General features: G+C 44.8%; 90 protein-coding genes and 1 pseudogene (2 of these 91 cut by a window edge). 65 read left to right on the top strand and 26 right to left on the bottom strand.

Translation table 11 applies throughout. The annotated features are described in order from the left end of the window. The 10 genes from ACZ45G_RS17560 to ACZ45G_RS17515 form a co-directional block, all read left to right on the top strand. Positions 1-779: the final stretch of a sensor histidine kinase gene (locus tag ACZ45G_RS17560; protein WP_464171784.1), read on the top strand. The gene continues 940 nt to the left of window position 1, outside the view; 779 of the gene's 1,719 nt are visible here — the last part of the coding sequence; the start codon falls outside the window, past its left edge; it ends in the stop codon at positions 777-779. A gap of 24 nt (positions 780-803) precedes the next feature. Continuing rightward, on the top strand, positions 804-1,235 hold the full coding sequence (locus ACZ45G_RS17555; protein ID WP_464171783.1) for a response regulator: 432 nt from the start codon (positions 804-806) through the stop codon (positions 1,233-1,235). Positions 1,236-1,252: 17 nt separating this feature from the next. Next, entirely contained in the window at positions 1,253-1,672 is a 420-nt protein-coding gene (locus tag ACZ45G_RS17550; RefSeq protein ID WP_464171782.1) for a response regulator, read from the top strand. A gap of 39 nt (positions 1,673-1,711) precedes the next feature. Next, positions 1,712-3,328, top strand: coding sequence for an SLC13 family permease (locus tag ACZ45G_RS17545; protein WP_464171781.1), 1,617 nt, complete (start codon positions 1,712-1,714; stop codon positions 3,326-3,328). A 38-nt stretch (positions 3,329-3,366) separates the two neighbouring features. Beyond that, entirely contained in the window at positions 3,367-4,542 is a 1,176-nt protein-coding gene (locus ACZ45G_RS17540) for a sensor histidine kinase (protein WP_464171780.1), read from the top strand. Between the two features lie 32 nt (positions 4,543-4,574). Then, entirely contained in the window at positions 4,575-5,015 is a 441-nt protein-coding gene (locus ACZ45G_RS17535; protein WP_464171779.1) for a response regulator, read from the top strand. An 18-nt stretch (positions 5,016-5,033) separates the two neighbouring features. Continuing rightward, the gene (locus tag ACZ45G_RS17530) at positions 5,034-6,512 is read left to right on the top strand and encodes an ATP-binding protein (protein ID WP_464171778.1); all 1,479 of its coding nucleotides are present in this window, start codon (positions 5,034-5,036) and stop codon (positions 6,510-6,512) included. Between the two features lie 13 nt (positions 6,513-6,525). Then, positions 6,526-7,947: a sigma-54-dependent transcriptional regulator gene (locus ACZ45G_RS17525; RefSeq protein WP_464171777.1), complete on the top strand. Its 1,422-nt coding sequence runs from the start codon at positions 6,526-6,528 to the stop codon at positions 7,945-7,947. A gap of 328 nt (positions 7,948-8,275) precedes the next feature. Continuing rightward, entirely contained in the window at positions 8,276-11,443 is a 3,168-nt protein-coding gene (locus tag ACZ45G_RS17520) for an HAD-IA family hydrolase (protein ID WP_464171776.1), read from the top strand. Positions 11,444-11,484: 41 nt separating this feature from the next. After that, positions 11,485-12,999 carry an alpha,alpha-trehalose-phosphate synthase (UDP-forming) gene (locus ACZ45G_RS17515; protein ID WP_464171775.1) on the top strand — a complete coding sequence of 505 codons (1,515 nt, stop codon included), beginning with the start codon at positions 11,485-11,487 and terminating at the stop codon, positions 12,997-12,999. Between the two features lie 141 nt (positions 13,000-13,140). On the opposite strand, the gene ACZ45G_RS17510 is transcribed toward ACZ45G_RS17515, so the two are convergent. From ACZ45G_RS17510 to ACZ45G_RS17430, 17 genes are all read right to left on the bottom strand, one after another. Then, positions 13,141-14,553: a transferase gene (locus tag ACZ45G_RS17510; protein WP_464171774.1), complete on the bottom strand. Its 1,413-nt coding sequence runs from the start codon at positions 14,551-14,553 to the stop codon at positions 13,141-13,143. Positions 14,554-14,590: 37 nt separating this feature from the next. Then, complete coding sequence (gene nuoB, locus ACZ45G_RS17505) at positions 14,591-15,334, bottom strand: NADH-quinone oxidoreductase subunit NuoB (RefSeq protein WP_464171773.1); 744 nt, start codon at positions 15,332-15,334, stop codon at positions 14,591-14,593. 28 nt (positions 15,335-15,362) lie between these two features. Next, positions 15,363-16,871, bottom strand: coding sequence for a hydrogenase large subunit (locus tag ACZ45G_RS17500; protein ID WP_464171772.1), 1,509 nt, complete (start codon positions 16,869-16,871; stop codon positions 15,363-15,365). After that, a complete protein-coding gene (locus ACZ45G_RS17495; protein WP_464171771.1) occupies positions 16,868-18,292 on the bottom strand; it encodes a proton-conducting transporter transmembrane domain-containing protein in 1,425 nt (474 codons plus the stop codon). The genes ACZ45G_RS17500 and ACZ45G_RS17495 overlap by 4 nt, the downstream gene beginning before the upstream one ends. A gap of 10 nt (positions 18,293-18,302) precedes the next feature. Then, complete coding sequence (locus tag ACZ45G_RS17490; RefSeq protein ID WP_464171770.1) at positions 18,303-18,947, bottom strand: NADH-quinone oxidoreductase subunit K; 645 nt, start codon at positions 18,945-18,947, stop codon at positions 18,303-18,305. Then, positions 18,944-19,864 carry a respiratory chain complex I subunit 1 family protein gene (locus ACZ45G_RS17485; RefSeq protein ID WP_464171769.1) on the bottom strand — a complete coding sequence of 307 codons (921 nt, stop codon included), beginning with the start codon at positions 19,862-19,864 and terminating at the stop codon, positions 18,944-18,946. The genes ACZ45G_RS17490 and ACZ45G_RS17485 overlap by 4 nt, the downstream gene beginning before the upstream one ends. 18 nt (positions 19,865-19,882) lie before the next feature. Continuing rightward, positions 19,883-21,841, bottom strand: coding sequence for a proton-conducting transporter transmembrane domain-containing protein (locus tag ACZ45G_RS17480; RefSeq protein WP_464171768.1), 1,959 nt, complete (start codon positions 21,839-21,841; stop codon positions 19,883-19,885). A gap of 284 nt (positions 21,842-22,125) precedes the next feature. Then, on the bottom strand, positions 22,126-23,475 hold the full coding sequence (argA, locus tag ACZ45G_RS17475; RefSeq protein ID WP_464171767.1) for an amino-acid N-acetyltransferase: 1,350 nt from the start codon (positions 23,473-23,475) through the stop codon (positions 22,126-22,128). A 13-nt stretch (positions 23,476-23,488) separates the two neighbouring features. Beyond that, on the bottom strand, positions 23,489-24,052 hold the full coding sequence (locus ACZ45G_RS17470) for a CBS domain-containing protein (protein WP_464171766.1): 564 nt from the start codon (positions 24,050-24,052) through the stop codon (positions 23,489-23,491). A gap of 17 nt (positions 24,053-24,069) precedes the next feature. Then, positions 24,070-25,542 (bottom strand): SLC13 family permease, encoded by a 1,473-nt coding sequence (locus tag ACZ45G_RS17465; RefSeq protein WP_464171765.1) that lies wholly within the window; start codon positions 25,540-25,542, stop codon positions 24,070-24,072. Between the two features lie 19 nt (positions 25,543-25,561). Then, positions 25,562-25,990: a response regulator gene (locus tag ACZ45G_RS17460; RefSeq protein ID WP_464171764.1), complete on the bottom strand. Its 429-nt coding sequence runs from the start codon at positions 25,988-25,990 to the stop codon at positions 25,562-25,564. Between the two features lie 57 nt (positions 25,991-26,047). Then, positions 26,048-27,262 (bottom strand): cytidylate kinase-like family protein, encoded by a 1,215-nt coding sequence (locus ACZ45G_RS17455; protein ID WP_464171763.1) that lies wholly within the window; start codon positions 27,260-27,262, stop codon positions 26,048-26,050. Between the two features lie 182 nt (positions 27,263-27,444). Then, the gene (locus ACZ45G_RS17450; protein ID WP_464171762.1) at positions 27,445-28,128 is read right to left on the bottom strand and encodes a hypothetical protein; all 684 of its coding nucleotides are present in this window, start codon (positions 28,126-28,128) and stop codon (positions 27,445-27,447) included. Then, positions 28,125-28,514, bottom strand: coding sequence for a response regulator (locus tag ACZ45G_RS17445; RefSeq protein WP_464171761.1), 390 nt, complete (start codon positions 28,512-28,514; stop codon positions 28,125-28,127). The genes ACZ45G_RS17450 and ACZ45G_RS17445 overlap by 4 nt, the downstream gene beginning before the upstream one ends. Then, on the bottom strand, positions 28,504-30,222 hold the full coding sequence (locus ACZ45G_RS17440; protein WP_464171760.1) for a sensor histidine kinase: 1,719 nt from the start codon (positions 30,220-30,222) through the stop codon (positions 28,504-28,506). The genes ACZ45G_RS17445 and ACZ45G_RS17440 overlap by 11 nt, the downstream gene beginning before the upstream one ends. Beyond that, a complete protein-coding gene (locus tag ACZ45G_RS17435; RefSeq protein ID WP_464171759.1) occupies positions 30,215-30,574 on the bottom strand; it encodes a NifB/NifX family molybdenum-iron cluster-binding protein in 360 nt (119 codons plus the stop codon). Before ACZ45G_RS17435 ends, ACZ45G_RS17440 begins: the two co-directional genes overlap by 8 nt. A gap of 112 nt (positions 30,575-30,686) precedes the next feature. Further along, positions 30,687-32,123: a sigma-54 interaction domain-containing protein gene (locus ACZ45G_RS17430; protein ID WP_464171758.1), complete on the bottom strand. Its 1,437-nt coding sequence runs from the start codon at positions 32,121-32,123 to the stop codon at positions 30,687-30,689. Between the two features lie 301 nt (positions 32,124-32,424). Between ACZ45G_RS17430 and ACZ45G_RS17425 the strand changes: the two genes are divergently transcribed. The 10 genes from ACZ45G_RS17425 to ACZ45G_RS17380 all read left to right on the top strand — a co-directional run bounded on the left by ACZ45G_RS17425 (position 32,425) and on the right by ACZ45G_RS17380 (position 43,075). Beyond that, complete coding sequence (locus ACZ45G_RS17425) at positions 32,425-33,261, top strand: cytidylate kinase-like family protein (RefSeq protein ID WP_464171757.1); 837 nt, start codon at positions 32,425-32,427, stop codon at positions 33,259-33,261. 69 nt (positions 33,262-33,330) lie between these two features. Next, on the top strand, positions 33,331-34,680 hold the full coding sequence (locus tag ACZ45G_RS17420; RefSeq protein ID WP_464171756.1) for a sigma-54-dependent transcriptional regulator: 1,350 nt from the start codon (positions 33,331-33,333) through the stop codon (positions 34,678-34,680). 233 nt (positions 34,681-34,913) lie between these two features. After that, positions 34,914-35,348: a universal stress protein gene (locus ACZ45G_RS17415; RefSeq protein ID WP_464171755.1), complete on the top strand. Its 435-nt coding sequence runs from the start codon at positions 34,914-34,916 to the stop codon at positions 35,346-35,348. Between the two features lie 96 nt (positions 35,349-35,444). After that, positions 35,445-37,265: an SLC13 family permease gene (locus ACZ45G_RS17410; RefSeq protein ID WP_464171754.1), complete on the top strand. Its 1,821-nt coding sequence runs from the start codon at positions 35,445-35,447 to the stop codon at positions 37,263-37,265. A 19-nt stretch (positions 37,266-37,284) separates the two neighbouring features. Further along, positions 37,285-38,094 carry a cytidylate kinase-like family protein gene (locus ACZ45G_RS17405; RefSeq protein ID WP_464171753.1) on the top strand — a complete coding sequence of 270 codons (810 nt, stop codon included), beginning with the start codon at positions 37,285-37,287 and terminating at the stop codon, positions 38,092-38,094. Positions 38,095-38,135: 41 nt separating this feature from the next. Next, the gene (locus ACZ45G_RS17400) at positions 38,136-38,936 is read left to right on the top strand and encodes a cytidylate kinase family protein (protein ID WP_464171752.1); all 801 of its coding nucleotides are present in this window, start codon (positions 38,136-38,138) and stop codon (positions 38,934-38,936) included. 84 nt (positions 38,937-39,020) lie between these two features. After that, positions 39,021-39,431 (top strand): response regulator, encoded by a 411-nt coding sequence (locus ACZ45G_RS17395; protein ID WP_464171751.1) that lies wholly within the window; start codon positions 39,021-39,023, stop codon positions 39,429-39,431. Positions 39,432-39,435: 4 nt separating this feature from the next. Continuing rightward, the gene (locus ACZ45G_RS17390) at positions 39,436-41,016 is read left to right on the top strand and encodes an ATP-binding protein (protein ID WP_464171750.1); all 1,581 of its coding nucleotides are present in this window, start codon (positions 39,436-39,438) and stop codon (positions 41,014-41,016) included. Positions 41,017-41,031: 15 nt separating this feature from the next. Beyond that, on the top strand, positions 41,032-42,405 hold the full coding sequence (locus ACZ45G_RS17385) for a TrkH family potassium uptake protein (RefSeq protein ID WP_464171749.1): 1,374 nt from the start codon (positions 41,032-41,034) through the stop codon (positions 42,403-42,405). A 10-nt stretch (positions 42,406-42,415) separates the two neighbouring features. Beyond that, a complete protein-coding gene (locus ACZ45G_RS17380) occupies positions 42,416-43,075 on the top strand; it encodes a potassium channel family protein (RefSeq protein WP_464171748.1) in 660 nt (219 codons plus the stop codon). A 68-nt stretch (positions 43,076-43,143) separates the two neighbouring features. Here ACZ45G_RS17380 and ACZ45G_RS17375 read toward each other — a convergent pair whose 3' ends face one another. Continuing rightward, positions 43,144-45,312 carry a SulP family inorganic anion transporter gene (locus ACZ45G_RS17375; protein WP_464171747.1) on the bottom strand — a complete coding sequence of 723 codons (2,169 nt, stop codon included), beginning with the start codon at positions 45,310-45,312 and terminating at the stop codon, positions 43,144-43,146. Positions 45,313-45,863: 551 nt separating this feature from the next. On the opposite strand from ACZ45G_RS17375, the gene ACZ45G_RS17370 reads away from it, so the two are divergent. Genes ACZ45G_RS17370 through ACZ45G_RS17360 form a run of 3 tightly spaced genes read left to right on the top strand, consistent with a single transcriptional unit; the run spans position 45,864 to position 49,151 of the window. Further along, the gene (locus ACZ45G_RS17370) at positions 45,864-46,538 is read left to right on the top strand and encodes a PTS sugar transporter subunit IIA (protein WP_464171746.1); all 675 of its coding nucleotides are present in this window, start codon (positions 45,864-45,866) and stop codon (positions 46,536-46,538) included. Between the two features lie 29 nt (positions 46,539-46,567). Continuing rightward, positions 46,568-48,295: a chloride channel protein gene (locus ACZ45G_RS17365; RefSeq protein ID WP_464171745.1), complete on the top strand. Its 1,728-nt coding sequence runs from the start codon at positions 46,568-46,570 to the stop codon at positions 48,293-48,295. A 25-nt stretch (positions 48,296-48,320) separates the two neighbouring features. Beyond that, positions 48,321-49,151 carry an adenine nucleotide alpha hydrolase family protein gene (locus ACZ45G_RS17360; protein ID WP_464171744.1) on the top strand — a complete coding sequence of 277 codons (831 nt, stop codon included), beginning with the start codon at positions 48,321-48,323 and terminating at the stop codon, positions 49,149-49,151. A 51-nt stretch (positions 49,152-49,202) separates the two neighbouring features. Here ACZ45G_RS17360 and ACZ45G_RS17355 read toward each other — a convergent pair whose 3' ends face one another. Further along, positions 49,203-51,176: a peptidase U32 family protein gene (locus tag ACZ45G_RS17355; RefSeq protein WP_464171743.1), complete on the bottom strand. Its 1,974-nt coding sequence runs from the start codon at positions 51,174-51,176 to the stop codon at positions 49,203-49,205. Between the two features lie 102 nt (positions 51,177-51,278). Here ACZ45G_RS17355 and ACZ45G_RS17350 point away from each other — a divergent pair, with 102 nt between their 5' ends. Beyond that, positions 51,279-51,602: a cupin domain-containing protein gene (locus ACZ45G_RS17350; RefSeq protein WP_464171742.1), complete on the top strand. Its 324-nt coding sequence runs from the start codon at positions 51,279-51,281 to the stop codon at positions 51,600-51,602. A 67-nt stretch (positions 51,603-51,669) separates the two neighbouring features. Here ACZ45G_RS17350 and ACZ45G_RS17345 read toward each other — a convergent pair whose 3' ends face one another. Next, on the bottom strand, positions 51,670-52,008 hold the full coding sequence (locus tag ACZ45G_RS17345) for an STAS domain-containing protein (RefSeq protein ID WP_464171741.1): 339 nt from the start codon (positions 52,006-52,008) through the stop codon (positions 51,670-51,672). A gap of 680 nt (positions 52,009-52,688) precedes the next feature. On the opposite strand from ACZ45G_RS17345, the gene ACZ45G_RS17340 reads away from it, so the two are divergent. The 9 genes from ACZ45G_RS17340 (at position 52,689) to ACZ45G_RS17300 (ending at position 61,241) form a co-directional block, all read left to right on the top strand. Continuing rightward, a complete protein-coding gene (locus ACZ45G_RS17340; RefSeq protein WP_464171740.1) occupies positions 52,689-53,732 on the top strand; it encodes a dipeptidase in 1,044 nt (347 codons plus the stop codon). A 239-nt stretch (positions 53,733-53,971) separates the two neighbouring features. Next, a complete protein-coding gene (locus tag ACZ45G_RS17335; RefSeq protein ID WP_464171739.1) occupies positions 53,972-55,117 on the top strand; it encodes an ABC transporter substrate-binding protein in 1,146 nt (381 codons plus the stop codon). Between the two features lie 17 nt (positions 55,118-55,134). After that, positions 55,135-55,995: a branched-chain amino acid ABC transporter permease gene (locus ACZ45G_RS17330; protein ID WP_464171738.1), complete on the top strand. Its 861-nt coding sequence runs from the start codon at positions 55,135-55,137 to the stop codon at positions 55,993-55,995. A 3-nt stretch (positions 55,996-55,998) separates the two neighbouring features. Next, positions 55,999-56,844 (top strand): branched-chain amino acid ABC transporter permease, encoded by an 846-nt coding sequence (locus tag ACZ45G_RS17325; protein WP_464171737.1) that lies wholly within the window; start codon positions 55,999-56,001, stop codon positions 56,842-56,844. Position 56,845: 1 nt separating this feature from the next. Next, complete coding sequence (locus tag ACZ45G_RS17320) at positions 56,846-57,589, top strand: ABC transporter ATP-binding protein (protein WP_464171736.1); 744 nt, start codon at positions 56,846-56,848, stop codon at positions 57,587-57,589. Positions 57,590-57,596: 7 nt separating this feature from the next. After that, complete coding sequence (locus tag ACZ45G_RS17315) at positions 57,597-58,313, top strand: ABC transporter ATP-binding protein (protein ID WP_464171735.1); 717 nt, start codon at positions 57,597-57,599, stop codon at positions 58,311-58,313. 28 nt (positions 58,314-58,341) lie between these two features. After that, positions 58,342-59,250: an EamA family transporter RarD gene (gene rarD, locus ACZ45G_RS17310; RefSeq protein ID WP_464171734.1), complete on the top strand. Its 909-nt coding sequence runs from the start codon at positions 58,342-58,344 to the stop codon at positions 59,248-59,250. Between the two features lie 24 nt (positions 59,251-59,274). Beyond that, a complete protein-coding gene (locus tag ACZ45G_RS17305; RefSeq protein WP_464171733.1) occupies positions 59,275-60,156 on the top strand; it encodes a S66 peptidase family protein in 882 nt (293 codons plus the stop codon). Next, the gene (locus ACZ45G_RS17300) at positions 60,153-61,241 is read left to right on the top strand and encodes a serine hydrolase domain-containing protein (protein WP_464171732.1); all 1,089 of its coding nucleotides are present in this window, start codon (positions 60,153-60,155) and stop codon (positions 61,239-61,241) included. Before ACZ45G_RS17305 ends, ACZ45G_RS17300 begins: the two co-directional genes overlap by 4 nt. Positions 61,242-61,254: 13 nt before the next feature. Here ACZ45G_RS17300 and ACZ45G_RS17295 read toward each other — a convergent pair whose 3' ends face one another. Continuing rightward, the gene (locus ACZ45G_RS17295; RefSeq protein ID WP_464171731.1) at positions 61,255-61,992 is read right to left on the bottom strand and encodes a hypothetical protein; all 738 of its coding nucleotides are present in this window, start codon (positions 61,990-61,992) and stop codon (positions 61,255-61,257) included. Between the two features lie 262 nt (positions 61,993-62,254). Between ACZ45G_RS17295 and ACZ45G_RS17290 the strand changes: the two genes are divergently transcribed. The 15 genes from ACZ45G_RS17290 (at position 62,255) to ACZ45G_RS17220 (ending at position 89,847) form a co-directional block, all read left to right on the top strand. After that, positions 62,255-62,626, top strand: a complete 372-nt coding sequence (locus ACZ45G_RS17290; protein ID WP_464171730.1) for a hypothetical protein — start codon at positions 62,255-62,257, stop codon at positions 62,624-62,626. 83 nt (positions 62,627-62,709) lie between these two features. Further along, positions 62,710-62,985, top strand: coding sequence for a hypothetical protein (locus ACZ45G_RS17285; protein ID WP_464171729.1), 276 nt, complete (start codon positions 62,710-62,712; stop codon positions 62,983-62,985). Beyond that, positions 62,985-63,212, top strand: a complete 228-nt coding sequence (locus tag ACZ45G_RS17280) for a hypothetical protein (protein ID WP_464171728.1) — start codon at positions 62,985-62,987, stop codon at positions 63,210-63,212. Before ACZ45G_RS17285 ends, ACZ45G_RS17280 begins: the two co-directional genes overlap by 1 nt. Further along, positions 63,206-63,508, top strand: a complete 303-nt coding sequence (locus tag ACZ45G_RS17275; RefSeq protein ID WP_464171727.1) for a hypothetical protein — start codon at positions 63,206-63,208, stop codon at positions 63,506-63,508. Before ACZ45G_RS17280 ends, ACZ45G_RS17275 begins: the two co-directional genes overlap by 7 nt. Then, positions 63,466-63,795 (top strand): hypothetical protein, encoded by a 330-nt coding sequence (locus ACZ45G_RS17270; RefSeq protein ID WP_464171726.1) that lies wholly within the window; start codon positions 63,466-63,468, stop codon positions 63,793-63,795. Before ACZ45G_RS17275 ends, ACZ45G_RS17270 begins: the two co-directional genes overlap by 43 nt. 633 nt (positions 63,796-64,428) lie before the next feature. After that, a complete protein-coding gene (locus tag ACZ45G_RS17265; RefSeq protein ID WP_464171725.1) occupies positions 64,429-65,808 on the top strand; it encodes a right-handed parallel beta-helix repeat-containing protein in 1,380 nt (459 codons plus the stop codon). A gap of 507 nt (positions 65,809-66,315) precedes the next feature. After that, positions 66,316-68,796, top strand: coding sequence for a choice-of-anchor J domain-containing protein (locus ACZ45G_RS17260; RefSeq protein WP_464171724.1), 2,481 nt, complete (start codon positions 66,316-66,318; stop codon positions 68,794-68,796). Between the two features lie 105 nt (positions 68,797-68,901). Further along, entirely contained in the window at positions 68,902-72,234 is a 3,333-nt protein-coding gene (locus tag ACZ45G_RS17255; protein ID WP_464171723.1) for a cadherin-like beta sandwich domain-containing protein, read from the top strand. A 543-nt stretch (positions 72,235-72,777) separates the two neighbouring features. Continuing rightward, positions 72,778-76,686 carry a hypothetical protein gene (locus ACZ45G_RS17250; protein WP_464171722.1) on the top strand — a complete coding sequence of 1,303 codons (3,909 nt, stop codon included), beginning with the start codon at positions 72,778-72,780 and terminating at the stop codon, positions 76,684-76,686. A gap of 410 nt (positions 76,687-77,096) precedes the next feature. Continuing rightward, entirely contained in the window at positions 77,097-80,765 is a 3,669-nt protein-coding gene (locus tag ACZ45G_RS17245) for a DUF7901 domain-containing protein (protein WP_464171721.1), read from the top strand. A gap of 348 nt (positions 80,766-81,113) precedes the next feature. Beyond that, positions 81,114-81,500, top strand: coding sequence for a hypothetical protein (locus ACZ45G_RS17240; RefSeq protein ID WP_464171720.1), 387 nt, complete (start codon positions 81,114-81,116; stop codon positions 81,498-81,500). A gap of 228 nt (positions 81,501-81,728) precedes the next feature. Continuing rightward, complete coding sequence (locus ACZ45G_RS17235; RefSeq protein WP_464171719.1) at positions 81,729-84,506, top strand: NHL repeat-containing protein; 2,778 nt, start codon at positions 81,729-81,731, stop codon at positions 84,504-84,506. Between the two features lie 393 nt (positions 84,507-84,899). Next, positions 84,900-85,127, top strand: coding sequence for a hypothetical protein (locus ACZ45G_RS17230; RefSeq protein WP_464171718.1), 228 nt, complete (start codon positions 84,900-84,902; stop codon positions 85,125-85,127). A 19-nt stretch (positions 85,128-85,146) separates the two neighbouring features. Further along, on the top strand, positions 85,147-89,469 hold the full coding sequence (locus ACZ45G_RS17225) for a C25 family cysteine peptidase (protein ID WP_464171717.1): 4,323 nt from the start codon (positions 85,147-85,149) through the stop codon (positions 89,467-89,469). A 6-nt stretch (positions 89,470-89,475) separates the two neighbouring features. Next, positions 89,476-89,847 (top strand): hypothetical protein, encoded by a 372-nt coding sequence (locus ACZ45G_RS17220; RefSeq protein WP_464171716.1) that lies wholly within the window; start codon positions 89,476-89,478, stop codon positions 89,845-89,847. Between the two features lie 297 nt (positions 89,848-90,144). Here ACZ45G_RS17220 and ACZ45G_RS17215 read toward each other — a convergent pair whose 3' ends face one another. After that, a complete protein-coding gene (locus ACZ45G_RS17215; RefSeq protein WP_464171715.1) occupies positions 90,145-91,008 on the bottom strand; it encodes a thioredoxin domain-containing protein in 864 nt (287 codons plus the stop codon). Between the two features lie 668 nt (positions 91,009-91,676). Between ACZ45G_RS17215 and ACZ45G_RS17210 the strand changes: the two genes are divergently transcribed. The 3 genes from ACZ45G_RS17210 (at position 91,677) to ACZ45G_RS17200 (ending at position 98,874) form a co-directional block, all read left to right on the top strand. Then, positions 91,677-92,375 (top strand): dockerin type I repeat-containing protein, encoded by a 699-nt coding sequence (locus ACZ45G_RS17210; protein ID WP_464171714.1) that lies wholly within the window; start codon positions 91,677-91,679, stop codon positions 92,373-92,375. Positions 92,376-92,400: 25 nt separating this feature from the next. Then, positions 92,401-92,964 carry a hypothetical protein gene (locus ACZ45G_RS17205; protein ID WP_464171713.1) on the top strand — a complete coding sequence of 188 codons (564 nt, stop codon included), beginning with the start codon at positions 92,401-92,403 and terminating at the stop codon, positions 92,962-92,964. Between the two features lie 525 nt (positions 92,965-93,489). Beyond that, positions 93,490-98,874: a carboxypeptidase regulatory-like domain-containing protein gene (locus ACZ45G_RS17200; protein WP_464171712.1), complete on the top strand. Its 5,385-nt coding sequence runs from the start codon at positions 93,490-93,492 to the stop codon at positions 98,872-98,874. 32 nt (positions 98,875-98,906) lie between these two features. Here the strand turns inward: ACZ45G_RS17200 and ACZ45G_RS17195 are convergent, their stop codons facing one another. After that, positions 98,907-100,283, bottom strand: a complete 1,377-nt coding sequence (locus tag ACZ45G_RS17195) for a S8 family peptidase (RefSeq protein WP_464171711.1) — start codon at positions 100,281-100,283, stop codon at positions 98,907-98,909. Between the two features lie 278 nt (positions 100,284-100,561). Here ACZ45G_RS17195 and gspG point away from each other — a divergent pair, with 278 nt between their 5' ends. The 13 genes from gspG (at position 100,562) to ACZ45G_RS17130 (ending at position 112,532) form a co-directional block, all read left to right on the top strand. Next, complete coding sequence (gspG, locus tag ACZ45G_RS17190; RefSeq protein WP_464171710.1) at positions 100,562-101,026, top strand: type II secretion system major pseudopilin GspG; 465 nt, start codon at positions 100,562-100,564, stop codon at positions 101,024-101,026. Continuing rightward, positions 100,938-101,525: a pilus assembly FimT family protein gene (locus ACZ45G_RS17185; protein WP_464171709.1), complete on the top strand. Its 588-nt coding sequence runs from the start codon at positions 100,938-100,940 to the stop codon at positions 101,523-101,525. Before gspG ends, ACZ45G_RS17185 begins: the two co-directional genes overlap by 89 nt. Continuing rightward, the gene (locus tag ACZ45G_RS17180; protein WP_464171708.1) at positions 101,500-101,928 is read left to right on the top strand and encodes a type IV pilus modification PilV family protein; all 429 of its coding nucleotides are present in this window, start codon (positions 101,500-101,502) and stop codon (positions 101,926-101,928) included. Before ACZ45G_RS17185 ends, ACZ45G_RS17180 begins: the two co-directional genes overlap by 26 nt. Then, entirely contained in the window at positions 101,921-102,622 is a 702-nt protein-coding gene (locus tag ACZ45G_RS17175; protein WP_464171707.1) for a PulJ/GspJ family protein, read from the top strand. The genes ACZ45G_RS17180 and ACZ45G_RS17175 overlap by 8 nt, the downstream gene beginning before the upstream one ends. Then, on the top strand, positions 102,615-103,751 hold the full coding sequence (locus tag ACZ45G_RS17170; protein WP_464171706.1) for a type II secretion system minor pseudopilin: 1,137 nt from the start codon (positions 102,615-102,617) through the stop codon (positions 103,749-103,751). Before ACZ45G_RS17175 ends, ACZ45G_RS17170 begins: the two co-directional genes overlap by 8 nt. A gap of 12 nt (positions 103,752-103,763) precedes the next feature. After that, a complete protein-coding gene (locus ACZ45G_RS17165; protein WP_464171705.1) occupies positions 103,764-105,170 on the top strand; it encodes a hypothetical protein in 1,407 nt (468 codons plus the stop codon). 63 nt (positions 105,171-105,233) lie between these two features. After that, positions 105,234-105,716, top strand: coding sequence for a hypothetical protein (locus tag ACZ45G_RS17160; protein WP_464171704.1), 483 nt, complete (start codon positions 105,234-105,236; stop codon positions 105,714-105,716). 1 nt (position 105,717) lies between these two features. Continuing rightward, positions 105,718-106,608, top strand: coding sequence for a type II secretion system protein GspN (gspN, locus tag ACZ45G_RS17155; protein ID WP_464171703.1), 891 nt, complete (start codon positions 105,718-105,720; stop codon positions 106,606-106,608). Continuing rightward, positions 106,605-107,555, top strand: coding sequence for a type II secretion system protein GspC (gspC, locus tag ACZ45G_RS17150; RefSeq protein ID WP_464171702.1), 951 nt, complete (start codon positions 106,605-106,607; stop codon positions 107,553-107,555). Before gspN ends, gspC begins: the two co-directional genes overlap by 4 nt. 2 nt (positions 107,556-107,557) lie before the next feature. Next, positions 107,558-109,573: a type II secretion system secretin GspD gene (gene gspD / locus ACZ45G_RS17145; protein WP_464171701.1), complete on the top strand. Its 2,016-nt coding sequence runs from the start codon at positions 107,558-107,560 to the stop codon at positions 109,571-109,573. Continuing rightward, a complete protein-coding gene (gene gspE, locus ACZ45G_RS17140; protein WP_464171700.1) occupies positions 109,566-111,257 on the top strand; it encodes a type II secretion system ATPase GspE in 1,692 nt (563 codons plus the stop codon). The genes gspD and gspE overlap by 8 nt, the downstream gene beginning before the upstream one ends. Next, positions 111,241-111,594, top strand: a complete 354-nt coding sequence (gene yidD, locus ACZ45G_RS17135; RefSeq protein ID WP_464171699.1) for a membrane protein insertion efficiency factor YidD — start codon at positions 111,241-111,243, stop codon at positions 111,592-111,594. Before gspE ends, yidD begins: the two co-directional genes overlap by 17 nt. Further along, a complete protein-coding gene (locus ACZ45G_RS17130; RefSeq protein ID WP_464171698.1) occupies positions 111,591-112,532 on the top strand; it encodes a tetratricopeptide repeat protein in 942 nt (313 codons plus the stop codon). Before yidD ends, ACZ45G_RS17130 begins: the two co-directional genes overlap by 4 nt. A 3-nt stretch (positions 112,533-112,535) precedes the next feature. Here the strand turns inward: ACZ45G_RS17130 and gspF are convergent, their stop codons facing one another. The 3 genes and pseudogenes from gspF to ACZ45G_RS17115 form a co-directional block, all read right to left on the bottom strand. Next, positions 112,536-113,771 (bottom strand): type II secretion system inner membrane protein GspF, encoded by a 1,236-nt coding sequence (gene gspF, locus ACZ45G_RS17125; protein WP_464171697.1) that lies wholly within the window; start codon positions 113,769-113,771, stop codon positions 112,536-112,538. Positions 113,772-113,885: 114 nt separating this feature from the next. Next, the gene (locus ACZ45G_RS17120) at positions 113,886-113,984 is read right to left on the bottom strand and encodes a VPLPA-CTERM sorting domain-containing protein (protein WP_464179968.1); all 99 of its coding nucleotides are present in this window, start codon (positions 113,982-113,984) and stop codon (positions 113,886-113,888) included. Between the two features lie 30 nt (positions 113,985-114,014). After that, positions 114,015-114,632 (bottom strand): annotated as a pseudogene (locus ACZ45G_RS17115) (SGNH/GDSL hydrolase family protein); the annotation flags it as partial. Positions 114,633-115,113: 481 nt separating this feature from the next. Between ACZ45G_RS17115 and ACZ45G_RS17110 the strand changes: the two are divergent. After that, positions 115,114-115,343, top strand: partial view of a CotH kinase family protein gene (locus ACZ45G_RS17110; RefSeq protein WP_464171696.1) — the 5' end (the start) only. The gene runs 1,960 nt beyond the window's last position; only the first 230 of its 2,190 coding nucleotides appear in the window; it begins with the start codon at positions 115,114-115,116; the stop codon falls past the right edge of the window.

The following is a 115,343-nucleotide window of genomic DNA, read 5'->3' as shown; positions in this document are numbered from 1 at the left end:
AAGCGGACAAAAAAAGCGAGGTCATGAACAAACAGGTGGTTGAAAGCGGAAAACTTGCCACCATCGGAGAACTGGCCGCAGGTATTGCCCACGAAATCAATAACCCGGTGGCCATAATGGTTGAAGAGGCCGGGTGGATAGAAGATCTTCTTGAAGACGAGGATTTAAAAGGGTCTAAAAATTGGGATGAATTCAAGCGTGCCTTGAAGCAAATAAATACCCAGGGCAGACGCTGTAAAGAGATTACCCACAAACTCTTAAGTTTCGCTAGAAAAACCGATTCCACGGTGAATGATGTCCAGGTGAATGATTCCATCACAGAAATTGTTTCTCTGACCGCCCAAATGGCCAAATATAACAATGTCACGATTGAAACTGATCTGAATCAGGGGATTCCCTATATCAGGATATCGCCCTCTGAACTGCAGCAGGTAATTTTAAATTTAATCAACAATGCCATTGATGCCATGGAAAAAACAGGAGGGACCATAAAAATTGAAACAAAGGTCAGTAAACTTGAAAAAAATAATGTGGTAATCTCAATTTCCGATGATGGACCCGGCATTCCCAAAAACAATCTTACCAGGATATTTGATCCGTTTTTCACCACAAAGGCCGTTGGAAAAGGAACGGGATTAGGGCTTTCCATCTGCTATGGCATTATCCAGAAGATGGGTGGGAAAATTGATGTTCACTCTCAGGTAGGAACGGGGTCACGGTTTCGCATATGGATACCCTTCCAGACGGCTGAAATTGACCCGGCAACCCAAGGTTCATGAAATAAATAAACAAGGAGAGAGTATATGAAAACCATGAAATTATTACTTGTGGACGATGAACGCGCATTTCTTGATACCATGACAAAGCGTCTTGAAAAAAGGCAGATAGGGGTTTGGGCTGTTTACAGCGGAACCGATGCCCTGGACGAACTTGAACGAAACAAAGGGATTGAAGTGGTAATCCTGGATGTAAAAATGCCGGGAATGGATGGGATGGAGACCCTGGTTGAAATTAAAAAACGTTTCCCTTTGTTGGAAGTCATTATGCTGACAGGCCATGCCACGGTGGAAACCGCAATTGACGGGATGAAACTGGGAGCCTTTGATTACCTGATGAAGCCTTGTGACATTGATTTGCTGTTAAGCAAGGCGACAGCCGCAGCTTCCAAGAAAAGAAAACAGGAAGAAAAAATTGTTGAAGCCCGGATAAAAGAGATAACAGGACGGCAGATCTAAAGGATAAAAAGGATATCATGGGTGAGAAATATAAGCGGCCTGATTTTTTAAATGTCTTGTTGGTGGATGATGAAAAAGGGTATTTGCATGTTTTGTCCAACCGGCTGGCCAGGCGAGGGATCAAAGCGACCACGGCATTTAGCGGAACCCAGGCCATACAGATCTTGCGTAAAAATGACTTTCATGTGGTGGTCCTGGATTTGAAAATGGAGGATATGGATGGCATCGAAGTGTTGAAGGTGATCAAAAGAATGGTGCCCAATCTTCCTGTGATCATATTGACAGGGCACGGGTCCCAGACGGCTGCCAGGGAAGGAATCGCATATGGCGCTTTTGATTACCTGACCAAACCCTGTGAACTGTTGACGTTAATAGACAAAATGCATGAAGCACACCAATATCAATTAAAGGTTTTAACCAAACCCGTTTCGGAATAATTAAAATACGCACAATTGTTGAGCTGTTAAGGAGAAAAAATGTTTTATAAAACAAATGGATTTAAACTTTGCATGGCAGTGTTGTTCGGTATCTTTATCTTCCTGTTGCCAAGACCGGAAGGAACCAAATTTAAAGTTACAGGCGATACGGACCAACGGATTCTGGCATCTGTAGTAGATTTTTTTACCCTTGTTCCTAGCGGTAAGATTGGCGGTAAAATTGCAGGTAAAATTGGCGGTCAAGCAGATACCCAAGTCTATATTTTAAAGGCCAAAACCCCTGGTTCATTGGAGGCCAGTGTCCACTATATAGAACAACGGGCAAAAAATCTGAACCTGGATAAGGTTACCATTGATTATGTTGATGGGCTTCCGCCTAAGGCAAAGCGATTTTTATCAATTCTTGCGGTGCTGGTTATCTTGTTTGTGGTGGAGCCCATCCCCCTGGAAATAACGGCGGTTTTAATCGGGGTTTCCCTGGTGGTCATGCAGATTACCGATGTGAAAAGTGCCTGGGCCCCCTATATGCATCCGGTGGTTATTTTTATCATGTGCTGCCTGATCTTTGCCATTGCCCTGGACAAGGCGGGCTTAACAAAACGCCTTGGGTATTATATCATTAAAAAGGCCGGGAACAGCATCACCCGGTTTACCTTTATTATTGCCATCGGGCTTGGGCTTGCCTCCTCGTTCATGCATGATGCTGCCGCCTGTGCCATCGGAATCGTGACCATGCTGCCCTTGATGCGGGCTGCAGGAATTGAGCCCCATACCAACACGGCCAAGTTTATGATGCTGTCATTGCCCTTTGGCTGTTCCTGCGGGGGTATGGGATCTCTCATCGGAGGAGGGCGCTGCATGGTTTCTGCGGCTTTTTTAAAGGAATTTACAGGGGTTGAAATAACCTTTTTCGATTGGATATTATATGCCATGCCCGCCGCCTTGATCACGACGCCCATTGCGGTTTTTATTGTCTATCTGGTGTTTCGGCCGGATCCAAAGTACAAGCTGCCTGAGTTTGATGAAGATCTAGGCCCCATGACAGTCCTTGAGAAAAAAACCATTGCCATTATTTTACTTTCATTTTCTCTCTGGCTGACCAAGGGGCTTCATGGTATAGACTATTCAATTACCGGTATGTTGGGAGTTGCAGCTCTGGTATTGTTTAAAGTGCTAAAATGGAGAGATATCAATGATAACCTGGAATGGGGAACGGCCCTGTTTATATTTGGAGGCGGCATCTCTTTGGGGCTTGCCATGGGGTATTCAGGCGCGGCAGATTATTTTGCCAATCTGTTCTTCCCGTTGATTCAGGGAAAGGGCTGGCTGGTTCTTTTTATCGGTGTGGGTGTTTTCGGGGCCTTGGTAACAAACGCCATGGCCAATGTGGCCGCTGCCGCTCTGATTCTTCCCATTGTCATTCCCATGGCCCAGCTTGAAGGGGTGAATCCCGTTATTTTAGCGCTGTGTCTGGGGATGGCGACCTCCTTTGCCATGCTGTTGGTCATTGGGTGTCCGCCCAATGCCATTGCGTATAGTTACCGGTATTTTAAATCTTCTGACCTGACAAAGGTCGGGCTTGTGGCCACTCCGATTTTACTGACGGTTCTAGTGGTCGTTGCAGCGGTTTGGTGGAATATACTGGGGTTAATATAGAACTCTTTTTTTTAAAAAAAAGAAAGGTGAGCGAACAGGTGAACAAATCCAAGGGCGAGACCATCCGGCTGCTGCTGGTGGATGATGAAGACGGCTTTAGAATGACCATTGCCAAGCGGCTTGAACGAAGGGGCTTTTCCCAGATCCAGGCCTCTTGCGGAGAAGAGTGTTTGGCAATTTTGGACCGGGAACCAGTTGATGTGGTGGTTCTGGACGTGAAAATGCCGGGAATAAGCGGAATCGAAACATTGAAGGTGATCAAGCAAAAGCATGATAAAATTCAGGTCATTCTTCTCACCGGCAATGTGGCAGTTTCAGATGGTATCCAGGGAATAAAAGCCGGTGCCTATGATTATCTGACAAAGCCTGTGGAAATAGATCATTTGGTCAATAAAGTCAGGCAGGCATTTGAAATGACCCGTCTGGAAGAACAAAAGACAGCTCAACTTGCATACCGAACAAAGCTGGAAAAAAAAATAGTTGATACGGAACGGCTTGTTTCGCTGGGCACCATGTCCACGGGTATTGCCCACGAGATTAATAATCCTCTGGCCATCATCAATGAGGCTGCCGGGTTTATCAAAGAGGTGATCACTGCACCCACCATGGACACTGATTCACAAAAAAAGGCCGTGCTCTTGGGGGTGGAAAAAATTGAAAAGTCTGTTAAGAGAGCCAGCAGAATAACCCATCAGCTGTTGGGGCATGTAAAAAGGCAAAGACCCCAAGTTTCCGAAGTTGACCTGACCACATTGATGCATGAAACCCTTGGATTGTTAAAAAAAGAGGTGGATGCTAAACAGATACGCATTATCTGGAACCTCCATCAAAAAAAACTTACCCTTTGGAGTGATGCCTATCAGATTCGGCAGGTGTTAATGAATTTGTTGAACAATGCGATTCACGCAATGGGGGAAAATGGCTGCATTACCCTGTCCAGTCGTGAAACCCAGGGTGCCGTTATTCTTGAAATAGGGGATAATGGCAGAGGGATTCCCAGGGAAAATTTAGGAAAAATATTTGATCCCTTTTTTACCACAAAATCCTTTGATGAAGGCACTGGCCTGGGATTGTTTGTGGTCCATAAAATTATGTCGGATCTGAAGGGTGACATTGAGGTGAACAGCACAATGGGCAAAGGCACTGCTTTTACAATTAAATTTCCCAAGACGGTTGACATAAGCAATTTAGAGGACAAGGATAAAAAAATATAATTAATAGGTGATAAATTAAGGAAAGGATAAACATGATAAAAATACCGGCAAAAGTCCTGATCGTGGACGATGAAAAAGATTTTGTTGAAATGTTTTCCCTCAGGCTGCAAGCCCAGGGTGAAAAAGTGTCCACGGCTTACAGTGGTAAAGACGCTTTGAAGGTGCTGTCCCAGGTACCCATTGATGTGGTCATCCTGGATATCCGAATGCCGGGCATGGACGGGATTGATACCTTAAAACAGATAAAAATAACCTATCCCCTTGTTGAGGTTATTTTGCTGACCGGTCACGGATCCACTGAAACGGCTGTTGAGGGGATGAAACTGGGGGCCTTTGATTATTTGATGAAACCGGCAGAATTTGAGGAGATTAAACTCAAAGTGGACGCTGCTCGGCAACGCAAAGACGACCAGGAAGAACGAATCCGTCAGGCTGAGGTAAGACTTCTGCTGAGAAGAAGTGGTGATATATGATAGGGATACTCTTTTGCCATGTTTTATAAATTTACCCTTCATCTAAGTCTTAAAAACAGAGTTTACCTGGTCAATGCCATTGTGTTGTTCATCACATTGATTGGTGCTAGTTTGATGGTTTTGTACACCTATAGGATAGAAAAAATATTTAAAACCATTATTAACAAAAATGTGGCCATATTCCAGTCTGCCGAAGCCCTGGGTACTTCTCTTGTCAACCAGAAAGGATTTGTATCCTATTATTTTCTGGACAACAACCCGGATTGGCTTGCCCAATTAAGAGAATACCGTTTGCTTTTTGATGAACATCTGGTGACAGCAAAATCTTTGATTGAGGCGCCTTGGGAAAAACAAACCCTCGCCCAGATTGAACGAGACTATAAGGATTATATTGAGACAAGGGATAAGGTGATTGAGTTGTACAAGGTGGGGGATCGGAAAGAGGGGTTTGTCCTGCACCAGAAGATCAGGGAATCTTTCTTTCATATCCTGGCGCTTTGTGACCAGTTCAAGTCCTTCCATAAAAAGCAGATACAAGAAGCCGTAGACATCAGCCAGCGAGAAGCAAACAGGTTGCGGTATATGGCATTGATGGGAGTTGTGGCGGTTATTATCCTAAGCCTGTTGGTTAATTTTATCTTTGCCCGTCATATCATGGGCCCCATCCATGAACTGGTGCTCCAGGCAAATTTTGACGGCAGTTCCGGTGATTCAGTGGACGAGGTGGTCGCCTTAAAGCAAAGTGTGCTAGGGCTCATAGAGGATTCGGAACTTACCCATCTGGCATTAAAACAAAGCCAGACATCCTTGATGCAGTCTGAAAAAATGGCGTTGCTCGGAAAGCTGGCTGCGGGAACCGCCCACAGTATACGCAATCCTTTAACCTCGGTAAAAATGAGACTTTTTTCCTTGGCGCGCACCTGTTCATTTTCAGAATCTCAACAGGAAGATTTTAATGTTATCTCAGGTGAGATCGTGCAGATTAACAAAATTGTTGAAAATTATCTGGAATTTGCCCGGCCCCCAAAACTCATTGTCAAAAAAATGAGTCCGTCCGTTGTGATCGACTCTGCTGTTCATCTTCTGGCACAAAGGCTTTCCTCCTATCATGTGGAGACAAAAATTCTTCGGGACGGCCCCCTTCCAGAAACCCTGCTGGATCCAGAGCAGCTAAAAGAGGTGATCGTAAACATCATGATCAATGCCTGTGAAGCCATGAAAAAAGGCGGGCATATTGTTATTTTGGAACAAGAAGCCTATGTTGAACCTTTGAAGCGTGTGGATGTGATCCGGATAACCGATGAGGGTGAAGGGTTTCCCCAAAGTATAAAAGGTCAGATGTTTGATCCCTTTTTTACCACCAAAGAAGAGGGAACCGGTTTGGGCCTCAATATTGCTTTTAATATTATCCACGAACATGGCGGATGGCTTGATGTTACCAGTGAAGAGGGAAAAGGGGCCTCATTTGTGATTACCCTTCCTATAAAGGACGCATAAAAGGATACATAAAATGAATCGTATTTTAGTCATAGATGACGATGATCAACTCCGAATAAGTTTTTGTAAACTTTTAAAGGAAGAAAACTTTGGGGTTGTCGGCGCCGCTTCCGGAGAGGCGGGGATTGAAATTGTTCGCAATGAAGATCTGGATTTGGTGATTTTGGATATGCGGTTGCCCGGCATGAACGGAATAGAAACCTTCAAGCAGATCAAACAGCTGGATTCAAAACTTCCGGTGATTATCGTAACCGCTTTTGGAACCACCGATATTGCCATTGAAGCCACTAAAATGGGGGCCTATGATTATGTTCTCAAGCCCTTTGAAGTGCCGGAAATGCTAACCCTGATCAAGCAGGCCATGGAAGCCGGATATTGTATGAGATCTCCGGTTGTCGTGGATGGGGCTCCCGGAAGATTCTCCGGGGATGCCATCATCGGTCAAAGCAAAGGCATGCAGACGGTTTATAAAGCCATTGGCCGGGTATCCCAAACCGATGCAACTGTGTTGATCCGGGGAGAATCCGGGACCGGAAAGGAATTGGTGGCCAGAGCCGTTTATCAACACAGTCTTCGTTCGGACAAATCATTTTTAATCATCAATTGTGTGGCCATACCGGAAAATCTGCTTGAAAGCGAATTGTTCGGGTATGAAAAAGGTGCCTTCACCGGGGCTGCCCAACGGCATATCGGCAAGGTGGAACAGGCCAATGGCGGTACGGTATTTTTAGATGAAATTGGGGACATGCCCCTTAATATCCAGGCGAAAATTTTAAGGCTGCTCCAGGAAAAAAATATTGAAAGACTGGGGGGGGAAGAGACCATTCCCGTGGATGTCCGGATTATAGCCGCCACCAATAAAAATTTGGAACAGGCTATTTTGGAAGAAAAGTTCAGGGAAGATTTATATTTCCGGCTGAAAGTGGTGACCATCGAACTTCCGCAGCTCAAAGATCGGCCGGAAGATATCAATGGCTTGATTTCCTATTTTATGATGAAGTTTTCCAATGAATTAAGAATGGATAACCCAGGTGTTCAAAAAGAAGCCTTAACCATTCTTAATCAGTATACCTGGCCCGGAAACATAAGGGAATTGTCAAATCTGATTCAAAAAATGCTGATCTTTAACAGAGGCGCTCCTATTTCTGCCATTGACCTGGAACCGATATTTAATAAAAAAGAAATGAGGGATTTACCGGCAAAGAGCGGGTTAACAGCGGTCCAAGAGTGGGTCCGGCAATCTCTGGCCCAAAAACCGGGCTATAGTTTTGATGATTTTATCGACACCTTGTCGGGTATTGTGGTGGCAGAAGCATTGAAAAAAACCAATGGCAATCGCTCCCAGGCCGCTAAATTACTGGGGGTTTCCAGGCCGACCCTCCATGCAAAAATTGATAAATATAAGATCAAACTGAAAACTGAAGTTTCAGGTTAAAATGTTTAGGACCAAAATGAAGTTTCCTGGGGTATTGGCACCCTGCCAATAAAATCAGGTGTTCCCGCGTTCTTTTATCTTATCGAGTGTAAAAATATATATTATGGCTTTTTACAACTTGAAAAATATTGTATAAAGTTGTTGAGCCTATTGGTAAATCACATGATCAGTCCTGACCATTGATTTTTTAAAAGAAGGTTTTTTCAAAAGAAAATATTTCGCCTGATATTTGTTGAATTTATGTCTAAAACCTAGTGGTCGAACCAGGTGGGGCAGTTTCTGCAGGGCCTTTTACAGAACCGTCAAATTTATTAAGGGGACCTTTCTTATGGCAACCGGGAAACAAATCATTCATCGGGAACTTTATGATGCTGTCCTCTTTGATCTGGACGGTGTGGTGACAAGGACGGCAGATACCCACGCAGCTGCCTGGAAAATGCTGTTTGACCCATATCTGGAAAAAAAGAGCGGCATTGACGATTACCAGCCCTTTGATCTTAGGGATGACTATATCAGATATGTGGATGGAAAACCCCGCTATAAAGGGGTTGAATCTTTTATTGCCTCTCGGGGTATTGATATCCCCCATGGGTTCGTCAATGATGCGCCTGGTGTGGAAACTATTTGCGGGCTGGGCAATAAAAAAAACCAGCTTTTTTCTGACTTGTTGAGAAAAGAGGGGGTGAGAGTTTATGAATCCACAATTGATCTTATCAAGCAGTTAAGAAAAAACGGATTTAAGACAGCCATTGTCAGTTCAAGCAAAAATTGTCTTGAGGTCATTAAGGCGGCTGATATTGAAGATTTATTTGATACCAGAGTGGATGGGGTTGTCTCCGAGAGCTTAGGGCTTACCGGCAAACCTGAACCCGATATTTTTGTGGAAGCAGCCAAACGCCTGGATGCCGACGTGAATAGGTGTGTGGTGGTGGAGGATGCCTTATCCGGTGTGGAGGCCGGGAAAAAAGGCGGGTTTGGAATGGTTATCGGTGTGAACCGTTCTGACCAGGCAAAACACCTAAAACAAAAAGGCGCACACCTGGTAGTGGACGATCTTTGCGAAATTGAGGCCGGCGTAGAAAAAGGAACCAGCTGGGACCAGATATATATGGGGTTTGACCCTGAAGATGAAGGACGGCGGGAAGCAATGTGTGCTTTGGGAAACGGTTATTTTGTCACCAGGGGAGCAGCCCCTGAGGCAAAGGCTGATGATGTACATTATCCAGGCACCTATCTTGCGGGAGGGTATAACCGTCTTAAGACAAAAATTGCCGGTAGAATTGTTGAGAATGAAGATCTTGTAAACATTCCCAACTGGCTTTGCCTTAATTTTCGCATTTTAGGTGAGGAGTGGTTTGAGCTAAAAGATGTAAAAGTACTTTTTTATAGACAATCTTTGATTATAAAAAAAGGGATACTGAATCGCACCATCTGCTTTCGGGATAAAAAAAATAGAGAAACGCGCATTTGTCAACACTCATTTGTTCATGGAGATCAGGTGCATAGGGCTGGGCTTAAAACTATTATTACCCCCTTGAACTGGGCGGGTAAAATAGAGATATGTTCGGCTATCGATGGCAGGGTGACAAACCAGGGAGTTGAGCGTTACCGGGATTTGGACAGCCAACATCTTGATTTGGTAAACCATATACATATTGATGAAAAAAGCATGGTTTTGAAAATGCGTACCAACCAGTCAGGTGTTGACATTGCCATGGGCGCTAGAACCAAGATCTTTCTTAAAAATAATCTGGCGGTCATTAAATCAGTTCCAGCGGACAAACCTGGTGGGTATCTTGCAAAAAAATTTATGGTAAATGTGAGCAAGAAAGAGGATCTTATCGTTGAAAAACTGGTCTGCATATATACTTCCCGGGATACCGGTATTTCCGAATGCCAGTTAGAGGTGGAAAATACGATTGCAAATGATGTGGAAAGTTTTGATAGTTTATTAGAATCCCATGTTACATCCTGGGAACTTTTATGGCGCCGATTTGATGTCCGGGTGGAACTGGACAATAAAGATGTTGAGCAATATACACAAAAAATTATTCGATTGTATGTGTTTCATTTATTACAAAGCTCTTCTGTACATTCTTTGGACATTGATGTGGGTATGCCGGCCCGGGGGTGGCATGGGGAAGGCTATAGAGGACATATATTCTGGGATGAAATGATTATTTTCCCATTTTTGAATTACCGGGCACCCCAGATTACAAGAACTTTGCTCATGTATCGTTACCGGCGACTTCACCAAGCCCGGCAGGCAGCCAGGAAGGCAGGCTGCAAAGGTGCATTGTATCCATGGCAAAGTGGCAGCAGCGGCAGAGAGGAGACCCAGGCATTGCATCTGAACCCGGAATCAGGCCGCTGGGTACCTGACAACACCCATCTGCAGTATCATGTAAATAATGCCATCGTTTATAATATTTTCCAGTATTTTCAAATTACCCAGGATATAGCGTTTTTATCTTTTTACGGGGGCGAAATAATAATAGAAATCGCCCGGTTCTGGGCAAGCCTTGCAACCCATAACAAGACACTTAATCGATATGAGATCCTGGGCATCATGGGGCCTGATGAATATCATGATTCTTACCCGGGAGCCGATAAACCAGGGCTTAACAACAATGTTTATACTAATTTAATGGTAATGTTTGTTATGGATCAGGCGCTTAATCTACAGCATGTTATTCCTGAACAGGACTGGGAAAATTTAAGGAAAAAGCTTGCGGTAGAAGATAGAGAATTGGAAAAATTCCAAAAAATGAGTCGGCGGATGAAGTTGGTATTCCATGGAGATGGAATACTCAGCCAATTTGAAGGATATGGCAACTTAAAGGAATTTGACTGGGATGGTTATAAAAAACGATATGGAAATATTCAGCGTCTGGACAGGATTCTTGAAAAGGAAGGCGATAGTGCCAATAATTATAAAGTCTGTAAACAGGCAGATGTTTTAATGCTGTTATATCTTTTCAGTGCTGAAACCTTAAGAAAGAAGTTTAAACGTCTTAATTATACGTTTAATAAGGATTCTATCTTAAAAAATATCAATTATTATTTGAATCGCACCACAAACGGCTCATCCCTGGCATTGATTATTCATGCCTGGATTGAAGCCCGCCAGGCAAGAGAACGTTCCTGGGAATTGTTCAGCCAGGCACTTGAGACCGACATGGTGGATGACCGAACCGGAAGTACAAGGGAAGGTATCCATTTGGCTGCCATGTCCGGTTGTATTGATATTCTTCAACGGGGCTATGCAGGTTTGGAAATACGAAGTGATATACTTATTTTAAATCCATTACTCCCAAAGTCCATAACCCGTATTAGTTTTCACATTCGATACAGAACCCACTGGCTTGATCTGGAAATCACTCAAAAAGACGTTAAAGTTAAAAGTCTGACCAGCAAGGCAAGACCCATAATGATGATGATAAAAGATGAAATAATCAGATTGTATCCGGGCAAGAGAGCAGTGGTGGATCTTTAACCTGTGTTTTTTAAAGATTGGGAAGAGGTGGGGATAAAAAAATGGATAAAAAAATGAACAAAGAAAGTCATATTATTATTGTATCCAACCGGTTGCCGCTGATTTTAAAAAAAAACAAGGATGGAACCATCGAGGTGGGTAAAGGGGCCGGGGGACTGGTAACGGCAATGGCGCCGGTACTCAAAAATCGAAACGGCACCTGGATAGGTTGGCCCGGATATGTGCAGGAGGAAGAGATTGAAGACAGTATGTTGCCGGCAATTCAGGCAGCAGCTTCAGGATATAGTGTTAAGCCGGTTATGCTTAACCCAGAGGAGGTAAAAAATTATTACGAAGGTTTTTCCAATTCGATTATATGGCCTCTTTTCCATGATTTTACGGATAAGTGTATTTTTTTGACTGAATACTGGACAAGTTATCAAAAGGTTAATAAAAAATTTGCATCGGCTGTTTATCAGAATGCAGATGACCTGGATTTTATCTGGGTGCATGATTATCAATTAATACTCGTGGGTGCAAAGTTACGCAAAATGCATTTACGCAACACCCTGGGGTTTTTTTTGCATATCCCATTTCCACCCTTTGATACCTTTGCTCGATGTCCATGGCGTTTTGAGCTTCTTTCGGCCATGTTGGATTACGACCTTATCGGGTTTCATACCATTCAAAATAAACGTAATTTTATCAGATGTGTCAAAAAAATAATCCAGGACGTGAAAATTGATAAAAAACTAGAATCCAATAAGGCGGTAAGTGAATTGAGCTTGGGCAACAGAAAGGTGCGCATCGGGGTTTTCCCCATCAGCATTGATTACAATGAATTTTTTCTTAAGGCCTGGGACAGTAAAGTGTATAAAAGATCAAAACAAATGCGAAAAAATGCCGATACAAAAATAATACTGGGGGTTGACCGGCTGGATTATACCAAGGGCTTACCTGAAAAGCTGATCGCATTTAAACGGTTTTTAAACCGCTATCCAGAGTTTCTCAAAAAGGTACAGTTTATTCAACTTGTGGTGCCCAGCCGCAGGGAAATAACAGCCTATGCTGATCTGAAACTTAGGATAGAACAGCTTGTGGGAGAGATTAACGGAATGTTCGGTACAGATGACTGGCTCCCTGTCCAGTATATGTTTCGAACCCTTGACAGAGATGAACTCATCTCCTTGTACCGGGCATGCGATATTGGTTTTATTGCGCCTTTAAAGGATGGTATGAATCTGGTCGCCAAGGAATATTGTGCTTGCAATATCGATGAGCGAGGGGTGTTGATCCTCAGCGAATTTGCCGGTGCTGCCCAACAGTTTCATCAGGATGCAATTTTAGTAAATCCCTATGATATTGAAGGAATGGCCAAGGCTATTTACAGGGCATTTAATATGCCTTTGGAAGAAAGAAATCAGCGAATGCGAAATTTGCGGGAAAACGTTAAGAATAAAGATGTCTTCTGGTGGCTCAACTCTTTTTTAAGGGCTGCCATTGAAAAGGATTTATCAAGTTTTCCCCAGGTAGATGAATATTATCTCGGCAAACCAATCAGTGACTCTGGGAGGTGAACTTGAGTATTGGGGGGGGATAGACCGACCCTCCATGCAAAAATTGATAAATATAAGATCAAACTGAAAACTGAAGTTTCTGGTTAGCCAGAGAAGCATATACGCCAATGATGTGGCGCATATGCTTTTTTAAAATATCTACTAGGGTTTTATCCTGATGGAGGGATATAATCCCTCAAGCTCTCCTTTAGGGTAGGGCTGAATAATATTAAACGAGATGTTTTGGTCGTCCTGGGCGTGTCCCCGGTTTTCACCATTATGAAACAGGGCGCCATTTGCCAATAAAATATGCTCAAGTCTTTTTTTAAACCCTTCAATAAAAACAGAGCCCAGGCCTGAAAACTTCATTCTTCCGATTTTCAGGGTATCCCGTATCTCAACCAGCTCATCCAGGGCAATTGAGTTATTCTTAATATCTTCTTCAGACCGGATAAATCCCCAGATCAGATGCTCTTCGGGGATGGTGATCGGGACATCGGGATCAATGATGGTATGGGGCATGATAATGCAGCCTTCCCCTATGTTAATGGGGGCGGTGGGTTTGCCATTTAAAAATGAATTAAATCCCACAAAGGTTGAATGGCCAATATCCGAATGGATAATTTTTCCGCCGTGTGCGGTGATGCAATTGCCCGACAGTTGTGAATTGATAATATAGGTATTTTCCTGGGCATTGGACCCGTCTCCCATGATGGCATTCTCTAAAAAAGCCCGTTGGGCGACCAGGACATTTTCACCGATCTGAATTTTACCCTGAACTACTGCATACCGGTTAACAGCAGAGGTCGGTGGTGCTTTTATGGAGTCAAGATTCATCACATCAAACAATTTTTCATAGTCTTGTTCTCGTTCTTTCACAAAATCATAGATAATTCCCCGGGGTTGGTGATAAGAATTGACCCCCACATAATTGTCCAGAATTTCTTTCTTAAATTTATATTTAAATTCAAAATTTTGGTTTCGGATCCACACGGTTCCCGGATCCACCTTCCGATGGAACAGTTCTCCTGTCTGAACATAGGAAAATTCACCGATAATACACGAATGCAGATTCATCATATCCACGGTGGCAAAGGGACCTAGAAAACAGCCCTGGAGGTCTGACCCGTGAATATTCACATAATGGGCGGAGATGGTATTATGAATACTGAATTCTTCGGGACTTTCCAGGTTATGGGAGTTGCTGTGAACCAATGTTTTATACAAAAGGCTGTCTCTTATGGTGATCCGCTCATCTTCAACAAGGGGCACATCCTTTCGATAACGGACCGTATCTCCCTTGCGTTTTAATTCATCTCCCCGGATATCACTTTTGTAGATGGCGGATCTGCCCACATAACATTGTCCCAGGAAATAGGAGCCGGCAATGTTGGAGTTTCGAAAATGAAAAAAAATGGGATGCTGGGAGGTGATTCCGTAAAATGCATAGAATTTGAGCATCTTATCATAATCAAGGGAATATTTTACAAAGTCTTCTGTATCAAAACCAAACTCTTCTAAATTAACATTTACGCGACGGATAATCCTGTCATTTAATTCCTTTAGCTGTTTCATTTTAAAAATCCTCTTTTTAATATAATAGTTTAAATTTTTATTTAAAAAAAGTTAACAACGCATGAAGATTTGTAAGGGGGTGGGGAGGACAGCCGGGTATAAACAGGTCCACCGGTAAAATCGTGTCCAACCCTTGCGAGATTTCAGGGCTTCCCACAAAGGGGCCGCCGGTCAGGGCACAGCTGCCCACCGCAATCACCACTTTTGGTTCTGGGATGGCTTCATATGTTTTTAAAAGAGCCGTCCGCATATTTTTGGAGACAGGTCCTGTTACCACAATCCCGTCTGAATGACGGGGGGAGGCCACAAAATTAATGCCAAACCGGGCCAGATCAAAAAAAGGGGTGGCCAAAACGTTCAGGTCGGCTTCACAGGCATTGCACCCCCCTGCCGATACCTGGCGAAGCTGTAAGGATTTGCCGAATAAACCTTTAAAATGCTGCTTTGAGTGCTCTGCCAGGCTAGGCAGATTCCCATCGGTGATGAGGTGTTCTTTCTGGGCAGTTGCAATTTCAAAATCCCCGGTAAATTGAACAAAGCGTCCTTGTGAAATCTGTTCACAGGTGCCGCAGAAAATACAACGCCCCATATCAATTTTTTTGGCACTGATGTCAATGGCGTCCTGGGGGCAGGCAGCGGCACAGGCTTGGATGACCTCCAGAGGCGCATCCTTTTGAACAATGGGTCTGCCGCGATAGCGGGTGAACACAGCCGGTTTTTCCTTCGGGTAGTTGCAGGTTTTGTAACCTTGTTCAAATCTATTTTTAAGTGTAGTGAACATTATAATACTCTCTTTATTCTGTTTGGTATCAAAGGTCAAATCCGCAATAGGAAAGATTGAAACTTTTATTATTTAAAGGAAAATCTGATATCCCGGTATTCCTTAAAGACATTGCAAGGCCGTTCCAGTTGTGAAAAGACGGGTCTTTGACCTTGTAGCGAAGGACGTTGCCGTTTTTGTCGGTGATCATGGCATGGGAGACTTCCCCCCGCCAGGCTTCATTTATCGTCACCACGAAAGAGTTGGGTGGCAATGATTTGATGGTGTTGTCCACACATTGGGTTTCCACCTGCTGGGCAATTAAAGATTGGATGATATTGATGGATTGAAGCACTTCATCATATCTTACCTTTGCACGGGAATAGACATCACCGGCTGTTTTTTTATTTTCAGGAATGTTCAATTGCCGATAGTGTTCCGTGGGAAAACAGCGGCGAACGTCATAGGAGAGGCCCGCAGCACGTCCTGCAGGTCCCACCAGACCCAATTGGTCAGCATCAAAATTGCTTACCCAGCCGCAGTCTTCAAACCGGGCCCGAACAGTGGAAGCGGAAAAAAGAAGATCCAGCACATGTTTTACCTGGGGCTTTAACTCTTTGAGCCGTTCATCAAGGGTTTTGCGAACTTCGTCATTCAGGTCGAACCGGACCCCTCCTGGGCGAACCAGTCCTTTTCCAAACCGGTTGCCGCATATCAATAGCATCAGGTTTAAAAAATCGCCTCGAATCCGTCCAAAATAGTTGGCCGGCGGTAAAAAGGCCACATCTCCGCTCAATGCGCCAAGATCACCGATATGGTTGGCCAGCCGTTCAAGTTCCAGGGCGATGGTTCGAATGATCTGGGCACCGGTATCCGGTTGAACCCGGGTTAATGATTCGACTGCCTGGGCCATGCACAGACAATGGCCGATGGTGGTGTCCCCTGCGATGTTTTCAGCAAGGATGGGCAATCTCTTGGCCTTCACATCATGGAAAAGAGCCTCCACCCCCCTGTGTTGGTATCCCAGCTGGATCTCCAGGTGAAGTACCCTCTCTCCTATGCAATTGAACCGGAAATGGCCGGGTTCTATGACACCGGCATGAACCGGCCCCACGGCCACTTCATGGATTTCATCCCCATCCACCTGGTAAAACTCGTAATTGCCCGGAATATCCTGGGTGTAATCATTGCCAAATACATCGGGCAGATCTCGATAGTTGGGGTGGTATCGGACCATTTTCAGCCAGGGGTGATTTTCAGGTGTAATCCCAAATTGTTCTGCAATTTCCCTTTCAAACATGTGAAAGGGTTCACAGGTTTGACTGAAACTAGGATATGTAGCGGGTGCATCGCAGCCAGCCACAATGAGCGTGTCGGTTCGTAAAACCGCCAGAAGTTTAATGGCGCCCTCATTTTCATAGGCAAAAAATTGAACCACCTTGCCCCCTGTTTTTACAATTTTTAGGGCCGTGCTCCTGAAATCATCAAATGAAAGATGGGGGATACGGTTCAGGTCTAATGTTTCACCATTTAAAATGTTTAAAAAAGCGTTTGTCATCTAAGTCCTCCGCCAACGGCAGTCACAGCATCAACAATGGTTTGATATACGGTATCGGGCATATAAAAACTCAATATCAAAGAGGTTAATAACAGGACATATTGGGGCCAGATCATGCTGGCCTTTTCTTTTAATTGAATTTTTCCCTCAAAATCATCAAAGGAGATTTTCATTATCTGGTTGGTAAATCCGGCAAAGATCACACACAAGGCTGTAATAAAAATACCGATGGTCAGGTAGTGGCCGGACCGAAACGCCCCCACAATAATAAACAGCTCCCCGATAAAGATCCCAAAGGGGGGAAACCCGGATATGCCGGCAAATCCGCTGAAAAATGCGATAAATGTTTTGGGCATTCGGCTGACCATGTCTCCGGTGGCGGTTATAAACCGGTTTCCATATCCCAATAAAATGTTGCCCGAAGATAAAAACAGGGAGGATTTGATGAGACTGTGGTGAATCATGCAGAGGATGGCACCATAGGCGGCGATTCCGCCGATGCCTGTTCCCACGGCGATGATTCCCATGTTTTCGATGCTGGAATAGGCCAGCATCCGTTTGTATTCGTTTTGTTTAATAATAAAGGTGGCAGCTGCCAGGATGGACATCAACCCGAACACAATCAGAATTGCACTTGAAAAATCATTGAGCCCGGCTGCAACCATGATTTTATTGGTTTTAAAAATTCCCAGGTAGGCACAATTTAACAATACACCGGACAAGAGGGCCGAAGCGGGGCTTGGGGCTTCGCTATGGGCGTCGGGAAGCCAGGTGTGCATGGGGGCAAGGCCCATTTTTGTTCCATACCCCACCAAAATAAAAACAAATCCGACTTTCAGCCACAACGGATCTAAGGATTTGGCAACCTGTGTGAGGGCTGAAAAAGAAAGGGGGGCATCCACATGCCCCAGGTCCATGGCCAGGGTAACAAAGACGGATCCCAACAATGCCATGGCAATTCCCACCGAACAAATAAGCACATATTTCCAGGTGGCTTCAAGGGAGGCGCTGGATCTATGGGTATAGATCAGGGGCGCACTGGCAAGGGTAGTGGCTTCTATGGCGATCCACATGATCATGATATGGTCCGACAGGGTGACCATGGTCATGGTCGCTAAAAACAGGAGCATAAATCCTGTGAAAACATTTTCTGCATGGATTTCAATCTCTTTAAGATACCCGATGGTATAGATGGAAATCAGGAAAAACAGCAGGGAAATAACCAATAAAGACAGCAACCCTTCGGGGGTAACCGCAAAATATGTGCTGAAATAAGCGATGGGTCTGTTTATCCACAAGGACACAGACAAAACAAGATGGATGGCTCCGGTAACGACCAAAAGAGACCGACCGATCTGCTTGGGCATAAAAAATGCCAGGAGACCTGTTATAAAAGGGGCCAGAATAATGATTTCTACCATGAAAAAATACCTATTCCTTTAAAGTTCTGAGAAGTGATGTATCAACATCATCAAAGGTGCGTTTGATGTTTTGAAGGATGATGGCCATGATCATAACCCCGGCCAGGACATCCAGCAAAATACCAAATTCGACTATATGCCGGGCACGAACTGAAAAAGTGGTGCCCACAAGGTAAATTCCGTTTTCCATCATGATATACCCCAATACCATGGCAATGGCATTTCTTCTTGCCATCAAAAGAAACATTCCTGTCACAAGAATAGAAATAGCGGCAGGAAATAAAAGTGTATATTGACTGATGGCGGGAATATTCAGCTGTCGGCTGATATAGGTTGCAGCCACTATGAGTCCAAGGCCACACAGCAGCGAGGCATGATAGTTGATAATGGGTTCGACCTCCCTGTGAATCTCCACCCGTTTAATGGCAATGTAAATTGCCATGGGAATAATGATGCCCCGAATCAATAGGGTGGCCAGGGTAAAGATCGTCCCCCCAATGCTCATGTGATATCCCAAGAAAAAAGGAACAATGGAAACCACAATTCCCTGGAAACCAACCACCTTTATTAGTATGGAAAGTCGGCTGGAGCCAAAGGAAAATAACACGGAAAGCAGGACAAATGTTAAAATGGTATCAACCGGGTCTAATATCATCGGATAAACTCCAGGGTGAGGATGGTTGCAAAAAAAGCCAGGGCAAAGGAGGTCAATACAAATTGGGGTACTTTGTCCATTCTGAAACGGGCAATGACCGATTCCACAACACCAATGGCGGCATATACGATCACAAGTCCCAGAACATAGAGGCCAAAATTAAGGACGGCCATTCCTGAGCCAAAGGGTAAGATTAATCTTGAAACAATGGTTGAATAGAAGAAAAGCTTGCAAAAAGATCCAAGTTCTATGAGTCCCAAATCCGGTCCGCTGTGATCTAAGACCATGACTTCATGGATCATGGTAAGCTCCAGGTGTGTGGCAGGATCATCCGCCGGAACCCTTGAATTTTCTGTCAATAGAATAATGAAAAAAGCAAAGACAATATAGACCAGGTGGGCACCGGCCGAATGCCACAGCCCCATTGTGTTTTCGCCTGTAAAATAGGCGGACAAGTTAAGCTCATTGGTGAGTCGATAGAAAAAGATCAAAATCATAAAGGTTGCGGCTTCACAAATAATGGGAAAATAGGCTTCCCTGGCAGCGCCCATACCTTCGAAGGGGGAGGCGGTATCCATGGCAGCAGCAATGGTAAAAAATCGGCCCAGTCCCAATATATATAAAACAAAGATGATATCCCCATCAAAGGAAAAGATCGGGGGAACGCCTGCAATGGGCAGAAACATGAGAACCGTGACAGCAGAACACAGGGAAACAATGGGTCCCAGTTTAAACATGAAGGTTGTGCTGGTGCTGTATACGGAACCCTTTTTAAACAGCTTGATCAATGTATAATAATTAATCAATAGTGGGGGGCCCTTTTTCCCTCCGAAAAATGCCTTTACCTTGAGGATAATGGCCGAAAAAAATGGCGCCAGCAAAATTGCAAGAAGCCAGAGAACAACGGATTCAATCATGAAATTTTCCCAGTTAATTTATATGAAAAATAATAATAAAATGATAGCCAGTAAAATATAGCCGATATAAAGATGGATATCCCCATGCTGGATCCATCTTAATTTATCAAAGAAAAACAGGATGGGGTTGACGATTACCCGATTCATATAAATTTGTGCAATATCATTTACATGGCTGTGGTAATGGGTTTTTTTAGGAAATAGCCCCATGATTTTTGCATGATTTTCTGTGAGCGGTGCAACCGGCCTGAAAAAATCAAGCAGAAAAGAGGCATATGAGGAACCGGTATATTGCATCCTTACGGTTGGCTGTGTAAATCCACACCCCCAGGTGCCTGCGGCAGTGATGGTTTTCCCTTTGTATAAAAACAAACGAATCCCTGCCACCAGAAGAAAAAGAAGCAGAAAAATCATTGCAGCCAGGGAAATATTACCGGTGATCTGCAAAATGGGGTCAAAGGTGTCAGGGGCAAATTTAAGGCCAAGAGCTGAAACCGCCTTAATGGGCAGTTGAATAATAAGATTCGGAAATAACCCGATCAAAATACAGGCAGTGGCCAGAACTGACATGGATATCAGCATGGTTGCGCCTTGTTCCCCAACATTTTTCCCGGCCTTGGACCTGGGTTCTCCCTGGAAAACAACCCCCACCACCTTTGTGAAACAGGCCAATGCCAGCCCGCCAATTACGGCCAGACTGATAATGCCCAACATACTCATGATCAATGCCGAGTTTTCAAGGGCGATTCCCTTAAACCCGCCGACATAGATAAAAAATTCACCCACAAACCCGTTAAAAAGAGGCAATCCTGAAATGGCAAGGGAGCCAATAATAAAGGTAACTCCGGTGATTCTCATTCGTTTTAACAGCCCGCCCAATGCATCAATGGAGCTTGTGCCTGTTTGATGAAGGACCATTCCGGCGCCCATGAACAACAAAGATTTGAAAATGGAATGGTTGAGGATGTGCAAAAATCCTCCGGTAAACCCCAGAACTGCCATCACCGGGTTTCCAGAGGAGATGCCAATCATTCCTAGTCCCAGGCCGATTAAGATGATGCCGATATTTTCAACGCTGTGGTATGCCAGCAGCTGTTTAAGATCATGTTGACCAAGAGCGTATAAAACCCCGAGAACACCCGAAACAGAGCCTGCAACCAAAAGGATGTTTCCAAAAACAGGGGTGTGAAAGTTCAGGAGCATATATATTCGGATAATACCGTAAATGCCGGTTTTGATCATCACCCCGGACATTAGGGCAGAAATATGGCTGGGGGCGGCAGGATGGGCATATGGCAGCCAGACATGAAAGGGGAAGACACCCGCTTTTGAGCCAAATCCGATAAAAGCGAAGATAAAAATCAGAATTTTAGCGGAATCTGGAATGGCATCCATTGGGCCAAAGCCAAAGTTGCCGGTATAGGTGTAGATGATGCCAAATGCAGCCAGAATGAACATGGCACCGACATGGGAAAAGATAAAATAAAGATATCCTGCGCTTCGATTTTCAGCTAAATGATGGTTGTAAATCACCAGGAAAAAAGAGGACAGGGACATGATCTCCCAGGACAGCATGAAACTTATGATATTGGATGCGGTGACCACCAATGCCATGGCGCAGATGAGAATGCTGAAGAAAAAATAGTTGATCCCGGCTTTGACTGCATTTTTTTCATGACCCATGTAATGGTAACTATAAAATGAGGCCACAAGGGAAATGGCAAAAATGGTCAACAAAAAAAATGCGGAAACACCGTCAATTTGAAAGTCCAGTGAAAAAACATTTAAATAGGGAAAGGATCCAACATAGGTGCCCGATTGAAAAAGTTTTGTTACCGCATCTATTAAGCCCCAAACACAGCCGGCGCATAATAAAAATACAGCAATGATCTTTGCAGATTTAAGGTATCCTGCTAAAAGAATGGATAAAAAACCACCCGATAAAATTATCAGTAGTGATACAAAAAATTGACTCATATACTCCCCAATCTAATATTTTATAGGAACTGACGTTATTTTAAGTATAGTGCAAACTGTAAACATAGTTCATTTTTAGAAATGAATTATTAAGAAATTTCATTTCCCTTGGTTTCATCTTAGGCATAAGTGTTTTATAAATATTTTTTGTTTGATGTCTGGCCATTGCTTACCGCTGTCTTTACCTGTTTTTATTCAAATATAAACCTGATTTTTGTCAATTCAATTAATGGAGAACTGAGGTTTTGTCAAGGGGGGAATGAAAAACGGTGACAGTCCCTGGACTAAAGTTTCAAAAGCAGCACCCTTGAGTTTCGTTCAAGATTATATCCTTTCTGCCGGGATTCTGGAAGTTCAGATGGGCTGGCCCAGACAAATCCGAATTCAAAAAACCAGTCTGTTGCCTTTGTGGTCAGAAGAAAAAGGTTCTTTAACCGTTTTTTTCGGGCGGTTTGGATGAGATATTGCACAATTCCAAAGCCGATGCCTTTGGATTTGTAAGTGTCATTCACCGCAACGGCACCGATTTCAGCCCAGCCGTCATCCAGTTCGTAAAGCGCGCCGCATCCGTATACGGCCTGGTCAACCGCATAGATATAGTAGGCATGGATATTTTTCTTAATGTCTGATGCCCTTCGAGGGACCAGGTTGCCTTTTCTAACATAATTATCCAAAAGGTGGAGTATTTCAGGAACATCCCCAAGGGTGGCTTTGCGAATATGGGCATATTGATTGCCGTAGATCAATGTGCCGCCGCCGATACTCGAGAAAACTTCCTGAAGCAGACGGCCTTCTATCCTCCCGTCGATAATATGAACCCGGCTGACCCCTTTTGGCCGATCGATCACTTCCTTTGAATATGCCAGCAGCGATAGGTTTTCAACGCTTAAGTGCGCCTTGTTTTTGGCTATCATGAAATCCACATGGCCAAGGTCCATGTTGGAAAAAATTTTTCCATTGGGGTGGACCTGACTTCCCGGCGGGAGTTCAATCCCTTTGGTGGGAATGGCATCCTGGGCCCGGATAAAAAATAGTTTTTCAATGGTAAGATCCAGGCAGATCTGCCGGGCAATCTGGTCTGAGTTTAAATTATAAAAATCTCCTGTGGAATTCATCCCGATATTATAAACCACCGGGATAAAGTCCTGGGCCAGAAGTTTATGAATAATACCAGATTGAATTTTTTCAACATGACCGGTGTATTGGTAATCTTGTCCCTCACATACCCCCAAGGCTCTTGCCCGGATCCAGTTTCCCATGATCCCGTTGGCATTGCCTGCGGACAAGTGGGAAATAATCGACTGTGCCACCTCCATGGCGGCAAGCTTGACGCAGGCCATGGCCGAATTTGTGGTAATCCGGATGCCATTGACAACCCGTGTCGGGCAGTTTGTTTTGGCCAGATGGCGTTCAATGCTTGCCCGGGTGCCTGCCACGATGATCATATGGATACCGATATCGTGCAATTGGACAATATCTTTCATCAGCAGGGGGAAAAGGGGATGATCAATAAGGGTGTCTTCTATTTTTAGTACAAAGGTTTTACCCCTATACCGGCGTATATAGTCAAAGACCTCCCGTATGGTGTTAACCCCGGCCCGATCCGCATATCGTTGTGGTAGTTGGAGATTCATACCGGCAGCTTTCCTATACGGGTATCATAACGTCACAAACCAACTTAAACACATCGGACAGCCTGAGGATACCGATAACTTTGTTGGCCTTTGAAACGAGCAGGGACTGGTGGTGGCCGAGAATCAATTGATGGATTGCATCGGCAATAGTGGCGCTTTCATCCACATATTCTCCTTCCTCAAGAGAATACATGATGTCTTTTGCCTTGAGTTTTGAGGCTTTTTTCACAAGGTTTTCAAGGCTATCCTCCCAGAGACAATATCGTTCCATCATGGCGCTTAAAAAGTCATTGCTCAGACCGAATCTGGACAGGCCCATCTTGCTCATTTTTTCCGGTTGTCCGATTTGGCAATATTTGGGTTCAAGGGATCTTAAAACATCAAAAGCGCTAATCTTTCCCACAATATTGTTTTGTTTGTCATACACGAGAATCGCTCGGTATTTATAGCTTTTGGGGTCATTGTGTGTCTGGGTTTTCTGAAGGGATTTAATTGCCTTTTTCAGGGTATCCTCTTCATTCACCGTGGCATATTCGGACAGAGGGACCATGATGTCCTTGATAAGTATTGTTTTCATATGTAATTTTCCTTAAATTATTTTAACAATATGGGCATTCCCATGAGGGGCCAGATAAAAGCGACGGCTACACCCACCAAAATCATGAGAATAATACTGGCCGGGATGCCATAGAGGAAAAATTCACCGGTGGTAAATTGTTTTGAATTGTAGGCAATGGCATTGGGCGCCGCACCCACCAGGAGCAAAAAAGGCATGCCAGCTGTTACCAGGGCTGCAAATAAAATCACTTCGGGAGCCACATTCAGGTAGGGGGCCACTACCAGGGCCACGGGCAGGGAGATGGCAATGGCGGCCACATTCATGATAAAATTGGTCATGATCAGAATGAAAAAGGCAATGCTCATGACAAAAACAAACCAATGGGAGTCTTTGAATATGGCCAGCCAGTTGATGGCCAGCCATTCAGCCGCCCCTGTCTCCCAAAGGCAGAACCCGATACTCATGGCGCCACCGAAAAGCAGCATGATATTCCATGGCACTGTTTCAAGATCTTTTATATCCAGAATACGGAAGACAAAAAACAGGATGGTGGACACCAGGATGATGGCATTTTTGTCCAGAACGTTCAAGGCGGGAACAAATTGTTTGACGGACATGATAAAGATACAGGAAAAAATAATGGTGGCCGATAGAATCTCGTTTCGAGTGAATTTGCCCATGGCTTTGCTTAGCTTTTTTGCTTTTTCACGCAGTCCCGGGATGGTTTTTTTTTCCGGTTTGAAAAAGACCATGAAAAATCCCCACAAAATAAAGGTCATGGCCCAGCCGATGGGAAACATGTAATAGGTCAGTTCAAAAAAGCTGATATTCCGGCCCACGATGTCCGCATAAAAACCCAGGGCAACGGCACCCCTGGCAGCCCCCAGCAGGGTGACAATGCTGCCGGCACCGGCAACAAAGGCCATGCCCATGAACAATCCTTTGCCGAATTTGGTGGGTTTGTCATCCTCGGAATACATGGAATAGATGGTCATCAACAACGGAAACATGGTGGCTGCCACTGCCGTGTGGGCCATGATGTGGGTGAGGGCTGCCGTTACCACAAAACAGCCCAGATAGATATTGCTGGTCTTTTCCCCTACAATGGCCAGCATTTTATAGGCCAGCCGGTTGGTGAGTCCTGTCTTGGTAAACACCATGCCAATGACAAGGGAGGCAAAAATAAAGAGTACTGAAGGTGTCATGAAGTCGGTGAACGCCTTGGATGCTGGCCGAATCATGAATAATACCTGCAACACACCGATGGTTAGACTGGTGATGCCGATGGGAATCACTTCAAAAATCCACCAGGTGCCGGCTAGAAGAAAAACTGCCAGGGCGCCCTTTGCTTGCTGGCTTAAGATAAAATGTTTGCCGGTGGGATCAATGGCATCGGGCCAGGCCGGAGAAAAGTTTACAATTGCAAAGAGGATAATGCCTGTCAGCAGAAACAAGATTCGTTTCCAGTCAATCTGAGTATGTGAGGGGTCCATTGTTTGGGTTGTCATGACGATCTATCTCCTGTAATTACCAGCCGCGGGTGCGTAAAATGTTTTCGATTTCAGCCTGACGAATACGTTCTTCATTGGCATGTTTATAGGCATGAGCCTTTTTGATTTTGTCTGCGAGGCGTTCTGTTTCCGTGGGTTTGATCAGAAAATCAAAGGCCCCCAGCTTCATCCCCTGGATGGCATTCTCAACGGTTGCTTCCCCTGTCAGCATAATCACCGGGGTTAAGGGGGTGTGTTCCTTTATTTTTTTCAAGGCATCGATGCCGTTTATTTCCGGCATCTGAACATCGAGGATGATGACATCAAAATTAATTTTTTCCGCTATTTTAATGGCGGCACCACCAGAGTCTACGGTGGTGACGTCAAAATCTCTCATTTCAAGCCGTTGGGCAAGGGTTTCGATGAATTCTTTCTCATCATCGGCAATCAATACTTTTATTTTCATTTTTATATGGGTCCTTATGATTTTAGGATTTTACAAATCAAATCAGCTGCAAATGGTTTATGCCTTTGCAGCTGCTATTTTTTCATAGGCTTTTTTCATGGTTTGGGTAATTAAATCAATATCAGCCGGTTTCTGGAGATAGGCAAACGCCCCTAGACTCATACAGGTTTCCCGGTCCGCTTTAGAGCCGTGGCCGGTGAGGATGATGACCTCGATGTGGGGCTTGGTCTCCTTGATGGTTTTCAATACCTCAAATCCGTCAATTCCGGGCATTTTTAAATCCAGGAGAATGACTTCCGTATCTTCTTCATCTGTAAAATCCAGGGCTTGCTGACCATTATAGGCAATCTCGTTTGTAAACTTGCGCATTTTGAGGCGTTCTGACAGGGTCTGGACAAATTCCTTTTCATCATCCACCAGAAGAATTCGTAAAGGGGTTTCAAATTCATAATTATGGATGATATTGCCCTTGTAATAATTTTGTCCGATTTTTGTTTCCACAAATTTAACCCCTGGAACAGCCTGGGCTGCCTGGATGATTTTTTGCTGGAATTTTGAGAGCAACATCACTTTTTTATCAATGATGACGATCACAATTCCTCGGTTGGATTCCACCAGAAGTCCCTGGCCGATGTGACTTAGGGCCAGTTCAACATCCGCTGTCAGTTTAAAGTCAGCAACTTCTCGCAAGATGAGATCTTCCAGGGTAAAGGGCAGTTTTTTTAAATATTTTGAAACAAGGTCGACCGCTTCAGTTGTGTCAAGCTTGCCCGAAGGAATCACAATATCATAGAGAGATTCATCCCAGGCTTTCTGGTTGAAGAGGCCGGTGGTCCATAACATGGCATGCTTATCAGACAGCTCAATTTCTCTGGTTATTTCTTTTTCAGACACCCCTTTTTTGGTCATTCCGTTTTTAATTCTCTGGGCTTTTTCGGCAATAATCAGCACCCGCATGACATGGGTTACGGTTTTGGGTATCAGGTGCCCGATGATCCCATGTAAAATACAATTGCCGTCACTGACAAAATCTGCGAGGGTATTTTTCAAGGCAGACAGGCATTTTTCCCGTTCGTGGGTAAAATCATTAAAAGCGATTTGTCTGCTTTCCAGCACTTTTTGGAGGGTCGTCAGGCTGATATCATGGGTTTGATGTGTTATTTCAAGAAGTTTGCTATCGCTGATGATGCGGCAATTGAATTTTTTACCCAGCTGCTGGACAATTTCTTCTGAATTTGCATGTAATCCGTTTGTTACGGTTAAAATTGACATATTAATCTCCCTGTTATTGGTTGTTTTATGTTAGGTTTTACTGTTTACAATGTCAGCAAAAAGTGTGCCAATTGTGGTAGCCCTGTAAACTAAGCCGAGTATAAAACGAGCAACCATAAAAGAAACAAAATAGAACTAAATGAAACAAGCGATATGAAACCATATGAAACAAAACAAAACAATCAAGCAGGGGAGGATCTTTCCAACAGAATCCGAATACCCATGGGTGCTTGTGCAATGGGGCTGGTCGTAAGGTTTATCGATTTGCAGCTCGCTTGGATACTCGTCCATTTGGCCGACCCTTGCAACTTTTGGTTGAAAGACGCATTGTCCAGGGCAGGATCCTCAAAACAAAGGTCAATTCCCTTTCTTGCATCCGAGTTTACAATTGTGACCCTAATATCTGCTGTCAGGTCCTGGATTTCCACGAGACATTCAAGGCAGTGCCATAGAAGCGTTTGGAAAAGAACCGGGTCCGTCTCAAAGGAAGGCGCATTTTTACAATCACTGAGTACGATCTGTCTCCCTTGTTGCAAAAAAACTCTTTTGGTCAAAAATATCAGTCTTTTGGCTATTTCATAGATATTGACCGGGCCTAAAATCCTGTCTGTGGTATGGGCAAATCCATTGAGCCCTGAAGTGAGAGCAACCCCTCTGTAAGATTGTTCTTTTATTTTCCCCAGGCAGCGGGTGAGTCTTTCCAAAAGATCGGGCAAATTGTCCGGTAAATTATTCGAGCCCATCTGAATAAAGTCTTCCATGAGACCGGCATTTTCTTTTATGATGGCCAGTACATTCTGGAGTTCATGGGTGGTACTTGCCGTTACCTTGCCGAAAAACGCAGCTGCATCTTCTCTGTCATTCATGATTTCACCTGGGGCGTTTTGTCAAGGGCCAATTTTATTTTGTCAATCAGGGCATAGATATCCAGGGGTTTGATGAGGAAATCAAAGGCCCCGATGCGCATGCCTTCCATACCGTCCTTGGTGGAGCCATGGCCGGTCAGCAATATTACCGGTAGGTCTGGGTTGATTTCTTTGATCTGCCTGAGGGTATTCAGGCCGTTTAACCCGGGCATCATCAGGTCTACAATTGCGATATCAAAGGGTTCATTTACAATCATCTGAATTCCTGACACGCCGTCTCCTGCTGTCTTGCAAAGGTAATCTCTCAACTCCAACCGTTCGGCAAGGGTTGAGATAAATTCCTCTTCATCATCAATCAGGAGAATTTTAATTTTCTTAATTTTCATTGTCTGATTCCATTTTATTTGTTTTTTCCGGGAGAACAATTGTAAAAACAGACCCTTTTCCCTGGGTACTGTCCACAAAGATTTCCCCCCCCAGTTTTGTTATAATGCCGTAGCTGATTGAAAGACCAAGGCCGGTACCTTTTTCTTTTTTGGTGGTGAAAAACGGGTCAAAGATATTTTTAATAATTTCCTTTGAAATACCGCATCCATTATCCGTTATTTTTATTTCCAAGCCCTTGTCTTGAATATTTTTTGTCTCAACATCCACCCGGCCCCGTTCATCCTGAACAGCGGCAAAGGCGTTGGTCAAAAGGTTGAGCAGCACCTGCTGAATCTGTCCATGATCCGAGAGAATCGGTTTTAAGGTATCTGACAATTTTAAATTTACCTCAAGCCTTCGGTAAAGAATATCTTTTTCCAGAAATCCAATGACTTCATGGATGATGGTATTGATCTGGATGGGTTCTATTTTAACATCGATGCGTTTGGAAAACCCCAGGAGTCTGTGGGTTATTTTCCGGCATCGGTCAACCGAGGTGACAATGGACCGGGTGAGGTCTCCAAATTTTGTTTTTTGAGTGAAATCCTTTGAAAGATCAATGAGATCGAGCATCAACCCTGCTTTTTCATTGATAATGGCAAGGGGGTTGTTGATTTCATGGGCCACTCCCGCGGCCAGTCTGCCAATGGAGGATAGTTTCTGGGCGTGCTGGAGTTCAATTAAAACACTTTCCCGACGTTCGTCGGAGGTTTTAATCCTTTTTATCAATACCGCTGACATCTGGACAATGGCAAAGACAATAACGGTTAGGCTGATTAAAAAAATAATGAGCATTTCCGTTTGTAGGGCATACCAGGATTTAAGGGCAACCGACTGGGGCTGTACGATCACAAGGATGTAATCTGCAATTGAAAATCCGGAACTGACAATGATAATATCCCGGTTATTTGCGTCCTTGGTTTCAATACCCTGGGACTTAAATCCTTTACTCGGCAGTTTCAGCGGGCATTTTTCAAGGGTGTTGCCACAATACAGGGAATTGGTCTGAAGAATTCCGTCACTGTTCACAAGAAAGGCATCGGAGCTTCGTTCAAGTCCCATACTGGAAATAAGGTTGTCAAAAAAGTCGGTATCAATGGTTGCCCTGAGGACCCAGATATCCCCGCTGTCCGTAATGACCTGAACCGCAATGACAATATGGGGATATTTTCGGTGCCCGAGAAAGACGTTGCTGATATATTGTCCTTTGATTCGGGTCTCCTGAAAAGAGATCTGTTCTGAATAGTTTTTTCCCAGCAGGGAATAGGGGCCGACATAGCTGACCAAGTCTCCCTTTGCATTGATCAATCCGATATCGACAAACCCGTAGCGCTCTTTTTTTAATGAGGTCAATACTTTGTGAAGGATCTGTTCATTGCCCAGGTTTTCAACGCTGTAGGTGGCGGATATAAACCGCATGATCGCAAGCCTTTGATCCATGAAAAGTTCAAAGGAATGCCGGGTTTTTTCCGTCATGGCATAGAGGGGGGCCATGATCTGATTTCTCAGATGGGTTTTGTATTGAAAATTATTGATGATCAGCATGCAGGCTAGGGGGATAATGGTAATCAACAGCATGATAATAATAATATTTCGGTTTAGAACGGTATAGCGGGTTAGGGGTGTTTTTCGCCAAAACAATAGGGTTTTTTTTAGAGTTTTAAACATGTTTTCCCTCGATCATGCGGTCTGTGAGGACATCGCCGGGTTTCAGAGTGTTTTCAATCCAGCTTTGAAAGGCCAACTTCCAAGCGCCCACGACTGAATCAAAGATGTCGATTTCTTTCCATTTTAAAAATTGATAATATTCCTCTTCTATGCCGCCGCAGATTAGGGTGTTTATATTTTCCGACAATAGAAGGTGACACAGCTCATCAGCTGAAGACCTGGGAAGAACAATGGACTTTTTTTCTTCGATGACCGAATGATTCGAGATTAGAATGATTAAAATTTCAGTGGCCAGATCGAAGCGGGGTGAAATATAATTTTGATGAACCGTGATGGTTATTTTATGTATCATCGTAAAATAAAGCGCTCCCTGTGCTCAATGGGTTGGGCAAGGTGATTTTTATGGTCTTTTCGTTTCAATAGGTACCATAATGATTCAATGTTGTACATATGTTTTTTGCAGATTATGGGTCAATTTTGTATTGTTTTATTTTCCTCCACAGCGTGCTTCTGCCCCATCCCAAAATTTTGGCGGCATCACTTTTTTTCCCGTTTGCCTGTTTGAGTGCATCCATTATTATTTCACGCTGGATAGAGGACCATGTCTCTTTTTGATTTTTACCAGAATTCTCAACCGAAATCGGCCCCGGTGGAGGATGGGCCAGGTTTTTTAAACCGGACAATGGGTCTGATGGAGAGGGGCCATGGAACTGGCCCTCCGGATCAAACAGATAGGAGGGCAGGTTGTCCGGTTCTATCATGGTGCTGTTTGCCACATTGACCGCATATTCCACAATGTTTTTTAATTCCCGGATGTTTCCTTCATATCCATAGCTCATGAGTTTCATCAAGGCGGTTTGGGAAAATCCTTTTATTCTTTTATCCAGCTGCTGGGTATAATTGTTGAAAAAAAAGTCAAGCAGCAGCCTGATATCCCCCTCTCTTTCCCTTAAGGGAGGCAGGTGTATTCTTGCCACATTGAGCCTGAAAAGAAGGTCTTTTCTAAATTGGCCATTTTTAACCATCTGTTCAAGATTCCGATGGGTTGCGGCGATGATTCTCACATTCACATTAAATCCTTTGGTGCTGCCCAGGGGGAAAATAATTTTGTCATCCAGAAAGGTGAGGAGTTTTACCTGGAGGGAAAGGGGCAGGTCTCCTATCTCTGTTAAAAATATGGTGCCGTTGTGGGCCAGTTTAAATCTACCTGGTTTATTTTCCACAGCTCCTGTAAATGCCCCTTTCTGGTGGCCGAATATTTCCGATTCCAGAAGGGTTTCGGGAAGGGCGCCGCAATTGATTTTTACAAAGAGGCCCGAGGCACGTCCTGATGTTTGGTGAATGGCTTCAGCGACAAGGTCCTTTCCGGTTCCGGTTTCACCGGTGATCAGAATGGAGGTGTCGCTTTGGGCAAAAATGGGCAGGGTCTGGAATATTTTTTCCATCTTCGGGCTTCGCCCGATGATATTGGCAAAACTAAAGGCCACACTTTTTTTTGGATCCAGGGTTTGAGCCCGCAAATCTTCTATGGTTTCAATATAGCCTGTGGTATTTCCGTCAATGTCCAGCAAGGGGGCCAGGGTCATACGGATGGACAGTTTTTGCCGGTCCATATTGATCATATCGCTTTCACAGGAGACGGATCTGTTTTCTTTGTTCATGGCAAGTATAGGGCAATTGGTGACACAGGCCGAACTTCTTAAAACATTATGACATTCAATCCCGTAAGCCCTTTCCAGGGAAACACCTGAAAGGGCTTGAAAAAATCTGTTCAGGTGGACCACCCTGCGGTCACAATCAAGCACGAGAATTCCCATGGGGATTTCATCGAGCATGTGGATAAAATCCAGGGGTTTCCTAAAGAGAGCATTAATATGGGGGTGGGGAAGGCTGATCATCATGACGGTTACATTGCTCCATAAACAGCGTATCAAGGGCACGCATTATAGTGTTTTTTAATTTTACACCTATCATTGAAAATAAAATATATCAAATCAAAATATCGGTTTGGTCTGCATTTGATAAAAAGAGATTGACTTTTATGGTGTGCTTTTATATAGAAAAAGTTTTTTCTGTACAATTTAAGTGATGCGAAGTAAAATTTATACCGTTATTATGCAATTGCATTCTGACAGAGCTGGCAGATTCTTCGGGTTAATTTAATTAGATTGGTTTAATTTTTTAAGTTTGAAAAGGAGCGGTATGTCCATTATAACAATTTCCAGAGGTTCTTACAGCCGGGGTAAGGATGTTGCCGAAAAACTGGCCCAACGGTTGGGATATGAATGCCTTTCCCGGGACATCCTTATTGAGGCTTCCGATGAATTCAACATTCCAGAGATAAAGCTTATCAGAGCGCTTCATGATGCACCCACCGTCCTTGAACGTTTCCATCAAGGTAAGGAGCGGTATGTGGCGTATCTGCGTTCCTCTCTTCTCAAGCATACCCAGCGAGACAAGGTGGTGTATCACGGCCTGGCAGGACATTATTTTCTCAAGGATATTTCCCACGTTCTAAAAGTCAGAATTCTTGCCAATATCCAGGACCGGGTTGCAGAAGAGATGCGCCGGGAAAATATTTCAGCAGAAGAGGCGCTTTTTATCCTGAAAAAAGATGATGAAGAACGCCGCAAATGGGGAATCAAGGTTTATGGAGTGGATACCCAGGACAGCAAGCTCTATGACATGGTCCTCAACATCAGCACAATGACCGTGGACGATGCCGTGGACATCCTGTTCGAGGCTGTTGGTAAAAAAGCATTTCAAACCACCCCGCAATCCCAGAAAAAACTGGAAGACCTGGCCCTGGCTGCCAAGGTTCAAATTGCGTTGATGCATCTTGTTCCCAAGGTCAGGGTAGTTGCCGATGCCGGCGTAGTTTCCATCGGCAATGTCCAAGGAAAGACGACTGCAGCTGCCGACTTGGTTGCCATGTTAAGCAAGATTGCACAAGCTGTGGAGGGGGTCGAGGAGGTTCATGTTCATTTGATTCCGCTAAAGGAGAAACCCGATCACATCAATCCCTTTTACAATATGTGATCCGTCGTGCAATTTTCAAAATCGGCGGTGTCAGTGGGCGCCAGTCCCGGAAAAGGCGGAGATTAGAAGATGACGCCCCAAATTATGGTGATTGATGATGATCCCCTCACCCTCAAACGCATGCGAAGGATTTTAGAAAAGAAAGGATATAAGGTCTCATCTTATACAGATCCTTTGGGGGCGCTCCGGCAGATGGGCACCCATCATTACCATCTGGTGATCACCGATGTGAAGATGCCGGGGATGGATGGGATGGACTTGCTGATCAGCGTGAAGATCCATTCTGCCACAACAGAAGTCATCCTCATGACCGGGTATGCCAGTATTGACAACGCCATCGAGGCCACACGGGAAGGGGCATTTTATTATCTGGAAAAACCATTTACCCCGGAACAACTTTTGGAAACGGTTAAAAAGGCCCTTGACCGGCAGCAGCTTTATGACGATTTCAAGAACATAAACAGAGCAAAGAAAAAAGAATCTGATTTGCCGGTCATCATTGGAAAGAGCCCCAAAATTCGTGAGATCGAAACCTTGATTCATCAGATTGCTCCCACGGATTGCAATGTATTAATCACGGGTGATTCGGGAACAGGAAAAGAATTGGTGGCCCGTTCCATACACGCATTGAGCCGTCGGGCGAAACAACCCTTTGTGCCTGCAAACTGTGGCGCTTTCAATGAAACCCTTCTGGACAATGAACTTTTCGGCCATGAAAAGGGGGCGTTTACCGGTGCGGTCGGCAATCAGAAAGGGTTGCTGGAAGCCGCAGATACAGGGACTGTTTTTCTGGACGAGATCGGAGAAATGCCCCATTCAATGCAGGTCAAGCTGCTGCGCGTTCTCCAGGAAAAAGAATTGATGCAGGTTGGCGGGACTCGGACAATACCGGTTGATCTAAGGGTGGTGTCTGCCACATCAAAGGATTTAAAAGCGGAAGTCGCGGCTGGGTTGTTCAGAAAAGATATGTACTATCGTATCAATGTGGTGACCATAAAATTACCCTGTCTGAAAGAACGGCCGGAAGATATCCCTTTGCTGGCCTATCATATAATTAAGAAATTGAACCAGAGCACAGACCGAACCATCAATTTTATATCCGCAAGAGCCATTGCCCTGTTAACCCATTACGCCTTTCCGGGAAATGTCCGGGAGCTTGAAAATATACTGGAACGGGCAGCTGCCATTTGTCAGGGGTCTGAAATCCGTGCCTGTGATCTTCCTCCGGATCTGACTGAATTTGAATTACATTCCTATCAGCGGCCTGACGACCTTGGGATGACCCTGGCCGAACTGGAAAAAGATTATATTGCCCATTTGTTGAAAAATACCCATCACACCAAGGCAAAAACGGCAGAAATTCTTGGAATCGATCGGGCGTCCCTGTGGCGAAAAATCAAAAAATTCGGATTGGGCTGATCCGTTCTGTTTTACAACACAGACGTTCGATTTTGCAACATCCCATTCCGCTTGCCATGGCATCTTGTATCCTCATCTTTTTACCCCCTCTCGTGTTGCAGTCTGCAACAATGGCTTCTTTTTTCACCTTTGGGAAGAAAATATAAAAAATTATAAAAATCAGTAGGTTATATTTTTTTTTCGGATCGGCATGAATATTGTATTTCCCTTGCTAACTCAGGAGGCGGGGCAATATGAAACATGAGCTGTTGATTATTTTTGAAAACGAACAGGTTTTTTCAGGGGCATTGACATATGCCAGGGAATATGCAGCACGTACGGATGCAAGGGTAACTTTTCTTGTGCTGGTGGCCATGTCATTTTCATCCTTTGATTTTCTGGGGGTCAAACGAAAAAAGCTTCAGGAGATCGAAACCAAAACAGAGAAACTATTGGCGCAATTGACTCAAGTATTTATCCAAAAAGGCCTTGAAACCAGTACTGCTCTTAGAATAGGCGATCCTTCCCAGGAATTATTGAAATTTCTGGCAGACAGGCCATCGTTCCAGGCGATTATATGGGGAAGTGGACAAGACCTTCCCTTTGGCGGCAGGGTAAAAAAAAGGCATTGGCTCTATCCTCTATCCGGGCATTTGGAATGCCCTCTTTTAACGGTGACAAAACGGTGAAAATAAAGATACGAAGCAAGATACGAATAGGGAAAGTGCAATAAAAATGACGGTTGTATCAATAAATGAAATAAGGAAATTAAATCTGGAGAGAATATGGAACAGCTGACGCCGGACATGATGTTGGTGATGGGAATGATAGGAGTGGCCATTTTCCTTTTCATTGTGGAGTGGGTAAGAGTTGATGTGGTGGCAATTCTAATGATGGTAAGTCTGCCGCTTCTCCATCTGGTAACACCCAAAGAGGCGTTTGTGGGGCTTAGCAGTAATGCGGTTGTCTCAATCATCGCCGTTATTATCATTGGCGCCGGTCTTGACAAGACCGGTATGATCAATAAACTGGTAAAACCGGTTTTGGCGATTGCCGGAACAAGCACCTCGCGTATTATTGTGGCCATTTCATTTACCGTTGCCATAATTTCGAGTTTTATGCAGAATATCGGTGCTGCCGCTCTTTTTCTGCCGGCCATTCAACGGATCAGTAAATTACAGAAAATCCCATTGAGCCGTCTGCTGATGCCGGTTGGTTTCAGCGCAATTCTAGGCGGAACCATTACCCTGGTGGGATGTTCCCCTTTGATTTTGCTCAATGATCTTTTATTGCCCTTTCATCTGGAGCCTTTTGGTCTGTTTGACGTCACCCCCATAGGACTTGTCCTGGTCGCAAGTGGTATCCTGTGTTTTATTTTCCTGGGAAAATTTATTCTACCCCAGGGGGGGGCATCGGAAGATCAGGACACCGAGCTGACCTGTACCTTGGATACCTCCTATGAGCTGGGAACCAACGGTCTGTGTGCCTATGAATTGACAACGCCTGCAGATTTTACCCATTACCGGGATACCATAAGGGTGGGGGATCTCCATCGTCGTTATCTGGTGAATATTCTGGCCCTCACACAACCCCCGGATGTTAAAGTTATGTCCCCCTCTTTAGATACCGAGATTCGATCCAATGTCGATCTGGTGGTCTGGGGGGATAAAAAGAATGTGGACAGAATGGCTGCCGAAGCAGAAATGCAGCAAAAAGAGACCATTGAATGTTATGGTAAAGAGTTTGATACCGCCCATTCCGGTGTTGTGGAAGCGGTCGTCTCTCCCCGGTCCCCCTTTTCGGGGCGGGCTTTGGGCAAGAACAATTTTAATGACCGTTTTCGGGTTACCCCCCTGTCAGTGCACCGCCAGGAGGATGTCTTTCGGGCAAAATTAGACGATATTATCCTCCAGACCGGGGATGTCATCAGTTTTTACGGCACCTGGAAACGTCTGGAAGCCTTGCATCAGGAAGGGGGTCTGCTGTTCAGTCTGCCCTCGGATTTAGAAGATATGCGTCCGGAAAAAGCGTTATGGGCAGGCGGCTGGCTGATTCTGTCACTGGTAATGATCATGGGATTTGATATCCAATTGTCAGTGGCTTTAATGACGGGGGCGCTTGGGATGGTGATCACAAATGTATTAAGCATAGACGAGGCATACCAGTCTGTTGACTGGCGGACCATATTTTTGCTGGCAGGGTTGATCCCCCTGGGCATTGCTACCCAAAAAACCGGTACGGCAGCCTGGATAGCGGGTTCTATCCTGGACATCATCGGGGATGTACAGCCCATTGTTCTGTTGACGGTTATCGGGATACTTTCCACCCTGTTTACCCTTGTGATTTCCAATGTTGGTGCCACTGTATTATTGGTGCCCCTTGTGGTGAACATGGCCATCGCTGCCCATACAGACCCGAGAATGGCGGCATTGGTGGTGGGGCTTGCCACGAGCAATTCTTTTGTCCTTCCCACCCATCAGGTCAATGCCCTTTACATGGGGCCGGGTCGATATCGGACCTTTGATTTTATCAAGGCAGGATCCCTGGTCAGTATCCTTTTTCTGGTGGTCATGATTACCATGATACATTTGTTTTATGGTGTTTAACGATAAGGAAGGTGACACAATGGCAATTATAACCATCTCCCATGGGTCCTATTCCATGGGAAAGCAAGTGGCTCAAAAAGTGGCTCAAAAATTGGGATACGATATTATCAGTCGAGATTTTTTGTTTAACGCAAGTGACAAGTTCCATATCCCCCAGAAAAAGTTGGAAAAGGCAATTCATGATGCCCCCGGGGTATTTGAGCAGTACAGCCATACCAAGGCGGTGTACCTGGCCTATATCCGGTCAACTTTGACTGAGTTGGTGGTCGGCGGTAATATCGTATACCACGGCCTGGCAGGGCACCTGCTGTTAAATGTTCTCCCCCACGTTCTTAAAGTCAGAATAACGGCGGGTCTGGAAAGTCGTGTGAAAAGGCGGGTAAAAGAGGGGGGGTCCCAACAGCAGGCCCGGGCAAATATTATGGAAGATGATGACCAGCGAAGAAAGTGGACAAGAAAAATTTACCATGCAGATCCCAACGACGGTTCTCTCTACGATTTGGTGATGCGCATTGACAAGCTTTCCAAAGAAGATGCGGTTGGTTTTATTTGCAAGGCGGCTTCCAGCAAGGTATTTGAATCGAGCCGGGACCATATCAGACAAGCACAAGATTTGTCTTTGGCCTGTAAATTAAAGGCTTCTTTGGTCGAGGGTTTCCCCGCTGTTGGTGTTACCTGTGAATACGGAAATCTGCTGGTTTATGCAGGGGAAAAACAAGCGCATCTGGCCAGATTTACGAAAATTATGGATCGGTTTCAACAAAAAAATGTCGGTATCCATAACATTGAGGTGCATACGGGATTAGTTGCTCCTGCCAATGCTGTTTAGTTGGGGTGGGGGAACCTAGGTCTTAAAAAAAGGAGGATATAATGCCTGTACTTATTTTATCATCGGAAAACAAGGAACTTGAACGCGTAATTGCAGAAAAAATAGCCCAAAAGCTTTCGTACAAAATGCTTAACGAACAATTTCTAAATAAAATTGCCGATAAACATATCCTTGAAAGAAAAAAGTTAAGTGATACTATGAATACCACGCCCAGCATTTTGAAACGAATATCGACAAAATGGTGGCATTATTCACTGTCCTGCGTTGAACTGGAGGTTTTGGAACAGCTTGCGGAAGATGAGTGTGTCTGCTGGGGCCTTGCAGCACATCTTTATGTGGTGGTAATCTCCCATGTCCTGAAGGTGCGGTTGATTGGCGGGCATGATTTGCTCTCACCGTCACAAAAACATAAAAAGGAGATTGCCCGGCAGGAACGAAACAGGGAAAAGTGGTCCATAACCGCTTTTAACAGACGAGAGGCAGATCCGGGACTGTACGATATGATGATCAACCTGGATCAAATCCAGGTTGATGAGGTTGTCAACACCCTTACTGCGACATTGGAATACCCAAGGTTCAAGGCCATGACCTATTCCAAAAATAGTTTGAAGGACCAGGCCCTTGCGGCCAGAGTAAAAAATGCGTTATTGAAATCATTGACAGATATTCAGGTACATGTTCAAAATGGTACGGTGGTTGTGACAACCAGTTCTGTAAAACGGGAACGCTCAAAAAAGATAGAGAACATCAAAGAAATTGTCAGTCATGTCAAAGGAATTGGGTGTCTGGAGGTTCATTGGAATAAGGATATCATGACCGAGGCTGCCATGAGTTGCCGTTGATTGACAGGCGTTATGCTGCTTTTTATGCATTGATAGCTTGGAAAAGGCATGATAGGAAAAACAAAGGAAACAAAGGAGGCTATAATGTCAAAACCGTTGGAAATTCTTTTATTAGATGATGAAGTCATCGTTGGAAAACGCTTGAAACCAGCCCTTGAAAAAATTGGCTGCAAGGTGGAGGTGTTTCAGGATCCTGGGCTTGCCGTGGAACGAATTGCCGAAAAAGAGTTTGATATTGTGGTGACAGATATTTATATGGATGGCATGGACGGGATGCAGGTATTGGATCTGGTGCATGAACGATACCCCAGAACCAAGATTATTATGATTACAGGCTATGCCATGATTTCCCTTGCCAGGGAATCCATGGAAAAGGGGGCCTTTGACTTCATTGCAAAACCATTTAAACCAGATGATTTGAGAGTGGTTATTGCAAAGGCCGCCAAGGCGCTGGGATCCCCAATAGAATTGAATTATAGCAAGATAAGCGGTTAGAAAAATGCCGGAAATGATCCCCTCCAATTTGGAAACAAAAAAAAATAATACGGAATCTGAAGGTACCGCGCAAAATGTGTATGATCACATGGCCGATATTGAATCTGCCCAAAAAATTCTTTTGTCCCGTCGGCATTTCAGTGTAAGAAATCAGATCTACCTGGGAAATGTGTTGGTGTTTTTGTTTGCATTGGTCATGATGTTAGTGCTGACGCTGAACAATAACCGGGTGGAAAAACGGTTCAAGTTCCTGGAATTTGTGAATGATTTTTCTTCGGAAATTCAACAGGCAAGGCGGTATGAAAAAAATTATTTTTTATATGGTAGCAACCTTAATGAGGCCATCGAAAACATTCATCTGGCAGAGTCTATTTTTATTGCAGAATCAGAAGAATTTTCCGAACTTTTGGGGGGGCAGTGGGTTCGCCAGGAAATTTTTACCAAAATAGGTGCCTATAAAACCCTTCTTGAACAATTGTATCGGGGAGAACAACGCCGGGCTGATTTCCACACCACGGCCCTGTCAAAAGAAATTGAATTGAAACTGAGAGGGTATGGTAAAGAGATACTGACCTCTGCCCATACCATGATATCCCTTGAAAAAAAGACCCTTGAAAAAACCTTGAACTGGTCTCGGCAGCTTCATATATATTCCATTTTTGGCTTATTAATTTTTCTTGCCATCAATACCTACCTGCTGGTGAGTCGGCTTTATTCAACCCTTAACCGGTTTGCAAGCTATGCCAAGCGGATCGCTTCAGGGGATTTTCGACCCATTCTCCCCCGCCGCAAGATCCGTGACGAATTCACCGATTTTGCCGTTGCCATCAATGAAATGATTAAAGAGATTGATCTGCGGGAGGCGGTTCTGATTCAGACCCATAAAATGAAAGCGATCGGAACACTTACCGCAGGCGTGGCCCATGAGATAAATAATCCTTTGAACAATATCATGTTGACGGCCCACGTACTGCTGGAAGATTACCATGACCTTACCGAAGATGACATAATGGAGATGCTCAAGGATGTGGTCGCAGAGACCGATCGATCCAAAAAAATCATTCGTAACCTGTTGGACTTTGCAAGGGAGAGTACCTCCAAAATGGAATCGGTTGATCTGTCGATTTTGCTAAAAGATACCGTGCATCTTTTGGAAAATCAGATTCGATTTTCAGGGATTCAAGTGGATCTAAAGTTTGCTGAAAATTTTCCCAGGATACACGGGGATGCCCAGAAAATTCAGCAGGTCTTTGTGAATCTGCTGTTGAATGCGCTGGATGCATCCACCAAGGGAAATAAAATACAGGTAGTGGGGACCCTCGGAGATACAAAAGATACGGTCAAGGTAAGTGTGATTGATCATGGACAAGGGATTGCCAAGCATAATTTATCTTCTGTTTTCGATCCGTTTTTTACCACAAAATCCAAAGGAAAGGGAACCGGGCTTGGATTAAGCGTATCCCAGGGGATCGTCGCCAAGCACGGCGGAACCATCACTGCCAAAAGTGAGGAGGGCAGTGGTTCATGTTTTACCATTGTGTTTCCCATTATTAATTTCCCTGATATTCACACTTTTTCATTATAGTGAACAAAAAGAATAATGAAATTACTTATTGGAAAATTGGAGAAATCCTTTACAGATTCACCCGCCAGAATTTCCATAATCGGTTATGCCTCTCTTATTTTACTGGGGGCGTTTTTATTGTGGTTACCGGTTTCTACAAGCCGGCATATTCAATTTGTGGATGCCTTGTTTACCGCTGCCTCTGCCGTCTGTGTTACAGGATTGACAAGTGTTGATACCGCCACAACCTTTACCCTCCTGGGAAAGATGGTTATCCTCGGACTGATCCAGGTGGGGGGGATTGGTATCATGGTGTTATCCACCCTCTTTTTATTTTCAATTGGAAAAAAAATCAGCCTTAGTGGTAAAATGCTGCTCAAGGATACCTACAACCTGAGCGGTGGAAAAGGGACCCTGGTCCTTATAAAGGACATTATTGTATTTACGGCTGTGATTGAAATTATCGGGGCTGTGGCATTGTTTTCCCGGTTTTCTTCTGGTCAAACAACAGCAATGGGAATTTTTTATTGTGTATTTCACTCGGTCTCTGCTTTTTGCAATGCCGGCTTCTCACTTTTTTCCGACAGCTTTACAGGCTATTCCCAGGACTGGATCTTGAATCTTACCATCAGCGCCTTGATTATTCTGGGGGGCATCGGTTTTGTTGTTCTTTCTGAAGTAAAAAATTTAATATTTTTCCGACAGTCTTGGTCCCACCTTAGCCTTCACACAAAGGTGGTTCTTTCCAGCACGGCAATTCTTCTTTTTGTCAGCACAACAGCATTTTTTTTACTGGAATCTTCTAATACCTTGAAGGACATGACAATTCCCTATAAATTTCTGGCATCTTTTTTTCAATCGGTAAACGCTCGGACTGCCGGGTTCAATACAGTTCAAATTGGAGGATTAACCAATGAAACCCTGCTGTTAACCATTATTTTAATGTTCATCGGTGCAGCACCCGGTTCCTGCGGAGGCGGCATTAAAGTTACCACTTTTTCAACCATGATGATTTTGGGAGTGTCAAGGCTTGCCGGACGAACATCCCCCCAACTCTTTTACCGGAGAATTTCCGATGAAAGTATTGCCAAGGCTGTCAGCCTTATTATGGTCAGCTTTTTTGTGATTACCATTGGCGTCATTTTGTTACAGCAGACAGAAATAGGGGAAATTTCACATCAACTCAGCAGGGGGACCTTTTTGGAATTAATTTTTGAAAATATCTCTGCCTTTGGTACGGTTGGACTGTCGACGGGTGTCACACCAACGCTTTCAGTGCCGGGCAGACTGATCATTGTTATGATGATGTTTATAGGTAGGCTGGGTCCTTTGGTAATTGCAGTTGCCGTCAGCAGACGTGGGGCAGTAAAAAGGTATTCCTATGCCCAGGATGATATCATGATAGGATAAGGAGAAACTCATGAAACAGTTTTTGGTGATCGGGCTTGGAAATTTTGGTTATTTTCTGGCCGCACATCTTTACAGTAAAGGCCATGATGTAATGGCTATTGATAAAAAACCGGAGTTGGTAGAGCAGATAAAAACCAAGGTAACGCAGGCGATTGTTGCGGATGCGACTGATGCAGCGGTCATCGAATCTTTGGGCGTAAAGGAAATGGACGTGGCAGTGGTGAGTATTGGATCTGTTCTCAGTAATTCGATTCTCGCCGTTCTTAATCTTCAGGAGGCAGGCATCGGGCATATCGTCGCAAAAGCAATTAATGAACCCCATAAGCGCGTACTTGAGAAATTAGGGGTGGCAGATATTTGCTTTCCGGAGAAAGACAATGCCATCTCCATGGCGGAAAAACTTCATAACCCGAATTTAATAGATTACCTGCCGTTCATGGAAGGGTATGGGATAATAGAACTGCCAGTGCCAAAAAGTTTTATAGGCAAGTCAATCATGGCGGTTAAATTGCCCAATCGGTATGATGTTCAGATTGTAGCCATCAAGGAAAGAATTTCTGGAAAGGTACATTTTATCCCCAAGGCAGATTTTATTTTTAATGAAAATGGGATCATGATTCTTCTGGGGCCGGAAAAAGGACTTGAAAAACTTAAAATGATTAAAAATTAAAAAAAAGTCATTCCGGAAGATTCTCCCGGAATGACTTTTGGTTTGATAAACAGAAATGGGTTTGTGGATCAGCCTCTGATTTCAGCCGGCATATAGCTTTTCAGTGGACAATCCTTGCAATCACCCTTGGAATGAATCTGTTTATAAATGGATTCCAGGGCGCTTCTGGTATTGACATATACATTTTCCCGGCCCAGCTTGTCGATGAGGTGGGTTCTTTCCATGACAGCAAGGACTCCTTCCTTCAGGCCGCAGAAGGATATTTCCCGACCACTGCTCCTGACCGTATCAATCAGAATGGAAAGGGCATCTTCCCCCGAAGCATCAATGTCATTGATCCCCTTGGAGGCAATGAGCACATGCATGAGATCCGGTTTTTCGGCAATATACTGCAGAACCTTGTCTTCAAGGTAGGTGGCATTGGTAAAGATCAAGGACCCGTCAAACCGGACCACGGCAATGTGGTCACACTCTCTGAGGCCGGCACCAACCGCATCCCTTAAGGTATCGTCCTTGGCTTTTGAAAGCAGTGCCACCCGGGGGCGCAGGTGTTTGTAAATGAAAAGTCCAAAAGTGAGGGCTACCCCCACCATGATGCCTTCCTCAAGATGGGGGGCAAAATACAGGGTGGAGACAAAGGCAATCACAGAAATGATGCCATCGGACCGTTTGGCCTTCCAGGCATGAACAAACCCTGAAGTATTTATGAGTCCGATAACCGCCATCATGATCACCGCTGCTAGAACCGATTGGGGCAGATGAAAAAGAAGCGGGGTTAAAAATAGCAGGGTAATGGCAACCATAATACTGGTCACAACAGATGATACCCCGGTGACGGCATTGGCCTGGAGGTTGACGGCAGATCTGGAAAAAGATCCGGATACGGCATAACTCTGGCCGAAGGAGCCGACGATGTTGGCAAGTCCCTGGCCGATCAGTTCCTGGTTGGGATCAAGTTTCTGTCCGGTTTTGGCTGCCATGGATTTGGCAATGGCAATGGCTTCCATGAACCCCAGAAGGGAGATAATAACGGCAAAGGGAAACAATTGGAGAAATGCCCCGAAATAGGTGGTGTTTTCAGGGGCTTTGGGGATACTGACTTTAAGGCCCTTGGGAATATTCCCCACAACAGCCCCTGCACCAATCATGGTAAGGCTTTCCAGGTTCAATGGTTTATTTGAGATCTTGATCCGCCACTTTGCCCCATCTGTTTCAAAGGTTTCCGGACGGGTGGCTTCGGTATAAAAAACGGGGGTTCCATTGGTGTTTTTTTCAGTGAGAAAATGGACCAGCCGCAGATTTTCCCGCTTGATATGGGCCGCCCCTTTTGTCTTGTCGATTTTGGCATTGGTCAGGGCAAGGTCATGTTCAACATCCAGCTGTTTTTCCGAAGCAATGTGGATGCCATGTTCTTTGGCGTCTGCTGTAATTTCTTTTAATTCATTGTTCAGGTTTGCCCTGAGGGTTCCCAGTTCTTTTATCTTGTCGACATCGGCGTTGAATTCCTGAATGCTTTGGACAACCGTATTATCCTTGATGTTTTCAAGGGGGATAAATTGGTCATTGTTAAAACCGGTAAACTTGGAAATTAATATGGTGACCGCCACAGCCACTAATACATTGGGGATCTTGGGGTTGACCTTTTTACAGATCACCATGATGGCAATGGCCAGGACTCCCAATCCCAGGGTGGGCAGATGGGTATAGTGGATGGCGGATTTGCAGACATTGATGATGGTCTGGTAATGATGGGGCGACTTGTCAACATAAACCCCGAACAGCTTTGAAAACTGGGAGGATGCGATGACAATGGCAGCTGCATTGGTAAACCCGTTGACAACGGGATGGGACAGCAGGTTTACCACCAGCCCCAGTTTGAAAACACCCAAAAAAAGTTGGAAACACCCCACGGTCAGGGCCAGGATAATGGAATAGGCAATAAACTCAGGGCCGCCGGCTGTGGCCAGGGGTTCCAGAGAGGCTGCCGACATCAAAGAAACCACGGCAACAGGTCCTGTGGCCAGTTGCCGGCTTGATCCGAACAAGGATGCCACCATGGGCGGCAAGAATGCAGCATAGAGACCGTAGTAGGCAGGAAGCCCGGCAAGCTGGGCATATGCCATGGATTGAGGAATCAACACCATAGCCACTGTAATTCCGGCAATAACATCTGCACTTAGTTTCTCCTTGTTGTAGTCCTTAAACCACAACAAAAAAGGAAATAGTTTGTTGATCATTTTATTCTCCTTGTTCTTTTGAAAATTATATTATCGTTTTAAAGGTCCTTATTATATTACTTTAGAACAACAGCACCACGGCTTTGTTCTATCTAAGTCAAAAATTATTGGGTCTGCCGATACAGATAAAAGTAATTATATGAGACGTTTTGATTTGTCAACGGGAAGTGGGTCATAAAAGTGAAAATGAAACATTACAGACCGTTATGAAACAAAAAATTCAAAAAAGACAGGGAACCCCATAACTCCCATGGATGCAACTTATGGGTTGTCATTTAACCTTGTTTAGGCTATATAAAGAGATCAAAATTTATGAATTAAGCAGTTTATAAAATTTGATAGAATGTACACCTGATGATTTTACCCATTGATGTGACCGATATAAAGAACCAGACCTGTTCTGATCAATCTGATCTGAACAGGTCTGAACTGATTTTTTCCGGACTTCTTCCGGAAGCGCATCCAATTGAACCACGTGTATGTGTTTAAAAAAACGGACCAATTATGGTTTTGTTTTTAAGCTGTTTGTTATGAGGGGAAATAAAAAAGAAATGGAGCTTTCACTATTTGAATTGTCAAAATATCTGGGGGTGGAGCAAAATACCATTGAGCGGTGGATACGTCAGGGGAAACTGCCGGTTTCCCAAAAGGGTTCTGTTTATCATTTTCCCATCCGTGATCTAAAAAAATGGGCAGTCAAACACAACATTTCCCTAAACCTTGAAAAACAGAGCCTGCCTGAACGAGAAACCGACCCCTTAGTTTCCTTATCCAAAGCTGTTCAAAATGGTGGACTGTATTTTGATATCCCGGGAGATGATGTAAAAAGTGTTTTAACCGCTTGCCTGGAAAGGATTTCAAAGATTCCAAAGGAGTTTAAAACAGATCTTCTGACTCGGTTAATTGAACGGGAACAGGCTCTTTCCACAGGCATTGGAAATGCAATTGCCATTCCCCACCCCAGGGTTCCATTGGGGTATTTAAATGAGCCCCTGGTGGCAATATGTTTTCTTGAAACCCCTGTGGAGTATCAGGCCATGGACAAACAGCCCGTGGAAGTTTTGTTTCTTATTTTGTGTCCGGATCTTAAATTTCATCTTCACTTGTTGTCGACCCTGTCTTTTTGTCTTCGGGACAAGTCCTTTACCCAATTTCTCAAATCCCGACCCGACCCAAAGATCTTGATGGAAAAGATTGAAGCCCTTCAAACATTGAGCACCTTCTAAGACGCATCAAACATTGGCAATATTTAAGAATGCAGACCATTAAAAATATTTATAAAACAATTTATTACAAGCTTTTCCGATTGGATGACCGATTGCTTTTGATTGTGGCCGGTTCCATTGCCGGTATCTGCAGCGGACTTGCGGCTGTGGCCCTGCGCCTCTCCCTTGAGTCTGTGACGGAATTGCTTCATCCCCTGAGGCATTATTGGTGGGCATTTGTATTACCGGCCATAGGCGCCCTCCTTTCTTCTCTGTATCTTGAAAAAATTTCCAGGGAAGGGGCCGGTCACGGAATCCCCGAGGTCATCTACGCGGTATCCCGATATGGCGGATTGCTAAGGCTGAGATCCAGTTATTCTCGCTTGATATCCAGTTTTTTGACCATTTCAAGCGGGGGATCAGCTGGACCTGAGGCCCCGGTGGTCATGAGCGGATCTGCCATTGGTTCCAACATAGCAAAGTTTCTTGGATTAAATGACCGTCAGCGGATTACCCTTGTGGGGTGCGGAACCGCCGGTGCCATTGCCGCCATTTTCAATGCCCCGATCGCAGGCCTGGTTTTTTCCATTGAAGTACTTTTGGGAGAGTGGAAATTTGTCAATATCATTCCCATTGCCATTGCAGCCGTGGCAGGTGCTCAGGTCAGCCAGTCCATTATCCCGGAACAGGTGCTGTTTAACCATGAGCCCTTTAAGATGATGTTTGTGGATATTTTGCCCAGTCTCGGCCTGGCCATTCTGACCGCTTTAATTTCCGTTTTGTTTACTAAAAGTTTGAGAAAACTTGGGAGAATTGCCAAAAAATCTTCCCTTCCCTTTTGGGGACGGGTCATTGTCGGTGGGTGCGCAGTCGGCGCCATCGGAAGTTTTATGCCCGTGGTGCTGGGGGAGGGATATCACTTTATCCAGTCCATGATTTCAGGCACCTTTTCCATGGGCCTTTTTCTTACCTTTGTGGCTATTTTTGCCAAGATCTTTGCCACTGGCATGACCCTTGGCTGGGGAGGTTCCGGCGGTATTTTTGCTCCCTGTCTGGTCATCGGCAGTCTCACAGGGGTTGTCTTTCATAAGGCCTTGTTTCTTTTGCTTCCTTCTGCCGATATTGCCAGCGAAGGCGCCTATGCTCTTTTGGGGATGACCGGGATCATCAGCGGTGTCATGCAGGCGCCTTTGACCGGTATTTTTCTGATTGTAGAGATTACCGGGGGATATGAAACCATTCTTCCCCTGATTCTGGTCTCTTCCATTTCATGCACCATGAGTCATTATATTGAGCCTGCCTCTTATTATTTAAAGGACCTTATTGAGAGAGGTCAGTTCATGAGGCCGGGGACCGATGCCAGGATTCTTTCCGACCTGCGTCTGAATGAACTGGTTGAAACAGATTATACCAAGGTCTCTGAAAATATGGTATTTCGGGATTTCATTGAGATCATTAAATTATCAAAACAAAATTTTTTTCCCGTGGTTGAAGATAAAACAGATATTTATAAAGGCGTTATCCAATTGAGTACCATTCGTAGATATGCCCTGGAACCGGGTATGTATGACATGGTGTTTCTCAACCAGGTCATGGATGCAGAAATTATCACAGCCTCGTTGGAGGATGATCTTCAGGATGTTCTGGATTCAATGGATTTAAATAATATGGACACGATTCCGGTGGTTGAAAATGACCGGTTTGTCGGCATGATTGCAAAAACCAGGGTATTGGATCTCTATCGCAGGGAACTCATCATGCAGACCAATATTCAGTAAATTTTTGTATATACAAGGAGAAATTATGAACTATAAATTGCTTCACATTTTCAGAAATACGCCCTTTGGCAGGGAAACATTACTTCAGTCCATGTATTTTTGTAAAACCATCAATGCATACCCGGTTGTTTATATTCCCAAAAGCGATAAGTTTCTATTATATTTTTCCAATGATGCGGTCCAGGTGGATCTGGATCGCTCCTACCTGAATGAACCTGAAACTGCCAGGGTCCATGCAGCGCAATTATTTGAAAGCATGGGGGTTAAACCCATGTTTTATGAACCCAAAAATTATACCGCATCCACCCTGCCGGATATTTCAACCAATTTTGATTATCTATGCTGCCCCCGGTCGGTGAGTGATTTGTCTTCAAAAATCGGGTTGGGGCATATCGGACCCAAGGTTCGCAGGATCATCAAACACGCCACCTTTCCCGTGCTCATTTCAAGCCCTGTATTTAAACCGTGGATGAGTATTTCGGTCTTTTTCGGGGGATCTGAAAATGCCATGCAATCGTTGACCCTTGGCTTGAAACTATCCATGTCATCGGGCTTGCCACTAAATATTTATACCTTGATTGAAAAGCAAGGTGAAGAGCACTACAGGGAGCTGATCCGGAAAAAAGATTTGGAATCTCTGGTGGATCAACATACAACCCGATGGTATTTTTATGAGAAGGAAAAGTTTGACACCATGCTTTATGAGGTCCCCCATGATTCTCTGATTGTTCTGGGGGCCTATGGCCATGGGATTATCAAGGAGATTCTTTTGGGCAGCAAGATGGAGCATATCCAGTCCACCGTGACCAATAACCTTCTTATTACAGGTCCCAACTGCACCATATCTCTTCAATAAGATTCAGAGCAATCAGATTCAGAGCAATAGGATGCAGGGGACACTTAAAATTTACAGCAGTTTTAAATTCCAATTCCACAGTCCGGGCCGGGATTTCATTTTAACCCCCTTGGGGATGTTCTCCTGAAGGGATACAAACAGGGTATAACCGGCTCGTTCCAGTTCCTCTTTTTGATCGGTCAGGTCCAGGGGCCAGTTGGGAAATACATAATAGGTATTGTTTGATTTACTGATCCAGGCGCCTTCTCCTTTTGGACTTTGAAACATCTGTCCCGGGGTTAAATCCGGAGAGATGATCCGGGATACAGCCAGTGGCCAATTGGCATGGGTCACAACCCCTAGTGGCAGATCAGAGGCGCCGGGCAGGGCGAGAAATGTCTCTCGATCCAGTTCCGGACTGACAATGGCACCGGAAAATCCATGGGTTTTCATAAGCTTAATGGTCATGGAGTTGGTGATATTGCAAAAGGGCCCGGCCCAAAGATTCAACCGTTGGGGATCTTTGAACAATCCGATCTGCCAGAATCCATTTAAAACAAAGTTTCTTGCCCCTTTTTTCACGGCCTGGTCCAGGTAGTTACGACAGATGTTCTCTTCCCCTGGAAAGAGCAGGGGGTCCAGCCACAACCAGGTTTTGCCCGAAGGTTTGTTGCCGTAAGCATTGGCGGAAATCCAGATGCCGGTATCCTCATGGGAGGTGCCAGACCTGTCTTTGCTGGAAGTGTGTCTTCCCCTGGATACCCGTAATTCAACCGGCCTTTTTTTGGAAGCAAATACCTTTGCCCCTCTTTTTTTCGAAGAAGGGGTGTCTAAAATCGGTCGAACCTGGATTTTTTCAATCATTTCAAGTTCTGATTCAAGCTCTTTTATCAAAGATTCCAGTTCTGGTCCCCGGCGGTCAATGATGAACACAGGGGTCCCTGATTTTACTTTAAATTTGGCCCGTTTGGATAAAAAGAATTTGCCTTTTTTTGGGATTGCCCGGGTGACTTTTTGGATATCATGGAATTCATTTTCTTCGTATCCGATTCGTAATAAATCACCACTGAAAAGTTCTTCCCGTGCAATAAAATAGGGTTCAGCCGGATTCTTTACCCGTCCTAGGAAAAGACCTGACCCTGTTTCAGAGGTATGTTCCAGGGGATTTTGAATCCGCTGGGACAACAGATTATAATGGGAGAATTCTCTTCCCATGGCATAGTCCAGATAGGACAGGGCCTCTTTTTTCTTTGTGGGGTCATCCCTGAGCAGCTTATAGGCTTTGACCGTATAATATACATAGTGGGGGCTTTTTTTTCTGCCCTCAATTTTCCAGGTGGTGACCTGGGGGATTTCTTTTAACACTTTGACCAGGACATCGGCTGAAAAGTCCATACAGGAAAAATGGCGCTTCTTTTGATTTTTTTGTTCATATATGCGGCGACAGGGCTGGACACACCGGCCCCGCAGGGCACTTTTTCCGCCAAACCAGGAGCTCCAATAGCACCTGCCTGAAACAGAATAGCACAGAGCGCCATGGATAAAGACCTCAAGGGCCATATTCTCCGGGACTTTCCTGGACATCTCTTTAATTTCATCTATGGTAAATTCCCTGGGCAATACCACATGGGAGAACCCTGCTTTTTTAGCGGTGTCAAGACCCAGAGGAAAGGTGCAATTGCCCAGGGTGGATACATGGAACTCTTTTTTAAAACCCGCCTTTTTTGCCAGGGGAATCATGGCAAGGTCCTGGACAATCAAGGCATCAAACTGCACAAACTCACAAAGCTTGGTCAATATCTTAAATACTTTATCCTGCTCAGACTCTTTGATGATGGAGTTGAAGGCAATATAAACCTTGATCTGCCTGGCTTTTGCCAAAGAGGCTAACCGGCTCAGTTCTTCAATGGAAAAATTGTCTGCTTCCATCCGGGCGGAAAATATTTTTAATCCACAATAAATGGCGTCAGCGCCAGCGGCAATAGCCGCTAAAAATGAGGTTGTATTCCCGGCCGGTGCCAGGATCATGGGGGTGTTGGAGTTCATTTAAACCTTTAATTATAAAATTAATAACGCAATAGTATTGCAATTTTGGAAAATTTTGTCAAAATATCCCTTAAATAAACACCTGAAATAAAGGAAATATTGATGTTTGTACAGCACACGGATGATGGGTTTGTAAGCCCGGTTGAGGGAATTGAGATGAAAACCCTGGTATATGGAGAAAAAAGTCTTTTATCAAGGTTTCATCTGAAAAAAGGAAGCAAGCTGCCTGCCCATTCCCACCCCCATGAGCAGACGGGTTTTATGGTCGCAGGCAAGATGACCCTTTATATTGATCAGGAAGGGTTTCTGGTTGAACCCGGTGACAGCTGGTCCATCCCCGGGAATGTGGAACATCGGGCTGAGGTGATGGAAGATTCTGTGGCCATCGAGGTTTTTTCTCCGGTGAGGGAGGATTACCTTCCATAGGGGGGATATGCCTGCGGTCTAAAAAAAATCTTTATGGGTATGGTTTAATAAGAAGAGGGTCTTTTCTTTAGTGAAAGCACTCAGAATCACTGGCGTTGGGTAGGATTTTAAAAACAGTATCGAGTTTTGTAAGGGCGATTGAATTTTTGACATTTGTACCGACATTCCTGAGAACAAATGATCTCTGTGCTCGTTTGCTCCATTTAAGACCTTCGACCAGGGTTGCAACTCCGGAAGAGTCCATGAAAGTAACATCTGAAAAATCAACAATCACCTCTTGCATAACTTCATTACAAACCTGGAGGAGTTTGTTTCGAAAATCAGGAGAGACAACCATATTGATTTCCCCTTGAAGTTCAAGAACCGCAATGTTTTCTCGTTCACTGGTTTTTATTGAAAAATTCATGATTTTATTTCTCTTATGGTAATTAATTTTCTAAAATTTTATACTATTTTTTACAGCACAAATGAAAAAGCCAAGCCCCCCGCTAGTAACAAATATATGAACCAGCCCAAATCAGAATGAAAACTTTGTCTATGTGGGTTTATCATATTGCCTCCTTATTCATATCAAATGAATTTAGCCCATGAAACCTTGCATGGTTGTGGATGTCATTGATTAGGTACAGCAATTCTTATGCCGAAAATCTGAATGATAATTAAAATCTTTCAATCCTTATGCGGTAGGGTTTTACGGAATCGCTATGATTTGATTCATAAAAAAAATCATTGAATATCTTTCCATCTTTTAGGAACTTTTTTTCACAAAATAGTGATTTGCGAGAAAGATTTTGCTTTGAAGCATACAAAGATATCCTTTTAAAACAAAAATCAAATGATGATAGGACCCTGATAAAAAAGGTTTGATACCCGTTTAATGGTAAATGTGTCGCTATAGTACCAAAAAGGCGGTGTGGTTTTTAGATATGTCAGGGTTTTATTTTTGGTTATTTTACTATACTTTTATGCCTTTTCAGTTTATGGATTATCACATATCTTAAATATACGAGATATGTTTGGAACAATTAAGGATAAACATAAAGGCGTTTTCCATGGTGAAAATATTTCTTAAAAAAATAGCAAAATATGAAATTTATTGATCTCCACTGTGATACCATCGCAAGAATTGTTGGAGAAAATCTGGATTTTACAAAATCTGAAACACTTCATGTTACCCTGCCGGGAATCATTTCATCCAACACCGTTGTTCAGGTATTTGCCTGTTTCGTTATGTCGGCCCATCATCCCGACCAGGAGTTTGAGGTCTGCAATGCTTATATTGATGCCATTGAAACTTTGATGGAAAAACATAAAGACAGGCTCGTGCCGGCCACCTCTTTCAAGCATCTTGCCGATGCCGTGGTATCCCGAAAAAAAACAGCTGTCATCATTTCCATTGAAGGTGCAACTCCATTAAAGGGTGACCCTGCAATGCTGGAACACTTTTATCAACGCGGGGTAAGACTTCTGACCATTGCCTGGGATGACAATACATTTTGCGGGACAGTATTTGGCAACAAGGGCGGGCTGACAAAATCGGGGGAAGAGCTCATCCGATATTGTAATGAGCTGGGGGTTATTGTTGATGTTTCCCACGCATCTGACAAGGCTTTTTATGATATTGCCGCTATCACAAAAATTCCTTTTGTGGCAAGCCATTCAAATGCCAGGGCTGTGTGTCCAAATGACCGGAACCTTTCCGATGATATGATCAAACTGATTGCCGACGCCGGGGGCGTGATTGGTCTTACCTATGGCTCCGGGTTTATCCAGCCTGAATATTATAAACATGAATTGGTATGCCGGAATAAAATCCTCAAAGGGTTTAAAGACAAGACCCTTACCCCACAGGATGCCCGGAAAATCTCACACGACGCTTTGTCAAAACTGGCGGATGCCCCTCTTTGTCTTTTGGTTGAACATGCCAGGCACATGATAGGGGTCGGCGGGGAAGACTGCCTGGCACTGGGAAGTGATTTTGACGGTGTCGATTCCCTTCCCAGGACAATATCCGGGGTCCATAGTCTTCCCAAACTGGTTTTGGAAATGGAGAAACAGGGGATTTGTCCCAGGGTTATTGATAAAATATGTCATGGGAATGCCCTTGGGTATTTTGAGCATATATTATAGTGATTTGCGACTTAACAGCGAGTGCTCGTTGGGATTTGAAATATGGATTCCTTCTATCATTTGCAAATTTTTATAGTTGGTGGGAATGATGAAATAAAATCTTGACATATACCTGTATATACAAGTATGTACTACCATATGCAACTCCACACTATATATGAAAATAGATCGGAAATAGATAGACCGTGGATACAAATAATGAGTCATGAGACGCAAAAAAAACAAAGGAGAAAAAAATTATGAAAAAGCTGAAATGGATTTTGGTTCTGTGTTTTACATTTTCTTGTTTTGGAACCGGGTGGGCAAGTGATACGATTAAAATCGGGTTTAATGCACCATTGACAGGATTTGCTGCCTCTGACGGTAAATCATCAACCCTGGGAGCAAAACTGGCAGTAAAGCAGATCAATGACGCCGGGGGAATCAATGGTAAAAATCTTGAACTCATTGTTTATGATGACCAGGCAAAAGCCTCTCAGTCAATTCCCATTGCCAACAAAATGATTGGCCAGGATAAGGTTGTCGTGGGTATATCAGGAAGTTATTCTGCACCGACCCGATCTGCTGCAGGTATATTTCAAGAAGCCAAAATCCCCTATATCTCTGCATATGCCATTCATCCAGATATCACAAAGGCAGGTGACTATGTATTTCGTACCTCTTTTTTGGGTGAAGTACAGGGCCGTGCCGGTGCAAAGTTGATTGGTGAAATGCTGGGCAAAAAAAGAGTGGTCATCATTACTTTGAAAAATGATTTTGGAAAATCCCTTGCCGCTGGATTTAAAGAAAAAGCAAAAGACTTTGGTATTCACATTGTAAATGAATATGAATATTCCATGAAAGATAGACAATTCGGGGCCATTGTGGCCAAAGTCAAATCAGATAATCCTGATGCGATTTATGCATCTGGATATTATTTTACAGCCGGTCCTTTGGTGAGCCAGCTTCGGGCATCGGGCATTACAAGCACTGTAATCGGCCAGGAAGGGTATGACAGTGATAAATTTATTGCCATTGCCGGCAAGGCTGCAGAAGGTGTCATCATCACCACCTCTTTGGATCGTGATTCAACGGTTGCCGAGACCGCCGATTTCATACGAGAGTTTGAAAAACTGGCTGGCTACCCGGCGGATATGGTGGCTGCATCAGCCCATACTGCGGTAAAAGTCGCAGCCCTTGCAATTAAACAAGCCAACAGCACAGACCCTAAAAAAATCAGGGATGCGATTGCGAAAATATCCCTGAAAGCCTCCACAGGCACCATTGAATTCAACAGCCTTGGGGAAGTATCAAAAGATGTTCAGAATCAAATTGTTAAAAATGGAGAATGGCACCGTCACTCAGTCATCAGTGACCACAAGTTGCTTGCACCCCCTGAAAAATAAAAAAAGGACGATTTAACGTGCTCTTTATTGAACTTTTTATTCAAGGACTTATCCAGGGCTCAACCTATGCCATAATTGCCGTTGGATTAACCCTGGTCTATGGCTTGTTAAGGGTCCTGCATGTTGCCCATGCAGGGCTCTTTACCCTGGGGGCATACCTGGGCGTGGCCGTGACCAATCAGACCGGCAGCCTTTCCCTTGGGGTCCTTGTCGCGGCCCTTGCTGCAGGCATTGTGGGCATGGGCATTTACAGGCTTGTTTATGAACCCATGTTGAATAAACCGCCCTATGTGGCCCTGATTGCCTCCATCGGTCTTTATATCGGCATGGAAGAACTTTTTCGGCTTGTTTTCGGACCCTTTGGGCTGAGTTTCTCGTCTGCTCCATTGCAATCTGTCGTGGTTGTTTTCGGAATTCATTTAAGGGCCTGCCAGATCATTGCGGTGGTGACCAATGTGGTTCTTCTCGGGGCGCTTGCCTGGGTCGCCCAGAAGACCCGGATCGGCACAGGATGGCGGGCAACGGTTGATGACCCCCAAATGTCAGCGTGTTTTGGCATCGATCCCATCAAGGTGAGATACCGGGTGTTTTTTGCAGGAAGCGCCCTGGCCGCGGTCGCAGGTGTACTTGTGGCATTGTTAACCAATCTGGTGGAACCCACCATGGGTGCAGTCCCCTCTTATAAATCCCTTGCGATCATCGTTCTGGGCGGCCTGGGCAATGTCATGGGAACCTTGATTGCATCTTTGATTTTAGGGATTATAGAAGCATTTGGCACCATTTACATTGGAGATTTCTTGGACAGAGATGCCATTGCTTTTGCATTCCTTATTATTGTTCTTATGATAAAGCCGACCGGGCTATTCACTTCGAGGTAATTTATGGGATTATATGAAATAAGTCTTGCAACGGGTGTTGGCATCTACATCATACTTGCAGTAAGTTTGAACCTGATTACAGGGTATTGCGGACAGATCAGCCTTGGCCATGCTGCCTTTTACGGGATTGGTGCATATACAGTTGCCCTGCTGTCCAAAATGGGCTGGCCCATGTACCTGACCCTGGGAGCAGGTTTTTTCGTGGCTGGAATTATCGGCACCATCATCGGACTGGCCAGCCTGAGGGTTAAGGAGGATTTTCTGGCCATTGTTACCATGGGGGTGGCCTTCTTGTTTGTGGGAATTGTAAGGCAGCAGGAGTTCCTGGGAGGGGAAATGGGTATTTCAGGTATCCCTTCCCATGGAATGAGCAAACCAGGATTTCTCGCCCTTGTCTGTGTTTTTGCGGTTCTATCTATTCTTTTTTCCTGGTACCTCAAGCGCTCATGGATGGGATTTGCCTTTGATGCGGTTGCGGATGACGAAAAAACTGCCCGGGTACTGGGGTTGGATATCAAGGCATATAAACTGACCGCCTTTGCCATGGGAACCGCCATTGCCGGGCTGGCCGGCGGTTTGTATGCCTATTACACACGCTTTATTGTTCCGGATACCTTTGGGTTCATAGAATCGGTTACCATCCTTTCCATGGTTGCCGTGGGAGGGATTGGGTCTATTTTCGGGGTTGTAATCGCCACTATTTTATTGGTTCTGATGCCCGAATTCTTTAGATTCATTAATGACTACAGGCTACTTTTATACGGTGTGCTGCTCTTTAGCGTCATGCGTTTTGCTCCCCAGGGGCTCGCCGGTTTTTTTAGCTATCTTGTCAAAAAAAAGGAGGGATGAAATGTCTGCAATTCTTTTGGCAAAATCGGTTACGGTGAAATTTGGTGGCGTGACAGCCCTTGATAATGTTCATATGGAAGTTGAAGAAGGAGAGTTTTTAAGTTTGATCGGTCCCAACGGTGCGGGGAAAACCACGCTCTTAAATACTATTACCGGGGTTGTGACACCAGTGTCGGCAGCGTTGAGTCTTGGCGGCAAAGATATCACCCGTCTTTCTACCCACCATCGCATAAAATTGGGCCTTGCCTTGACCCATCAAATTGTTCGTCCCTTTCAATCAATGACGGTCCAGGAAAATGTGGCATTTGCCGCAGGATATAAAAAAGTACGGAACATCCTGTCATCCTTTACCTCTGTGAATCGAGCACCGGAGATGAAAAAAGCAATGGAATTTTTACATATGCTGGGGATTGAGCAATATAAGGATCAACAAGTGTCCAAGTTGCCTTTGGGGGTTTTAAAACGGCTGGAAGTTGCCAGGGCCCTTGCCATTGAACCCAAAGTATTGCTTTTAGATGAGCCCCTTGCCGGGCTGAACAGCCAGGAGGCGGGCAAGCTTGCAGATACGGTTAAATCCATTTCCCAGAAGGGCATGACCATTGTCATGATAGAACATAACCTGAGCGAAGTTCTTAGGATCAGCGACAGGCTTCATGTCTTAGATAACGGTCGAAATCTTGCACAGGGAGAACCAGCAGTCGTCATGAACCAGCCTGAAGTCCGGGCTGCATACCTGGGGAGTTGAAACAAGAATGCTGAAAATAAAAAATCTAAGCTGCGGATACGGCAGCATGAATGTGGTAAACCAATTGGACATGGCGGTTAAAAAAGGCTCTGTTACAGCTATCCTGGGTGCCAATGGCGCAGGAAAATCCTCTCTGATCATGGCCTTGGCAGGCCAGGTTGATATCAAAGAAGGAACCATTGAGTATGACGGACAAACCATCACCCATTTATCGCCCATGGAACGGGTGAACAGGGGAATTGCCCTGATTCCGGAAGGCAGACGCCTGTTTAAGAACCTTTCAGTATATGAAAATCTAATCATTGGCGGGTATATCACCAGTCGCCAAACAAGCCGGAATAACATTGAAAAAACCATGGATATTTTCCCCAGGCTTGGGGATCGGCTCAAACAAAAGGCAGGCTCGCTATCCGGCGGTGAACAGCAAATGTTAGCCATTGGCAGGGCGCTTATGGCTGAACCCAAGCTTTTGATGATTGATGAGCTTTCCTTGGGGCTTATGCCCAAGGCAGTCGATCTTTGTTATGATGTCATCAAAGATTTGAATCACCAGGGTCTGACCATATTGCTTGTGGAACAAAGCACAAAAAGGGCGCTTCAAGTTTCCGATTGCGCCATTGTGCTTGAATCCGGTAATACGGTTTGGCAGGGGACCTCCCAGGAAGCCCGGGCATCTTCGTCCATTATAGATTCCATACTCGGTCTGAAGAAAACAGGATCATAGCTGCCAGGGGCGGATTAAGGAAGAATATATGAGCCAACAATTTTTTGGGGTCCTGTTTGGTCTGGCTGCCTTTATGGCCTGGGGTTTTTTGCCGGCTTACTGGAAGCAAATGCAGGTGGTCAGCCCATTGGAAATTTTGTGCCATCGAATTGTCTGGTCCTGTCTTTTTCTTGCCCTGATTATCTCTTTTCAAAAAAGATGGGGAGAGGTTCGCAGTATTGCGAATATACCGGCAACCTTAAAAGGGCTCGTTTTCAGTGGATTTTTGATCGGCCTTAACTGGTTCGTTTATATTTGGGCGGTAAATTCGGGCAGGGTGGTGGAAACAAGTCTTGGGTATTACATCAATCCCATGATCAATGTATTGATCGGGTATCTTTTGCTGGGTGAACGCTTTAGCCGACTCCAATGCTTTGCGGTTTTCTTTGCATTGGCCGGTGTCGTTTACTCCCTTGTTACCTATGGGTCGCTTCCCATGTTTGCCCTGACCCTGGCTGTTACCTTTTCGCTTTACGGCTATTGTCGAAAAAAAAGTTCGGTGGCTCCCATACTGGGGTTGTTTGTAGAGACCATTGTTTTATTTGTTCCAGCCCTGGGGTATATTTTGTATCGGGCCATTTTTTTTGACACTTATTTTTTGAATGATCTGCAGCTTACCCTTTGGATGGTCGGGGCAGGGGTGGTCACCAGCCTGCCATTGCTTTGGTTTGCAGCTTCAGCCAAAAGGCTTAATTTATCCACCATCGGTATTTTGCAATATTTGGCGCCGTCCATTGCCTTTGTTTTGGGAGTTTTTGTATACAAGGAAGCCTTTACCCACCATAATTTGATTACCTTTGGATGCATATGGATAGGCGTGTTCTTATACATATGGGAGCCGTTATTGAAGAATAGATTGAAGAATAGATTGAAGAATAGATTGAAGAATAGAGGGTAAGTCTGTGGAGATAAATTAAACGAGATGAAAAAATTTTACCCATTAAAAAAAGGGGATACCATTGGGGTGGCGGCTCCTTCTGCCCGGTTTGATGATAAACGATTAAACCAGGGCATTGAGTGTCTTAAAAATTTAGGCTTTCAGGTCCATGTGCCCCGGGCGATTTTTGGAGAAAAACGGTACCTTGCAGGGGATGACGCTTCCCGGGCAGCCGTGGTAAATGAGCTGTTTGCAGATCCCGGGATACGAGGGATCATCGCAGCCCGGGGCGGGTTTGGTGCCATGCGCATGCTTTCGTATCTGGACTGGGACCTGATTCAAAAAAATCCCAAATTGTTCATGGGGTTTTCAGATGCCACCGCCCTTTTAATGGCCTTAATCCAACACACTCAATTGGCCGGGGTTCATGGGCCCAATCTGGTCTCCCTTGCCGATGCAGATCCCAAAACCATCGCTTCTTTTTTTCAGGCCATCACAGGCCGCCCTAAAGATATTTTGATACCCCGGGGTGTGTGTCTTTTACCGGGGCAGGCCATGGGAAAACTCATGGGGGGGAATATGGCCACCCTGGCCCATTTGATCGGTACTCCGTTTCAACCGGATTTTAAGGAATCGGTTCTTTTTTTGGAAGATGTGGGGGAGCCAGCCTATAAAATTGACCGGATGCTGTCCCAGATGAAAATGGCGGGCCTGTTCGAAGGAGTACAAGGGGTTGTTACAGGGTCCTTTGCCAATTGTGAAAATCAGGAATATATCCCGCAAATTTTATCGGAGGTAATTGATGGGATACCGCTTCTCATGGGATTGGCTTCAGGCCATGGAGATCTTAATTTGTCCCTGGCAATGGGATTGGATGTGGTGCTGGATACCTCAAGTGCGCTGTTAAAATGGAAGCCGCTCCAATGAAATATCCTGGGATTGAGAAAATGATGGCAGGGGGGATTGCAGATTCGGTATTTCCCGGGGCCGTTCTTTTATGTGCAAGGGGCAAAGACGTTTTTTTTCATGGGGCATATGGGGTTGCTGATTTGTCAGACCATCGCCCCATGACAATGAACTCCATTTTTGATCTGGCTTCCCTGACCAAACCCCTGGCCACAGCCCTTGCTGTCTCGGAACTTATGCGAGTGGGCAAACTCTCCCTGGATACCTTGCTGGGGGATGTGATCCCCGCTGTTTTGAAAACGCCCAAGGCAGATATCTCCATTGAGATGCTGTTGCGCCATACTTCGGGCCTGCCGGCTCACAGGGAATTTTTTTGGGCCATGGTCAGGCAGAATCAGGCGCCCAGGGAACTTTTGCGCAACTTGATTGTCCAAGAGCCCCTTGAAGCAAAACCGGGGCATCAAGAGGTTTACTCTGATTTGGGATATATGGTTTTGTCCTGGGTGGTCGAGACCCTCGCCGGGCAAAGGCTGGACCAATTTGTCCAGGAAAAAATATATGAACCCCTGGGGATTCGGGATCTGTTTTTTATTGATCTGGACAAAAAAATATTGGAAAAAGACCGGTCGGGCCGTCAACTTTCCCTGGTTTCAACCCAGACCTGCCCCTGGCGTCGGCGAACCCTGACAGGTGAAGTGGAGGATGACAATGCCTGGGCAGCAGGTGGCATAGAGGGACATGCAGGCCTTTTTGGGGATGCGCTCTCCATTCATACGCTATGCTGCGAGATTCTCACAGCCGTTTGCCATGGATCCCCCCATGTGTTAGATCCGGATATTCTGACATCGTTTGTCCGGAAAGAGAAGGGTCGGGATTACGTGGCGGGTTTTGACACCCCTTCAAAATTAAATTCATCTGCCGGTCATTCTTTTACGTCTGGCTCTGTGGGTCATTTGGGATTTACCGGGACCTCTTTTTGGATCAACCCTGCATCCGGATTAATCGTTATTCTATTGACAAACCGGGTTCATCCCTCCCGGGACAATCAGAAAATTAAAATCTTTAGACCCTTGCTCCATGATATGGTTTCCATGGCCCTTGGGTAAATTATCATGTTAATCAAATATCCAAATCCCTATAATAGGTTTCGAGAATGCCAGACTTTATGGGAATGGTGACTATCTGGACACCTATCAATCCTCCTCCCAAGGTGAATTCCAAGATTCTTTCATCTCTGGCAATAACAAGGCTGACGGATTCTTCTGCTTTGTACTTCTTGACATAATCAATCAGTCTTCTTGCAGTTGGTATTTTATGGCCATTGTAGGTAATGATATAATCATTGACTTCAAGTTGAATCATTTCGCCCTGGGAATCGTGCAATACTTTTTTAATCAGGACAGTTGACGAATTGAGTTTATTTGTATCCTGCTTTTTCGGGGTTTCAGTTACAGGCCCTAATGAATGTAGAATTCTATTTGAATTTGGTAAGGCAGTTACATGGATTAGCCGTTCCCCGTTGAATGTATAAGCATAATTCTGGATTTTCAGTAATTTTAAAAGCTTTGTAATTATATCCATTGTTGAGCCTGTATCGGAGAGGGTTATCTTATTATCCATAAAATCAGAAAAACCAATGAACATAAGTGAATATTGAGATTCAAATTCTAAAATAATATGTTTTAATTCCAAGTTATCAGCTTTAATAATAAGAGATTCCTGATTTATTACTGACAGAATTGAGTTTTTTGCAGATACTTCTTTGGGAAGGAGAGTGATGATTAGCAATCCACATAGAAAACTAAGTATAAATCCTGAAAACGGTTTCAAATTTTGTACATTTTTAAGCATATTCATTATCCTATCTCCGATAGGGTGGAAACACAGTTAAGTCGCATAATGATAATTAAGGCGAATAAAACATGAATTTAAAATTTAATGTATAACTTAAAATTGGTCAAAGGAGCAAGCTCTCAAATTCAACTTATTATTTTATACATTACATTTTGCCAGGTCTTGATGAAGCAGGGACAGAAAACCACGGGTTTGAATGATAGCCGGATTGCTATTAAGGTGATCTGGCAGGTACAATTGTCCATATCAGCAGGAGACAACAATCTTGTTAAGATTGAAATCAACAGCATTAAAAATCCAACTCCTGGCTACCGGTATCGTTTTGGCTGTTGCCCTGTTATGGGTGGTCAATATGGAAGCACCGGAATTTTCTTCGATTGCACTGTTAGAAGGTGTGACCCTTGACTGGTATGAGGAAATAATTCCCGGCAGAACACAACCTTCAGGGGTATCAGAAGATTCTGAAAATTCGGTGAATTTAAAACGTCTGTCTGGTCTGCTGAACAAACTGGAAAAAGATTTGCCGGGAAATATAAAAGGGGGTGAACTGACCCGTGTGACAATGAATTATTTTCGCAACGACAGTTTCATTTTATCGGTTCATGCAGATTCCGCCGTTCCCGGCCATCAGGATTAGAGCATCGTTTTTAAAGGAAACGTAAAACTTCTGGCCGGTTTTTCGATCAGCCCTTTAATCTGCGTAATAACCTGCCGACCTTCATGGATGATAATGAGCCAGTTTGCGGTACGTTCGATCCTACTTTGGGCGGAATTCTGCCTGAATTTGATAATGATTTCTGGGCAAACGAGCTGGGGCTGCTCGTGCCTGTGACTGGAGAGGTGCTTTGTAAAGACGGCCTGGCCTGCGGAGAAATTTTTATTGGTGCTTTTAACTGGGACTGGTATGCAGACTCCCTGGGTCGCAAATCAGCTGGGTTTCTGCTTCATCACCGGGTGCTTATGAAATTGGTGTCAAAGCCGACAGCGAAGATGTGATGATCGCAGCCTACTGGGATAAAGATTCAGACGGGATGTTAAGTCCGGGGGATTTTTTTGGTATTTATCCCGCTGATCCGTTTGATGTGTTGTCTCTGAATTGTTTCGGTCCTGAAAATATTAATTTGCTTATTTCAAATGAGATTATCGGAATAAAGGGCCGGATTACCTGTGATAGCCAGCCTGTTCCGAATGTCAGGGTTGCCCTTCATGACGGGGCGTGTTAGTACGGGGGGCCTCTGTCTATTCAGATGCAGATGGATATTATGTGTTGACCAGTTCCTCGACATCACCTGTCCGTCTTCAGGTCTATTCCGGCTATTACGTTAGCGGATGGTGGAACGGATCGGAAATCACCCAGGACTGCAGTCAGGCATCCGATTCCATTCCCTCTACAGGGCAGACAATTATTAACATGAGTATCGAGAAGGCAGACTCCATTTCCGGTAGTGTGAAAGATGCCACTGGTGTCCCTCATCTGTGGAAATCGTTGCATACGATTATGACTCCGGCAGATGGATAAACCAGAAGAATACTGACCAGAGTGGTACTTATACGGTTTATTTAAATCGGCCCTACTCAGGGACATGTGGTGCGCGGGTGTATGTTTACAATGGCAATTATATAAATGAATATTATAATAATAAACGCGCTCAAGCGGAAGCAGATCCCATTCTTGCGGATCCGTTTCCCGGTGTTCACCATGTTACGGGAATTGATTTTCAGCTTGATGAAGGCGGGCAGATCAGTGGCGTGGTAGACGACAGTGACGGCAATCCCATTCCCTGGATATCTTCAAGAATATTATGACAATGTCCAGAATCCTGAATCTGCAGCAATGGTATCTATGGTCGGGGATCAGACGACTTCCGGTATAGATTTTTCCCTTGAAACCATTCCAATGAACCGAATTTAATAATTAACAGGGTAATTATTTTCCAAAAAAGGGCAATTTTTGTTATATTGTGACATTTGTTTCCTGGCGAAAAAAACACACAATTATCCTGTAAATTCCTGCGGTTGAGCGTTTTAAACATTTGTTATGCCGGTATAAATCTTGCATTCTTTTTTATATAATATCTGACTCTAATTTTTCGTTTTGATCTTCTTTTTTATGAATGTCGTCTTCAATGGATACCCAAGTCGTATTTCCGTATTTTATGTTAACGACAGTGCGGAGTGATGAGGTTCAGGCTCCAAAGAGTACTCAAGCATAGCCTTCTCAGTTATTTTGTTTAGGGGATATCCTATCGCTGATTCGCAAAAATAATACGGAATATTTTAAAAATGTGACGGCTGAATTTAAGTTCAGCGCACCGATTTTGTGATGTGTGGCTGATGATGAAAAATTGCTGATACGCCTGCTGTTGGAAAGCACCACGGTAGGACCTGTGAGGTACGACATTTTCTCATAAATAATATGTTTTAATAGGAGGGAATCGAATGGTTATTGGACAAAAAAAAATCAAACGGTTTATTTTATTCGTATTTATCATATCTATCGTATTCCTTTTACCCCCATTGGCATCGGCAAAAATATGGTATGTGGATGACAATGCCTCGCCCGGAGGGAACGGTACGGACTGGTCCGAAGCATTTCAAGATATTCAGACCGCTATCGACCGTGCAAATCCTAACTGGATGCACTGCTATGCTCCTTTTGACAGTATTTATGTCAGAGCCGGGACATATAGCCTGACCGCTACAATAAATATAAACAGAGTTGTCAATCTTTACGGCGGATTCCCGTCATCCGGGAATCCAACCATGGTTGACAGGGACTGGCAGGCCAATGAGACAATTGTGGACGGCAATAACCTGCGACGCTGCATGACTTCAAGAAGTTTTTTCAAGCTGGACGGGTTTACCATCAGAAACGGAAAAACCCTTTGGGCGGGTGCAGGACTGTATGTGAGAAAAGATCCTGTTGACTGTAATTTCATGGGGTACTTGTCCCCGATTATCAAAAACTGTACGTTTATCAACAATACGGCAAGGGATGGTGGCGCCGTCATGGATGACCGATCGGATCTTGAGATCGTCAATTGCCAGTTCATCAACAACAGAGCGACCCAGGATGGCGGTGCCATTGATATTCTCTATTCATCTCCCGTGATTGAAAAATGCGTTTTTACCGGGAATACTGCTGCTGGGGATGACGCTGGTACAGGCCATGGCGGTGCCATCCATGGGTTTTGGGCCAATCAGATCACAGAATCCATTGCCTATATTAAAAATTCCATTTTTCATGATAACAGCGGCAGCTATGGGGGAGCCTATTATAGTTATCATATGCATCCTCGATTCTGGAACTGCACCTTTTTTGATAATTCAGCCGAATACAGCGGAGGCGGATTCTATGCCATACCTTCTGACAAGAATCCGGCAGATTTTTCAAACAGCATCCTCTGGGGTAATTTTCCGAATCAATTGGATTACACCATTTCCGATGCAACATTTCTGGGGGTAGACTATTGCAATATCCAGGGCGGCTGGCCGGACGGGAGCCACAATATAGGCCAAAATCCCCAATTCGCAAGCGCTACTGATCTTCACCTGACCCAAGACTCCCCCTGCATTGATTCCGGGAGAAGTTTTACAAATCTCAACGATGACCTGGAGGGGACAGCAAGACCCCAGGACGGGGATGGAGACGGGGTTGCAAAATATGATATGGGGGCTTATGAATATATTTACGAAGGATTTATCCCGGATTCCGATAAGGACGGGGATGCGGATGGATTTGATCTGGCTTCACTGGCCAATGATTTTGATCCGTCCAATCTAAAACCCTTTGCCTCGGTATTCGGAAATATCAACTGATTTATCAGGTACTGATTCCAGTATACACCAGTTATCTTCCTGCAAGCTGGCTATTTGAAGGATGAAGACGTATGTAGAGCGGATTTGTCCATCTTTGCGATAACTATGAACAATTGGACTCTCATACTTTATAGACGGATATGGTGGGCTGTCAGGATATAATTCAGAAGATCTTGATAGCTTCAGATTAGAGTTCGGTATATCTGACTGAGGTAAATCAAGCAAGTATGGGGGAGGCTTTCAAAAAAGGCCCTTTTACACATTATTAAATTTTTAAGCTGCGATGCTGATATGTCAGATTTCCAAATTTTGTCAAGATGTTTGGAATTTATGTAAATGGTTATTCAACATAAAGGAACTGGATTAAGTTAACTGGTAAATTTTATCCACAATATTTAATCGTGTTGACGGGATATCTGAAAATAAAGTTCGAAACAGGTGCCTTACAAATTTTTAATTAAATATTTAACGGAGAAGGAAAGCCGGACCTAATCAAAAGGAGAAAAAATGAAAAAGAAAACAATTTTGTCATGTATTTTGATGCTCATTATAGTTGTATCCTTGAAAATAAATCTTGTTTACGCATTTGATGTTCCCATTTATGAAGAAGGGTTTGAAGGTTCTTCCGGGTGGTCCGCTGAAAATGGTGTCTGGGAAGTGGGAGTCCCTTCCAGTGGCCCGGAGGAAAGCCATGACGGGCTGCAATGTGCCGGAACAGTTTTAGGGGGTAATTATTACAACCATACAGATAGTCGTCTTATTGTGCCCTATCAATTCCCCTGGGAACAGGGGATCGAACTGCCCAATGTAGCCGGGAACGAAGAGATACATCTCCGTTTCTGGCAATGGTTTAATTACTATCCTTACAATTGGTCCAGCAGCCAGGACTGGGGTCAGGTAGAGATTTCAACCTATGATGAAACGTCGGGGTGGTCCGACTGGCAATCCCTGGGGACCCATATACAGGATTACGGTGGGTACTGGTCCCAGAAATCAGTGGAATTAACGGCCTATGCGGGACAGAAGGTGAGAATCGCCTTCAACCATATATCAGATGAACAAGACGTCTATTCAGGCTGGTATATTGATGACATTCAAGTTGTAAAAAAGGTACCTGAACTGGGCGGTACATTTGAAGACGGCTGGGGTGACTGGTATGCGGACAATGGTATTTGGCAGATAGATGAAAAGGAAGACCACAACGGTGTCATGACCCAGTGTGCTGGCACCGCATTTCAAGGAAATTATCAAAACTTTACAGACAGCCGGTTGATCAGCCCAACATTCACGGTTCCCTCCGACTTAGTAGGGAACGAAGAGATACATCTCCGTTTCTGGCAATGGTTTAATTACTATCCTTACAATTGGTCCAGCAGCCAGGACTGGGGTCAGGTAGAAATTTCAACCTATGATGAAACATCGGGGTGGTCCGACTGGCAATCCCTGGGGACCCATATACAGGATTACGGTGGGTACTGGTCCCAGAAATCAGTGGAATTAACGGCCTATGCGGGACAGAAGGTGAGAATCGCCTTCAACCATATATCAGATGAACAAGACGTCTATTCAGGCTGGTATATTGATGACATTCAAGTTGTAAAAAAGGCACCTGAGTTGGGCGGCACATTTGAAGACGGCTGGGGTGACTGGTATGCGGACAATGGTATTTGGCAGATAGATGAAAAGGAAGACCACAACGGTGGCATGACCCAGTGTGCCGGCACTGCATTTCAAGGAAATTATCAAAACTTTACAGACAGCCGGTTGATCAGCCCAACATTCATGGTTCCGTTTGACCTCGTCGGGAACGAAGAGATACATCTTCGCTTCTGGCAATGGTTTAATTATTATCCTTACAATTGGTCCAGCAGCCAGGACTGGGGTCAGGTAGAGATTTCAACCTATGATGAAGCATCCGGTTGGTCCGACTGGGAATCCCTGGGGATCCATACACAGGATTACGGTGGATACTGGTCCCAGAAATCAGTGGAATTAACGGCCTATGCGGGACAGAAGGTGAGAATCGCCTTTAACCATATATCAGATGAACAAGACATATCATCCGGCTGGTATATTGATGATATTCAAATCAATAAGAGGATGCCTGTATTCACTGGTGATTTTGAGATGGGCTGGATGGACTGGTCAGCCGACAATGGCATATGGCAGATTGGTACGCCTACCAATGGTCCGGACGGGTGTTACGATGGTGATCAATGTCCCGGAACGGTTATGAGTGGGAATTATCCTGAATTTACAGACAGCCGGTTGATCAGTGCTCCTGTTGATCTTACTAGCGGCTCTCTTTCGATGGTGTACCTGAAATTCTGGGAATGGTTTTCCTATTCCGATGATTATGGAGAGGTCCAGGTCTCTGCCTGGGATCCTGTCGAAGAGCTGTGGTCTGAATGGATACCATTAATCCGAAGCACAGCAACTTCACATGTCTGGACGTTGAAGTATGTCGATTTGTTTGCCTATTCAGGGAAAATATTCCGGATCGGCTTTTTGCATACCTCCGGCAGTTCTAAGGTCAGCCACGGCTGGTTCATCGATAACCTTGAACTTGTGGGACCGGATGAGATAATGCCGACCATTGACAGGATCTCCTTTACGCCCTATATCCCGGAGCCCTGTACATCACTCATTGATGTTCTTGCCAGTGATCCTGTCGGCGGTGAATTGACCTACTCCTGGCAGCTCCCCGATGGCGGCACATTGGAGGGGGTCGGGGCAAACATGGAATTTATTGCGCCGGAGATAAGGGTTGAGCCCTACAGGGTGCTTGTTGCAGCTTCATCCAATATCACGCAGATCAGTTCCTTCACCAGGACCCTTAAAATTTATACCCAGGTACTCTATGATCTCAACGATGATGGTGACATAGACGGTCAGGATCTTAGCCAGTTTATTGCCCGGGAAGAGGCAGCCGGGGATACGCTTACCCGGCTTGCCGAGGAATTTGGTATGATTGCCTGCCGGCGATAGTATTTTTTGATGTCTTTATTCAAATGAATCCAGAGGGGATTTTCAGAGATATTTTCTGAAAATCCTCCTGTCCGCTATTATAACTCCTTAAAAGGAATTATGATTATGAAAACAACAAGCAGATTTACAGCCTTGGTTTTTGTGTGCATTTTTTTTCTTTTTACCCGGATCATATCGGCCCAGACGCTTTGGGAGGGGGATGTATATAGCGGACCCGTAGCTCATTCCTCAGCCAGTCCCGCCCCGACCATTAACGTTACTGCAGGTGATGTTTTGACCGTTTCAGCAGGACTCGAAGACCTGTGGCGGTTGTTTACAGATGAAAAGATTCCGGCCATGTTTCATTGGTCCAATGCAGACGGTCTGCCGGGCTGGGAAGTTGAGGGTCTGTTGATCGGGTCCCTTGTGGGCCGGATCGGAGAGCGCGGCGACTGGTTCTTTGTCGGCACAAATTTTACCGGAGAAATGCCTGAAACCGGGATGCTTTATCTGGCCTGCTGGGATGATCCCGAAATGTACCCTGACAATGAAGAATTTATCCACGTTACCATCGGCAGTGAGAAGGAATTTAATCCGGCAGACCTGGACCAGGACAATGATGTTGACGGCGTTGATGTTGAAGCCTATTCAGTCGATATGGCAGGGCTTTTACTCAGTGATTTTGCCGATGATTTTGGTTACATGCTGATAACGGACAATGCCGATCTTGATAATCTGTCTGTCTCTTCAGGACTTTTAAATCCCTCTTTTTCTTCTTATCGAACAGATTATATTGTCAGTGTTGATAATAGTGTGGATACTTTTTTTGTGACCCCGACTCTTTCGGACCCCCTTGCCAGTATTAAAATAAACGACTTTGACGTGGATTCAGGTATGCCCCATGAGGTAACCCTTGACAGGGGCAGTAATTATATCAGAATCGAAGTGACCTCCCGGGAAGGCAGCTCCGTCAAAGTTTACTCAATGATTGTGGTCCGGCCGGGGAATGCCTTGCTTTCCTCTTTATCTGTTGTTTCGTACAGCCTGAATCCTTTATTCTCTTCTGGAACTCAGGTGTATAATATCGATGTGGATCAGGGCGTGACCGGCATTGACCTGATTCCTGAAACCGATGATCCTGGTTCACAGATATGGGTGAATGACGTACAGGTCCCTTCAGGAAATCCGGTTTCAATTGTTCTGTCAGAGGGCATAAATGAGATAACAATAGATGTCCTGGCACAAGACGGCTCAACAAAAAGCTATTATGTTTATGTTAAAAAAAGAGTCTCAACTGCCCAGACAGTTTTTGTTGTCGACCAGGCAGATGCAAGTGATGAGTTTGAAACATTGGGAGGCGCAATTAATTACCTGAACAACAGCCTTTTTCCTGGACAAGTCGGGCAGATCAGCATCCAGACAACCTCCCCCATGCAGGTTGATGAATTGACCATTACAGGTGACATGATTATTATTGTTGAACCCGGTGCTTCAAATGTTATTTCAGGACCGTTCGGAATGCCGCTGGTAATCAATGCTTTTGGCGGCTGGGACATATCCGGGCTGAATTTTATGAACTCCCCGGGCTATACGATCAATGCGGCTCGGGGTCTGTCCATGGTGGGCACCTCTTTTTCCGCAGATACCATTATTAATATCAGTGGAACTTCAGGCCTTACTGCAAAAGGAAGTGCAAATTTTTCAAAGGGGATGGAATTGGTCAGGGATATTTTTTCCGGTTATTTGAATATTAATCTTACCGGAGATGCAGATGCGGATTTCAGGACCGTGGGAACAAACGCGGCCGGGATTGTTTTTAATGCCTCGGGTGCCTTTACCGGTGATGCCGGGCTTATTTTCAAGTCTAACCCGATTTCCAATCTGAATATAACGGCAGCATTTAAAGGCAACAGCAAGGCCCAGATCATCGGACACGGATCCTTAAGTCTGTCCAGATTTGGATTGGATATGGAAGAAAATGCTGCTTTCTATCTGGAACAGCACACCAGCGCAGCCCTTGAAGCCAAGTTCCACGGACTAAAAGGGAAATTGGAATTTAAAAATGTGATCACTGCCAATGCCGATCTGAAGGTGGATCTTCAGAATTCTGAATACACGGGTAATGGGAACAGCCTGATAGATTTTAATCTGGACATGAGCTATACCCATGATCTGGTTTATTTTGGTTTTACAGAAAAGGGCGGTTATGCCTACAAGACATTTACATTTAATGGTGAAGATGCGCCTTCAAATGGTGAAATCGTGATCGGGTTTGATGATTTTGATATTCAGGGCAATATAAATCTGCTTGTGGGCGGAAAGGCAAAGGTAACCCTGGAAAACGGTACAACCCTTCAACTGGATGCCTATCTCAAGTTCCCGGGCAATGTGGCAGAACTTTCGTTACATGATATCCAGGGCAAGGCCAGTTTTCTGGTCACCATCCCGGAATCTGATCTTCAGTTCTATCTGTCGGCAGAGCGTTCTACGCTGGATAAGGGGATGATTATTAATACCGAATCTGACAGGATACAGGGTACTGTGGATACGGTTACAACTGTGAGTGCAGGAATTAAAATTGGCCATGATTTGGGTTCTATGCCAGGCCCTAAATCCAATTTGTCTGTGCCATCATATGGTGAAAGCCCTTTGGAAGAAAGTCAGCTGGTTTTTAAAAACCTGATTATCAGGGATGAAAACGGGCAACCGGGGCTGTACATTGAAGGCGTCAGCGTTCCGGTCATTATTCAGGACAGCACCATTGACGGTAATCTGTGGTCCATCGTGTGTGCGGATATTGATGCAGATGTGACCATTGAAAATAATACTGATCTCAAAGGAGGGATCATGCTGGATGGTGACCCGGACGAAACCGGTGTCATGATCTCTGGGCAGTATATAGTCAGAAACAACACCATTACCCAGAACAATTCCGGTGGAAGCTGTCTGAGTTCCCATGCCATCCGGGATATTGTAGTGGATAACAACACCATGACGGCTTCGGTAGCCGGGGCCCACGGTATCCTTTTAAGCGGCGGCAAGATGCAGGTGAATGGCGGCAGCATCAATACAATGGGGCCGTATATCTCCACCGCCATCGGCATCGGGCCCTCAGCTGGCAATGCAAACGGCATCCTGTATGCCAATAATGTAAGTCCCATATCCGGGGGTATCGTTCCCAGTGAACAGGGATATGTAAAATTAAGCAATAACACCTTTTCCAACGCCATTGTGTTTGACTATAAAATCGGCGATGTGGGTCGGTTTCTCAATGACCCGGTTGCAAACAACAGCGGACTTGACCCGGATGAACATGTCGTGGGATCCCTCATCGACTGGAATGATGACGAACACAATTGTCCGGATTACCCCACCAAATGTGATGAATGGAATGAGGATCTCCAGGAATGTGGCTGCCGTGAGGACGGGATTGATCCCCCATCAGAACCGGGCATTTAGTGTCTTTTTTATTAAATTCAGAGGGTACATTGGGGTTGTTTCATAAACGTTAACCGACGCCATTATTTTTTGGTAAAAATCAAATAGGAGGATAAAGAAATGAAGAATAAATTAGCGGGTCTTTCAGGATGTTTGATATTGTTTGGCATGGTGGGAATTCTTGGAAATTTTATCCATTGACGGATCAACGCTAAAGAAATGAATTTAAATCAATAAAAGGCCCAAAAAAAATGAAAAGATAATAAACAAGGTGAAATTGAAAATCAAATTGTTTGAGGGAATTTTATTTTTCCTGCTTTTTGGGCGAGTAATTAATTATTTAAAGTTGTTTCAGTATTTTTAACCCCAGAACCTTAAATTTCTGTGTCTCTGCTGAAAATTGAATTTACAGAAAACTTCTTACTCTTATCTTCAATAAAAGAAAGTTGATCCAATATCACGTAAGTTCAGAGTCATATTTTCATGAATTGCAGGCGGATAAAACAAATGGCCTGAGTACAAACATATAACAATTAATGAAAAACAGAGGTGAGGAAAATGAGAATGAAATATATTAAAGTGAATCTTATCTATACATTCAGTATATATATCTTTTTGCTATGTTCAACTGCTGCAGCGTTGCCGCGGTTTAATGTTAATGAAATTCCAACCCAAACTGTCTGGCACGATGTTTTGTGCGAATTCCTGGTGCACTGGGAAGATAATGCCGGTGCATCTTTTGACGTTGTAGCAGATCCTGAACCTGTCGGCCATTACGAATTGGTTTATGATTCTGCTACTGATGTGCGGTTCAAATACACTCCAGATGAAGATGATAAACACCCTTTTACAGTTTCAATAAGTGCTGATTCGGGTGATGACTGGCTTTCCCATTCTTTTGAAATAATTCCCATGGCAAATCTAATACCTGAACAGGACGTATTCAGTACGGAAAGTCATACACAACCCGGAACCGGGGATAGTTCAGATATTGATATTTTCGACAATCCCAGCCTCTTGCTTGAAAATTTTAATTATAATACCACTACAACACATTCTCTCCGTATTATCGGTGAAGAAATTATTTTTGAAGAAGGTCATGAAAACGGCCTATACGAGTCATATAATGATCGTCGGGATATCAAGGAGATGGAAATCATCGCCGAAAGACTGATCATTCGCAGTCCACTTCGTTTAAAACAGACAAACGTCATCATCTCGGCTAGAGAATTGCGCTTTGAGGGAGCCGACGCTAAAATTATAACAACTCCGGAGGAAAAAACCACTAAACCGCCTTTTAACAGTGATGCTACACCCGGAGCCCACGGTATGAAAGCGGGAAATATTGAATTGAATATTGGTTCGTTTTATTCTGATTCACCGACAACAAAATTTGACCTGACGGGAGGAAAGGGGCAGCCCGGGGAAGATGGTAAAGATGGGGTTGAAGGCGTTAGTGTGGATGTCTATTGGACTGGATTTAAATGGAGCGATTGGCCATTTAGTTTTTCATATAATGCGCCTGAAGGTGTCATGATAATATATTATATTGGATATAACCAATGTGCTGTCGGCATCCCAATAAAGGCTTTTGAACATGGAACAGCGTCTGGTAAACCAACCAGTGGAGGGGATGCCACCTCACCAGGTCAGCCTGGTGATGGCGGAGACGGTGGTGTTTTGTCGTCAAACTATGATGTGGCACCCTTTGCTTCTTATAACGGAGGCTTGGCAGGGACGCCGGCAAAGCCTCCTTATGGTAGAAGTTATTATCGAGGAGGATACAGGGGATATCCATATAAATGGGAAAAGAAACGGGCATATTATTGTGTTACTGCTAGATTTCAAACTTTGAGTAGCGGGGAAACTGAAAATGGTGATCCCGCTGATCTTAAAACAGGTACGTCCGGCGGCTATGCATATCCAGCCATCGAAGAAAAACCTTATGCCTGGCTGAATCCACTGTTGGTCGGCAGAATTTTTAATGATGCTAAAAATGCGTATATCAGCAACTGGATACAGGATGCAGAAGAAAGACTCGAAGAGTATGTGAGTCTTATTGATGCCTATAAAAATGATAGTAGTTGGGATGACCTGTCTGAAGGCGAGCAGTACGAACTATTACAGATGTCTGATGAAATGAAGATTTTTCTTCACCGCATAGAAAATGGGCTGGATTATTTTGGAAACCCGGCGGGATGGGTTCCGATGCTCAGCTTTGAAGTAAACACCACTGTTTTTGACCAGGAAATTGATCGAGCCATCAACATGCTCTATCTGGCTTACTGGGTCAAAAATAAAGCAGCAACGGAACAGCAGCGAGTGGATGCCCTGAAGGCATCACGTGATCAATTGAGGCTGGAAATTGAACAGGCCAAACTTGACTACGATGCTGCGGCAAGCAAAGTTCCCATCATGAAAAACAAAGCACAAAGCCTTCAGACAAGGACCCAAGAGTTGATATGGGAACTGGAGGCAAAAGAAACCGAGCTGGTGATGCAGGCGACAAATAATTTGAGACCGCCTTGGTGGGAGGTCAGCATTAGAATGGGGTTGAAAACTGCCGGCACCATATGCACGATGATTCCTGTTTATCAACCGGTCCTTGGCGCAGTCGGAGGGGGGATGACCCTTGCGAGTAATTTTGATCCGGATAAACCCTGGGATACGATTATTGGAGGTGCAGATCTTACAACCAATTGTTTTAGCGAACAATTTAATAAAGCCAGCGACGACCAGAAGAATGCACTTAAAGGTATTGATCCAGACAGTGTTGAATCAAAAAAGATCGAATATCTTGGAGACATGCGTGATGCCAGTAAAGGTTTGTCGGCTGGTTTGACGGATATGAAGACCTATTTGGGTTCTTTAGAAGCGTCAGAAAGTGAAATTAATGCTGAATTGGAGAAACTAAAGGAAGAATCAGATGAATATAAAGAACTGGTCCAAAAAATTGAGGATTTACTCATAGCTAAAAAGAAATTTATTCAGGAACTCGCTTCAGTCATGCAGTCTGTGTCTGCCCTTTCTAACACCATTGTACAGAATATTCTGGCGATTGATGCCATGAACAGGCAGATATCAGCGGGGATTGCAGTGCTTGATCCCAAAGCAACCATGTATCTGGATAATATGGAGCGGCGCGCCTATGATCGACTCTTGAAATATCATTATTATATGGCCAAAGCATATGAGTACCGATTGCTCCAACCATATACCGCCACGCTTGATTTTGAGGCATTGATTAATAAATTTGTTGAAATTGCTGATTTGAATACGGATCATACAATCACTCCGGCTCAGTTTAATACTTTAAAAAGTTTATATAAAGATCAGCTGGCTGAGGTGGCCGAGACTATCCTGGCTGATTACAATGCAAATAGGCCTGAACTATCGGTCCCGGTCCGTTTTAATTTGACATCAGATGAACTGACAAAGATTAATAATGGTGAATCTGTTATGCTGAATCTTATTAATCTGGGCATTTTCCCTCTGTCCGAGGAAAATATTAGAATCGTTGAATTCAAGGTATACTCGATGAGTACAGTTCCCGGTGATGGAAATTATGGATCTATTGCGTTCGTTGATTTTGATATTGAGCATTCAGGAATTTCAAATATTAAGTCAGACGGTGAAGTTTTGCAGTTTAAACACTATAATCAAAATACTACCAATCCGATTGTCTGGGGTGCACGATACGATCCGATAGACGATCTGATCGATCCGAAGGAGCCAAGTGAGGCCAGCGATTCGCTGTTGCGGAGTCTTTTAGGTGGGAGTGCACCGCAAGATATCATGTTGTATTCGCGTCCTTCAGCATGGGCGAATCTCGAGATTTCAAAAACTGCAACAAACAGCAGTGGGGCCGATATCGATATCATCAGTCTGCGTCTGGAACTGAAGTATGATTTTACGCCAAAAAATGAACTTCTCGGTTTGATGGATTTGGAAGTGTTGGTGGCAGCGGAGCAGCTGGATCAACAAAATAATGTGATTCTTTCAGATGCTGATTTTACACCATACTTTATGGTTGATATGCCCGATGTGAATTACAGGCAGGATGCCAGGGGTAGATTCATCAGAATTTTTAACATTGATTCGCTCATGGGTGTTGATATTAAGGCCCAGCATAAATATGGCAACTGGGTGTTCAGCAAATGGACTGATCGATATGGAATTGATTTGCCGGGTGGCCCGCTTATGGATAAGACTATAAGTATTTCACTGGGAGTAGATCAAGCAGTTCGAGCACAGTATATTTCCTACACCTTGCTTTTTGATGATGATAAGGATGGTGACATAGATGGAACAGATCTTGTTGAATTTGCAGGTGTTCAGGAAAATGGAATAAGCCTGTCCGATTTTGCTGCAAATTTTGGTTATATGAATGAGAACAATGCTGTTTTGAAAAATATTGCAACACCAGTTTTTCGCTCAAAAGATGCACGGAATATCGAGTGGGGGGTAAAATAAAAAAATGAGATCTTTAAAATGTAAGTATTAAGTATCGCCAAACAGTTCACTATGAAGGTGTTTTAAATCGTAGGGCGTCCCCACCCAGGGGACAGTCAAGCGGAAGAACTTTACCACTGGCAAGAATCTATTTTTGGCCGTGGTGAGTTCCTGTGATGGTTCTATCAAAGGAAAGGAGGATAACGTGTTTTGTTGGAAATCTTTGTTTTAAGTGTTTTTTTTAAAGCAGGAAAACTCCAGAAAAATGAAAATTGGAATGCATTTTCATATGAATTCGGCCATTCAGCTTGTCTAAATTAGAGGATACAATTGGGTTGTCTCACAAAAGCTAACCGACTCCATTATTTTTTGGCAAAAAGCAAGTTCCTGTCAAATCAAATAATAAATTTTAAAAAAGGAGGTAAGGCCAAATGAAATTAATCCTAAAACTTATTACAATCGTGGGTATAATCTTTATGGCCGGAATCGCATTTGCGTTGCAACCGATTGTTGTCGGGTTGAACGATGACATTCATTTTGATTACCAAGGGTACAGGGCCAATGATTTTCATATCGAGGGAATTGTTTATTCGGCAGGGGGAATTGAGCCGAATATCAATGAAATCATTATTTTCGGTGATCCGGGCACGGGAAACTGGAGCAAATCCGGCTGGACCTTGACCCCGGTCCCGGGCTCCCCTGACCAGTGGAGATTCACCATGGATTTTGTTACCGACGGATTTATAACCTTTTGCCAGTGGATCCATTTCGGCATTGAATTCAATGTGGAAGCCAAAAATATCATTGCCCGGTTGGTGGGATGGTGGACCCTGGACGGGGAACCCATGCAGGTTGGAGATTCGGCCCAGGTGGCGGTGACAGGGTTTGAGGTGACAAAAGACCCAACAGGGGCACCTCAATTCCGACTGAGGATCTCAAATGATTCTTCCCTGCCCGTTCAGGTCAGTCAGATGGAGTGGGTGATTTTTGAAGATGCGAATCTTCAAACCGTTGAACCGGATCCGGTTCCCCTTGAAGATATGTCCAAAAAGGAAGGCGGGGTGGGAAGACCGGGAGAAGATTCTCTCAAATACCCACATCTCATATGGCTTCCGGTTCAGACCATTCCTGATCGTGTGGAAATCCGGCCAGGTTCATTCTTTGATGTTTTTTTTGATGTGCAAATTCCACCGGGCAACTTCCTTATGCTCCGGGGCCGGCAGGTTCCTGCGATTTTTATGGAATCAAAAACCGTGCAGGAAGACTGGGGATGGTTCTGGGAACAGCACCAGGAACCCTTGGAGAACCCAAATACGCCCATTGTCGTAGCCATCAACGACGATGTCCATTTTGATTATGATCTTCGGGCCAATGATTTTCATGTTGAAGGTATTGTAGAATCCACAAACGGCACACGACCAACCGTAAGAAATATCATTATTTATGGAGATTCGGAAACAGGGGTCTGGCAGGAAAGCGGCCATACCCTTGAACCGATCCCGGGAACCAATGCCTGGAAATTCACCATAGATTTTAAGACCGACGGCGTCATTACCTTCTGCCAGTGGATCCATTTCGGCATCATGTTTGAAGTCATGGATAAAAATATCATTGCCGACCTCAAAGGATGGTGGACCTGGAACGGAAATCCCGTGGTGGCCGGACCAACCCGGCCGGGTCAGGTTGCCGTTACTGGATTCAATATTTTCAAGGAGGGTCGGGGTACCCGGCTGATCATGACCAATGATACTGACATGCCTATTGCCGTAAGCCAGATCCAGGCAAAGGTTTTTGAAGCACCGGTTCCCCTTGGGGAGATGTCCAAATTAGGGCTTGGCATTCCCCAGGAGAATTCTGACTGGAGAAACGTTCTGGAAGAATTTGGCGCAGGCGAAATCCTTCAGCCGGATTCATTTTTTGATGTGTTTGTGGAAGTGGAAATCCCAACAGACGGCACCATCCTGGTCCGGGGAAGACAGCTCATGGTCAGCGATGACGGAACCATAAACGATAATGGAGGCTGGGGCTGGTTCTGGGAACAGCACCAGGAGCCTGGGATTCAGGAACCACCGCCGCCCCTGGACGGGATCAAATGGAAACAGCGGCCGGATATGAAAACCGGTGTAAATATTGAATCCATCGCCTCCTTTGATGGGGGACGCCTGCCCTCGGTTGCCGATGACTGGCTTTGCCTGGGGGGCAGCCCGGTGTCGGATCTCCATTTCTGGGGATCCTATCCTGAATGGGAAAAAATCAATGAGGTACCGTCGGATGAAACACCCGGTGTACAAGCTTTTAAAATTCAGATCTATTCCGACATTCCGGCAAGCGCAGACCAGGCAAACAAAGACTTCAGCCGCCCGGGAAGGCTCCTCTACGAAACCTGGGTGAAAGACTTCTCAGAAACCTATGTGGCCTCCATTTCCCTTCCCTGGGGAACCGGCCAGGAACCGATATTCGAACACAAGTACCGGTACGACCTGGATCTGCCTAGAATTTTCTGGCAAAGGCGGGGTACGATCTACTGGCTGAATATTTCAGCCGTTCCCAACGACAGTCAGATTCCCTGGGGATGGGAAAATTCCATGGACCGGTGGAATGATGTGGCCGTTGAAAGAGACTACACAACCGATAAAAACTGGGAACGCCTTTACCATCCGTTTTTCGATCCCCCCCTCGTCCCCCTTGACATGTCCTTTGAGTTGACCACCTGCGGTGGACCGGTCAAATGGCTCCAGTTCCCGGATATGGCCCAGGGACTCAATATTGTTTCCTATCCGCTGGACGACCAGAATCCGGATGTTCCCGGAGCCCTTGTGGCCGATGATTTCCTGTGCACCAACGGGGAACCCGTGACTGAGGTTCATTTCTGGGGGTCCTACCTGACCCGGGACAACCGCCGCCACTGGTCAGAGAATACTCCCATGCCGCCGATAGGAATCGATCGACCCAAGATGCAGAGTTTTAATTTAGGGTTCTATCTGGATGTTCCAGCCGGCAATGATCCCGAAATACCCTGGAGCCACCCGGCGGCAAGAGGACAACTTTATAATGTCACCCTGACCCCTGACGAGGTCGAAACACAATACTGGGATTCCATCCCCCATACACGGTATTACCAGGGGGAAAAGGAAACCTGGTGGGAGCACAAATACTATCATGTGGCCGACCTGACCCAGGAGGGCCTTAAACCCTTTTTCCAGGATCGGGACAATATTTACTGGCTGTCCCTGTCCGCCACCCCGGACTGTACCGGGACCGAACCCTGTTATTACTGGGGATGGGAAACCTCCATGGATCACTGGAATGATGCTGCCGTCAAGGGAAACAGCAGTTTCTGGAAGAACCTGGGCGGAAAACTGGTTGATTTTAATGATTTAACCGCAGGCACTACATATGACCTGAATCCATTAACGGTAAACTCTGATCAGTTCACCAGCCGCGGCGTCCTCGTTTCTTTAGCAGATTTTCAATGGGGAAACGGTGACTGGAACGATGAAGGAACAGCAAATGTTACTTCCGGTAATGCCGGAGGAACCGGTAATGATATGAATCTCAACAACGTCAACCTCAAGTTCGATTTCCCCGCGCCTGTTCACATGCTATCCCTTTTGTACAAATATACCGGCGGGAACATGAACCTCCAGATCAACAATGATTTCAGAAATTTCAATACCCTGGCGGATATGCACGACACCTATATCGGAGGCGTTCACGTAACCGTCAATGCAACCGGGTCCCCTGGAAACAGCTCGGGTAGCATTCAGGTTGAAGGGATCATTCACGACTTCATGATCGGGGGCCAGGAATTCTGGATCGACGACATAAGGACCGGAAAAACAGACATGGCCTTCGCTCTCATGACCAAGGACGATACCGATTACTGCCGGGTTGATTTTGACCGGGACGGCGATGTGGACAAAGATGATTTTGAAACCTTTGCCACCGATTTCGGGCGAAACGACTGCGTTCTTTCTGGAGACTGTGAAGGGGACTTTCATTATGACGGCGATGTAGACGGTCTTGATCTGACGGTGATTGCAGGTGAATTGGGTCGAACGGACTGCCCCTGCTCGATATCGTCCGATGGGGTTAATTAGAAATAAGAGAAAATAGAGGGTAACAACCAGGGCTCTGTGTATAGGGCCCGGGTTTATTAATAGGCACATTGTTGAAAAGGGGGCGGGTGCTGGCTCCATTTTATAGGGCATATATAAGCGTTTCGGCAAGAAAGACTGTATGTAAATTTAACATTACTCGTTATCTGTAAAAGAGAAAATAAAAATGAAGCAGGTGAAACGAATCTCAATAAAGGGTATTGAAATCTTAAAACGGGAATACGGATATGAAAAAAATTATCATGATGGGGCTGGTGTTGCTGTTAACTCTTTTGGCAGGGAGTGGTTCTGCACAGGTTTTTGTTGTCAACTCAAATCTGGATGCAAGTGATGTCAACCCGGGAGATGAAGTGTGTGATACGGATCAAGGGACTGCAGGTTCCCAATGTACCCTCAGGGCTGATTGTTGGCGATGGTGCAGGCGGGAATCTTGTGGGGGGTATTCTTCCCGGGGCCAGCAATACCATTGCCCATAATTTCGGCTGCGGGGTTGTTGTGGATTTGGGAACTGCCAATGCGCTGCTTTCCAATCGTATCTTTTCCAATATCGGGCCTGGTATAGACCTTGGAAAAGATTTTGGTCCCACACTCAACGACCCCGGGGACACGGATGAGGGGGCCAATCATCTTCAAAATTTTCCATGTGTTTTAAGATTCCCGGAGAATTGCCGGATGCTGATTTGGACCAGGATCAGGATGTTGATGGCAGTGATATAGTGATTATGGCGTCCAATTTCAACAGGACCGACTGCAGTGTTCAATCCCCCTGTCCGGGGGATCTTGACAAAAACCTAGGCGTGGACCATGAGGATTTGAGGTTGTTCTGCCTGCAGATGGGTCTTTAAGTTCAGCCTTATTTTTGAACGATTTGTCAAAGAAACTCCTATATCAATAATTGCCCGAAGATGAATGGCAGCATTTTCAATAATAAAAAAAGGAAGTAACATGAAAAAGCGTATCATTTTTTTTAAAATCTGGTGTGCAATGAATTCAATAAATAGGATTGCTGCTGATCTGGTGCGTCACAGGAATACTGTGATACGCATCAAGCTTATTATCCTGGTTGTTCTTTGCTGCATGACGGTCTCCAGCATCAAGAGTGCAACAGCTCAGTCTAACTGTGCTGGAGGCGGATTGTGCGCCACGCTCTATGAGACTTCCGTAACTTCCCCTCGTGTTATAGAATTCGCTGACCTCGGAACAAGTGGAACAGGTGTCTTGGACATTGGTGTACCAGGGGCTCCGCTTACTATCGGAGACTATCAAGTCGCTCTCTTCGTCGCCTTTGCTGCGGGTTCGACTGGAATGATCGTCACCATAGACGGAACGGTTGCGAGGGTTGCATGGAGCCCTGGTACCGGCACGGCGGGCTTAGTCCTGCAAGTCGAAGGAGTATCGCCTTTTGCGTTGGCCGAAGCAACAGGAAGCTACCGCTTGCAGGGATTCGTAACAGGCACGAGCCAAATCCAGCACGGCGGCGCCTACGGACTCCCACAGAATTTCGATGTAGCATGGACATCCCTGAATGGTGCAATCATCGACGAAACATTCTATGGACCGACCTCTTTCGATGAAACAATGTCCGAACCGACATTTTCGATGGCCACCCCAGACGGGGTTATAGCGATCAAGACTGTGACCGGTTTTCATATCACAGCAAAGGACGATCTGATTGATCTTCCCAGTACGCTTAGCATAGGTACTCCCCCACCTCTCCCACCCCATTGCCGCCAGCCTTGCAGTCAATTTGTATCCGGCTTGGAAGACTGGGCAGTCACTGGCGATACTGCTTTTACCTGGCAGGCGGAAGGCGGGAATCCAGGCGGAAATCTCGACGTCAACGACCTTTTTACCGGAGCTCGCAATTATGCAGTTTCACCACCCAGCTTTCTCAGTGATTGGAGCAGCGCTACAATTTTCGACTCTATTTCCTATGACGTGTATCTTGAGAATACCAGCGGCGGCAGCCTTAGTCCAGGCACATATGATTTTCGGATTGCCGGACCAGGAGGCTCGGCCTGGGCCAACGATCCAATAGTCAACATCCCCGCCTATGGGACATGGACTACCTACCAGGTTTTGCTTGATCCAACAGACTGGACAATCGAGACGGGGACATGGGAAGACATTCTCGCCAATGTCAATTCACTGCGGCTCAATGCAGAATTCGTGAGCGGCAGAGAAGAGGTCCGGATCGATAATGTTGTACTCTCCGTCTATCCGCAGACCGTTGCGAATCCCTGCCCCTATGCAGACTTCGCCGAGGCCGGAACTGAGGATTGGTTTTTCCAGGGGACAACTGGTGTTGCTGTCTTCAATCCAGGTGAGGAGGGCAACAGTGGCGGGTACGCAAGGATCACCGGCCTGGCAGAAGGTGACGCCAGGGCCTATCCACCCGCCAGGTTCCTGGGCGATTGGTCGAGTCTCAATCTGAACGGCTTCGTGACGATTGACCTCAGAATTGTTGAGAGAAGCGGCGCCCCCTTTGGCCCCCAAGAGTTCATTCGAATATCAGGGCCCCTGGGCTCCGCCTACGTCTCGATTGATCCAGCTGCTCTTCCGACGAGCGGCCTTGTTTGGACAACGCATGAGTTTCCGATTGATCCCGAGGTGTGGACAGTAGATTTTGGCACTTGGGAAGCCTTGCTTGGGAATGTTACCCAGATTGTGATTAGCTCGGATTTCTTTGAGGGCACCGAAACCATCGGCCTCGACAATTTCGGCCGACGCGAGTACGGCTGTGGGCCGATCGACGACACTGTGGTCATTATTGACCCTGAAATACGTTCGGCGGGGTATCAGAGCTTTATCCGAATCAACAGTATTGCTTTGAATCCGGCTGACAATAGTCTCTATGGTCTTGTCCGGGATGATATCGCTTTGCTGGAGGGATTGTATCGGGCAACCGGCTTCCAGCGTGGTATCAGGCTGCAAGCTTACGATCGACCTGCCAGCCTTATCTTTGATGCTATGGGGAATGCATTTGTCAGCGAGGATTATTCCGGCAATCTTTACAGGCGAACACCGGGAGGCACAAATCAGGTCTGGGTGTCGGGCTTTCACTCAGGTGACGACGATCCTTTTGGCATGACTTTCGCACCGCCTGGTTTCAATGGATCAAACGTGAATGCGGGCGATATTCTAATATCCGACCGTGGGAGTGGCGGCCCTGATCAGATCTGGGCGTTTTCTCCAGGCGCTTCACAAGGGGAACGGCTTGTCATGGCTGATCCCGGTGATATCGATATTTTTGATATGACCGCTGATCCTGACGGAATTGTTTATGTGGCGGACTACTTTGACAGTGCTAACATCTATTCTCTGTCTCCTGACGGGATACTCACGGCTATTGCTCTGCAAACGCCAGTTGCAGGAATGGGCAGCATCGTTTTTGATCCAGTAGAAAACCAACTCTATGCCACATCCCATGAGGACAAGGCCATCTTTAGAATAGATCCTCTTACCGGCGATGTAACTTCGGTTGTTACAGGTTTTAACAAATTCAGATTGACCGTTCTGGAAATCGATCCTGCAAGACGGAGACTTTGGGCTGCGGATTACGGCTACAACCGTATTTATGAAATCATCTTGCCTGGATCATGCCCGATGGACAAAAACGAAGACAGCGATGTGGACGGCGAGGACCTATCGATCTATGCAAGCGGAGGCGCTTTTTCAGATCTGAAAGAGTTTGCCTTGACATTCGGTGGTATCTGCCCGTGAGCAGTAAGTGCTCAAGCATCGCGTTCCCAGCATCCGAGTATGTTTGAGGGGCATGAGAGTTTTCGACTGACCCCTCTCGAAAAAGAAACAGGTTTGCAATATTTTGAATCTTCAACATATGTTAATATGACTATGCCATAAAAATTCCGGATGGTTTTTCTTCAGAATCTGTTTTTTTTTATTTTTATGAAGAGGTAAATAGACATTATATTTTTGGCATTCATAATTTCACGTATGGCTGCCCCCGTGCGCATGGAAGTTTGTAAACCATATCAGTGTAAGGCCATGCAGATGGGATTGGTTTGAAAAAGGGCCAGATTTTAATATGCCAGATTTTAATATGTCAGGGCAGATATAATTGAATATTGCTTTACACAAATTCGAGACTTTGATATGAATTTTGATATTAGAATTTCAAATCGTTTCGGGCTGAATTTATACTGTTTTCATAATGATCTGCTGCGTCTCTCTTTATTGGCTGGCGGTAATTGTATCATCAAAGGACTTTCAACATCTGCTGTGGGCAAACCGGGGCGAAATATGCGGTCTGCCCGTGGGCTGTCAGATGATCGTCGATTAGCTGTTTACGGTGTTGATGCCGGCGGTAACACCGGAATATAAAAATTTAAGGAGAAAAAAAATGAAAACACGATCATTCCTTTTTTGCTTTTTCGTCTTGGGATTCTTTTTTCTGGCGGCGGGTTTAACTGCAGCACAGGCAAACGGATCGGCACTGGTGGTTGATCAGTTCCAGGAGGAAGCCCCCTATGGATATTGGTTTGAAAAAAACGTTGTGCGCTGGCAGGAATTTAAACCTGTCCAGACATCCCTGGCACAGGTGGATCTTTATATCCACAAATCCGGTTTTCCCGGAAACCTGCTGGTGGCGATAAAGGACGGTAAACGGGTTCTATGGGAATCTGTTGTCTCTTCACGGAATGTTCCGGCCAACGGCTGGGTATCTATTCCTGTAGAACCGGAAATATCCCTGCAACCGAACCGTTCCTATGTCATTCAGGTGTGGGCGGATGCAGACTCACCCGACGTTCAAAACCGTTATTTTTGGGAAGGATTGCGTGATTCAGACTATATCCGCGGCATAAGCTCAGTGGAAGAGGCATCGCCCGGATATGATTTTGCTTTCCGGACATGGGCCGACACAAATAAACACGGTAAGGTGTGTTACATTCATGATGAAAATACGGCGGCAGCCCAGCATTTCAAAGCCCTTCTGGATGCCAACGGGTTCACGACCTCCCTGCTGGATGTAAGGACCCTGGGCGGAACTGATTTTTCCTCTTTTGACCTGATTATCACCGGCGATGACACAGGATATCATTATGATTATGACAACCCCGATGCGGTCCGGGAGCTGGCAGACTCGGGCAAACCGATTCTGGGTCTGGGGTACGGCGGGGCCGCCCTGTTCCAGGAAATGGAGCTTTTCATCAACTGGGGAAACGGGGCCGTCGGTTCGGGGCAGAACATTTATGTTCCCACCACCGGTCACGATATTTTCACCTCTTTTTTTGATATCGGTATTCCAAAGACAGGGATACTGGGGCTTTACAGTGAATCCTCTCCGGCCGTTGAAGAGTATGTCGGCAGCCTGCCAACCCAAGTGGATCTCATCGGCCGGATGGAAGGCTCTGAAAGTTACTACCCCCTGACCCGGGAAAATGAATATTTGCTCTGGGGGTTTCGAAATTCCCCGGATACCATGACAACAACCGGTAAAAAGCTGCTCATAAACACGGTGGCTTATCTTGCCGCCTTTACCCCGCCTCCCCTGTTTCTCTCTTTAAGCGTGGAAGATGCCCTGGAAGGGGTGGTGGTGAATAAAGTGACCGGGGATATTGGTGAGGGACCCACCAATTACACCCGTCTGGAGGTGGTGGCTAAATTGTTCAGTCTCAGTTCATCGGCCACGAATAATATCTCCGTGGATCTCACGGTTGCCAATAATGTTTTCGGCTCTCCCGTGCGGACATCGGTCAGGCCCACCAGCGGTGCCGACAGTACGACGGTTTCATACCAGACGATATCCTCCGGCAGATACCGGGTGACAGCGGATCTGTCTCCCGTGCTGTTCTGGGGGGTTCCCGTGTTTTATCGTACACAGATTGTCTGGCGTTTCCTGATTCCCGAGGACACCCCGCCCCAGGATATTTCTCTTGCTGCAGAAATCTTGCAGCCTGCATTTGATTCCACCGCCGGCGGTAAGGTCCGGATCCTGGCACCGGAAGCGGTCAGTTCCCTGATTGTGACCAATCGGGAGCTGCTGTATGACAACCTGGCCGAGGGTGAGGTGAACAATCTGCTGGCCCGCCTCTTTAAAGAAGCCCAGGGACATCCGGCGAGTCATTCACCCACCGGGGTGATTTATTATGCCGATCGCTATGATTCAAGGTTGTTGAACTGGGACAACACCAATGTTGACTACGCCAGCGAGGCCGCGGCAAACGTGGCGGCAAATGCCCTGGATGACCTGATTGAAGATTGGCATGACGATGCCACGCAATTCATGAGTGTCAACCTGCCGTTCATTGGACAGTTTACGTTTCCAGTGGCCTCTCCCCGTTACCTGCTGCTGGTGGGGGATGATGATATCCTGCCCTTTTACCGCTACAATGATCCCTACAACGATGAAAAGACATGGAATGTCAACAGCGCCACCAATCCGGCTATTCTGGCAACGGATCACGACTATTTTTTCACCGACAACCCATACGCGGACCTTGGCGGCGGTACGGACTGGCAGACAGGGGATATTGAACTGTGGAACGGTCGCCTGCTGGGCGAAACTGCAGCCGATATGCTTCAGCTTCTTGAAGAGGCGGTCAACTGGGACAACGGCCGGACCGGCGGTATCGTCATGGCCAGTGTTGACGGCTGGGAACTGGGCCTGGAACCCGATGACGGACGGGCCGGTGAAATTGCAGACCTGCATGATGTCCCGGGCCTTTTTATCGGCCGGGGGTTCACGGTCCGTAACGACAACACCCCTGCCGGCGAGGTGCAGACCATTGACGTCATGTCTCCCTGGGAGGGCGGGAGTGTGAGCTGGAACAATAATTTCAGGAATGCAGCCAATAACGCCGGCGGCATGGATCTGTTTTTTATCGGCGGGCACGACGGGTATGATCATGCCGTCATACCGGGCGATGATTTTGATCCCGGTGACACCCCCACTGTTTACACCCGGTTTGATAACGACCACCCCTTTGCCATGATCGTCGGGTGCCACGGCGGAACCCCGGTGCCGGATATAGATCTTGACGGCGGGATCGACAACTGTATGGTGTATGATCTGATTCACGAGGGCGCCCGGTCATACATCGGGGCCACCGGTTTCAGCTACGGATCTCCCAATAACCTGCACAAATGCACCTGGGGAGAACGGCTGATACAGCGGTATTTTGATAACCTTTTGATGCCCGGCGGTTCCAATTCCATGACCATCGGTAAAGCCCTGGCCGAAGCCAAGCAGGATTATACCTTTGGGTTTGGATCAAAGGACGCCCTGGACCGGAAAACCGTGACGGAATTTCAACTTTACGGGGTTCCCTGGTCCTTTCTGTTCTACCCTGACGCGGCTGCTGCTGAAGGGTTGGTGGAAAGTAAGTCGGATGCGGCTGCTGCCAAAGGCTACACCGTGGCGGCCCTGGATATTCAGGCCCAGGAAACAGCTGTGTACAAAAGGACCATTGACATCACCCTGCCGGAATACAGGATTGATGTTGAAGAGCAGAATAGTATCAAATATGCGCTTTTTTCAATCAAAGGTGGGGAGGTTGCCGTCTCACCGGATCAGCCCATCCTGCCGTTTATCAAAGGATTTTCCATGCCCCTGCCCCCGGGAGCTGAGATTCTGGATGTTCAATTGGTCAAGAGCAATTTCAGAAATATCGGAGATTATAATATCCCCATAGCAAAGGTCATGCCTTGGTCGGAAGGGGGACTGAACTACACCACCGAAACCGACATCACCGTCCCGGTCCCGGATGAAGCAGATCTTGTTCAATATCAGGTTTCCGGCGGTGAGGCCTTGTTTACGGTTTTTCCGATCCGGCATAATCCCACCACGGATGAGACCTGGTTTTCTGATTATTTTACCCTGGAAATTACCTACGAAGCCCCCATAGAAGTGATGATTTCACAATACTCGCTGGATCGGGAACAATATGCGCCGGGTGATCCCGTCCGGACAACGACACGGGTGTCCAACATCGGCAGTGAAGAGGTCCAGTTGACAGTGGCCCTTGCGTTTGTCGATTCGGCAGGCCAGGGAGTCGGACATACTGTTTCCAGGTTCTATTCTGTGCCTGCGGGACAGACCCTCACAGTTCCCCTGTCTTGGGAAGGAGAGGAACTGGATGACGGATCTTACACGGCCCAGGTCACACTCCTTTATGGGGGAAAGCTGCCGGTGGGAGGTGAATCTGTCCCATTTTCAGTTGTGAGCGGCAGCCTTAAGATTGAAGGTCCGGAGGAATTGCCGGCAGGGGGAAACGGTATCTTTAAGGTGACGTTTGCCAATTACAAGTCCTATACAGTTTCCGGAAGCCTGAAGGTGAACATCCAGAATACGGCCGGAGGACGCATCTATGAGCTGCCTGCCCGGAAGTTTGTGGTCAATGGTGAGGACGAGATTATGCTGGACTTTGACTGGCAGGTGCCGGATACGGCTTCCGGTGATTTTACTGCAACGGCATGGGTCCTTAATCAGGGCATTGGGCCCGCTTCAACTGCACTCAATGTGCAGCTTGATGTCTGTGAAGGAGATGTGGATCACGACCTTGACACCGATGCCGGGGATCTTGAAATCATGGCCTCTGAGTTCGGCAAAGCCGGCTGTCCCGGCGGATGCATGGGAGACCTTGATAAAGATTCAGACCAGGACGGCAAAGATATGGCAAAATTTGCCGAAGATATGGGCCGGTCAAATTGTCCCGGAATCTGATCCGTATTGGATGACACCCAGTCTGAAGATTCTGCGCCGGTATATGCGTATTTCATCAAAAAACAAATTCCTGTTGGTGAGATTGATGTGGCGGTAGTGGATCTCGTTTACTTTTTCTATTATCCTTACAACAGGGGCAAATCGGTATTCTCAACAATTTTTGAAAACCATGTGGGGGATTGGGAACACATTACCGTGCGGTTAGGATGGCAATATGCAGGTTCAGCATGGGAGTTTAAACCATCACAATTGTATGTATCAGCCCACGATTTCGGCGGTGCATATGACTGGGACTCTCCTGAAGTTGAAAAGAAAGATGCCTTCTGGAAGATATTTAATCATTATGAGGTAGACTGCAGTACAAGTTGTGATAACTGATCATTGAATTTGCTTGGTTTTACCAATTTGAAAGAGTATCAAATTATGTTTTGTTTGAAAAAAAATACTTAAAAACAGAAAAATGATTACATGATTTATCGTAACTTTTATTTAATTCGCAATAATCGTAACTTTTTTCCCCAAAAAAGGGCGATTTGAGTTTTTGTTGGCGATATTTACGATTTTTTTGGATAATTTTTTTCATAATTATAAAAGAAAAGTCACAATTCCTATTTCTGACTGTAATATCCCGGCCGGATATGACATATCCTATGGGTAAAAAAACGTCCAGGGAAATTATGGGAGATTTTTGTCAACGGCCAGCTTTTGAAGCTCGGCATCGACTAATTTTTTTAACCCTTTCATTCCCCGTTTTTTTAACCGGTACCCGTTTACAAAAATAGTCGGCGTCCCCCGAACACCGGCAGATTGACCGTTTTTAAGATCCATTTGAACCTGTTGATTTGTTTTAGGGTCGTTGCGGTCTGAATTGAATTTTTCAATGTCCAGCCCGGCGAGTCTGGCACATTCAAGGATTTTTTCTTCACTTAAGTTGTTATAACTTTGGAATAAAAGATCATGCATCGGCCAGAATCTTCCCTGTTTGTCTGCCGCTAATGCGGCCAGGGCAGAGGGTATGGCAAATTCATGCATTCTTAAGGGAAAATTCTTGAACAGGATGTTGACTTTCCCAGGATATTGTTCAAGCACCTGGTCAAGCAATGGGACCGCCTTGGCGCAATAGGGGCACTGGAAGTCCGTAAATACCGCAATTGTTACCGGTGCCCCGGGCGTGCCTTTGATCGGGGAGCCTTCTGTGCTGATAGTTTGAACGAAATCGACACGGATCACCTTGATGATATTGTTTCGCGAGTCAGACAGGTAAATTCGGTCTCCCGATCTGGAAGTGACAATCCTGTCGGCGGAATTCGCAAGCTGGAGGGTATCTTTTAAATTGCCGTCTGCTGAATAAATCTCAACCGATCCCTGGAGGGTCAGGACGAAAAATAATTGTCCGTCCCCGGACAGAGCGGTATCAAGCGGATTGCCCGAAGAGCTTATCTGGCGGAAATCTTCCATGGTCACTTCGGCCATGGCCATGGAAGGCCAATACACTAAAGTGGTAATTAAAATCAGATAGAAAATTCGTGTTTTTGTCATAAGATTAAGTCTCCCAAAAACGATTGCAGTATAAGAATTGAATATTGTCATACTACAGCTTGGGGAGATATTCAAATTAGAAGTTTAAAAATTTTCAGATTTGTCCTTTTCCGTTGGTGCAAATGTTACAAAAATTTCTTAAAAGCAGGAAAAAAAATTCACAAAAAAGGTATAACATTTCCTAAGGGAAAGGCGTAGAATTTGATATAAATATAGCGGGTTCCATTCAGTTTGATCGGTTTTGGAAATTTGCGACAAGGGATTTTTTTTGTAATTTTTTGGGATAGGCCTTGACTATAGGGCTTTAAGGCTTATTTGCCGATTTCGTATTCAGTTGGCGTTTGGTAAAATTATGAACGAAAAAAGAGAATCCTGCTTAAAAAATAATGGGAATTGTTTTTCCTCTGTATCTTTGGTTCATTATTATCAAAATCGAATATAAAGAATATTTTTTTAAAAAACATAGAAAAAATATTCTTTATATTCAGTGGTTTATAGAATGGTTCCCAGGAATTACGGCAAGATCATCTTTTTTTTAAAATCGATTTAGGCCTGGTGTAAATATTGCATATTTAAGCGTAACCCGTATTTCAAAGTTTAATAAAATCAGTTTTCTAAAGCAGTTTTAAGGTCTTTCTAATAATTTAAATTATTGAGAGGAGCAACTCATGATTAAGAAAAGTGCAAAATTTATCGGAGGGATTATTTCCCTCATTTTTTTGATGTCGTTTTCGGCATCTGCAGATGTGTCTGTGTATGCGGAGGGGGCTTACACAGACTCAGAAATAGCGGTTTACATCTATGCGGATATTACAGATCCAATCGTCAGTTATGGCGTGAAGCTCACATATGACCCTGATGAAGTGGGTTCACCGACAGCGGTCAAGAATGACGACACCTGGTATTTTGGAACGGCTGCCTCTCCATTGGCCACACCCAATGCAGATCCGGATGTATCCACCCAGGGAGAAGTCGTCATCGTGGGCGGCAAGCTTGATGAATCCGCTCCCACCGAAGGTGTTGTCGGAGATCGACAACTCATGGCTGTTGTCACATTCACCCGGATGGACGCTGCTATGCCCTTCGAACCGACCATCGGGCTGGAGCTTGGCAAGGGCGGCGATTATGCCAATTTTGTCCAGGTGGACGGCACTTTGATGGATGGGGGGGTGGTATTTGGAGCAACAGAGAGTCATGAACGTGGCGATGTAAATGCTGATGGTATTATAAATGTTTTAGACATGGGGTCAGTAAAGAACTACATGGTTAATGGAGGTAACGCATATCCTTGGATGGATTGTAATTCTGATGGCATTATCAATGTTCTGGATATGGGATGTGTAAAAGGTATAATGACACAACAATAATAATTTGTTTTATTAGGAGAATTCCATGAAGAAAATTATGCTATCTGTTTTTTTATTATTTTTTATTCCGGCGATTTCTTTTTCAGCTACCACTTCTTTTGTTATTGATGACACTGTTGATTTGTCGGTTGTTACTGGTTTTCAATTAGATATCCTTGATCAGGGATGGGATTTTGCTGGAAACGCAATGCTTCAAACTCGTTTTCAAGATGAGATGGTGCTCATTGGAGCTGAATTGATTCCTGGTGCTGTAACTCGTGTTCCTGTTTGGGATATTTTCAAAGTATTTACTCCCAATATAGGAGTTAGCGGTTTAGATAATACTTTTGGTAGTTTTCCGCTAACTTCCGGCGTTGTATTTCAAATTGATACCTTATTAACACCAGAACCAATAATGTTTAATCAAGATTCGTTTTTTTTAATGATGGGCTTTGGCGATGTTATGGCGGATGTCATACTTTTTAATAAAGAATTAGCTGATGGTTCTGTGGTCTATACCGCATCCATGGTTCCAATCCCATCATCCCTACTTCTCCTCGGTGGTGGTATCTGTGCTTTACTGGGTATTAGAAGAAAAAATCAGGGGTAGGATTCAGGATATATCTAAAAGATATTAAATAATATATTCGTTTGAATGAAAACAATTATGGGGCTTGGCATCAAACCAGCCCCATAATTGATAATGACTTGCCGGCATCTTGAGTACAAGCTGCAATGATTTGAATTGAAGGAAATTAAAACTTATTGTTGTCGTGTACTCTTTTGTCAGTTTCCAATTGTCTGCTACGGGGATACGGCAACCCGAGGGAGAGATCCTATCACCGGATCAGATGAAAAAGAGAAAAGGCCATGGTCTCAACATGGCCTTTTCTCTTTTTCATTCGGATGGCGGTCAAACGGTCACCTCATCCCGGACTGCGATAGATTATTTCTTGAAAAAAATTTAATGGATAAACAGACATGCTTTATGCCGGGGCATGGTACACATATTGCAAAAATTTTAGATTCAGTGCAGAAAATAATATTTTGGCATGGCAGGTTTCTATCCTGATGCCGTTATAAATCAATTGAGTGAACATAATGGTTATAACTTACAGACAGGGAGTTAAGAATCATGGAAAACAGGTTCCTCCGGTATTGTTTTAAGTTTTTTTTCACACAGATGTTGTTCTGGACGCTTTTTTTATCAAATGCACAGGCCCTGAGTATTTCAGGCGATATCACCTGCCCTGGATTTGACCCGGGGTCAGAAGGCCTGATCTATATCGGTGTCTTTGATGCTGAAGATGCAGATCCGGAAAATATGGTGGGTTCGACTCAATTGGCGGCACCGGGTGCCTATACCATTGATCTGGGGGATGCCCCGCCGGAAAACGTTATTGTCGTCGCTTTTTATGATGCGAACAATTCTTCGGTTCATGGAGATACTGTCCTTGACTGGCCTGAGCTCGGAGATGTCCTGGGGGGACACGCCGGCCTGGTGGCTATTGGAACCACGGATATCATTGCAATTGATATTGATATCGCAACCATCTATGCCGGAACAGGCGCCTATCAGCTCTATGATGATTTTACCAATGCATCAGGCCTGTTTGATGCCGATAAATGGAGCTCACTTGAGCAAATCAGACGGGTCAGGAATGGGACCTTTTTCTCCGGCATCAGAAGTTCTAACCGGTATGAGCGTAATGCTGCAAGGATCAACACAACAGAGCCGGTCATCCAATTCAAGGTCGATGTCATGGTTGAAAGTATTTCAGACGGGCTGGACGGCTGGAATGCTGTTTCTGCAAGCATTGAAACCATGCTGTACAATACTGCGTCTGCAACTCCCGATGACGCTGGTGGGGATCTGCAGGCAGGCCTTTATTTGGTAAAGCTAAATGGGAATTTCGGATTTTCAGGAATCATTCAACAGAGCATGAACAGCCAGGGAAATGAATGGCAGTGGATTTTTAACGAAAGCATTGTTATTCCCGGGGGTGCCCAGGAGAATACCTGGTACCAGCTTGAGATTTTATATGATCCATCAGCAGATTCTGTAACCTTCAATGTTTATGATGCCGGGGGTGTTTTACTCAATACTGCGGTTGCCGAAAATTTGCCTTCCTTTAAAGGTCCGGCGTATCTTTTTTCCGGTCCAGAGCTGATCACGGGCATCACCACATTTGACGATAGCCCGGGGCTGTGTCATGTCTTTGCACAATTTGATAATGTCTATTTGAACGGAGGCTTGCATGATAATTTTTCCGGGACTGCCCTTGATCCTTTAAGGTGGGGAGCCAATGAAATTGTCAAGGTCATGGAAAACAACAGCGCTGTTTTTATGGCCGATTCCAGGGGAGCCACGGAGACGGTGAGGCTCCAGACACCGATTTTCTTTGCCCATATGGCAGTGGATGTTAAAATTGATTCCGCAAGCCTGATTTCAGTTGGATCAAAGGGACGGTTCCGGTTGGAAGGCAACTTTTATAATGATGAACTGGGGTATGGCAGTGGCAGGGAGTATGACGGAGAGAAAGGAGATGTCTGGGCCCAGATTTACATTGACCGGACCTATAACGAAGCCGGTGACGATTATTCCATGCGGGCAGGTTATTCCATGGGCAAGGCCCTTGTGCCCCAGGTGGCTGATTATGGTGATCATGAACAGTGGGCTGATTTTGCTTTTGGAACCTTTGATGCCTTCCCCATTGATGCGGATAAGCCATACCGGCTTTCCATCAATATCACCGGCAGGCAGATGATATATACCATTACCGATTTAACAAATTCGGATACCCAGACCCTGATCTATGAGATTCCAGGCCCGGCCTATGACGCAAATGATCCTTATCGGGGGGTAACTTCCAGGGTATATGCCTATTCCGGTGCCGGGGGGACCATGATGGCCCGGTGTGACCAGTTACTGGTTGGCGGTGTCGTTGATTCCGACACGGACACTCTTTCAAATTTTGATGAAATCAGGATGCTGTTCAACCCACTGGACGGAGATATGGATGGAGATGGCATCATGGACGGGAATGAAGATAAGAATATTAACGGCAGAGTTGATTTTAATGAGACCGATCCGAAAAATCCCGATACAGACCAGGATGGTGTAAAGGATGGTACCGAGATAGGGCTTACCACTGCCCAGTTGCCGGCCTATGCGGATTCAGACTTTATCCCCGATTACGACCCTGCCACCACCACAAATCCTGCTGACCCAGATACCGACAGAGACAGCCTTCTGGATGGTGAGGAGGATAGTAATCAAAACGGCCGTGTGGATCTGGACATAGGCGAATCCGATCCAAACAAGGGGGTGACGGTGTCCGGCCGGGTGACGGACTCCCTTGAAAATCCCATTATAGGGTTATGGGTTCATGCCTTTGACAATGGATGCGGCGGAACATGGCTCGGCGGCGCACGAACCGATTCCAACGGAAATTACACAATGATTGAGATGCCGCCAGGGGATGTATATGTCGAGGCCTGTTCTCGGTGTGATGAGTTCATGTTTACAAATGAATGGTGGACCGGAACAGAAAATCCAGGTTCGGTAGAATGCAATGATGCACAGAATTTGAATGTACAGCCCGATGAGGACCGGTCGGGCATTGATTTTGAACTTGAGTCGGCCGGAGGGGTTTCCGGTATTGTAAAGGACAAGGATGGTAATTTGCTTCAAGGAATTCACGTGTATGCACAGTCTGCCGGCTGCAGCGGAATCTGGCTCAGTGGTGCTGATACGGATGAAAAAGGGAAGTATACCATAACCGGTATCCCGGAAGGGGACAGCATTATTCGAGCCTGTCCGGATTGCAATGGGAAGAATTATGTGGGTGAATATTATGACGGATCTGACGGCACTCTGGACTGCAGTGATGCAACTCCTTTGACTGTCGAGCTGAATCAGGTCATCTCCGATATTGATTTTGACCTTGCTGCTGCAGGTTCTGTATCAGGAACCATAACGGACAGCAACGATGACCCTATTCCAGGGGTGCATGTACAGGTGAAATCAGCATCCTGCGGAAACAGTTTTCAGTACAGTCAAGCAAATACTGACAGCAATGGCCAGTATGTCATCAACAGCCTTCCAGAAGGACCCGTTTATGTTTATGCCTGTCCTGAATGCAATGACCAGAATTATGTGGGTGAATGGTTTGATAATGTAAATAAGACCCAGGACTGCAATGATGCTGTGCGGGTTGAAATTGTTGTTCAACAAGAGAGCGGGAACATTAATTTTCAGTTGGAAACCGGTTATATGGTTTCGGGAAAGGTGCTGGATGACTCAGGTAATCCCGTTCCAGGAATATGGGTACAGGTAAATGACGAGCAGGCAGGTGTTTATCTTGGCGGGGCAAATACCGATGACACTGGTAATTATTCGATAATAGGATTACCGGCACCGTCATCGGAATATTATCGTGTTTATCTGAATTCTGGTGAAACCTATTATGTGGATGAAGAATATTCTGATCCGATCACACCGGGGCAGACAAATATTAATTTTACACCCCAAAAAGGGGGGAAAATTGTTGGTAATGTAAGCGGAGACGGTCAGGATCTATTTAATGTGTGCGTCAATGCCCATGGTATAAATTGTGGAAATCATATTAATGGAAGAGGTACCGATGAAAATGGTTATTACAGTTTTACCGTTCCTGCGGGAACCTATGCAGTAAACGCTGATCCAAACTGCAATCCAGACTTAAATTTCATCCGTGAATACTGGACAGCGGCGGGCGGTGAGCTTGATTGTGCCAATGCGGACAATGTCGTGGTGATCGTTGGGGAAGATACCCAGAAGAATTTTGACCTTTCTCCCGGCGGATCGGTTTCAGGGTCCATATGGGACGAGCAGGATCGGCCCATAGAAAATCTCTATGTGTATGTAGCGGATTTTGTAACCAATGCGTGGATGAACGGTGTCAATACGGCAGCAGACGGATCCTACACCATTGATGGACTCCCGGCAGGAACCTATCGTATCAATGCCTGTCCTTCCTGTGACCAGAAAAATTATAGAGATGAATTTTATGATGAAACCTATGACTGGGATCTTGCCACATCTGTAAAGGTAACGGCAGAAGCAGATACCCCGGATATTGATTTTAGGCTTGCTAAAGATGTGAACCGGATTGCATGGGGTGAAGTTGCTGTATATAACGGTGAATTGAGTAGCGCCTTTGATGTTCATCCCGGGTTTGCTCACCTGGTAAAAAGCGCCGGCTTGTCAGGTCCCAATGGGTTTACCTATGCGTTTGATATCCAGAATGATATATTGGAATGGCTCAATGAGTGCAGCTATTTGGTTTGCTGGGCCCATGATTTTACCGATGTGTTTGATTATGGAACCTACACCCTGACAGTGGCATTCAAGGATGGTGCAAGCGAATCCTATACCCAGACAATCGTTCCGATCAGCCTTGCGGCAGTGGAATCAGGGACCATGAATCATACGGTCAATCCCGACGGGAGCATTGATTTTTCATGGATCAACCCGGATACGACCAAAAGATACCAGGTCAGGGTTTACCAGGGCGGGGATCGATATTACAGGTCCGGTATGTTTACCGGTAACAGTCTGAGTGTGTCTGCCGAAGATCTTAGATGTCTTGTGCCGGGTGAAGCATATACCTGGCAGGTTCGTGCCTTTGACATGAATGACCCGTATTCCGCATGCCGGAAGAGCGAATCTGTTCAACTGACCTATGATCCGTCGGCCCTTGAAAACCGTGCCAAATGGTTTGAAGCAGCTAAATCCCAGGGAACAGGTCCTTCACCCGAGGATAAGATTGCCCTGTATTTTAATACGCGGCCGGGATCAAGGAATAATGTGATCAGCGCCCGGGTGGCTGGTCCGGATGACTTTATCCCCTACGAGTTTGATCTTGACAGGGACTGGTTTGATATGTCCACTGAGTCACGAAGGCTTAATGGCTGGAGTGGATTTTACAATCCGGGTTCAATTCTGGACGGAGAATACACCCTCATGCTTGCGTTTGGTGGCGGTTATTCTGAGACCCACACCTATACCCTGTCATCAGTTGTTCTGACGCCGGTGGCCGAGGGCACCATGAGTTCGAGGATCTATGAAAACGGAGCCATGCACTTTTTCTGGACACTTCCGGAAGGTGTGAACGGACAGAAATACAGGGTCCGCATCCGGAGTCTTGACGGGTCAAAAGAATTTTTTGTCTCGGGCACAATTCCTGATCTCACGGATCTCTATGCCTCCTTCTGGGATTTGAGGGGTCTGGTGCATGGGCAGACCTACAAATGGTTTGTCAGAGCCTATGATTCAGATTCTGATACCAGTATAAACAGCCCGGGCCATTTCTTTACATATGACCCTTTTCATATTTACCCCTACATAACCGGTGATATGGACAATGACGGTGTGGTTGATGGCAGGGATCTGGCTATGTTTGCAGGGCAGCTTGCTTCGCAAACAGCTGAAATTACGCTTGAGGCGTTTGCAGCCGGATTTGGATGGAACGAGTAGTCATCTGATATCCTAAGGTTTGGAAACGGTTTTTAGTGAAACAATTCCCTGGTGTCAATGGTTTTGACACCAGGGTTTTTTCTTAAATATGCGGCAAGTTTACCGGCAATATAGGCGGTTGAGATGGAGGTTCCGGCATAGGTGCCGGGATCACCCTTATTTCCCACGGGCAGGCTGGCAAATCCAGGGGCAGCAATATCCACAAAATCACCGTAGTTTGACTGTTTCCAGGCGTTCCCGTCCGGCGCAAGTGCCGACACTGAGATAACCGAGTCGTATCCGGCGGGATAGACGGGTTTGCCCGTGGGGCTGTTCCCTGCTGCAGCAACGATAATCAGTCCTCTGGATCTGGCATAATTCATTGCAGATTCAAGAAAACTACTTTTTGTCTCTGAACTCCAGCTTAGACTTAACACCTTTGCCCCGTTTTCAAGGGCATAATCAATGCTTTTCATTAAAATTGAGTTGGAGGTAAATCCATTGTCATCAAATGCCCGAACAGATATGACAGGATTTGAAAACTGGCCTGAAGATGTTCCCATGGGATGAATTTGTCCCGATGCGATCAATGCCATCTGGGTACCGTGGCCGACTGAATCGGAAATGGACGTTTCCGGAGAAAGCGCATCAAAGGCGGCATGGTTGAAGCTGTTGCCGGTATACTGCTCCATGAGGCCGGTATCAAGAACTGCCACAGAAAAGGATGTTTCAATGGTGTCAGGCGCTGGATCATGGATGCTGTTCTCCCCAAGGCCATTGTATCTTACGTTTTCTGAAGCCCTATAGGCATAGTCCGGCTCTATTGCGCCGACATGGCTGTCCTTCCTTAAAAGATCAATCACTTCCTGGAGATCAGCAGAATCAGGCAGGGTAATTTGGTAAACACCCAGATCCTTATTGACCATTTGGATGGTTGCCCCAAGTTTTGAAAGCAGTTGTTTTAGATGGGGGTGTGGCACAGAATTTTTAAAGGCCGTCAGAATTTTGTTTTTTACCTGGAGCGCATTGGTGTTTGGATTTTTTTCAATCTGAAGGTTTTTCGGCTGTTTCATGGGAAGGGCTTTGGTTATTTTACCGGGTCTGAATATGACAATTTCTGAGAGTCTGGGGGGCTTGTCGTTATCCCGGGTCCATATGAGGGCATGATCATATCCCTTGAGGATATCGGAAAGTGCTGCTTGAATCTCTTTATCCTTAAAATCGGCACTGATTTTTGGGTTGATTTCAGGATCAATTTTAACTTTGATACCTCTTCTGATAAGCTGTTTCAGTAGCACTTGCAAGGGTACCCTGTCTGAATTCAATGTCATTTTATCCTTGGAAATACTCAGATATGATGCCTGGGAAAATCCATGCATGAATAAAATGGATATGAATATGGTGAGGAACCTTATGATATTTTTTTTCATGGTAATAATCCTTTGATAACCCATAAAAGAATATTTATTATAGCATATTCGGTATAGAGGATGCCAGCAGCCATTTTTTTGAAACCAGGGCGCGATTATGTTTCACTGATAAGAAACACACTGTGGTCTCATCGGTCCGGAACCTTTCATGTTAAGGGATTCCGTGCCGATCGGACGTCATATCTCAGCCCTTTACTTGAAACAATAATAATGCTAAGACATTTAAGTAATCAAATAAAAAGTTTATTAATTCAAAAAAATCACAGGACTTAATTAGTATGAAAAATATGGATGATAAACAATATTTCAGTATTACCAATGAAAAAGGATTTTCATTTCTTGAGCTCATGGTTGTTGTTGTCATCCTGGGTATTCTGGCGACTTATATCGCCCCCAGGTTCATGGGCCGAACAGATGACGCAAAAGCGGTCAAAGCAAAGGTGGACATCGCTGCCATTGAAACAAGTCTTAAACTGTACAGCCTTGATAATGGCCATTATCCATCGACAGAGCAGGGATTGTCGGCCTTGATTGAAAAACCGTCGTCTGAACCCATTCCTTTGAACTGGAAAGAAAAAGGATACCTGGCAAAGGCAAGGATGCCCAAAGACCCCTGGGGCAGGGAGTATCTTTATCTTTCACCCGGTGTTCACGATGAGTATGATATCATTTCCTATGGCGCTGACGGGGCTCCCGGAGGAGAGGGTAAAAATAAAGATGTCAACAGCTGGGAGCTTGAATAGGCATAAAAAAATATCAGGTTTCACTTTGATTGAGCTGATTGTTGTTATCAGCATCGTCGCAACCCTTCTATTGTTTTCATTCCCTGTTTTTAGAGATATTGTCCTGTTTTACGACTCTGCAAGTCAGGTAGGCAATATCGTCCGTTTAGTAAATGATTTGAAAAAGCGGGCGGTTAAACAGAATGTTGATTATCTGATGCACATGGATCCTGGATCGGGAAGGTTGTGGGTAACCCATGACGACATGGACGATGCGGCAAGGGAGGCGGCAAAGGAAAAAGGCGTCTCTTTTTCAGACAAGATTGATATTGTAGATGTTGAATTTCCCGGTACCAGGGAAACAGGGAACATCGAAATCCGTTTCAGGAAGCAGGGCTATTCTGACTTTGCACTGATTCATCTCATCCAGGAGGAAAAAAACATAACCTTGAAAATAGAGCCGTTCCTCGCCCAGGTTCAACTTCTGAACAAACATGTTTACCTTGAAGACTGCATCTAAGATTATGATATCAGCCTCAAATGAAAAGGGATTCACTCTTTTGGAGGTTATGATCAGTGTGTCCATAATCGCCTTGATTTTGACCTCTCTTTTCAAAATGCAATCGGGCACCATCCGGCTGGCAATCGCTGGCAAATTTAACAGTACAGCCCCGGCATTGGCACAGCAGCTGCTATCAAGAATGGAAAGGGATCTTGCTGACTGGTCTGAGTCTGAAGGCGATTTCGGAGAAACTTTTCCAGGGATTAAATGGAGCTGTGAGATTTCAGATTCAGCGTTTGAAGAAATTGATTTTATCGATGAGGAGACCGCTAAACAATTTAAAAAGATTGATATAGAAATCACAGATCTGTCCGGGCAAAGGACATATAAAGTCAGTACCTGGAGGTTTGTAATTGAATAGGCCGGTAAAGAATAGATCAATACAGTGCAGATGCAAGGGGTTTACCCTTGTGGAGGTCCTTGTTTCCATTCTGATTTTTTCCATTGTTATTTCAACCCTTTTTTCTTCTTTTAAGGCATTTATCATTTCAAGCGAATACGTTAAGGACGACGTGACACATGGCGAAAAAATAAGAAATGTCTTGAAAAGAATCAATATGGATCTTGAATCATTGGTGGTTCTGCAGCCACCGCGATATAAAAAACCTGAATTTAATTCCGATCCAGACCCATACAGCTTTATTGGACAAGAGCAAGCAATGGGACAGACTGTTTTCTCATCCGTGGTGTTCACCTCCCTTGCCCATGCAATGCTTGGCACGGATCAAAGAGCTGGCGCTGCAAGAATCGCTTATTATTTAAAGGAAAACCAAAACAATACATATGATCTTTATCGGGCGGATTTTTTGTTGCCTTTTCCAGAAGAAATGGAATCTTGTGCAAATCCGGTGCTGTGCAGGGACATTTCCGGGTTTGAACTTGTATACACGGATTTTAACGGGGATGAGCACCAGTATTGGAATTCAGATGATCAGGAGTTTAAATATACCTTCCCAACAAGTATCGACTTGAAAATTACCCTTGGCTCAGGAGAAAGCCGGCAGGTATTTGAAACTTCCATTTCCATGGTTTCAGGAAGGGGCCCCATTGAATAGCCTCGTTCATAATGAACGAGGGGTTGCCCTCGTGGTGACACTTGCAATCGTTGCGATTCTATTGGCTGCTGCCCTGCAGCTGGGAAAATTTGTGGGTGATTCCGTCATGGTGACGCTGGTAGAAAAAGATCAATTTAATGCCGAGCAACTGGCATTGTCCGGCATAAATCTTGCAATTCTGATACTTGTTGAAGATGCCGCAAAGAGCGATCTTGATACGGTCCAGGAAACCTGGGCAGACCCCGACAAGTTGTCACAGGCTGTAAATGAATTAAATTTGGGAAAGGATACCCTTACCATAAAAATTATAGATGAATTCTCCAAAGTTCAAGTGAATGCATTAATCGATGAATTTCCTGGAAATCAGCTCAATGCTGACCAAAGAAGGATCTGGGAAAATTTTTTCAGGCCCAGGTTTTCAAATGATAAATCAATTGATGAAAGAGATCCTGCCGAGATTATTAATTGCGTAAAAGACTGGATAGACTCCAATGATGATGATGCCGTCACAGGGATTTCAGGAGCAGAATCAGATTATTATCTGGACCTTGATCCTCCCTATGTTTGTGTCAACGGGCCCTTTAATCATATTGATGAACTGTTGAATGTGAAAGGGATTTCAAAGGATTTATTAAAAACAGAAGGCCTGGACCCAGATGATGATCTGGCTGATGAACCGGCGGATGATCTGGAATCCAATGAGCTTGAACTCGGTGATATCTTTACCATATACGGCCTGGACAGAGAAAAAAGCAAAGGGGGGGGGTACCGGTATTCTGGAAGGGTGAACATTAATACAGCAGGCGTTGATGTTCTGGCCGGGCTTCTTCCGGAAGGGATGGAAGCATTTGCCCAGGATCTTGCAGATTACAGGGAGCAGAAGAGTGAAGAGGGTGATGTTTTTGTAAACGCACTTGACAAGGGATGGTATAAAAGGGTTATAGCATTGTCTAAAAAGGAACAAGACCAGTTGGATCGTTCCATAACCTATGTTAGCGATGTTTTTAAAGTAGAATGCCGAGCTCAAAAAAATGATACAATAACAGAACTCGTTGCGGTTTTGAAAAAGGAAAAGCACAAAGCGTCTGGAAAGTGGATGTTTAGAATCATCCAGATGGAAAGAAAATAAAGGAAATAATTTATGGCAGGATGTTTTTTAGGTCTTGAAATTGATATGCTCGGCATAAAAGCCATGATGATTGAGTCTGGTTATAAACAGGCATTGATTAAAGACGAGTGTCATGTCCTGTATGAAGATCTTCCTGATTCTGAAGAAAACCCGGACCCCTTTGCTGCCGGCATGGATATGGTTGCCCAGCAGATCGATCTTCAGGCATGTTCAACTGCCATCATTTTTGTATCCCCGCTTTTGGTATGTTTCAGAAATATTGCTCTTCCGTTTGATTCCGAAAAAAAAATCAAACAGATCCTGACCTTTGAGCTTGAACCCCTGTTGCCGGTGATCAGCCAGGCCTATATTTCAGATTTTCATCTGCTGACGGCTGACAAAGCATCAAACCTAATTTTGAGTGCCTCCATTGTTGAAGCCACGGTTGAAAAATATTTTTTAAAGCTGGGCAGTTTCGGTATTAAGCTTTTGCTTGTGACGCCTTCCGGATATGCCGCTGCAATCGGTTTTTTAAGAGAACATAAAGATATTTCAACATTTGCCTTGCTGCATGTTGCCGATTTTGAGATTACCCTTGTGCTGGTGCACAACCGAAAACCCAGTGCAGTGAGGACTTTCTTGACTTCCCAATACTCTTCTGAAGAGTTTTCGGTTTGCGTTAAACAGACCATCATGGGGTTCAACCAGAGAACAGGGTCTGATATTTTGTTTGATATCTTTGTTAATTCTGATGGGGATAATCCTGCGGCAGACCATATTTATACAGTTCTAAAAACAAAATATCAGACCGGATCAAGAGTAAAAACAGATGCCACTGCGCAATGGTTAACGATGTCACCGGATAAACGGGTAAAATATCTGTTCAATTTTTGTCAAGGGCAGTATGGCTCAAACTCTTTTGTAAAGACATATCTTCCCAACATTGCAGCCGGTGTTGCTCTTTTTGTTATTGGTTTTACTTTGTTTATGGTAAGCTTTGGGCTTGATAACTCAAAATTGAACGAACAGATAGCTGCCATTGATAACAAGGCCGTCTCCATTTTTATGGCAACCTTTCCTGATAAAAAAAAGGTTCAGGACCCATATCTTCAGATGAAGGCAAATGTTCGGGAGGCAATTAAGAAATCAGGTACAACAGGGGATGAAGATCGACTTATCAAAAATAAAGATTTTAAACTGGTGGTAATCATGGCTGAGCTTTCAAAGACAATTTCTTCTTCAATAGATATGGAGACCTCCAGATTTTTATTCAATAACGGGCGCCTGGTTCTTTCAGGATCAACTGATAATTTTAATAACGTAGACAATATTAAAAGCAAAATAGAATCCTCGGATTTATTTGAACGAGTAAGTATCAGCAGTGCGGCAGCGGACAAAAAAGACAACAGGGTTAACTTTAAATTTATTATAGAAATGTAAGGTATTATGATGCCCGATTTTTCTAGACGTGAAATAAACGTATTAATGTTGGGGATTACCTTTGTGGTTCTGTTCTTTGGATACCAGTTTGGTGTTGTCGCTGTTCTAGATAAACGGGATAATCTCACCCGAATATTAAATGAAAAGAAGGCGGCTTTAGAGGAAATGGGTTTGCTCCGGCAGCAGTTCTTGGCAGTTTCCAATAGTTTTGATACAAAATCCCAAGCCCTGGCCGACAGGAAAAAAGAGTTCTCCCTTTTTTCTTTTTTAGATTCCCAGGCACAACAAAGCGGTGTGAAAGAGAATGTGGAATATATGAAGCCATTTACAAAAAAGATTGAAAATTCTTTGCATACGCTTGCAACCGTCAAGGTAAAGCTCAAGGAAGTATATTTAAAAGAACTGGTTAATTTTCTGTATCACATCGAATCATCAAAAAACGGTGTGATTATAACATCCCTGTCGCTATCAAAGGCAGGAAAAGAAAACCGGCTGCTGGATGCGGTTATTGAAACGCAAACCATCATGATCAAGGACAAGGCATAATATGAAGCCTAAATCCATTTTGTTGTATATCTTTTTTTTCTTGGCAGCATTCTTTGTTTTTGCGTCTCTGTTATTTCCTGGCAAAGAAGCGGCCACCTATCTGTCTCAGTCATTTAAAAGCAAAAATTTACAATTGAGCATTGACACTGTCAAACCCGTTTTTCCTTTTAAATTAAAGCTTGAAAAGATAAAATTATTTATAGGCCAGGAAATTGAAGGCCAGGATATAAATCAGAGGACACAAATTGTACCGGAATCCTTTGAAATTTCGTTCAGCCCTGCTTCAATCTTTAACGAAAAAAAATCAATACAATTTGAATCTGATTTTTACCAGGGTTCGGTTAAAGGCCATCTGCGCTTAAACAGTATGGATCCTTTCATGTTTTCAGATGCCGATGCCGTTATGGCAGGGGTAAAAATAAGTGATTTCAAGTATACGACAAAGATAGCTGATATTACTCTGGGGTGTGAATTAAATGGGGAATACAAACAGACGGAATCCGGGGACAAAACAGATTCCGGCCGTGGAATCCTCTTAGTTCGACATTTTTCTGCAAAAATGAAGAATTCCCTGTTTAATCACTTAAGTCTTCCCCAGGTCGATTTTTCCGAAATTAAACTTGAATTCATTCAGCATCCTCAAAGAGTGACGATTGAACAGTGTACAGCCAGGGGACCCATTATTAATGTAAAACTTAAGGGGCAAATGGAGATTGTTTTTCCGGTACAAAAAAGCAGACTGAATCTTACCGGTGTCATACAGCCGGATTCGCCATATCTGGCAAAATTTGCAAATATGGCAGCCATAAAGTCTGTGGCCAAAAATATTCAAAAAGACGGGATAAAATTTACGATAAATGGACTGCTGGAAAATCCGAAAATAGGGATATGAAATACGTATTTACCATCATAAACATGTTTCTGGTTGCAATGATTGCATATTTTTGTGTGGATATTATATATAAAAATGTGCTGCCTGAAAATTTTATCCCGGTTGGGAAGTATTCTTTAGGAACCAGCTCAAAAAATATAGGCCCCCGGCAGGCAGAATTCAACCCCGGCAAGAATCAATATGACAGCATTGTTGAGAGAAATATTTTCAAGGCAGACATTGAAAAAAAAGAATCTTCTGACAAACAGGAACCAGAGAATAAAGAGCCTGAAAAACTGGAGGTCACAACCCTTAAGTTGGTTTTATGGGGAACAGTGACAGGTGAGGGGCAGGTATATGCTGTGATTGAAGATAAAAAAGTAAGGCAGCAGGCCTTGTATGAAGTCGGGGATTCAGTTCAGGGGGCAAAGGTGACAAATATTTTACGCCATCAAGTGATTTTGAACTATGAGGGAAAAGACCAGGTCCTTGAAATGGAGACAGACAACAAAAGTGTTTCGGCATATAGAAAGCCCCCCCAAAAAATAAGTTCCAATACCGTATTCGGTAATAAAGGGAATATGGATGATCCTTCCAACGATATGAATACCCTGATGAAACAGGTTAAAATGAGACCCCACTTTATGGAAGGTGAACCCGACGGACTCATGGTCTATGGGATAAGGCCCAATTCAGTCTTCAGGCAGATAGGGCTCAGGAATGGTGATATCATCAAGGATATTAATGGGACGGAAATTTTATCCGGCGAAGACGCTTCAAACCTTTATTCTGAAATACAGGAAGCAGAGAATGCCAAAGTTACCGTATTTAGACGGGGAAAAATAAAAGAATTGTTTTATCAGGTCAAAAACGGTCGGTATTCTATTGCTGCTAGCCCAGAGGAAAGTGAAGAAAGAGTTGAAAGTGAAGAAAGGTTTGAAAATGGGGAAAACAAAGGAGAACAATGATCATGTTGTGTAGCAGAAAGTTGGCATTTCCAATTTTGATTTTGGCTGTTTTTTATACAGCATTCCTGAATTTTCCCTTTAACGGTTTTGCTGCCCAATCTTTGGGACAACCATCTGCAGAAAAGGCCGATTCAGATTCACAGTTTGTATCCATCGATTTTAACAATGTAGATATTAACGTATTGATCAAATTTATGAGCAAACTGACAGGCAAAAATTTTGTTGTGGACAGTCGGGTTAAGGGGAATGTGACCATCATATCCCCGACAAAGATATCCATAAAAAATGCCTATAAAGTTTTTGAGTCGGTGCTTGATATCAATGGATTTTCCACGGTCGAGTCAGGAACGATTATCAAAATCGTTCCCACGCCCAAGGCAAAGTCCGATAATATTGATACCAGAGTGGCGACAGGACCCGGGAAACCCGGGACCCTTGACGATAAAATCGTAACACGGATTATTCCCCTTGAATATGCAAGCTCTGATGACCTGAAAAATTTATTTACCCCCCTGGTCGCCAAGGGAAGTGTTGTCCTGTCATACCGGGATACCAATATGCTTATCATAACGGCAACGAGTTCAAGCATTGACAGACTTTTAAGAATTATCGATGAGATTGATGTCCAGAGTATCGGGAAAATTATATCTGTGGTCCCGGTAAAATTTGCAGATGCAAAAAAAATGGTTCAAAGTCTTTCTTCGATTTTTACGGCCCGGGTACGGGGGTCAAAGGGGAAGCAGGATCCAGATATGATTGTGAAGTTTGTTGCGGATGAAAGAACAAATTCGATTATTCTGCTGGCAAGCAAGGTGGAAACCGACAGGGTTACCAAATTGATTGTGCTGCTGGATCAGGAGGTCCCCAAAGGCGAGGAAAAGATCCGGGTCTATTATCTTGAGCATGCAAATGCTGAAGATCTTGTGAAAGTGTTATTGGAAATCCCCACCACGGATACAAAAAAGGCAGTGACGGGCCAGAAAACAGCACCGATTTTGTCCCAAAAAGTGAAAATAATGGCGGACAACGCAACCAACAGCCTTATCATCATGGCGGACAAGGAGGATTATCCGGTATTGGAAGAGGTCATCAATAAACTGGATATTCCAAGGGCAATGGTTTATATCGAATGTCTGATCATGGAGGTAAATGTCACACGGGGGCTGAACATAGGAACTGAATGGAAAACAGCCCAGGACGCCAACGAAAACGTTATTTTGGGGGGATTCGGCGGCACCGGTGACAGTGGCTATTCCAATCTTCCGGGACTTGCTGGCGGTGCACTTCCCAAGGGGTTTGCCGTTGGGGTTTTGGGGAATGCCTTCAGTATCGGCGGTGTGACCTTTACCGATATCCAGGCAGTTGTTCAGGCCTACCAGAACGATACGGATTTTAATATCATTTCCACCCCCCAGCTGTTAACGATGGAAAATGAGGAAGCCACCATTACCGTTGGTAAAAATGTTCCCTATCAGACAAGATCCGCCGCCGAATCTTCCGTTGAAACCTATAGTTCCTATGAATACAAAGATGTGGGGGTCACGCTTAAAATAACCCCCCAGATCAGCAAAGACCGATTGGTAAAATTGAAGGTTTTTCAAGAGATGACCGTGCTTGATTCTGCAAATACAGAAGCCACGGATAGACCCACCACCTTTAAACGCCAGATTGAAACAACGATAATTGTGGAAGATTCCAATAGTGTCGTCATCGGAGGCCTTATTGGTGAAACGGTCACAAAATCGAAAGGCCAGGCACCCTGCCTTGGAAATATTCCTTTACTGGGCTGGGCTTTTAAATCCCTGTCTGAAGGAAAAGAAGATACCAACCTGTATGTTTTTATAACCCCCCGAGTTGTTAAAAATCCGTTGGAGGCAGAAAGAATTTATAATGAGAAAAACAAAAAAATGAAAAAACACATTCAAAAGGGAGAGGTCACTTTGTATGACAAACTGAATAAATTTGGTAAACGAGAGAAGGAACAAAAAGATAAAGAGCCGACGATTCCCAATGATTGATGAATTTTTAAATATAATGGCCCAAAAGGCATCTTTGTCCAATGAAAATTGTGAGAAAATCAGAAATGCCTATGTAAAAGACCCGTTCAGACTGGTTGAGTCTGTCATTGAGACAAAACTTGTCCTGGAAAATGAAATTCTTGAATCCTTAAGCATTCTTTACGCCATTCCCTTTACGCCAGTGCTTTCCATGGAGAATGTCAGGGATGACTGGACCGCAATGGTTTCACGGCAATTTTTAAAAAAAGTCTGCATGGCGCCTTTGGCCAAAAAAGAAGGTGGCTCAACCATTGCCATTAATGATCCTGCAGATCTTGGGTTGGTTGATGATATTGCAGTCCTTCTTAATCTTGATGTTTATTCCCTGGTGTTAGCACCCCGAAATCAGATTTTGTCGGCGGTTAATGCGCTCTATGATCGAGCGGGAGAAAGCGCTCAACAACTTGTTGAGGACATGGAAGATGATGGATTTACCATCATCGATGATAACGAGCAGACCGCAGACCTGCTGGATGACACAAGTGACGCCCCGGTCATAAGGCTTGTGAACCATATGATCTCCCAGGCTGTCAAAGCCATGGCCAGCGATATTCACATTGAGCCGTTCCAAGATGTTCTAAAGGTCAGATACCGGATAGACGGCATCCTTTATGAAATGCTCACTCCCCCCAAGGGGGTACAGGCGTCCCTGATATCGAGAATTAAGGTCATGGCAAAGATGAATATTGCCGAGAAGAGAGTTCCCCAGGATGGAAGGGCTCAGGTCCGAATCGGAGATCAGGAAATTGATATTCGTATCTCAACGGTTCCCACAACCTATGGCGAACGCCTGGTCATGAGACTGCTGAACAAGTCAGGATATTTTCTTCAGTTTTCAGAGTTTGGAATTTCCCATGAAAATGTCGGGCTGATAAATAAAATTATCCGGCAGAATAACGGTATCGTCCTTGTCACAGGCCCTACGGGAAGTGGAAAAACGACCACCCTTTATTCCGCACTGTCAGAGATCAACTCTCCTGATAAAAATATTATCACCATAGAGGATCCTGTGGAGTATAATCTTAAAGGGATTGGCCAGATTCAGGTGAATGCAAAAACCGGGGTCACCTTTGCACGGGGATTACGGTCCATTGTCAGGCAGGACCCGGATATTGTGCTGATTGGCGAAATCAGGGATAAAGAAACTGCAGAGATTGCCATTCAATCTGCTCTTACTGGTCACCTTGTTTTTTCAACCCTGCATACCAATGATTCTGCCGGTGCCATCACAAGGCTTGTGGATCTGGGGGTGGAACCCTATCTCATATCATCCTCTGTGAATGCGGTGATTGCCCAGCGTCTGGTGCGGTTGCTCTGCCACGAGTGTAAGCAGGAATACCAGCTTGAGACCTCCCATATCAAAACCCTGAACGGCGCCGGGGAGGAATTTGTCGGTAAATATGTATATAAACCCCAGGGGTGTTCAAAGTGTTTTAATACAGGGTATCTGGGCAGGGAAGCAATCTTTGAAGTCATGCTCATGGGTGAGGGATTAAAAAGTCTTGTTTTGGAAACATCTGATTCCAACCAGATTAAAGAGGCTGCCTTAAAATATGGCATGATAACACTGCGTCAGGATGGCATGTCAAAGGTGATCAAGGGGATTACATCCATTGAAGAGGTACTTCGTGTTACCCAGGAATAATAATTTTTTTTTTACAATGATCGTATTTCTGATCTTGTTTTGTGCAATTCCGGTTGCCCGGGCTGAAAATATATTCATCAAATTTTATCAGGACCACATATCGGCCATAGACGGAAATAGATGCCCCATGTATCCTTCCTGTTCGGCTTATGCCTCCCAGGCCATTGAAAAACATGGACCGGTTATCGGCTGGGTTATGGCCTGTGACCGGCTTGTCCGCTGCGGCCGGAATGAGGTGGAGCTGTCAAAGGCCGTTATTATCAAAGGACATACATTCGTACATGATCCTGTGGATTCCAATGATTTCTGGTGGTTTGAAAAAGAAAGAAAAAAATGAAATATCAATACCTGCTGACAGTGTTCCTTATATTCGGCCTTCTGATCATACGGCCAGGCAATGGTTTTACCCTTGAGAAACAAATAGTTATCACATCTGGTAATCAGTATGGGTATGCGGAAAAGCTCTTTGTTGAAAAGGACTATGAGACAGCCATGGTTGAGTTCAAAAGATTTATTTATTTTTTCCCTGACAGCAACCAGAAGGATCAGGCACAATTCAAGATCGGGGTTTGCTTGTTTAATTTAAAAAAATTTCATGAAGCAGCACAAATATTCAATGAGATGATCCTAAAAGACAAAGACAACGAGATTACAAAAGAATCCAGTTTTTACCAGAGCAAGGCATTTTTGAACTTGGGGAATATCGGGTATGCGCAAATTGTCCTGCAAAATTATCTCAAACTTGCAGAAGACAGGGAAACCATAGACAGAATTTATTTTAACCTGGCACTCATACATCTTGAAGAGGTCAGGAATGGAAATGCGTCTTCCCTTGGCCCTGCCCGGGACTATTTGTCAAAAATATCCAGGCCTGGTGCAGAAAAGTATCATACGGATCAATATCTTGATTTGATTGTTAAGGCAGAGACGTCACCCCAGAAGAATCCTACCCTTGCCGGACTTTTTTCCCTTATCCCCGGGGGCGGGTTTCTGTATTGCGAAAGATACAAGGATGCCCTTGTCAGTTTCTTATTGAATACCGGCCTGATCTATGCGGCCTATAGCGCGTATGATAATGACAATCCAGCCCTGGCCGGTGTAATCGGTTTTGTGGGAGCAGGGTTTTATGCCGGCAATGTTTACGGTGCAATTTCCTCAGCGCACAAATATAACCGGGCCCAGACCATCAAATTTCTTGATCCGCAATTTTCCATTCGTCCAAAATTTGATCCAGAGAAAAATGCCTACGGCCTGTCCTTTCATTATAAGTTTTAAGCGTTATTGGATCAGTTGATTGATTTCAAAAATCGGCAGGCAGATGGCCAGAATAATACCCCCCACCACAACCCCCATAACAAGAATAATGATCGGTTCAATCAGGGATGTGGCTGCGGTAACGGCAGTTTGAACATCTTTTTCAAAAAGATCGGCTGTCTTTTCCAGCATTTTTTCCATTTCGCCGCTGGTTTCTCCTATTTTGATCATCTGGGATGCAAGGTAGGGAAAGGCAGTACTCTGGGAAAGCGTTTCTCCTAACTCTCCCCCCTGTTCAACCTTTTCACAGGCCTTTGAAATGAGTTCATATATTACCCTGTTTCCTGCAATACTCTTGGTGATATTCAGGGCTGTCAGCATGGGGACCCCATTGTCCAGCAACGAGCCGAGTGTCCTTGTAAACCGGGCGGCTATGATTTTTTTTAAAAGGGTTCCGACGATGGGCAGTGAGATTAACAGGTTATCGATAAAGTAGGCACCTTTTTCCGATTTTCGTATTAAAAAAACAACCAGAAAACAAAGAAAGGGCGTCAAAACAATACCCCACCAATAGGCTTTGAAAAAAGAACTGACTAAAATAAGAAGGCGGGTGGGCATCGGCAGTGCCTGGTTCATGTCCGAAAAAATATTGACGATGCCCGGCACAACATATGTCAAGAGAACAAGCAACACCCCGAACCCGATAAAAGACATTAAAAACGGATAGGCAAGGGAGGCCTGGATTTTCTTTTTTGAATCTTCTCTGTTTTCGGTAAAATCCGCCAGCCGTTCCAGAACAATTTCCAGGGTTCCGGAAGACTCTCCTGCATTTACCATATTAATAAAAATCGGTGAGAATACATTGGGATAGAGTGCAAGGGCCTTTGCAAAACTGCTGCCTTCTTCAATGGCATCCTTGACCCTTGAAAGGACTCTCTGCATGGTTTTGGATTTGGTCTGGGGAACAAGGGTTGCAACTGCTTTAACCAAAGGGAACCCGGCCGACAAAAGGGTGGACATCTGCCTTGTAATCATGGAGAGCTCAGATGAACTGACCTTTGAAAAAGGGCTGATCCCTTTAAAAAATGGGGTTGATTTTTTTTTGTTGACGACAGGCCCGGATTCAATTTTTTTGAATAAAGTTGGAAAAATATCCTGTTGCCGTAATTTTAGTTTGGCAGCAGAAGTGCTTTCGGCATCAATGATCCCGGATAGTTTTTTCCCCTTGCTGTTTAACGCCTTATATTCAAATACTGCCATGGTATAAAATCCTCTGGAACAGTTATACCTGATCCCTTTGGATTGTCAAAATAAAAAGCACTGCAGCCTGTGCAGTGCTTTTTTAAGTTCTGGTTGTAAATGGAACAGGAGAATTTAACGGGTTTTTCTTCTGATCCCGGCAAGGCAGAGAATCCCTGAACCCAGCAGCCATACTGCTGCCGGAACAGGGACGGAATTTGTCGCATCATTAATGGTCTGTGCCGCATATTCTGATAGCCGCCAGTGCCCTTCAGTAGTAGGATGGATGCCGTCAAAGAAAAGATATTCACTGGGGCTTTCTCCGGAACCTATCCAGGGGTCGGTTATATTGGCAAAAAATTCTCCGGGAATAATGACATCGTTTAAATAGGTGAATACATCCAGTTCAAAAATATTTAAACCCGAAAATGAGAGGGAATCTATCATGGTACCAAGTTCCTGATTGAATATTCCACTGGCAAATGAGGCTGCACCTGACAGGGCAAGGTTCCAGTTGACTTCCGGTGTTATCCCCAGATCAGGGAGGTTGGGGATCAGGATATTTCTTGCCCCTGCACCATAAAGTGAAGTTATAGCATCCTCGATATTGCCTATGGCGCTGTTAATGACGCCGGGTGCATCATTCGGATCGGTAATGCTGCGAAGATCATTCCCGCCTGCCCAGACCGTAAACAATGTATTGGAAATAGTATCTACATCCGGCGTATAGTTATCTTCATGTACCTGCCAGAGCAGGCCGTATTGGCCCGGACCGGTAACGACATTGCCCAATCCTGTAACTGCACCGCCGTAGGCACGTCCGTCATGGTCCAGTCCCAGATTCATTGCCAGATATTCCACCCAGACCATTCCGTTTGAAGACCGGGTAGCGGTGTTTTGAAAAAATCATATCTTGTGGAGTTTGCTGCTATATTTGGGATGTAGAAACTAATTTTTTAGGTAATCCGTCAGCTGAAAATGCCATAGTTAATTTGATGAAGATGACGATGTCCTAGTCAAACAAGACAAAATTTGCACAGTAAAAGTTCAAAAAGATATTGATTTTGAGAATAATGAGGTTTTTTATATTGCCATTCCTAGGATACGATTTTTTATGCTGGTGATTTTTTATCCCGAATGATGATCTATACGACACCACCGGAAACGACAACGCATTATAAAAGCGATTTAAAAAACTCTTTTTTTTCATGCATTTTCATCACAATTATCACACAATTGTTTCCTACATAAAAAGAAGCTTTTTTTTTGAAGACTATATTTGAAATAAATGCCCAAAAACAGACTTTGTTTTTAAGTTCTGCTTTTTCGTGAAGTTCAAAAAAAATACATGGGAGGATAACCAATGGCCATTTTAGAAAAAAAATCAACCTTTTTTGCTAAATTGATTTTACAGGTTTCTTTTATGATGTTGATATTTTTCTGCATCAAGGCAGAGGCAGCAGATTTTTACGACATCAATACGGTCAATACAATTTCCATCACTTTTACAGAATCCAATTGGGACGAGCTGCTTGATGACCTGTATGCGGCAGGAGATGAAGAACGGCTTGTGGGGACAGCTGTCATCAACGG

The organism is Desulfoconvexum algidum, from assembly GCF_055382125.1.
This window is presented reverse-complemented; position numbering and strand designations above follow the sequence as displayed.

What these genes read in the sequence shown, in the direction of transcription:
- ACZ45G_RS17555 (WP_464171783.1), top strand. Translation starts at nt 804, where the DNA reads ATGAAAACCATGAAATTATTACTTGTGGACGATGAACGCGCATTTCTT.
- ACZ45G_RS17550 (WP_464171782.1), top strand. Translation starts at nt 1,253, where the DNA reads ATGGGTGAGAAATATAAGCGGCCTGATTTTTTAAATGTCTTGTTGGTG.
- ACZ45G_RS17545 (WP_464171781.1), top strand. Translation starts at nt 1,712, where the DNA reads ATGTTTTATAAAACAAATGGATTTAAACTTTGCATGGCAGTGTTGTTC.
- ACZ45G_RS17535 (WP_464171779.1), top strand. Translation starts at nt 4,575, where the DNA reads ATGATAAAAATACCGGCAAAAGTCCTGATCGTGGACGATGAAAAAGAT.
- ACZ45G_RS17530 (WP_464171778.1), top strand. Translation starts at nt 5,034, where the DNA reads ATGTTTTATAAATTTACCCTTCATCTAAGTCTTAAAAACAGAGTTTAC.
- ACZ45G_RS17525 (WP_464171777.1), top strand. Translation starts at nt 6,526, where the DNA reads ATGAATCGTATTTTAGTCATAGATGACGATGATCAACTCCGAATAAGT.
- ACZ45G_RS17520 (WP_464171776.1), top strand. Translation starts at nt 8,276, where the DNA reads ATGGCAACCGGGAAACAAATCATTCATCGGGAACTTTATGATGCTGTC.
- ACZ45G_RS17515 (WP_464171775.1), top strand. Translation starts at nt 11,485, where the DNA reads ATGGATAAAAAAATGAACAAAGAAAGTCATATTATTATTGTATCCAAC.
- ACZ45G_RS17510 (WP_464171774.1), bottom strand. Translation starts at nt 14,553, where the DNA reads ATGAAACAGCTAAAGGAATTAAATGACAGGATTATCCGTCGCGTAAAT.
- nuoB (WP_464171773.1), bottom strand. Translation starts at nt 15,334, where the DNA reads ATGTTCACTACACTTAAAAATAGATTTGAACAAGGTTACAAAACCTGC.
- ACZ45G_RS17500 (WP_464171772.1), bottom strand. Translation starts at nt 16,871, where the DNA reads ATGACAAACGCTTTTTTAAACATTTTAAATGGTGAAACATTAGACCTG.
- ACZ45G_RS17495 (WP_464171771.1), bottom strand. Translation starts at nt 18,292, where the DNA reads ATGGTAGAAATCATTATTCTGGCCCCTTTTATAACAGGTCTCCTGGCA.
- ACZ45G_RS17490 (WP_464171770.1), bottom strand. Translation starts at nt 18,947, where the DNA reads ATGATATTAGACCCGGTTGATACCATTTTAACATTTGTCCTGCTTTCC.
- ACZ45G_RS17485 (WP_464171769.1), bottom strand. Translation starts at nt 19,864, where the DNA reads ATGATTGAATCCGTTGTTCTCTGGCTTCTTGCAATTTTGCTGGCGCCA.
- ACZ45G_RS17480 (WP_464171768.1), bottom strand. Translation starts at nt 21,841, where the DNA reads ATGAGTCAATTTTTTGTATCACTACTGATAATTTTATCGGGTGGTTTT.
- argA (WP_464171767.1), bottom strand. Translation starts at nt 23,475, where the DNA reads ATGAATCTCCAACTACCACAACGATATGCGGATCGGGCCGGGGTTAAC.
- ACZ45G_RS17470 (WP_464171766.1), bottom strand. Translation starts at nt 24,052, where the DNA reads ATGAAAACAATACTTATCAAGGACATCATGGTCCCTCTGTCCGAATAT.
- ACZ45G_RS17465 (WP_464171765.1), bottom strand. Translation starts at nt 25,542, where the DNA reads ATGACAACCCAAACAATGGACCCCTCACATACTCAGATTGACTGGAAA.
- ACZ45G_RS17460 (WP_464171764.1), bottom strand. Translation starts at nt 25,990, where the DNA reads ATGAAAATAAAAGTATTGATTGCCGATGATGAGAAAGAATTCATCGAA.
- ACZ45G_RS17455 (WP_464171763.1), bottom strand. Translation starts at nt 27,262, where the DNA reads ATGTCAATTTTAACCGTAACAAACGGATTACATGCAAATTCAGAAGAA.
- ACZ45G_RS17450 (WP_464171762.1), bottom strand. Translation starts at nt 28,128, where the DNA reads ATGAATGACAGAGAAGATGCAGCTGCGTTTTTCGGCAAGGTAACGGCA.
- ACZ45G_RS17445 (WP_464171761.1), bottom strand. Translation starts at nt 28,514, where the DNA reads ATGAAAATTAAGAAAATTAAAATTCTCCTGATTGATGATGAAGAGGAA.
- ACZ45G_RS17440 (WP_464171760.1), bottom strand. Translation starts at nt 30,222, where the DNA reads ATGTTTAAAACTCTAAAAAAAACCCTATTGTTTTGGCGAAAAACACCC.
- ACZ45G_RS17435 (WP_464171759.1), bottom strand. Translation starts at nt 30,574, where the DNA reads ATGATACATAAAATAACCATCACGGTTCATCAAAATTATATTTCACCC.
- ACZ45G_RS17430 (WP_464171758.1), bottom strand. Translation starts at nt 32,123, where the DNA reads ATGATGATCAGCCTTCCCCACCCCCATATTAATGCTCTCTTTAGGAAA.
- ACZ45G_RS17425 (WP_464171757.1), top strand. Translation starts at nt 32,425, where the DNA reads ATGTCCATTATAACAATTTCCAGAGGTTCTTACAGCCGGGGTAAGGAT.
- ACZ45G_RS17420 (WP_464171756.1), top strand. Translation starts at nt 33,331, where the DNA reads ATGACGCCCCAAATTATGGTGATTGATGATGATCCCCTCACCCTCAAA.
- ACZ45G_RS17415 (WP_464171755.1), top strand. Translation starts at nt 34,914, where the DNA reads ATGAAACATGAGCTGTTGATTATTTTTGAAAACGAACAGGTTTTTTCA.
- ACZ45G_RS17410 (WP_464171754.1), top strand. Translation starts at nt 35,445, where the DNA reads ATGGAACAGCTGACGCCGGACATGATGTTGGTGATGGGAATGATAGGA.
- ACZ45G_RS17405 (WP_464171753.1), top strand. Translation starts at nt 37,285, where the DNA reads ATGGCAATTATAACCATCTCCCATGGGTCCTATTCCATGGGAAAGCAA.
- ACZ45G_RS17400 (WP_464171752.1), top strand. Translation starts at nt 38,136, where the DNA reads ATGCCTGTACTTATTTTATCATCGGAAAACAAGGAACTTGAACGCGTA.
- ACZ45G_RS17395 (WP_464171751.1), top strand. Translation starts at nt 39,021, where the DNA reads ATGTCAAAACCGTTGGAAATTCTTTTATTAGATGATGAAGTCATCGTT.
- ACZ45G_RS17390 (WP_464171750.1), top strand. Translation starts at nt 39,436, where the DNA reads ATGCCGGAAATGATCCCCTCCAATTTGGAAACAAAAAAAAATAATACG.
- ACZ45G_RS17385 (WP_464171749.1), top strand. Translation starts at nt 41,032, where the DNA reads ATGAAATTACTTATTGGAAAATTGGAGAAATCCTTTACAGATTCACCC.
- ACZ45G_RS17380 (WP_464171748.1), top strand. Translation starts at nt 42,416, where the DNA reads ATGAAACAGTTTTTGGTGATCGGGCTTGGAAATTTTGGTTATTTTCTG.
- ACZ45G_RS17375 (WP_464171747.1), bottom strand. Translation starts at nt 45,312, where the DNA reads ATGATCAACAAACTATTTCCTTTTTTGTTGTGGTTTAAGGACTACAAC.
- ACZ45G_RS17370 (WP_464171746.1), top strand. Translation starts at nt 45,864, where the DNA reads ATGGAGCTTTCACTATTTGAATTGTCAAAATATCTGGGGGTGGAGCAA.
- ACZ45G_RS17365 (WP_464171745.1), top strand. Translation starts at nt 46,568, where the DNA reads ATGCAGACCATTAAAAATATTTATAAAACAATTTATTACAAGCTTTTC.
- ACZ45G_RS17360 (WP_464171744.1), top strand. Translation starts at nt 48,321, where the DNA reads ATGAACTATAAATTGCTTCACATTTTCAGAAATACGCCCTTTGGCAGG.
- ACZ45G_RS17355 (WP_464171743.1), bottom strand. Translation starts at nt 51,176, where the DNA reads ATGAACTCCAACACCCCCATGATCCTGGCACCGGCCGGGAATACAACC.
- ACZ45G_RS17350 (WP_464171742.1), top strand. Translation starts at nt 51,279, where the DNA reads ATGTTTGTACAGCACACGGATGATGGGTTTGTAAGCCCGGTTGAGGGA.
- ACZ45G_RS17345 (WP_464171741.1), bottom strand. Translation starts at nt 52,008, where the DNA reads ATGAATTTTTCAATAAAAACCAGTGAACGAGAAAACATTGCGGTTCTT.
- ACZ45G_RS17340 (WP_464171740.1), top strand. Translation starts at nt 52,689, where the DNA reads ATGAAATTTATTGATCTCCACTGTGATACCATCGCAAGAATTGTTGGA.
- ACZ45G_RS17335 (WP_464171739.1), top strand. Translation starts at nt 53,972, where the DNA reads ATGAAAAAGCTGAAATGGATTTTGGTTCTGTGTTTTACATTTTCTTGT.
- ACZ45G_RS17325 (WP_464171737.1), top strand. Translation starts at nt 55,999, where the DNA reads ATGGGATTATATGAAATAAGTCTTGCAACGGGTGTTGGCATCTACATC.
- ACZ45G_RS17320 (WP_464171736.1), top strand. Translation starts at nt 56,846, where the DNA reads ATGTCTGCAATTCTTTTGGCAAAATCGGTTACGGTGAAATTTGGTGGC.
- ACZ45G_RS17315 (WP_464171735.1), top strand. Translation starts at nt 57,597, where the DNA reads ATGCTGAAAATAAAAAATCTAAGCTGCGGATACGGCAGCATGAATGTG.
- rarD (WP_464171734.1), top strand. Translation starts at nt 58,342, where the DNA reads ATGAGCCAACAATTTTTTGGGGTCCTGTTTGGTCTGGCTGCCTTTATG.
- ACZ45G_RS17305 (WP_464171733.1), top strand. Translation starts at nt 59,275, where the DNA reads ATGAAAAAATTTTACCCATTAAAAAAAGGGGATACCATTGGGGTGGCG.
- ACZ45G_RS17300 (WP_464171732.1), top strand. Translation starts at nt 60,153, where the DNA reads ATGAAATATCCTGGGATTGAGAAAATGATGGCAGGGGGGATTGCAGAT.
- ACZ45G_RS17295 (WP_464171731.1), bottom strand. Translation starts at nt 61,992, where the DNA reads ATGAATATGCTTAAAAATGTACAAAATTTGAAACCGTTTTCAGGATTT.
- ACZ45G_RS17285 (WP_464171729.1), top strand. Translation starts at nt 62,710, where the DNA reads ATGGATGATAATGAGCCAGTTTGCGGTACGTTCGATCCTACTTTGGGC.
- ACZ45G_RS17280 (WP_464171728.1), top strand. Translation starts at nt 62,985, where the DNA reads ATGATCGCAGCCTACTGGGATAAAGATTCAGACGGGATGTTAAGTCCG.
- ACZ45G_RS17265 (WP_464171725.1), top strand. Translation starts at nt 64,429, where the DNA reads ATGGTTATTGGACAAAAAAAAATCAAACGGTTTATTTTATTCGTATTT.
- ACZ45G_RS17260 (WP_464171724.1), top strand. Translation starts at nt 66,316, where the DNA reads ATGAAAAAGAAAACAATTTTGTCATGTATTTTGATGCTCATTATAGTT.
- ACZ45G_RS17255 (WP_464171723.1), top strand. Translation starts at nt 68,902, where the DNA reads ATGAAAACAACAAGCAGATTTACAGCCTTGGTTTTTGTGTGCATTTTT.
- ACZ45G_RS17250 (WP_464171722.1), top strand. Translation starts at nt 72,778, where the DNA reads ATGAAATATATTAAAGTGAATCTTATCTATACATTCAGTATATATATC.
- ACZ45G_RS17245 (WP_464171721.1), top strand. Translation starts at nt 77,097, where the DNA reads ATGAAATTAATCCTAAAACTTATTACAATCGTGGGTATAATCTTTATG.
- ACZ45G_RS17240 (WP_464171720.1), top strand. Translation starts at nt 81,114, where the DNA reads ATGTCAACCCGGGAGATGAAGTGTGTGATACGGATCAAGGGACTGCAG.
- ACZ45G_RS17235 (WP_464171719.1), top strand. Translation starts at nt 81,729, where the DNA reads ATGAAAAAGCGTATCATTTTTTTTAAAATCTGGTGTGCAATGAATTCA.
- ACZ45G_RS17230 (WP_464171718.1), top strand. Translation starts at nt 84,900, where the DNA reads ATGAATTTTGATATTAGAATTTCAAATCGTTTCGGGCTGAATTTATAC.
- ACZ45G_RS17225 (WP_464171717.1), top strand. Translation starts at nt 85,147, where the DNA reads ATGAAAACACGATCATTCCTTTTTTGCTTTTTCGTCTTGGGATTCTTT.
- ACZ45G_RS17215 (WP_464171715.1), bottom strand. Translation starts at nt 91,008, where the DNA reads ATGACAAAAACACGAATTTTCTATCTGATTTTAATTACCACTTTAGTG.
- ACZ45G_RS17210 (WP_464171714.1), top strand. Translation starts at nt 91,677, where the DNA reads ATGATTAAGAAAAGTGCAAAATTTATCGGAGGGATTATTTCCCTCATT.
- ACZ45G_RS17205 (WP_464171713.1), top strand. Translation starts at nt 92,401, where the DNA reads ATGAAGAAAATTATGCTATCTGTTTTTTTATTATTTTTTATTCCGGCG.
- ACZ45G_RS17200 (WP_464171712.1), top strand. Translation starts at nt 93,490, where the DNA reads ATGGAAAACAGGTTCCTCCGGTATTGTTTTAAGTTTTTTTTCACACAG.
- ACZ45G_RS17195 (WP_464171711.1), bottom strand. Translation starts at nt 100,283, where the DNA reads ATGAAAAAAAATATCATAAGGTTCCTCACCATATTCATATCCATTTTA.
- gspG (WP_464171710.1), top strand. Translation starts at nt 100,562, where the DNA reads ATGAAAAATATGGATGATAAACAATATTTCAGTATTACCAATGAAAAA.
- ACZ45G_RS17185 (WP_464171709.1), top strand. Translation starts at nt 100,938, where the DNA reads ATGAGTATGATATCATTTCCTATGGCGCTGACGGGGCTCCCGGAGGAG.
- ACZ45G_RS17180 (WP_464171708.1), top strand. Translation starts at nt 101,500, where the DNA reads ATGTTTACCTTGAAGACTGCATCTAAGATTATGATATCAGCCTCAAAT.
- ACZ45G_RS17165 (WP_464171705.1), top strand. Translation starts at nt 103,764, where the DNA reads ATGGCAGGATGTTTTTTAGGTCTTGAAATTGATATGCTCGGCATAAAA.
- gspN (WP_464171703.1), top strand. Translation starts at nt 105,718, where the DNA reads ATGAAGCCTAAATCCATTTTGTTGTATATCTTTTTTTTCTTGGCAGCA.
- gspC (WP_464171702.1), top strand. Translation starts at nt 106,605, where the DNA reads ATGAAATACGTATTTACCATCATAAACATGTTTCTGGTTGCAATGATT.
- gspD (WP_464171701.1), top strand. Translation starts at nt 107,558, where the DNA reads ATGTTGTGTAGCAGAAAGTTGGCATTTCCAATTTTGATTTTGGCTGTT.
- gspE (WP_464171700.1), top strand. Translation starts at nt 109,566, where the DNA reads ATGATTGATGAATTTTTAAATATAATGGCCCAAAAGGCATCTTTGTCC.
- ACZ45G_RS17130 (WP_464171698.1), top strand. Translation starts at nt 111,591, where the DNA reads ATGAAATATCAATACCTGCTGACAGTGTTCCTTATATTCGGCCTTCTG.
- gspF (WP_464171697.1), bottom strand. Translation starts at nt 113,771, where the DNA reads ATGGCAGTATTTGAATATAAGGCGTTAAACAGCAAGGGGAAAAAACTA.